This window comes from Rhizobium sp. P1_C7 (genome assembly GCF_056406295.1).
In genome coordinates this window covers 56617-168381 of record NZ_JBFUAL010000006.1, presented here as the reverse complement: position 1 = coordinate 168381, position 111765 = coordinate 56617, and the positions used below count along the sequence as shown (strand labels likewise).

Below are 111765 nucleotides of genomic sequence, written 5' to 3'. Positions count from 1 at the left end.
GGGTACGGTGTTTGAACGAACCCGACGACCGGCTCCGCCAATGTGTCGATCAAAGGCGGAACAAACAGCAGACGAATCGGCGACTGCTTTGATTTCAGGGTTTGTTCACGGCAACATGTTGTAGACGATTGACTATTTAACCATAGGGGGCGGATGTCCCGGCAGGGCGTCAAACCCTGTTTCCCAGTCGGCCCTGTGAATTCGGGCCGTAGGCCGCAAAATGGCGCAATGAATCGAGCGGAATATGTCGGCGGAACAAAAATCTAATTTGCGTGTTTCTTCCTCATTCAAACTCGTAATGCGCTGAGGTCACCGGATATGCTTGGAACGATACTGCTTATTATCCTTATTCTGCTTTTGCTCGGGGCCCTACCAAATTGGGGTTATAGTCGGGGGTGGGGCTATGGACCTTCCGGTGGTTTGGGGCTAGTTCTCGTCATTATTATTATTCTTGTACTGATGGGCCGTATCTAACCGCCCGAAAAACCTGGGAGAAATTGTCATGATGAAGAAAATTGTTCTCATTGGTGCCTTGGTCGGTGCGCTCGCATCCTGCACGGCGACGGAACAGGGTACTGCGATTGGCGCAGGCAGCGGCGCTATCATCGGCGGGGCAGTCAGTCATAGCTGGGGCGGCGCGGCAATCGGCGCCGTGGCCGGTGGTCTTGCTGGCGCTCTTATCGGTCACTCGGTCGAACGCCGGGGTTACTGCGTGTATCGTGACCGGTACGGTCGTCGCTACGAAGCACGTTGCCCGTGAGACCATACAGGCAGTCGGCAGTGATAGCCGTCGGTGCCTTCATATGTGTAAATTAAATAAAGGCGTCGGTTATCCGGCGCCTTTTTTGAATCGTGCGCTTGCTAAGTACCTGCAAACAAAAAGGCCGCATCGAGAACGACGCGGCCTTAAGGTAACGGTATTTCCTCGAAATCAGTCTTTCGCACGCTCGACGTAGGAATTGTCTTCGGTGGCGATGACGACCCGCGTGCCAGCGTTGATGTGTGGCGGCACCAGAGTGCGTACGCCGTTCGACAGCATTGCAGGCTTGTAGGAAGATGATGCCGTCTGACCCTTGACGACCGGTTCGGTCTCGGAAATCTCGAGCGTCACGTGGCGCGGGAGTTCGAGAGCCAGCGCGATCCCTTCGTGCATCGAGAGAACGCAGGTCATGCCTTCCTGAAGATAGGCCTTCTGGTCGCCCATTGTCTCGACGTCGACCACGACCTGATCGTAGTTGACAGGGTTCATAAAGTGGAAGCCTTCGCCATCTTCATAGAGGAACTGGTGGTTGACGTCTTCTACGAAGGCGCGCTCGACCTGCTCGGTGGTGCGCCAACGCTCGGAGACCTTGACGCCATCGACGATGCGGCGCATGTCGACCTGGGTGACCGGTGTACCCTTGCCCGGGTGAAAGTTGTTGGCCGTCAGAACGACGTAAAGCTTGCCGTCCACATCGAGGACGTTGCCCTTGCGGACAGAAGAGGCGATGACCTTGACCATAAGACTTCCTTGTAACTCGGCTTTTGGCGTCGTAGAGGACTGTCGAAATAGCCCCGGAGACGCAATTAGTTGTTCTTTGGGGGCGCAACTAACCTAAAATCCGGCAAATAGCCAGCCCTCGCGTTGGCCGATGCGGCGAGGACAGCGTTGAATGAAACCCTCGATCACCAAAGCGTCTCCATGGTGGACGCCGAACGTCCATGCAGACCGCCGTCCATTCCTGATCGGACGAAATGCCGTCCAGGCGGCATTGCGCGGCTACTTCGCGCGCGAGGATTTCATCGAGGTGGATACGGCAACGCTGCAGATCTCGCCTGGCAATGAGACGCATCTTCACGCCTTCGCGACTGAGGCGCTGACCACGGATGGCCAGAAGGCGTCATTTTATCTGCATACGTCACCGGAATTCGCCTGCAAGAAGCTGCTCGCCGCCGGCGAGCAGCGCATCGCCTGTTTCTCGCACGTCTTTCGTAACCGCGAGCGCGGGCCGCTGCATCATCCGGAATTCACCATGCTGGAATGGTATCGTGCGGCGGAAAGCTATGAGAGTCTGATGATGGATTGCGTGCGCATCCTGGCTCTCGCCGCGGAGACGACAAAGGCCGCCACCTTCAGCTATCGAGGCAAAGTTTGCGACCCGTTCGCCGGTCCGGAGCGCATTGGCGTGGCCGAGGCGTTCAAGCGTCATGCGGGCATCGACCTCTTGGCGTCCGTGTCCGCCGACGGTTCCACGGATCGAGCGCACCTGGCAGCGGAGGTGAGGCGCGCGGGAATGCGCGTATCGGAGGACGACGGCTGGGCCGATCTTTTCAGTCGCGTTCTCGTCGAGAAGGTGGAACCGCATCTCGGCTTCGGACGTGTCACTATCCTGGACGAATATCCGGTATCGGAAGCTGCCCTGGCAAGGCCTTCAATGCATGATCCACGCGTGGCGGAGCGTTTCGAGGTCTATGCATGTGGCGTGGAATTGGCGAATGGCTTCGGCGAGTTGACCAATCCCATCGAGCAGCGGCGCCGCTTCGAGCTCGAAATGGCGGAAAAGGCGCGCGTATACGGCGAGACCTATCCGATTGACGAGGACTTCCTCGAGGCGCTCTCGATCATGCCCGAGGCGAGTGGCATCGCCTTAGGATTCGACCGTCTGGCGATGCTCTCGACAGGCGCATCGCGGATCGATCAGGTGCTCTGGACGCCGGTTGCGGAGTACGGACGATGAACATCGTCAAGCCGATCAAGACGCTGGCCGACCTGACAGACGCCGGACTGCTGACCGACAGTAATCGCGCGAGTCTGGAGGAGGTTGCAGCGCGCTATGCCGTTGCTCTTACGCCTTCGGTTTCGAAGCTCATCAATCGAGCCGACCCCGCGGATCCTATCGCCCGCCAGTTCGTTCCTGATGTGGCCGAACTTGTTGCTACGCCGGAAGAGCGCGCCGATCCGATCGGCGACCATGCGCATAGTCCGGTGGAAGGGATTGTGCACCGCTATCCCGATCGCGTGCTCTTGAAGGCGGTTCACGTCTGCCCCGTCTATTGCCGCTTCTGTTTCCGGCGCGAAATGGTCGGACCACAGGGCCTTGGAACGCTGGACGCGGGCGCCATGAAAGCCGCTTTCAATTATATACGGGACCATGACGAGATCTGGGAAGTCATTCTGACCGGAGGGGATCCGCTGGTGCTGTCGCCACGCCGTCTGGCGGAGATACTAGCCGAACTCGCGACCATCGACCACGTGAGGATCGTGCGGTTCCACACCCGTGTGCCCGTCGTCGATCCACAGAAGGTCGATGCGTCGTTAATCGACGCGCTGAAGGCGAGCGGCAAGACGGTTTACGTGGCCCTGCATTCCAATCACCCACGCGAACTGACAGCAGAAGCGCGCGCCGCCTGTGCCCGTTTGGTGGATGCAGGGATCGTCATGGTCAGCCAATCGGTTCTGCTCAAGGGCGTCAACGACGATCCCGCTGTTCTAGCGGATTTGATGAAGGCTTTCGTGGAGACGCGTGTGAAGCCTTACTATCTGCACCATCCGGATCTCGCTCCCGGTACCGGCCATTTCAGGCTGACGATCGAAGAGGGGCAGAAGATCGTCGCGGCATTGAGGGGTCGAATTTCAGGGCTTTGTCAACCAGCTTACATCCTCGACATACCGGGTGGCCACGGCAAGGCGGTGATCGGCGAGCAGGCGATACGGGAATTGGACAAGGGGTGCTACTCGGTTTCCGACTATCAAGGAGAAGAGCACCGATATCCCCCAAGCGACTAAGGCAAGGTGCTTGAGAAGCGTGTTGTTTAAAGACGCTTTCTTGCAGGCTGATAACACTGAAGTCTGCGCCGAAATGTAGCATAAAGCGTTGCTTTTGTTATGTTTACGCTACATTCTTTGCTCCTTTTGGTTGTGTTTTAGGGAATAGTGTAAATACGTTTTAACGACGTCATTTAGGGGAATCTTGGGTTTTCCTGACTAGAGCTGGTCCTATTAAGAGGCGTTGATCGCCCATCGGGATATGATCATCTTGGAGTTAGACGAATGAATACGACAATCCGCGAACTCTTGGCGAAATTCGGAAAACTGCCTGTTTCGGTTGATCAAGTGGCCGATGATGCCGATCTCTATGCTGTCGGCCTCACCTCCTTCGCTTCGGTGCAGCTGATGCTTGGCATCGAGGAAGCTTTCGATATCGAGTTCCCGGACAATCTCCTCAATCGCAAGTCCTTCGCCAGTATTTCGGCGATTGCCAAGACCGTCGACCTTATCAGGGATAGCCGAAAGGTCGCCTAGATGAATTTCGCGGTCAAAATCACGGAAGAAGATCTGAGCGTCAGGATCGCGCGTGTCGCTGCGATCGCGGCAAAGCATGCGGATGCTGTTGATTTTGAAGGTAGATTCCCGCGTGAGGCTGTCGAAGCGATGAAGGCCGAGCGCTTGTTCGGTATTCAGATTGCGGGTCATTTCGGCGGAGAAGGGGCGACGATCGGTCGGATTGCCGAATTGTGCTCGGTGCTGGGCCAGGCCTGTTCCGCTGCCGCGATGGTTTTCGCCATGCACCATATCAAGCTCTGCAGCCTCGTTGAACATGGCGACGCCAGCGACTGGCATCGCGCGTTCATGCGGCGTGTGGCGGCCGAGCAGTTGCTCATCGCATCTGCTACCACCGAAGGCGGCATTGGTGGCAACCTTAGAAACAGCATGTGCGCGATTGAGGTCGATGGTGCGTTCTGCCGCCTGGAGAAGGATGCCACGGTAATCTCGTACGGCTCCTATGCCGACGCAATCATGATCACCTCGCGAGCTCATGCGGATGCCGCCTCCTCCGATCAGGTGCTCACCGTTTTCCTGAGCGATCAGTACACGCTGGAAAGGACGCATGTGTGGGACACGCTGGGCATGCGTGGCACCTGCTCCGATGGTTTTCTCTTCAAGGGCGAGGCGCCTGCCGAACAAATATTGCCAAAGCCTTTCGCCGAGATCGCCGCTCAGTCGATGCTTGCATCGTCGCACCTGTTGTGGAGCGGCGTCTGGTACGGCATTGCCGTCGACGCCGTTGCCCGCGCACAGGCTTTCGTGCGAGCCGCTGCGCGCAAATCACCGGGTGCGCCGCCCCCAGGTGCGTTGCGTCTGGCCGAGGTCTCCAATCTTCTTCAAATGGTTCGCTCCAATGTCGTTGCCGGTCTGAAGGCCTACGACGACGCCAAGTCCGATGCCGACAGGCTGATGTCGATGGGTTTTGCGGTCGCCATGAACAATGTGAAGATCGCCTCGTCCGAGACGATCCTCGAAATCATCAATCACGTCATGCTGATCTGCGGCATCATGGGCTACAAGAACGGCACGCCCTTCAGCGTCGGTCGCCACCTGCGCGATGCCCATTCCGCACAGCTCATGATCTCGAATGACCGCATCCTCGGCAACACGTCGAGCATGCTTCTTGTCCACAAGCAGGACACAAGCCTATTGGGGTGACGACATGGATATGCAGGTGACGTTTCTGGACCGACTCTTTGAATCGGGCCTTCTGATCGATACCGGTGTCGACGGTCTTTACGGACGCAGCGGCCAGTTCGAAGATGTCATTGCCGCCTTCGAGCGCCTGATCGACAGATTCGGCGGTGCCGACGGCGCCGAAGCGATGCGCTTTCCGCCTGGCATGAACCGCGCCTTTTTCGAAAAGAGCGGCTACATGAAGAGCTTCCCGCAGCTCGCCGGGACGGTGCACAGCTTCTGCGGCAGCGAGCTCGATCACGTCAGCCTGCTGCAGTGCATGGAAGTCGGCGACAACTGGACGCAGGAACAGAAGGCGACCGACATCGTTCTGACGCCTGCCGCCTGCTACCCGCTTTACCCCACCATCGCCAAACGCGGCAAGCTTCCGGCAGAGGGAGGTCTGTTCGACCTGCAGTCCTATTGCTTCCGTCATGAACCCTCTCAGGATCCGGCGCGGCAGCAGCTTTTCCGCATGCGGGAGTATATCTGCATGGGCACGGAACAGCATGTCACGGACTTCCGTCAGCGCTGGATGGATCGCGGCGTCGTCATGATGAAGGCCGTCGGTCTCGACGTCACCATCGACGTTGCCAACGATCCGTTCTTCGGTCGAGCCGGCAAGATGCTTGCCAACAACCAGCGGGATCAGAACCTTAAGTTCGAGCTGCTGATCCCGATCACCTCTATTGCCAACCCGACCGCCTGCATGAGCTTCAATTATCATCAGGATGCATTCGGTTCGAAGTGGGGCCTGCATCTCGAGGACGGCAGCGTCGCGCACACGGCTTGCGTCGGCTTCGGGCTTGAGCGCATTGCCCTGGCGCTCTTCCATCACCACGGTCTCGACGTGCATGCGTGGCCGGCCAGGGTGCGTCAGACGCTGTGGGGTTGACCGTGTCCATGGCGTCCGTTTTTCCGGACCTACGCCCCGAAGCGTACACGCCACATGCGTTGCATTCACAGGAGCGCATGTGGCCGGAAACGAATTGCTACGTCGATCTGTGGGTTGAGGTTCTGAGTGTCCTGGGCGCTGCTCCGGAGGCCATGCTCGGCTTTACGCTTAGCCAGGATTTCGAAGGCGATCAGTTCACCTTTTTCAAGGTGCCGCTCGAGGATCTCGAGGCGCTTTATGATATTCGCGTCGCGGAGCTGGCCATTTTCGACCGCGCAGAGCGGCATGTCCAGACACAGATAGGGCGCGGACGCCTGTGCCTCCTCGAGATGGACTCATTCTACATGCCCGATACGCAGGGAACGGCCTACCGGTCGGAGCACGGCAAGACCACTGTCGCGATCAATCGTCTGGATCTTGCCGCGAAGCGGATCGAGTATTTTCACAACGGCGGCTATTTCCAACTTCAGGGCGACGACTTTGAGGGGTTGTTTCATCTTCACCTGAGGGAAGACGGTCCGCCGTTCCTGCCTTACACCGAATTTGCAAAGTTCCCTGCGACAGCACGGGACGCCGGGCAGGTGCGCGCCACATCGCGCCACCTTCTCGACGCGCATTTTCGCCGCCGCCCCGCCGAGAATCCGATCCGTGCTTTCGCCAACGTGTTCCCGCTTCAGGTGAAAGCCGTTGCCGAGCGGCCGTTCGGCTTCTTTCACAAGTATGCCTTCAACACGTTGCGCCAGTTCGGCGCGAATTTCGAGCTTGCCGCCGATCACTTGACGTGGCTGTCGGCAGGTGAATTCTCATCGGCTGCAGAACAGGCAAACCGCATTTCGGAGGTGGCGAAGTCCGTCCAGTTCCAGCTTGCCCGGGCCATAACCCGCAAGAAGTACGATCCCCTGCAGACGGCGCTTGATCCAGCTGCCGATGCGTGGGATTCCATGATGGCTTCGCTCGCGGGGCGTTTGTGAAGCCGGGAGCCTGACCATGCAGGGGAGAATGGCGAGCATTGGCGCGGAGGAAACTCTGCTTTGCGACGGCTGGAATCTGGTGCTCACGGAGCCGGATGCCTGTGCCAATCCGCACGACCTGCCGATGTCTGCGCAGGTCATCGCCGCCGAGGTTCCAGGTACGGTGGCAGCTGCGCTGGAAAAATTCGGATTGTTCGATCGTGAAAATCCGCAACCGCTCGACACCAAGGACGCATGGTACGTCTGCCGGCTTTTCGACGCGCAACCGGGTGAGGTGATCCTTCGGTTCGAAGGGCTGGCGACACTGTGCCACGTGTTCTTGAATGGTCAGGAAATTCTCTTCTCGGAAAGCATGTTCACCATGCACGAGGTTCCTGTCACGCTTGCGGGCGGTGACGAACTCGCCATGTGCTTTCGCGCTCTTGGGCCACGCCTTGCCGAAGGTGGCGCGCGCGCGCGGTGGCGAGCTCAGATGATTACGCCGCAAGGGTTGAAGAACGTCCGCACGACGCTGCTCGGGCGCATGCCCGGCTGGTGCCCGGAGATCCACGCTGTTGGTCCGTGGCGCCCCATCACGGTCGTCCGTCGCGATGTCGTCTCGATCGACAATGTGTCGGTAAGGGCCGTGCTCGAGTCCGACGGCAGCGGCAAGCTCAGTGTTTCGCTCCATACAGATGTCGACAATCCGGAGCTGTCGCTTCGCTGCGGCGAGATCGAGCAGCACTTTGAAAAGGTCGGCGACAAGCTTTACTCCGCCATTCTCAAAATGAAGGAGGTCGAGGTCTGGTGGCCGCACACGCACGGAACGCCGCGCTTGTACGCCTATTCGATCCTTGTCGACGGTGTCGAGCATCGCGTCGGGCAGACCGGGTTCCGCCGGATCGAGCTTGACCGTGGCGCGGATGCAACCGACTTCGCCTTGCATGTCAACGGCGAGCCCATATTCTGCCGCGGTGCGGTTTGGACGACGGCGGATATCGTCCGCTTGCCGGGGAGGCGTGCAGACTATGAACCGTTCCTGCGTCTTGCCGCCGAGGCCGGGTTCAACATGGTCCGGATCGGCGGAACCATGGCCTATGAGACACCGCAGTTCTTCGAGCTTTGCGACGAACTTGGACTGCTTGTCTGGCAGGACTTCATGTTCGCCAACTTCGACTATCCGAAGAACGACAAGACTTTTACGGCACATGTCCACGCGGAGGTCGAGGAGTTTCTGCACGGAGTTCAGGGTTCTCCTTCGCTTGCCGTGCTTTGTGGCGGCAGCGAGATCTATCAGCAGGCCGCCATGCTCGGTTTGCCCGGCGAGTTCTGGACCGGGCCGATCATCGAGGAGATCGTTCCAGCCATTGCGGGTCGGCTGAGGCCGGATGTGCCCTATGTGCCGAATTCGCCTTCCGGCGGGGCAATGCCGTTTTCCAGCAATGCTGCTTTGACGCACTATTATGGCGTCGGTGCCTACATGCGCCCTGTCACGGACGCTCGTCGGGCCAATGTGCGCTTTGCTTCCGAGAGCCTCGCATTCGCGCATGTGCCGCAACAGAAAACCCTGCACCGCTATCTCGATGTGGCGCCAGTCCATAGCCCGCTATGGAAGGCGCGCGTGCCCCGCGACCGCGGCGCCTCCTGGGATTTCGAGGACGTTCGGGACTTTTATCTCAGGGAGCTTTATGACCTCGATCCCACTCGATTGCGACTTGAGAATCGCCAGCTCTACCTCGATATGTCGCGCGCGGTCACCGGCGAAGTCTTGGAAGAGACGTTTGCCGAGTGGCGCCGAAAGGGGTCGAGCTGCAATGGTGCGCTGGTGTGGACACTTCAGGATCTGCTTCCCGGTCCCGGCTGGGGAGTGATCGATTCGACAGGTGAACCCAAGCCGGTCTGGTACGCCATGCGGCGTGCGTTTCGTCCCGTTCAGGTGCTATTGACTGACGAGGGAACGAACGGTCTTGACGTTCACGTGATCAACGAGACCGAATACAGCTTGCAGCTTGATCTCGAAATTGTCTGCTTCAAAAATGGCAAGCAACATGTGGTCAGCGGGGGTCGTATCCTTACGCTGGCGCCCCGAGCCAAACAACGATTTGCGAGTACCGACCTGTTCGGCGCGTTCTTTGACACGACTTATGCATTCCGGTTCGGCCCGCCGTCGCATGATATCGTAGCGGCGCGGTTGCGATTGCCTGATGGCGGCGTCGTCGTGGCCGACGCTTTCTATTTCCCGCTCGGTCGGTCGAAGGCCTTCCACGAAGCGGAAATCCAGATTTCACTGCTGCGCGAGGGCCCTGCGTGGCTCGCCGAGCTTACGACGGACCGGGCGGCGCAATCCGTGCATTTCAGCCTCGACGGTTTCCGGCCGGACGACGACTGGTTTCATCTCGCGCCCGGCGCGCCCAAACGCGTGCGGCTCCATCGGTTGCCCGGCAGAAGCGAAGACGATGTCCCGTCCGGTGAAGTCACTAGTCTCGGCGCGTCGCGATCTTTTGCTTTCTGACCACAAAGGCCGCGATCAGAAACGTCGATGCGATCAATTTCGAAAGATTTTCACACTAGCATGGCCGCCTCTGAACGGCCTTGAGCGGACACGACATGTCGAAGGGAATTATCGCGAATTCTGTTATGAACGGAGCGGCTGGGATGCTGCTGCTCCTGACGGGATTCCTTTCGTCCATCATCACGGCGCGCCTCCTTGGGCCGGAAGCAAACGGCATCGTCGCCTTTTCGCTGTGGCTTGTCGTGACGGGTGCGTCCATCGCTGAACTCGGATCCAGCATCACGCTCTCGAAGACATTACCGCAATTGCAGGCTGAGGGCTTCGATGCACAGCGGCGGCGGGGTTTTGCGTCCCTTCTCGTGACGGTCATGCTTTGCTCAACCCTCGTTCTACTTGCCCTCTACGCGCTCTTCTTTTTGACCTCAGAGGAGATGCACTGGGCAGAGACCGCTCCGGCCGTTGCCTATGTCACCGCTGCACTGTTCTTCATCCAGGCGATCGGTTCGTTCGTCAAATTCTATCTGATCGGCGAGCGCCGCCTCGGCGACTTTTTCAAACTGGCGACCGCCGTCTGTGTCTTGCAGCTCATTGGCGTTGCCGGCGGGGCCGCCTTGTACGGTGTCGTAGGCGTGCTGCTTGGATATCTGATGGGGCAGCTGGTGTTCTTCGTCGCGACGGCACCCATCCTGTTCACGCGACGGGATCGGTGCGAGATTCCGCTGAAGCATCTGGCAGCCTCGTCGGCGGTGCTCTCGGCGCAGTTCGTTATCGACTCGATCTTTTTGAACAGGCTGGAAATCCTCTTTCTGCAGCAGTTCTGGTCCGTGGAAATGGTCGGTTTTTATGCGGTCGGCCTCTCCGTCGCCAACATCGCCCTGCAGCTGCCGATCCAGATGACTGGCAGCCTCTTGCCCTACTACTCCGAGCGGCGCCACAGCAGCGACGATCGAACGCTGCCTGTCGAAGTGTTTTCGGCCGTCACGCGCAGCATGGCCTACATCATCCTGCCGATGAGCTTTGGGCTTGCTGCGATCTCCGGCGAACTGGTGCGCGCGGTTTTCGGCGAGGCGTTTAGCCGAAGCGGCAGCGTCGTGGCGCTGCTGGCCCTTGCTGCGCCCGCCTACACGTTCATGCAGACGCTGAGCCTATACCTCTTGTCCATGGACCGGACACGCGATCGCCTGCGTGTCAGCGTTGTCGGCGGACTTGTCATGACGGTCGGCTGCTTGGCGGTCGTCCCGTTTTTTGCAGCCGAGGGCGCCGCTCTTGTTCGCATCGGCGTTTTTGTCGTCATGTGCGTGATCATGGTCAGGCAGACCGGTTTTGGCAACCAATTGTCCGGCCTATACGTCAGTATTTCGAAAACAGTGATTGCGGCTGCATTTTGTGCGTGTATCGCCATTGCAACTTTACATTTTATAAACGGTTCTGTTGGACTTTTGATCGCCATAGCGGCCGGGGGGCTTGGTTATATTTTTGCGCTCAAGATCCTGAACGTGATTCCGCGTGAGGATGCCGAGGTGATGTTGTCTATCGCTGGGAAAATGCCGTCCTCGTTGCGAGAGACTGCCAAAAAGGCAGTCACGTTTATCGCTCCGTTGTTTTCTGAAAAGGAGGCCGTTGCGCCGACCGGCGAACCGTCGGCGGATCTGGCGGATGGCGCCGGGCGGGATGCGGCATTGCCTTTCGCGTTTGAAGGAACCATCGGCCTCTTCAAGCCAGAAAGTCCGGATGTGCAGAAGCGGTCGACGGCCGTCCTGTTCGTCAATCCCTGGGGCTTTGAGGAAATGTGCAGTCGGAAGTTCTTCCGCGTCGCGGCAGAGCATTTCGCCGATGTCGGTGTCCCGAGCCTTCGGTTCGACTATCTTGGCACAGGCGACGCGCTGGATCTCGGTGACGCGCCGGCGACACTTGCGGTCTGGGAGAATTCAATCGGCGATGCGGTAGAAAAGCTGAAAAACCTCAGCGGATGCAGCCGGGTGGTTCTCGTTGCCCAGGGGCTCGGTGCGACGCTGGTTCAGCGTGCGGGCATTGCGATCGAAGGCGTCGACAGCATTGTCATGCTCGGGCCTGTCTTTAGTGGCCGCGCCTATCTGCGCGAGCTGAGCGCATGGTCCAAGTTCATCAACCTTCATCTCGGATTGGGCGCAGACAACCTTCCCAAAGGCCAGCAGGCGATTGCAGGTCTTGTCATGCCGGACGGTATCGCCGCGGAACTCACGAAGCTCAACATCACTACGCCGGAAAGAATCGCCGCGCCGCGCTATCTCATTCTCGAGCGGCCGGTGCGCTCGCACGATACGACTTTTGCCGACGGCCTGCGGGCACTGGGTGCCGATGTGGAGCAGCGGACATTCGAGGGCTACGACGAGCTCGTGATCGATCCGCTTTTCGCCAAGACCCCGATGGCCACAGTGCACTATCTGGCTGGCTGGCTGGAAGCGAATTCGTCTGTGGACGCCTCTGGCGTTCCGTCGGTCATCGCGATCGAGCCGCAATTGATCGTAGGCGACGGGTTTGAAGACGTCCCCGTGCGTTTCGGCGAGTTCAACCATCTGGTCGGCGTGATCAGCCGGCCGCCGGGTACCCCCACCGGCAATGCCGTTCTCTTTCTGTCGACGGCTTATGACCGACATTCCGGGTGGGGACGGACGATTGTCGATATGGCGCGTGATCTGGCGCGTCAGGGTGTGGTCTCGCTTCGTTTCGATTCCGCCAACGTTGGAGACAGCCCACCGCGTCTGGATGCGCCGGCACAGATCCTCTATTCGCCGACGCAGAGCGAGGACGTGCGTTCCGCGACCGATCTCCTGGAAGGCCTGGGGACCGGCCCTCTCATGGTGGCCGGGCGATGCAGTGGCGGCTACCTTGCCATTCGCGCGGCTGTTTCCGATGAGCGCCTGAAAGCTGCGGTGTCGATCAATCCTTTCGTCTACTATTGGGATCCGAACCAGGCGGTCGAAAAGAAGCACGTCGTATCCGTTCCACGCAGCTTCGAGGACTACGGCCAGCGCATCGCAAGCATGGATACATTCAAGCGACTGCTACGCGGTGAGGTTGACGTCAAGGCTGCGGTCAGGAACGTCGCGATCGCGTTTGCCCGACGCATGTCGGTCCGGATCGCGCCTTTGCTGGAGTACTTGCCGAGCCGGCGTCGTACCGCCGTCGAGGTCAAAAAGTCCTTCCTCGCTGTCGGCAAGAGGAAGGTGCCTTTGACGCTCATTTACAGCGAGGGCGATGTGGGGCTCGAGCACATGTATTTTCATTTCGGCCCGGGCGGGCGCAAGTTTACGCGCTATCCGAACGTGCGGCTGGTGATGCTGCCGGAGGCCGATCACAATTTGACGCCACCTCAATCACGAAAGACGGTACTTGCGGAGATCGTCCGCCTTGCCAAGKCCTGATCAGGCGCCGATCAATTGCTCGTAGACGGCGATATAGCGCTCGGCGACGACATCCCAGGAATAGGCGCGGGCATCTGCAAGAAGCTGCGCCCTGATGTCCGGGCCTTGTGATTGCAGGCGCAAGAACGCAGTCTCGATCGCCAGAGCGGCTGCGACCTTATCCGAGAAATCGGCAAGAAGAAGCTCGTCGTGGCGCGCGCCCAGCGTCGTGAAAGCCTCGTTGCTGTTCAGGACAGGAAGCAGCCCGGCGCTCATCGCTTCCAAGGCGACGAGCCCAAAGCCCTCATAGGCCGAAGCCGAGGCAAATATCGATGCCTGCTCAATGATATTGCGGATTGTGTCGTTGTCCGGCGAGACATGGATCGTGACCGCGTCAGCGATATTCAGCCGGGCGAGGTGATCAGCCAGGTCCTGGCGGCTGAGGTCATACTCGACACCAACGAGATCGAGATGCCAGTCGGGGTCGCGCGCTTTTAGCACGGCAAGAGCCTCGACCAGATTGTCGAGACGCTTGTTGACCGAGAAGCGGCCGATGGTCACGATCCTGCGTCTTGCAGTCCGCGATGCGCTGTCTGCGAATTTGCCGATATCTGCCCCGTTCTCGATGACCATGCTGCTGCCGGGGGCAATCTGCGAGAACTGTCGAAGGTCGGACATGCTGCATCCGATGACCTTGTCGTAGGCCATCGCCGAGAACCGGGTCATGGTCCGAAACCAGACCTTCTTCAACGCTGCGTAGTTCTCGGTATGGAAAAACCCGCCGTGCGTCGTCACTACCATCGGCTTTCGGTGCAGAAAGCGACCCCAGGCGAGCGCATCGAAAAAGAAATCGATGGCATGCACATGGATGAGGTCGGCATCGCCCAAGTGCCGGAAAACCTGGGGGGCGATCGGGTAGCGTGTGCTGCCCGACCAGGGAATGCGTACCACTTCGATGTCGCCGATGTATTCGCGGTGCGGCAGCTTTCTGGCGCGCGCGGTAAACAGCGAATCGAGTGTGACGACGCGAACCCGATACCCCCGTTCGATTGTCTGGCGCGCAAGGTTGGCGACGACGTCTTCCAGACCGCCGCGATTGGGCAGAAACTGGCGTATGACATGAACGATCAGCGGCAGTGAGCCAGCCGACGGTTCAGCGTCGTGGGCATAGGTTTCGGCAGCGGACATGGTTCACCTATGGGCCGCGCCTCGGCGGCCGGGAGCTACGATTGCAGCAACAAGACCGCTGCCAGCGTTAAGGCCGCGTTTACAAGCCGCCGCCGCCGGCGTTTTGTCCATCGGGAGAGTTAACCGAGGATGACCTGCAGTCAGAACGCCTTGAAGGTCAAGGTGGTCAGCGAACGGACGATGCCCGGTATATTGGCAATGTTATCGTTAACGAATTTTCCGATGTCCTGACCCTCTTCAATATACACCTTGAGCAGGAGATCGTAGTCGCCGCTCGTCGAATAGAGTTCCGAGACGCGTTCCGTCTGGTAGATGGCGTCGGCGACCTCATAGGTTTTGCCGGGGACGCATTGGAGCTGGACGAAAATCGGCTTCATGGGAGGTTCCTGCATTGAATTCTATTTGGTGCACATAATGCTCGAAAGCACCATGCCCGCGCAAGCCGTTCCGTCATGCCGAGGCTTCCTCTAGGATCCAATCGCGAAACGCCACCAGAGGTGCGTAGTCGGCCCGCTCGGGCGGATAGGCAAGGTAGTACTGTTCGCTGCTCTCCATCTCGCGGTCGACAGCCGCGACGAGTTCGCCCCGCTTCAGTTCGTCCTGGATGAGGAAGGTCGGCAGCAACGCGACGCCGATCCCGGCCGTCGCCGCTTGTGCCGCCGTTGCAAACTGGTCGAACAGCATGCCATGCACACTGTGAAATGCCACACCGTTGTCGGCGAACCACTGCTCCCAGGCGTCTGCGCGGGTGTTGAGGTGCAGGAGGGGAACGCCGAGCAGATCAGGCGCGTCCCTGAGTGAGTGACGATCGCGAAATTCCGGACTGCAAACCGGCGCCGTTTTCTCGGACATCAGGAATGCGAGCTCCGCGCCCGGCCAGTGGGGGTGACCGAAGTGGATTGCGGCATCGATCGAATCGAGGCGAAAGTCGAAGGAGGATAGGCGCGTCACCAGATTGATGGTGACGCCGGGATTGATGGCGAGAAACCGTCCAAGGCGCGGCGCGAGCCAGCGTGTGCCGAACGTTGGCAGGATGGCAAGATTGAGAGTACCGCCATGCGGGTTGGCACGAAGATTGAGCGACGCGTTCGAAATACGTCGCAGCGCCTCGCGAATCTCGCGCGCATAGCTATCGCCCGCGAGCGTCAGGCGCACCGTCTGGCGTTCACGGACGAAGAGCTCCACGCCGAGTTGCTCTTCAAGCGCCTTGATCTGGCGGCTGACGGCACTTTGCGTCAGATCGAGTTCGCGCGCGGCCGCGGTGACGGTGCCGGTGCGGGCGACAGCGTCGAAGGCGGTCAGTAATGAAGTCGAGGGTAAAAAACGCCGTGATGGCAGCATGATCATTCCATTGGAGAATGAGCTATTTCCGAAAAGTCGATATTTATGGCTTTCACTGCCTTGTAAAGAACTTCATCCATCGAAATCGGAATGAACGTGGAGTTCTCCCATGCCGGCAGGCTTCGTTTCCACAAACCGAATACGCTCACTCTTCACGGAGGCGCTGTCGCAGATGTGTCGCGCCGAGGTGCCGCAATACGGGACGCTGCTCAAGCTTGTCGCAGACGTGAACGCCGAGGTTCTTGCCGGTGACGTCGAACTTCGTCGCCGGCTCATGCGCGCCGGCGAACTGGACCGTATAGATGTCGAGCGCCATGGCGCGATCCGCCTCGGATCGGCGCAGGAGCTCCATGTCATTCGACGGCTGTTTGCAGTCATGGGCATGCAGCCAGTTGGCTACTACGATCTGTCGGTGGCGGGCGTGCCGGTGCATTCCACTTGCTTCCGCCCGATTGACGATGCCGCGTTAAGCGTCAATCCATTCCGTGTCTTCACCTCGCTGCTGCGTCTCGAGCTGATGGAGGATGCAGCTCTCCGCACCGAGGCCGGCGACATTCTGGCTCGACGTCGGATCTATACCCAGCGCGTGATCGAGCTGATCGAGCGCCACGAGCAGGCTGGCGGCCTGACCGAGGACGAGGCTGCCGAGTTCGTTGCCGAGGCACTTGAGAGCAGCAGAATTACGAGACGCGCTCGAACCGCAAAGCGTTCGAGGACGCCCTTGGTGTGTCCGTCGAGGATGAACTGGAACTCTATGCGGAGCGTCAGGCGCGGTCGCTTGAAACGGCTATCGATCTGCTTGGCCTCGCAGCTTTGCAACTGAAGCCAGTTGCCTGATTGGTCCTGCGAACGATCAGGCAGCGGTAGAATGCCGCCAACTTCAACTGATGGAATTGATCGATGCTGAATGATCCGCGCTCCCACGGGCTTTGGGAAAAAACCGCTCCGCCGCCGCCTGTTACCTCTCCTCTGGAGGGAGCCGTCAGTGCCGATGTGGTGGTGGTGGGCGGTGGATACACAGGGCTCTCGTCGAGTCTTCATCTCGCGGAGGCCGGTTCGCGGGTCGTATTGCTCGAGGCGAAGGAAATCGGATTCGGCGGGGCAGGGCGCAATGTCGGCCTCATCAATGCCGGCATGTGGGTCATGCCGAACGACCTGCCTGGCGTCCTTGGCCCGGTCCATGGCGAACGCTTGCTCGACATGCTGGGCAATGCGCCGAAGCTGGTGATGGAACTGATCGAGAAGCACGGCATCGCTTGCGAGCTTGAACGCCACGGCACGTTGCATGTCGCTGTCGGCACCGAGGGCCTCAAGGAAATCGAGGATCGCGCCAAGCAATGGGGGGCACTCGGAGCACCGGTTACCCTGCTCGATGCCACCGAGACCGCCAGGCGCGTCGGAAGCAGCGCCTATACCGGATCACTGCTCGACATGCGCGCCGGCACGCTGCAGCCTCTTGCTTATGCACGCGGACTTGCCCATGCGGCCATCACGGCAGGCGTTGCGGTTCATACCTCGAGCCCCGTCACCGCGACAGAGCGGAACGGCAGTCGCTGGAACGTCAAAACGGCGACGGGTCAGGTGACTGCCGACTGGATCGTCGTGGCCACCGATGCCTACAGCACGGGGCCATGGGAGCAGGTGCGTGCCGAACAGGTGCATCTTCCCTATTTCAACCTTGCGACCACGCCACTCAGCGACAACCTGCGCAAATCGATCCTCGCCGGGCGCGAGGGGGTCTGGGATACCAAGCAAATTCTTTCGTCCTATCGGATGGACAAGGCTGGCCGGCTTGTCTTTGGCAGCGTGGGCGCCTTACGCAACACCGGGCTTTCCGTCCACAAGGCGTGGGCAAAGCGATCGCTGAGGAAGCTGTTTCCCCAGATCGGCGACGTGGAGTTCGAATGCGAATGGTACGGCAAGATCGGCATGACCGACAACGCGCTGCCGCGCTTCCACAAGTTTGCACCTAACGTTGTCGGCTTCTCCGGCTATAATGGCCGCGGTATTGCGCCCGGCACTGTTTTCGGACGTACGCTTGCCCGTCACATCCTGGGCCAGATGAGCGAAGCCGATCTGCCGCTGCCTTTGACTGTGCCCGCCGAACCGAGCTTCCGCGCTGTCAAGGAAATATGGTACGAAGCCGGCGCTCAAGTCGCTCACTTCGCCGATGCCCGCTTTTGAGAACAACAAGGTTGGAACCACGACAATGACCATTGCAACGCTTGATCTCGCCTCCGAGACAATGACACTGCTCGCCGAACTGGGCGTTTCCTCGGACCGCTTTACCGGCGGCACGCTGCGCGTTACATCGCCGGTATCCGGCAAGGAAATCGGGGCGCTGAAGGAACATTCCGTCGCAGGCGCGAAGGCCGCGATTGTAGACGCGCACAAGGCATTTCTGGAATGGCGGGCGGTGCCGGCCCCGAAGCGCGGCGAACTCGTCCGTCTGCTCGGTGAGGAGCTTCGCGCCGCCAAGAGCGCACTCGGGCGGCTGGTGTCGATCGAAGTCGGCAAGATTACCTCCGAAGGTCTCGGCGAGGTTCAGGAGATGATCGACATCTGCGATTTTGCCGTCGGCCTGTCGCGCCAGCTCTATGGCCTGACGATCGCCACCGAGCGCTCCGAGCACCGTATGATGGAGAGCTGGCATCCGCTGGGCGTCGTCGGTATCATCTCGGCCTTCAATTTCCCAGTCGCGGTCTGGTCGTGGAATGCGGCGTTGGCGCTTGTCTGCGGCAATTCGACCGTGTGGAAGCCGTCTGAAAAGACGCCGTTGACGGCGTTGGCGACACAGGCCCTGTTCGAGAGGGCGTTGAAGCGCTTCGTCGCCGAAGGCGGCACCGCGCCGGCCAATCTGTCGACGCTGCTGATCGGGGGCCGCGAGATAGGTGAAGTGCTGGTCGATCATCCGAAGGTGCCGCTTGTTTCGGCCACCGGCTCGACGGCCATGGGCCGTGCTGTCGGTCCACGCCTGTCGCAGCGCTTTGCCCGCGCCATTCTCGAACTCGGCGGCAACAATGCCGCGATCATCTGCCCGACGGCCGATCTCGACCTGACGCTGCGCGGCGTCGCCTTCTCGGCGATGGGCACCGCCGGCCAGCGCTGCACCACGCTTCGCCGCCTGTTCGTTCACGAGAGCATCTACGATACGCTCGTGCCGCGCCTCCAGAAGGCATACGGTTCGGTAACCATCGGCAACCCGCTTGACGCCGGCACGCTGGTCGGTCCGCTGATCGACAAACAGGCATTCAGCAATATGGAGTTCGCGCTTGGGCAGGCCAAGGCAGCAGGCGGAAAGGTCACCGGCGGCGAGCGCGTCGAAAACGGCTCCGCGGATGCCTTTTACGTCCGTCCGGCGCTGGTCGAAATGCCGTCGCAGTCCGGCCCGGTCGAAAACGAGACCTTCGCGCCAATTCTCTACGTGATGAAATATAGCGATTTCGACGAAGTGCTGGAGTTGCACAATGCCGTGCCCCAGGGCCTGTCGTCGTCGATCTTTACCAACGACATGCGTGAAGCCGAAACGTTCGTTTCTGCCCGTGGTTCTGATTGCGGCATTGCCAACGTCAACCTCGGCCCTTCGGGCGCTGAGATCGGCGGCGCTTTCGGCGGGGAGAAGGAAACCGGCGGCGGACGCGAGTCCGGCTCCGATGCATGGAGGGCCTACATGCGCCGCACGACCAATACCATCAACTACGGTAGGACCCTGCCGCTGGCGCAGGGCGTCAAATTCGACGTCGAGTGATCGCTGCATTGCGACAAGTGGGGCGACGGCGTACCAGCGTCCTCGCCCCTTTTCTTTTGCGCACGTCTTTCCACGATCTGACACTTTCTGCGGCGGAAAGGCTGGTTTTTGATGCGCTGATGCGCAACCGCGTCGACGCGGCCATTGGCCGCGCCGGCTGGCCGACGAATTTTCGTCCGATCCGGGCGTGCGACTCCAGCCGTCGCCGGCAGTCTGCACGTCATCAAGCTCTCGAAAGCGGTATCGAGGTTGATGAAGTAATTGCGACCATCAACGCTCCCTGATCACTTTTATAGTTGACTAATTAAATCAAGTATTTGTGATTGATCAGGATTGCTGAAAACTTGAAATCCCAGTTCAAGAAAAATATACGAGCTCTCATCACCCTGGGGGAACTCGGGTGGAACGCCATGGAGGGCATCATGAAAATTTCCCTTAGCCGTTTCTCGGGAGCGCTCGCATTTGCCGCGTCGCTTCTTGCTGCAACATCGCTGGCATCAGGTGTCGCACGCGCCAATGACTCCGAGGGCATCGTTGTCTACAACGCCCAGCACGAGAGCCTGGGCCGCGAGTGGATCGATGCCTTTACCAAGGAAACCGGCATCAAGGTGACGATGCGTCAGGGCAGCGACATGCAATTCGCCAACCAGATCGTTCAGGAAGGCGACGCCTCGCCGGCCGACGTGTTTCTGACCGAGAACTCGCCCGCCATGACACTCGTTGATTCGGCCGGCCTCTTCGCACCGGTCGATAAGGATACGTTGGCGCAGGTGCCGGATCAGTATCGTCCGTCCGATGGCATGTGGACCGGCATTGCGGCGCGCTCGACGGTGTTTGTCTACGACAAGACGAAGCTGACCGAGGGCAAGCTGCCGAAGTCACTGCTGGATCTCGCCGACCCGGCCTGGAAGGGCCGTTGGGGCGCGGCGCCTGCCGGCGCCGACTTCCAGGCGATCGTGAGCGCCCTGCTCGAACTCAAGGGCGAGGAAGCGACAGCCGCGTGGCTGAAGGCGCTCAAGGAGAACGCAACACCCTACAAGGGCAACAGCGTTGCCATGAAGGCGGTCAACGCCGGTGAAGTCGAAGGTGCCGTCATCTACCACTATTACTGGTTCGGCGATCAGGCGAAGACCGGCGAGAACAGCAAAAACGTCGCGCTTCATTACTTCAGGAACGAAGACCCGGGCGCATTCGTCAGCATTTCCGGCGGCGGTATCCTGAAGTCCAGCCAGCACCAGAAGGAAGCCCAGGCGTTCCTGAAGTTCATCACGGGCAAGGCCGGGCAGGACATCCTGAAGACGGGTACGTCGTATGAGTATGCCATCGGCAAGGATGCTGCTTCCAACGACAAGCTGGTTCCGCTCTCCGATCTGCAGGCGCCGAAGGTCGATGCTGCGAAGCTGAACAGCAAGAAGGTCACCGAGCTGATGACCGCTGCGGGTCTCATCTAGGGCCTCGTGTCGCAGGTGCCTGAGGTCAAAACTATTGCTTTTGGCTCAAGAAAACCTTAGGGCATGACGAAATCCGGCAACCGCTCGGTCAAGAGCGGTTGCCTTCCTTTTTCAGGGTGTGAAGGCGGCGGCCTTGCTGCAGGACAACAGATTGCTCGCTTCCGGCCAACAGATGCCGACGGTGCGGCCGTTGGTCGGATTGAATCGGCTGCGCGCCCGCATGCCGCATGTTTCCGTCGTCCTCATCGCGTCCGTGGTTGCCTTGTTCAGCCTGGTTCCGCTGGGTTTCATCGGCTGGATCACCGTCGATGTCGGCTGGCAGACGGTCAAGGAGCTGGTATTCCGGCCGCGCGTCGGCGAATTACTGGTCAATACCGCACTTCTGGAAGTGATCACCGTTCCACTCTCGATCGTGCTCGCGGTGACGCTCGCGTGGCTGACGGAACGTACTGATATCCCCTTTGGTCGGCTCTGGTCCTGGCTTGCCGTCGCGCCGCTCGCCGTTCCCGCCTTCGTGCACAGCTATGCCTGGGTCAGCGTGATTCCAGGGATGCGCGGGCTGCAGAGCGGCGTCTTCGTTTCCGTGCTTGCCTATTATCCGTTCCTCTATCTGCCTGTCGCGGCCGCGCTCCGACGGCTGGATCCGGCGATCGAGGATGCGGCTGCCTCGCTCGGCCTCGGCCCCTGGGGGGTATTTTTCCGGACGATCCTGCCACAGCTGCGGCTAGCGGTTTGTGGCGGCTCCCTGCTGATCGCGCTGCACCTTCTGTCAGAATACGGCCTATACGTGATGATCCGTTTCGACACCTTCGCCACTGCGATCGTCGACCAGTTTCAGTCCGCCTACAACAGCCCGGCCGCGAACATGCTGGGCGGCGTGCTGGTCGGTTGCTGCCTCCTCCTTCTCGCCCTCGAGGTTCTGCTGCGCGGCAACGAGCGCTATGCGCGCGTCGGATCAGGCTCGGCCCGTCCGGCAGATCGCCGACGTCTCGGCTGGTTCGTTGTGCCTGCCGTGCTCCTGCCGGTCGTGCTGGCCTGCCTTACTCTCGGCGTGCCGTTCGTCACGCTTGCGCGCTGGCTTTATTTCGGCGGCCCCGATGTCTGGCGACTGGATACGGTGGGTAACGCATTCGCGCAGACCATCGTGCTTGCCGTCGCCGGCGGGATACTGGCGACGATCGCAGCCGCGCCGATGGCCTGGCTTTCGGTGCGCGCTCCGGGACGGTTCCAGCGCATACTCGAAGCTTGCCACTATTATGTCGGTTCCCTGCCAGGCGTCGTGGTGGCTCTGGCATTGGTCACGATCACAGTTCGGCTCGTTCTGCCGTTGTATCAGACATTCGCCACGCTGGTCGTTGCGTACATTCTCCTCTTCCTGCCACGCGCGATGGTGGGTCTTCGGGCCAGTATCGCGCAAGCTCCGATCGAGCTGGAGCGTGCTGCAATGGGTCTCGGGCGCACGCCCGCGCAGGCCGTGCGGCAGGTGACCATGCGGCTTGCGGCACCGGGAGCCGCCGCCAGTATCGCTCTGGTGGCGCTCGGCATTACCAACGAGCTCACGGCGACCTTGATGCTGGCGCCCAACGGCGTCGAGACGCTGGCGACCAAATTCTGGTCGCTGACCAGCGAGATCGATTACGTGGCGGCCGCGCCTTACGCCTTCATGATGGTGGTGCTGTCGCTGCCGCTGACCCTCCTCCTCCATGCTCAATCGAAACGGACTGCCGGACAATGACGCTGCTCACGATCGCCGGTATCAGCAAGCGCTACGGCCATGTCCAGGCGCTGGAAAACATCTCGCTCGATGTTGCTGCCGGCGGCCGTACGGCCGTCGTCGGACCTTCGGGATCGGGAAAGACGACGCTTCTTCGCATCGTCGCTGGATTCGAGCAGCCGGACATCGGACGGGTAACGCTGGACGGCGAACTCCTGGCCGATGGACCTGCCGCCGTACCGGCGCACAAGCGCGGCATCGGCATCGTCTCGCAGGAAGGCGCACTCTTTCCGCACCTCGATGTCGCTGACAATATCGGCTTCGGTTTTCAGCGCGGGACGCCCGATCGTGACAAGCGCATCGCCGAGCTGCTCGATATGGTCGAGCTCGACCGCAACATGCTGACACGCCGGCCCCACCAGCTCTCCGGCGGCCAGCAGCAGCGCGTGGCGTTGGCGCGTGCGCTTGGCCGCAAGCCGCGACTGATGCTGCTCGACGAGCCATTTTCGGCGCTTGATACAGGACTGCGGGAAAACATGCGCAAGGCCGTGGCGCGCGTTCTACAGGCGGCGGGTATCACCACGATCCTCGTCACCCACGATCAAGCCGAGGCTTTGTCCTTCGCTGATCAGGTTGCCGTGCTGCGCGAAGGACGCCTCATTCAGGCCGGGTCGCCGCAGTCGCTCTATCTGCACCCGCAGGACCGAGAAACGGCGCTCTTTCTGGGGGATGCGGTGATGCTACCGGCGATCATCAAGAACGGCTTTGCCGATTGCGCGCTCGGCCGTGTCGCCGTCGATAGCGGCCATCAGGGCAAGGTCGAGATCATGCTGCGCCCCGAGCAGATCCGCGTCGTCACGGATGAGAGCGAGCCGAAGTATGGCGGGCGTGTCGTCGAGGTCGAGTTTGGCGGTGCGACTTGCACGGTCGCGGTGTCGCTTGAAGGCGTCGCATTGCCGCCGATCCTGATCAAGACGTCGAGCGTGGCGCTTCCCGAGCGCGGCGACCGCGTTCGCCTCGACATCGCCGGCAAGGCGCACGTATTCGGCCGCTGATCAGGCCGTCTTGCGCTCGGCGTCATCGATGCTCTCGTCGAGCCAGCCGCCGGCAAAGCCTGCGCGCTTTAGGCCGCCGCGGATCACTGGCGATCTCCGCATCAGGCTCCAGATGAAATCTGAGCGCTCGTTTTCGATCGACATCACCAACAGCCCCTGATCGATGCCGACACAACGGTCGTCAACCCAGCCTTCTGGCCGAGCGGTCTTAACCGTCGGATTGAAGCCGCCGGGAAAGCGGTCTTCGTAGAGCAAATTCGGGTAGGCCGATAGAAGCGCTCTCAATCCATCGATCGAGGCCCGTCGGTCATAGGGAAGACAGGCGAGTGCCGCCCAGGGAGCAAGCGTACCGTCGTCGGGACCAAGAGGGGCGCCGCGGGCAGCGTAACCCAGGACTCGTGGGCGCCGGCCTCCGCGCATGTTGCGCGTGGGCGGTGGGCCGTCGCAAGCCGAAAGCCCCCAGACGCCCTTGCTGTAGCCGACGAAATGGCCGGGATTTCGTTCGGCATAATCCCGCTGAACGGCGATACAGGTCTGCGTGTTGCTGAAGTAGTCCCAGTTTCGCTCGGCCATCGGCCTGTCCTGGATGCCGCGGAAATCGATCCAGGCATGCGAAAACAGGTGTATGAAGAGCGGCCCTGCATAAAGATAGGGCTGATCGCCAAATAGCATCCAGGAATAGCTGGAGGTGAAGGCGTCGTAGCTCGACTGCGGAATCGGATGCGTCGGCGAGGCAAGCGCAAGCGTGTAGAGCAGAACGGCTTCATCGTAGCCCTGCCAGCGCCAACGCAGAAAGCCGCTTCCGGGTTTCCAGCCCATACAGACGGTCTGGCCCTTATTCAACGCCCAGTGCCAGTCGATCCGCTCATAGATCAGGGTCGCCAGTCGGCGGATTTCAGTTTCGGCCTCGTCTTCGCGGTCAAAGTAGGCGGCCGATGTCAGGATACCGGCGATGAGCAGCGTGGTATCGATAGTCGAAAGCTCGCTGTTCCAGGCGCGGTGGCCGGTGTCCATATGCAGGAAGTGATAGAAGAAGCCGCGGTGCCCGATCGAGTGGCGCTCGCGGCCCTGATGCCCGTCGGCGAAGAAGCATAGGGTTTTTATGGTCCGTTGCACGGCGTCCGCGCGCTCCACCCAGCCGCGTTCGACCGCAACGGTATAGGACGACAGCGCGAAGCCCACCGCCGCGATGCTGCAGGGAACGCCCGCAATGGATGTATCGGCGACAAGGCCATTGTCGGGATTATAGTGCTTCGGGAAATAGTTGAATGCGCCCCGCTGCAGTCTGTCGATCAGCGCGACGTCTGTTTCCTCGGTCCGTTGCAGCATGTGCTCCAAGCCCAAATTGTTTGCCCCGCGATTCACCATGCGGAAGCGCTGAACGCAAATCAATCCCTTTTGAAGGGACCGGATACACTGGATGTCCAGGCAAACATTCCGCCACCTTCCTTAGGTCCGATGTCGGATCACGCTTGCGCGGCTCTCCAGTTGGCAGTGCCTGCAAGCCATTCCTTCGTCCTTTTCTCTGGATTGGCGTTCAAGGTGATGTCGGTCACCACCGCCGCGCTGTCCGCGCCCTGGGCAAAGACGCCCTCGATGCGATCGATGTTCAGACCGCCGATAGCAACAAGCGGTATATCACCGATGCGCGCCTTCCATGCGCTGAGGCGCTCCAGCCCCTGCGGAGCCCATCTCATCTGCTTGAGTATGGTCCGATAGACCGGGCCAAGCGCGATATAGTCCGGCTTTGCGGCCATCGCGGTTGCTAGTTCAGCATCGTCATGGGTCGAGAGCCCAAGCTTCAATCCGGCCGAACGAATTGACGGGAGATCGGCCAGGGCCAGATCCTCCTGGCCGAGATGCAGGAAGTCGCACCCCTCCTCGATGGCAAGCTGCCAGTAGTCGTTGACGATCAGCTGGCATCGATGTGCAGCACAGATCGTCTTTGCTGCACGGAGCTCGGCGCGCAGTTCTGCCTGCGTGCGGTCCTTGATGCGGAGCTGCACCAGCTTGACGCCGAGCGGCACCAGCCGGGCAATCCAGTCGGCGCTGTCGACGATGAGGTAAAAGGGATCGAGCCTCATGCGAAGACCGCCCTTCCGATCACCGGCGTCGAAGGCACCGCCATGTCGCGCGGCTCCAGCATGCCGGCGCCAAACGCCTGCCTTCCTGCCTGGACCGCTCTGTCGAAAGCGGCCGCCATGGCGACGGGATCGCCAGCGCCCGCAACGGCGGTATTGAGGAGCACTGCGTCGAATCCGAGTTCCATGACAGCGGCCGCATGTGACGGACGGCCGATACCCGCGTCGACAATCAGGGGCACGCCGGGGAAATGCGCGCGCATGGCGCGAAGAGCAGAGAGATTGAGCGGCCCGGCAGCACTACCGATCGGCGCGCACCAGGGCATCAGGACCTTGCAACCCGCCTCCAGCAGCCTTTCTGCGACCACAAGGTCGTCGGTCGTATAGGGAAAGACCTCGAGGCCTTCACTTGCAAGAATGCGCGCCGCCTCGACCAGGCCAAAGACGTCGGGCTGCAGCGTATCGTGGTTGCCAATGACCTCGAGCTTTATCCAGTTGGTGGCAAACATCTCGCGCGCCATCTTCGCCGTCAGCACTGCCTCGGAGACGCCGTGGCATCCGGCGGTATTGGGCAGGACGCGAACGCCGAGCGCCCGGACCATCTCAAAGAACGCGCCGCCGTTGCGTCCGCCGGCGGTCTCACGCCGCAGCGAGACGGTGACAATCTCGGTTGCCGATTGCTTGACGGCTTCTGCGAGGATGGCGGGCGAGGGGTAGCGTGCGGTGCCGAGGAGAAGGCGGGAGGTAACTTCGGCTTCGTAGAGCTTCAGCATCGGTCACCCTCCCTGCATCGGCGATAGGATTTCGATCCTGTCATCATCGTTGAGCGCGTGGTCTGAGCGGTCTTCGCGGTGAACGAGCTCGCCATTGACGGCGGTGGCCAGCCACTCGCCCTCGTACTCCATCAGCGCCAGCAATTCGGACAGCGTCGTTGCTGTGATATTCTGGGGTTCGCCATTGACGATCAGTTTCATGAAGCATCCCTTCCAGTTGAATTCAGGGCCGTTGAATGTGATGAGAAGACAAGGTCGGCCGCTTCGGCAGCCAGCGTCGGGGCCAGCAGGAAGCCGTGGCGATAGAGGCCGTTGAGCGAGACCACGTTTCCATCACGGGTCGCGCGGGGGAAATTGTCTGCGAAGGCGGGACGGATGCCGGCGCCGGTTTCCATGACGGCTGCATCCGCAAAGGCTGGATGCAGCGCATAGGCGGCGTTCAGCAATTCCATGAGCGAGCGCGCCGCGATCGGCCCGTTGAATTCCGTCTCGATCATCGTGGCGCCGACCATGAAAAGGCCGTCGCCGCGAGGAACGATATAGACCGGAATACGCGGATGCAGCAGGCGAACGGGGCGGCCCAGTTCGACCTCGCCGGTCTTGAGGTAGAGCATTTCGCCACGGACGCCGCGCAAACCGCGCAACTGGTTGATCCGCGCGATACCGGTGCAGTCGACGACCTCATCAAAATCGTGTTCGTCGGCAGGCTCGCCAATGAAAGCGACACCCTCTGCTGCGAGTTTCTTCTGTAGTGACGTCAACACCAGCCGTGGGTCGAGATGAGCTTCCTGGGGAAAGAAAAGGGCATGTCTGAAGCGACCGGCAAGAGCCGGTTCCAGAGAGGCGATGCGCTCTTCCTCAAGCCACTCATACCCGTTCGTTCGCCCCGCAAAGCTCTTCAGCTCACCGTGGTCGCGTGTCGGTGCGACCACCAGCGTCCCGTTGCGACGTACCTCGCCCGGCAGGATCGCGTCCCACCGGTCGGCGGCGTCGATGCCACGCGCGAGCACGGCCTCGCCTGCAGTTTCGCGTTCGCACCAAGGCGCCAGCATGCCGCCGGCGAGCCAGGATGCGGCATGACCGAACCCAGGCCCCGGGTCCATGACGGTGACGTCGGCGCCGCGCGCGCGTAGTTGATGGGCGACCGTGAGGCCGGCGACGCCGGCCCCTTTGACAAGGACGTGCATGTCAGCCTGCCGCAGGTTTGGCGGCATTGATCGTCATATAGAGATCACCGCCCTCGCGGTATTTCGCCGCCATTGCATCCAGCCCTTCCTTCTGCGCCTCCGCGCGGATATCGTGGGAGATCCGCATGGAGCAGAATTTCGGGCCGCACATGGAGCAGAAGTGCGCGACCTTGTGTGCCTCCTTCGGTAGCGTCTCGTCATGAAAGCTGCGGGCGGTTTCGGGGTCGAGCGAGAGGTTAAACTGATCCTCCCAGCGGAACTCGAAGCGAGCGCGGGAGAGCGCATCGTCGCGCAGCTGGGCGGCCGGGTGGCCCTTGGCAAGATCGGCGGCATGGGCGGCGATCTTGTAGGTTATGACACCTGTCTTGACGTCGTTGCGATCCGGAAGGCCGAGATGCTCCTTCGGCGTCACGTAGCAGAGCATGGCCGTGCCGAACCAGCCGATCATCGCCGCGCCGATGCCCGAGGTGATGTGGTCGTAACCGGGTGCGATATCGGTCGTCAGCGGCCCGAGCGTGTAAAAGGGTGCCTCGCCACAGACGGCGAGCTGCTTGTCCATGTTCTCCTTGATTTTGTGCATCGGCACATGGCCCGGGCCCTCGATCATCACCTGGCAATCCTTCTCCCAGGCTAATTTCGTCAGCTCACCCAGGGTTTCCAGCTCGGCAAACTGTGCCGCGTCGTTGGCGTCCGCGATCGAGCCGGGGCGCAGGCCGTCGCCGAGTGAGAAGGACACGTCGTAGGTGCGACAGATGTCGCAGATCTCGTCAAAGTGCTCGTAGAGGAAGCTTTCTCGGTGATGATGGAGACACCATTTGGCCATGATCGAGCCGCCGCGCGAGACGATGCCTGTGACGCGGCTGACGGTCAGCGGGATATAGTGGAGCCGCACCCCGGCATGGATGGTGAAGTAGTCGACCCCCTGTTCTGCCTGTTCGATGAGCGTGTCGCGGTAGACCTCCCAGGTCAGGTTTTCGGCGATGCCCTCGACCTTCTCCAGTGCCTGGTAGAGCGGAACGGTGCCGATCGGCAGCGGCGAATTGCGGATGATCCATTCGCGGATGTTGTGGATGTTGCGGCCGGTCGACAGGTCCATGACGGTATCGGCGCCCCAGCGGGCTGCCCAGACCATTTTCTCGACCTCTTCGGCCATCGACGAGGTAACCGCCGAGTTGCCGATATTGGCATTGATCTTCACCAGGAAGTTCCGGCCGATGATCATCGGTTCGGCTTCGGGATGGTTGATGTTGGCGGGAACGATCGCCCGTCCCGCCGCCACCTCCTGGCGGACGAATTCGGGCGTCACGTGGTCCGGAATGTGGGCGCCGAAGCTCTCGCCGTCGCGTATCGTCGCTTCGGCCTTGGCCTTGCGGCCAAGGTTCTCGCGGATGGCGATGAACTCCATCTCCGGCGTGATGATGCCGGCCCGGGCATAGGCGAGCTGGGTGACCGCCTTGCCGTCCTTTGCGCGCAACGGCTGGCGCTGCCCGGGAAATTCGGGCGTCAGACGCTCGCCGCTGGCAAAGCCGTTGTCCTCAGGGCGTACATGCCGGCCCTGGTAGGCCTCGACATCGCCGCGGGCAAGCACCCAGCCGCTCCGGAGCTCTGGCAAACCCTGTTCGATGCGGATGTCGGCGCCGTCGATCGTGTAAGCACCGGAGGAATCATAAACCACGACCGGCGGTTCGCCCGATGTCGGGTGAACGCTGATCTCGCGCATCGGGACGCGGATGTCGGTGTGGATATCTCCCGGAATATAGATCTTCCGGGATGCAGGAAGCGGGCCGGTGGTGACTGTGGGGGTGAGGTTTTTTGCGACAATATTCATGGTCGAGGCTCCAAGTTTGCGATTGGAGACCCAGTCCTCAGCCGGAAAGATGAAAACACGCCGACTCGGATTCCACGCGTGAATCCGAAGCCTTTCGAGCGCTTGCACCGTCCCTACGCCAGTATGAACTGGATCAGGTTCAACGGGTCACTGCGCGCGATAGCAGTATCTCAGCCCCTTGCCGGGACCCCCCTGGTGAATGCCAAAAGGTTAGAGCGTGCGGGGCGAGGCTGTCAAGCATCGGCTTTGCGGCCATCGAACGGCACACCACTTTGCGGAAGCTGCTGCTGAAAAAAAGGCGGTGAGAGCTCGGTCCTGCCGTTTCGAGCGCGACCAGTTCGCTGTCGGCGGCGCGGACGGCGGCAAACGCAATAGCTTCCGGGAGCCGCCGGCCTGCGATATACGTGGTGAAATTGACTTGCGGCTCGATCGCGGTCGCGAGGGACAGGTCCAGTCGTGAGGCGCTGGAACCCAGCCGCGACCGCCTGCCACCGCGCTGAAGGGAGAATGCTCCATAGCCGTTAACGACCCTATCACATCCGGCGACGCGACCGATCGTCTCGACGCGCTCATCCGCAATCTTCTGCACGCTACCATTGAGCACGATAGCGAGGACGCGCTGGCCCTTATCAGGCGGTATATCGATCGCGCCCTGCCGGGCACGACCAATGACGAACTCGATGCGGCGTTGAAGCGGATTATCTACGCCTCATTGACGACAAAGCAGTGAGGACGTGCACGTACCAACAATTCTCAGACCTCGATGGCTCGATCGAAGCGCACCGGCAGGCGGCCGCAGCTGTCAACACTTCGGAAAAGTTGCCCGACCTGAAAGATAGGTGACGTTTTGCGATGATATGCCGCTTGCAGGACCCGAACCAGCGACCCATTGCGAAGATCGGAACAGCAAGTTCATGGGTAGCACGTAATCTAAAGTACCAACAAAAGTCCCAGCCGACCGAACAAAAACACGAAAAAAACAAGTTAAAGCAATATGTTAATAAGGTGGGGTTGGCGGAGATGGTGAATTCGAACCCTCGACACGCTTCCCATGCCCGAGGGGACCACGGTGGCGAAACTGAATTCACGCAATGAAGCCGCCTTGCGGCGGCCGATGGGTAACGTATTGATCTTCATAAGATAACTGGAGCGGGCGAAGGGATTCGAACCCTCGACCCCAACCTTGGCAAGGTTGTGCTCTACCCCTGAGCTACACCCGCTCAATCCACATCGGTCCGGGGTAGTTGTGAGGACCGTGGGCGCCACCTTGCGGCGACGGGCGCTATATCGCCCAAACGATTTTCAAATGCAACAGGGAAATGACGCAAACTCGAAGAAAAATTCGGACGGCCTCGATCGGAGTGTCAAGAACGCCGCAAACGCAGGGAAAACCGTCAAATGCGGGCGTTGCAAAAGAAGGATGACGGACGTAATCAGGATGCCTTACCGCTTTCCATGAGACCGACGGATCCTGAAATGACTGAAACGATGCCGAAAACCGCTGACGACTTGTTCGCTTTTCTCGATGGGCTGGGTGCAAAGCACAGCACCAAGACGCATGCCCCGGTCTTCACAGTCGCCGAATCTGTCTCGCTGCGCGACGAAATTCCCGGCGGACACACGAAGAATCTGTTCGTCAAGGACAAGAAGGATCAGTTCTTCCTTCTGACGGTCGAGGAGCATGCCGCCGTCGATCTGAAAACGGTGCATACGCTGATCGGTGCTGCAAGCAAGGTGTCGTTCGGAAAGCCGGAGAAGCTGATGGAGTATCTCGGCGTGACGCCGGGTTCGGTGACGGCTTTCGGCGCGATCAACGATTCGGGGCGCAACGTCACGTTTGTGCTTGATGCGGACCTGATGAAGGAAGAAATCATCAATTGCCACCCGCTTTCAAACGACGCCACGACGTCGATCGCAAGTGGTGATCTCGTTCGTTTCATGGAAGCGACCGGACACAAGCCGCTTGTCTTGAAAGTGACGTCCTGACATACGATTTTAGCGCTAGAAAGGCCGGCTAACCGGCGCGGCGGGAGAGACCTATGAGCGGTAACGACAACCCTTACAACAATTCCTTTGGCCAGATGTCTGCAACGGCAAGCTACGGCGATGCGCCGGCACCAGCAGCAGGCGGCTACATCAAGGACACGACGACCGCAACCTTTACGAAGGATGTCATCGAGGAGTCCCGCAACCAGCCGGTTCTGGTGGATTTCTGGGCGCCCTGGTGCGGTCCCTGCAAGCAACTGACGCCTGTCATTGAAAAGGTGGTCAACGAGAGCCAGGGCCGCGTCAAGCTCGTCAAGATGAACATCGACGATCATCCGTCGATTGCCGGCCAGCTCGGTATCCAGTCGATCCCGGCGGTCATCGCTTTCGTCGGCGGCCGGCCGGCTGACGGCTTCATGGGCGCGGTCCCGGAAAGCCAGATCCGCGAATTCATCGATCGTATCGCCGGTCCCGCCGGTGCCGATCAAGCCGCCGAAATCGAAGCGGTCTTGAAGGAAGCGGACGGCCTTCTCGCCGCTGGCGATGTCAATGGCGCGGCGCAGCTTTACGGCGCCGTCATGCAATCCGATCCTGAAAATGCCAAGGCGCTTGCCGGCATGGCGGAATGCATGATTGCCGCCAACCAGCACGAACGGGCGCGTGAGGCGCTCGCCGATCTTCCTGAAGAGATGGCGAAGGATGCTGGGATCCAGGCGGTTCTGAAGAAGCTCGCGCAGATCGAGGAAGCCCGCAAGCTCGGGGATCCAGTGGCGCTCGAGCATGAGCTGGCCCGCAACCCCGACGATTACGAAGCGCGCGTCAAACTGGCGAAGATCCGCAATGTCGAGGGCAGGCGCGACGAAGCGGCCGAGCACCTGTTTTATGTCATGCGCAAGGACCGCACGTTCGACGACGACGGCGCACGTCGCCAGCTCCTCCAGTTCTTCGAGGTGTGGGGGTTCAAGGACCCGGCGACCGTTGCTGCGCGGCGCAAGCTTTCAGCGATGCTCTTCTCCTAAGTTTGCGAGAATGGCCCTTGCGTTTTTGAGGGCGTACCCCACATTCCGTTAGTGCGGGCGCGTGACGTTGCGCCTTGCCGATGATGCGGGACCAGCCTCTATGCAAGTGGGGAATGCACGATATCTGAAACCCGGCGATCTGCCTGACACGATCGCCGTTTTCCCTTTGGCGGGCGCGCTTCTGCTGCCCACAGGACAGCTGCCGCTGAATATTTTCGAGCCGCGCTACCTGTCGATGTTCGACGCCGCGCTTACGGGCAACCGGCTGATCGGCATGGTGCAGCCTGCGCTTGGAGATACGGAGGATAAGCATGGCGATGCCAATCTGGCTTCAGTCGGCTGCCTCGGCCGTATCACCTCGTTTGCGGAAACAGGCGACGGCCGCTACATCGTCTCGCTCACCGGCATCTGCCGTTTCCGTCTGCTGGAACAGAAGGAAACGCATCAGCCGTTCCGCACATTCCGCATCGCGCCTTTCATCGCCGATCTTTCGGCGCGTGACGAGGAAGATGCCGTCGATCGAGTAGCGCTTCTTGCCGCGTTCAAAGCCTATCTCGACGCCAACAAGCTCGAGGCCGACTGGGAGAGCGTGGAGCGTGCCAGCAATCTGACGCTGGTCAACTCGCTTGCCATGATGTCGCCCTTCGGGCCGGCCGAGAAGCAGGCTTTGCTCGAAGCGCCCGACCTGAAGACGCGAGCCGAAACGCTTATCGCAATCACCGAAATCGTGCTTGCGCGCGTCTTCGGTGACTCCGACACGGTGCTGCAGTAAAGGCGGACACATGGACGAAAAACTCAGCCGCGTTGATCCGAAGCTTCTGGAACTGCTGGTCTGTCCCCTGACCAAGGGTAGGCTTACCTACGACCGCGATCATAGCGAGCTGGTGTCGGAAAAGGCGCGTCTGGCCTACCCGATCCGCGACGGCATCCCGATCATGTTGGTGTCGGAGGCGCGGGAGCTGGACGATTAGATTGCTTGGCCGGCAAGCAGGCGTGGATTGTCTTTCGCCGTCGTGCCGGCGGCCTGTCCAATGAAGAAGGATTTGAGGCCGGGCAGCCGGTCGACGATGCCGAGGCCGAGGTCGCGGGCAATCCGGATCGGCGCAAGATCGTTGGAAAACAGCCTGTTCAGTACGTCGGTCGTCACCCCCATGCGGAAGGTGTCGAAGCGGCGCCAAGCCTGGTAGCGCTCCAAGATATTGATCGAGCCGATGTCGAGACCCAGCCTGTCGGCCTCGACGATTGTTTCGGCAAGGGCTGCGACATCCTTGAACCCAAGATTCAGTCCCTGGCCGGAAATCGGATGGATGCCGTGTGCCGCATCGCCGGCAAGGGCAAGACGCGGAGCCACGAAGGCGCGTGCGAGGGTGAGGCCGAGCGGAAAAGCGCGCTTGTCGCCGACGACCCTCAGCGTGCCGAGCTTGTGGCCAAAGCGGCGTTCCAGTTCCTCCTCGAAGATAAGATCGTCGGATTTGACCAGGCGGTTTGCCTCCGCGGTCGGTTCCGTCCAGACCAGCGACGAGCGGTTGTCCTTCAGCGGCAGGATGGCGAAGGGGCCGGCGGGCAGGAAATGTTCCTCGGCGCAGCCATTGTGCGGGCGCTCGTGCTCGACCGTCGTAACGATCCCCGATTGGCCGTAATCCCAGGACACCGTCTTGATTCCGGCCAGTTCGCGGACATGCGAGCGGACGCCGTCGCAGGCGACCACCAGGCGCGTTTCCAGCACCGTGCCGTCGGAAACCGTTACCTCGGCATGTGTATCGCCTGTCTTCAGGCCGGTGGCGCCGAGCCCATGGTGGATCTCTATGCCAAGCCGGCCGCAGGCGCCGCGCAGCGCCCTCACCAGTGCAACATTGGGAACCATGTGCGCGAATGGCCGGCCCTCGGACACCTCACCGTCGAAGGTGAGGAAGACGGGGCGCACGGGATCGGCGGTTTTCGAGTCGGTGACGATCATCTTGGTGATCGGCTGTGCGTCGGGTTCAATCTCGTGCCAGATGCCGAAGACCTCCAGCATCTTCGTTGCTGCGGCGATGACGGCGGACGCGCGCGTGTCGCGTTGCCAGGCCTCTTCCGGCGCTGCCTCGACAACGGCGACGTCGAGATGAGGGGCGGCCTGCTTGACCGCGACGGCAGCGGAAAGACCGATATAACCCGCGCCAACAACCAGCATGTCCCGCATAGCGTTCAGTCCTTTTGCCTGTGAATATCGTATTGATCTATATAGATCATCGCCGCCGCACTTCCTACCGTCCGGAGCCATACAAAATGACGCGCGACACCGAAAAGCCGACCGCCATGAAAACGTTGTTGTCGACGCTCGATCTGGAGCCGATCGAAGTCGATATTTTCCGTGGCGTCAGCCCTCAGGTCGGCTGGCAGCGCGTCTTTGGCGGCCAGGTGATCGCACAAGCCCTGATGGCGGCGCAACGGACGGTCGAGCGCGAACGTCTCGTGCATTCGCTGCACGCCTATTTCATGCGGCCGGGTGATCCCGCCGTTCCGATCGTTTATCAAGTCGAGCGGATTCGTGACGGCTCCAGCTTCAACACGCGTCGCGTCGTCGCTGTCCAGCATGGAAAGGCGATCTTTGCGCTGTCAGCCTCGTTCCAGATCGAAGAGCCGGGCTTCGATCATCAGATCGACATGCCTGGCGTGCCGCAGCCCGAGACGCTGTTGGATGAGCAGCAGATCGCCGCACAGTATCTGGTCAATGCCCCGGCGGCGATCCGCAAGTATTGGGAACGCGAGCGGCCCATCGAAATCCGGCCTGTGGCGCTCACGCACTACTTCTCGAGCAAGAAGCTCGATCCGTTCCAGCACGTCTGGGTGCGGGCGACCGGTCCTGTTCCGGACGACAGGCTCTATCAGGCGTCCATTCTCGCCTATCTATCCGACATGACGTTGCTGGACACGTCGCTTTATCCGCACGGAACGTCAATCTTCGATCATACACTTCAAGTCGCCAGCCTCGATCATTCGATGTGGTTTCATCGTCCCACGCACCTCGACGACTGGCTCCTCTACACACAGGACAGTCCCTCTGCCTCCGGAGCGCGAGGTCTGACGCGCGGTAGCCTCTTTACGCGAAATGGTGTCCTGGTTGCCTCGGTGGCTCAGGAGGGGCTGATTCGTAAAAGAGCAAATGCGTAATAAATGCGCATCTTCGTTCATTTGGGTGTTTTTTGAGCGATTATCGGGCAATCATTTGCCTGTTTATTAGTGCCATCAATTATCGTGTTTATTTTTCAATTACTTAGTTGTCATTTCGAATCTGGCACGCCCCTTGAATGTATATCGCCGGTCGCTGTTCGTGAACGTCAGCGGCAAGGAGAGTCGGCTCCGTGCCGAGGGTAACGAAGGATGGGAAACCAGATGAAAATTGTGATGGCCATTATCAAGCCGTTCAAGCTCGATGAGGTGCGCGAAGCTCTCACGGCGATCGGCATTCAGGGCCTGACCGTGACCGAAGTAAAAGGCTACGGGCGCCAGAAGGGACATACCGAAATCTATCGCGGCACCGAATATGCGGTCAGCTTCCTGCCGAAGCTCAAGATCGAAATCGCAGTCGCCAGCGAAATCGTAGAAAAGGCAGTCGAAGCTATCGCGTCGTCGGCCAAGACGGGTCAGATCGGCGACGGCAAGATCTTTGTCTATTCGATCGACCATGCCGTGCGCATCCGTACCGGCGAAACCGACTCAGAAGCGCTGTAAGGCCGAGCAAGGAGCTTTTCTCAATGTCCATTTCGAAGTTTACTTCCACCTACGCGCGTCTTGCCGCCGCGTCCACAGTGCTTCTGGCGCCGGTTGCAGCCTTCGCGCAGGACGCTGCCGCGACCGCCGCCCCTGCTGCCGCTGCTGCCCCTGTTCCTGACAAGGGCGATACAGCTTTCATGTTCATCTCCACCCTGCTCGTTCTGTTCATGATCCTGCCGGGTCTTGCGCTGTTCTACGGCGGCCTCGTTCGTGCAAAGAACATGCTCTCCGTGCTGATGCAGTGCACGATGGTTGCTGCCGTACTGATGCTGATCTGGGTGATCTACGGCTACTCCTTCGCTTTCGGCGGTTCCGACAGCCCGTACTGGGGCGGCACGGCGAAGATGTTCCTCGCTGGCGTCACGAAGGATTCGACGGCTGCGACCTTCTCGCAGGGTGTCGTCATTCCTGAGTTCATCTTCGCACTGTTCCAGATGACGTTTGCGGCGATCACGCCTGCACTGATCGTCGGTGCCTTCGCTGAACGCATCAAGTTCTCGGCTGTGGTCCTGTTCTGCGCCTTGTGGGCAACCTTCGTGTACTTTCCGATCGCTCATATGGTCTGGGATGCCAACGGCCTGCTCTTCAAGATGGGCGCGCTCGACTTCGCAGGCGGCACGGTCGTTCACATCAACGCCGGCGTTGCCGGTCTGATCGGTGCGATCATGGTCGGCAAGCGTACCGGTTTCGGCAAGGACATGATGGCTCCGCACTCGATGACGCTGACCATGGTCGGTGCGTCGATGCTCTGGTTCGGTTGGTTCGGATTTAACGCCGGCTCCAACCTGGAAGCTTCCGGCGGCGCTATGCTCGCAACGGTCAACACCTTCATTGCCACTGCTGCAGCCATCGTTTCATGGGCGGTTGTCGAAACGCTTACCCGCGGCAAGGCATCCATGCTCGGTGGCGCCTCCGGCATGGTCGCTGGTCTCGTTGCGATCACGCCGGCTGCGGGCATCGTCGGTCCGATGGGCGCAATCATCATGGGCCTGATCGTTTCGCCGCTGTGCTACTTCTTCGTCTCCGTGGTCAAGAACAAGTTCGGATACGACGATACCGCTGACGTCTTCGGCGTCCACGGCATCGGCGGGATGTTCGGCGCGATTGCCACCGGCATCTTCGCTTCCGCATCGCTCGGTGGTGTCGGCTATGTCGAAGGTGTCACCATGGGCGGTCAGGTCGTCACCCAGCTGACGGCCGTCGCTACCACCATCGTATGGTGCGGCATCGGCTCGGCAATCCTCTACAAGCTCGTCGATATCATCGTCGGTCTGCGAGTCACTGTCGAAGCGGAACGTGAAGGTCTCGACCTCGCAACGCATGGCGAAGCCGCTTACCACTCGTAATCAAGGCTTGCGGCGTCCTGTCATGGGCGCCGCAAAACAGCCCGTAGCGGCCTATTCGAAACGTTTAAGCCGCTTTGGCCCCGACCCTCAAAAGGTTCGGGGCTTTTTATTTTCCAATGCGAGATATGGGGAGTGCATGGTTAATACGGCTTTAACCGTCGTTTGATTAGGTGGAGCGGACGCATTGGGCGCGAGGCGCATTAGCGATTCGCACGCTTTCAGGCATTGGACGGGTATAAACATGGCAAGAAGCACATCGCCAGCAATGGATGGCCGGCCGGACCGTTTCTCCCTTTCGGGGTTCATGTTCCGGCAGGCGCAGACCCTTTTGGGATTCGCCATCTTCTTGCTGCTCGCATTGGCGGTCGCGGCCCTCGCAACCTGGAACGTCGCCGATCCAAGCTATTCCTATGCGACCGGCAATGAGCCGACCAACATTCTTGGCTATGGCGGTGCCGCGTTTGCGGATATTCTCATGCAGTTCTTTGGGCTGGCCAGCGTCGTGGCGCTGCTGCCCGTCGTCGCTTGGGCGCTGGCGCTGATTTCCGGCCGCCGCCTCAGCCGTATTTCGGCGCGGGCCGCAGCGTGGGGCCTGGGCTCCATACTGTCGTCCGCCGTCCTCGGTTGCTTTCCGCCGCCGCTCACCTGGCCGATCCCGAACGGAATCGGCGGCGTCGTCGGCGATATGATCCTGCGCTTTCCCGCCCTGTTCGTCGGTGCTTATCCGACGGGTGCCTTCGCGACCGCGATCGGTTGCGTCCTTTCGGTCCCGACCGTCTGGATGATGCTGTTTGCCGCGGGCATCGTCGGCCGTACCGACGAGGAGGAAGCGGAAGAGGAGGCCGAAAACTATGCCGCCAGCCGTTCCAAGCTGCGTTCGGTGGGTGACGAGGACGAAGACGACGAGGACGGCGGCTGGCTCGCCTTCGGCGCTTTGACGCATGCATGGTACATGAGCCAAGCGCGCCTGCGCCGCCTGCTCGGCATGGGTCCGCGCAAACGTCGGCAGGAAGACTTCGAGTCGCCCTACGATTTCAACGATGACGAGTTCGGCAAGCTGAACGAGCCCGTTCGCGCCAAGGCGCCCGCGACTCGCGGCGAACGGCTGGAGCCCTCGATGGAATCGCGCGCTGCCTCGCAGCGCCGCATCGTTTCTGCACCATCGATCTCGCTGAATGACGACGAGGATGATGGCCTGCCGTTCGACAACGACATGCCGCCGCGTCCCGCCGATATTCTTCCCGATGACGACGAAGACTGGATGATGCGCGCGCCGGCAAAATCGACCGGCGCAAGGCCCGAGCCTCGCGTCGTTCAGCCGTCCTCGCGTCCGAAGCCCGGCGCTCGCATCGAACGCGAGCAGCAGGGTTCCTTCATTCGTCCCGAGGGCTTCCAGCTTCCGTCGATGCATCTCCTTGCAGAACCGAAGAATGTCATCCGCGATTCGACGCTGTCGGCCGAAGCGCTGGAGCAGAACGCCCGCATGCTCGAGGGCGTTCTCGAGGATTTCGGCGTCAGGGGGGAGATCATCCACGTCCGTCCCGGCCCTGTCGTCACACTTTATGAGCTGGAGCCGGCCCCTGGTATCAAGTCATCCCGCGTCATCGGCCTTGCCGACGATATCGCCCGCTCGATGAGCGCGATCGCCGCTCGCGTCGCCGTCGTTCCCGGTCGCAACGCGATCGGCATCGAACTGCCGAACTCGACGCGTGAGACCGTTTATCTGCGCGAACTCATCGCCTCGCGCGATTTCGAAGGCTCCAAGGCGAAGCTCGCCATGGCGCTGGGCAAGACGATCGGCGGCGAAGCCGTCATCGCGGATCTTGCCAAGATGCCGCATCTGCTGGTCGCCGGCACCACTGGTTCGGGCAAATCGGTTGCCATCAACACGATGATCCTCTCGCTGCTCTATCGCCTGACCCCCGAGCAGTGCCGCCTGATCATGATCGATCCCAAGATGTTGGAACTCTCCGTCTACGACGGCATCCCGCATCTGCTCTCGCCTGTCGTCACCGATCCGAAGAAGGCCGTCGTGGCGCTCAAGTGGACCGTGCGAGAGATGGAAGAGCGCTACAAAAAGATGTCGAAGATCGGCGTCCGCAACATCGACGGCTTCAACAGCCGCGTCGAGCAGGCCCTCTCCAAGGGCGAGGCGATCTCGCGCACCGTCCAGACCGGCTTCGACCGCCACACAGGTGAGGCGATGTACGAGACGGAAGAATTCGACCTGCAGCCGATGCCCTACATCGTCGTGATCATCGACGAAATGGCCGATCTGATGATGGTCGCCGGCAAAGACATCGAAGGCGCGGTGCAGCGCCTGGCGCAAATGGCGCGCGCAGCCGGCATCCACGTGATCATGGCGACTCAGCGTCCCTCTGTCGACGTCATTACCGGCACGATCAAGGCGAACTTCCCGACCCGCATTTCCTTCCAGGTCACCTCCAAGATCGACAGCCGCACGATCCTCGGCGAGCAGGGTGCCGAACAGCTGCTGGGCATGGGCGACATGCTCTATATGGCAGGCGGCGGCCGCATTCAGCGCGTGCACGGCCCGTTCGTCGCCGACATGGAGGTCGAGGAAATCGTCTCCTATCTCAAGACGCAGGGATCGCCGCAGTATCTCGATGCCATCACCGCCGACGACGAAGAAGACGGCGACTACGGTGGGGGGCCGTCCGGCGCCTCGAACCTCGCGGATTCCGAGGATCCATACGATCAGGCGGTTGCAATTGTTCTGCGTGACGGAAAGGCCTCGACATCGTATATTCAGCGCAGGCTGGGTATCGGCTACAACAGGGCCGCGTCGCTGATCGAGCGCATGGAGCAGGAAGGCATCATCGGGCCGGCCAACCATGCCGGCAAGCGCGAGATTCTCGTTCCGACCGAGGGTGACATTCTCGACCGTTGAAGTCCGGAATATTTTCGCGAAACCGGACTTCACGGAAACCTGATCGCTCCGAAACCGTTACCTTGCCGCAGGCCGTTGAATGCGCCATCAAGACGCCGTGTTTCAGCAGCATTCAGATTGCATAAAGGAGACTTAGATGACCGACTCCGATTCCTTCCTGAACCGCATTTCGCTGACCCGGCGCCACATGTTCGGCGCCATCGCTGTCGCTGCGGCCTCGACCGCGATTCCACTGAGCGTCTTTGCGCAGGCGGCCGCCGCAGCGTCGAACAACCGGACCGCTCAGGCCATCGCCGACCATTTTTCGAGCGTCGGTACCATGCAGGGCGAATTCGTTCAGTTCGGTCCGCGTGGGGAGCAGACCGGCGGCAAATTCTTCATAAAGCGCCCGGGCCGGTTGCGTTTCAACTATGACGATCCGTCGCCCATCCGCGTCATCGCCGACGGCAAGAACGTTGCGATCGGCAACATGAAGCTCAAGACCTGGGATCTCTATCCTCTGTCCAAGACGCCGCTCAGCCTGCTTCTCGCTCAGCGGATCGACCTTTCAGCAGGCTCGGTAAAGAGCGTGAAGGAAGAGTCGGATCTCACCACCATCGCACTCGGCAACAACACGGTCTTCGGCAATTCGACAATCACGATGATGTTCGACCCTAAGACCTATGATCTCCGGCAGTGGACGATTACGGACAACCAGGGCAAGGACACATCGGTCATGGTATTTAACGTGAAGACCGGCATGCAGTTCGACGACAAGGTCTTCAGGGTGCCCTACGAGGTCATTCCGGGTACTGCCGCCTACCGCGATTGATTTGTATCCACATGATCTCAGACGCCCTGTGATAGCAGGGCGTTTTTCTTTGCGCCTTTGCGTTCCATCCTGCATGCCTTTGCTCTAAAGCCATGATCGCAATGCGGATTTGAAAGGCAGCGGAATGAGCTTCTCGATTACCACCTGGAACATCAATTCGGTGCGGCTGCGCATGCCAATCGTCGAGCAACTCGTTCTCAAGCATCGGCCGGACATTCTTTGCCTGCAGGAAACCAAGGTGCCGAACGAGTTGTTTCCCGCAGCACCGCTGCGCGCCATGGGCTACGACCACATCATCATCCACGGGCAAAAGGGCTATCACGGTGTTGCCATCGCCTCGCGCTTTCCGCTGACGGAAGACCACAGGCAGGATTACTGCCGCGTTGGCGATGCCCGTCACATCTCCGCGGTTTTCGAGCGCGGGGGCCGCCGCATCCGTGTTCACAACTTCTATGTGCCGGCGGGCGGCGACGAGCCCGACCGAGCAATCAATCCGAAGTTCGGCCACAAGCTCGATTTCGTCGAGGAGATGAAGCAGCTCAAGGCAAACGGAGAGGCCAATACCTCCTCCATTCTGGTCGGCGACCTGAATATCGCCCCACTCGAGCACGACGTCTGGTCGCACAAGCAGCTTCTCAAGATCGTCAGCCACACGCCTGTCGAAACCGAGGGCCTGCTCGATGTCATGAAGCACGGTGCCTGGCTGGACTTGATGCGCCAGCATGTTCCGGCGAACGAAAAGCTCTACACGTGGTGGAGCTACCGGGCCAAGGACTGGCAGGCTGCCGATCGGGGCCGGCGCCTGGACCACATCTGGTCGTCGCAGGATCTCGGGCCTCATCTTCAACGCATCGACATTCTCAAGGAAGCCCGCGGCTGGGAAAGGCCGTCCGACCACGTGCCGGTGACCGCCCATTTCGATCTCTAGGGCTTTGATCTTCAGACATTGTCAGGCGAAGCGGTGCAGCTCCGCAGCGGCCTTGGCCGCCAGCACAGCGATATTGTTGCGTATGCGATTTTCGATCAGCTGCGCGGCTTCAGGATATTCCTCGATCAGGCGGTGGAATAGTGCCCGGGTGATCCGGATGATGCTCGTATCCTCCTTGGCGACCGCGGTGAACTTGCGCTCGACCAGGGTGATGAGTGCAAGCTCCGAAAGCATCGTCCCAGCGCCGACGACGGCCTGTACCTCTTGCTGTCCGTTCCGGCCCGTGCGACTGAGCTCGACGCTGCCGGTCAGGATGACATAGGCGCCTTCCGCCGGGGAACCCTCGCGAAACAGCAGCTGTCCGCCTGATATCGAACGCCGATCGGCGCCGAAGGCGATCAGCCGGAGCTGATCCTCCGACATCTCGTTGAAAAGCGGCAGCTGCGAAAGCAGGCGGATATCGTCGTTGAGCGCCATTCTACGGTACGATCTTGTAGCCGCCGTTTTCCGTTACCAGAATTTCGGCGTTGGATGGATCACGCTCGATCTTCTGCCGCAAGCGGTAGACGTGCGTTTCGAGCGTGTGCGTCGTGACGCCGGAATTGTAGCCCCAGACTTCTTCGAGCAGCACATCGCGGGTGACGACCTTCTGCTCGGCGCGATAGAGATAGCGGATAATTGCCGCCTCTTTCTCCGTCAGGCGGATCTTCTGGCCGTTGTCCGTCGTCAGCAGCTTCTGGCTTGGCTTGAAGACATACGGGCCGACATTGAAGGTTGCATCCTCGCTCTGCTCATGCTGGCGTAGCTGCACGCGGATGCGGGCAAGCAGAACTGCAAACCGGAACGGCTTCGTGACATAGTCGTTGGCGCCCGCTTCGAGGCCAAGGATCGTATCCGAGTCCGTATCGTGTCCCGTCAGCATGATAATGGGTGCCTTCAGGCCACCCTTGCGCAGAAGCTTGACGGCCTCGCGGCCGTCCATATCGGGTAGGCCGACGTCCATGATCAGCAGATCGATCGGCGTCGCCCGTGCGCGTTCCACGCCCTTCGCCGCAGTTGTTTCCTGTAAAACAGTAAACTCATCATAGAGCGAAAGCTGCTCCGTGAGGGTTTCGCGAAGATCATCGTCATCGTCCACCAACAGAATGGTGCGTGCGGTCATGCGGCTCTGTCCTCGCCATCTGGTTCCATAGTCCTACGCCACTTTCGGTCGTTGGCAAAGATCAGGAGACCAAGCTGTTGTCGTATATGGTGCTATATGATTTCAATCATTGCCCAAGCAATTGCGAAAACACGTGAGAAAGATGGAAAAAACAAGGCGGCCGCGATGTATACAGTCAACGATCATTACTGTTCGACCCGCGCCGGGTCAGAAAAGCCGAGCGTTGGTTCAATTCGGTGCAATAGTGGTGCCGGCCGCAATCGGTCGCTCGGGCCGAACCGTGTTGAAACGCGAGGGCGATGGCGCAACGCCGATTGCGTCGATGAAGCTGCTTTCCGGCTTCCGACGCGGCGAGCGGCCGGCGTGCCTCCGAACGCTGCTTCCGATTCGTCGCATCCGCAACGACATGCTCTGGTGCGATCAGCCGGGCGATCCGAACTACAACCGCCTCGTCAAGGCTCCGTTTCGACCGAGCCACGAAGAGTTGAAGCGCGACGACGGGCTTTACGACATCTGCCTCGTGATGGACTGGAATGTCACATCGCGTGCGCGCAACCGTGGCTCCGCCATCTTCTTCCACCTGATCAAGCCGGGATACGAGCCGACGGCAGGATGCGTCGCAATTCATCCGCGTGACATGCGCCGCCTGCTACCGTTCATGCGCCGAGGGACAGTGGTTCGAGTTCTCTGACGTCAGGGGTGATAATCGGGATGCGATGACCTATATGCGTTTCGACCTGCGCTCGGGCTGAGATGCGCGCAGGCACGTCAGCGGGAAACTGCGGTTACACCCAGTTCGATTCATTGAGCTTTCGGAGACATATTGTGGCACAGCAATCGATCATCACTTTTCATGACGGCCATTCCATTCCTCAGGTCGGCCTCGGCGTATGGCGGACGCCCGATGATATCGCCGCGCCCACGGTGCGCACCGCCATCGAGGCCGGATATCGCCATGTCGATACAGCCGCGGTATACGAAAATGAGGACGGTGTCGGGGAGGGCATCCGCACCTCCGGCGTCGATCGCAAGGACATCTTTCTGACGACAAAGCTCTGGAATGACGACCAGGGCTATGATTCGACGCTGAAGGCCTTCGACAAGAGCCTGAGGCGGCTTGGTACCGACTATGTTGATCTCTACCTCATTCACTGGCCGGCACCGACGCGCAACCGATATGTCGATACCTGGAAGGCCTTCGTCCAGCTGAAGAAAGACGGTCGCGCCCGTTCGATCGGCGTATCGAACTTTTATCCCGAGCACATCGATCGGCTTATTTCCGAAACCGGCACCGTTCCGGTCATCAACCAGATCGAGCTGCACCCGGACTTTCAGCAGAAGGTCGCGCAAGAGGCACACAACAAGCTGAATATCGCGACCCAGTCCTGGAGCCCACTTGGCCAGGGTAAGCTCATCGATCATCCGGTGATCGGCGAAATCGCAAGAAAACATGGCAAGACGTCCGCGCAGGTCATCATCCGGTGGCACTTGGATAGCGGTCTCGTCGTCATTCCGAAATCGATAACGCCGTCGCGCATCGAGGAGAATTTCAAGGTCTTCGACTTCAAGCTCGACGGTGACGACATGGCATCGATCGCGAAACTCGACAATCAAGGTGCCCGTATCGGGCCAGACCCGAAGACGGCGACATTCTGATATGCGAGGAGGGCGGCTCCAAGTCGCCCTCAGTCATTTATGGCACGCTATGCATTCAGGTGAGCATGCGCGGCGTCACGAAACGCTCCAGCCTTCCACTTCCCGGTGAGACGTCGTTCCAATTGCCCGCTTGGAAGGCGATTACCGCGAGGCTGCCAGTCGCGAACTTTTCCGACATGAGCCTGCGCGCATCGGAATCGCCTGTACCGACGAGCTCTTCCGCCAAGTCGCCCAAACCGGGATTGTGCCCGACCAACATGATTGTCCGGATCGTCGGATCGACGGTGACGAGGATGCCGGCCATGCGGGCGGCCGATGCTTCATAAAGCTCCGGTGCGTCGCGCCAGGAGGTCGCAGCAGGCAGTGATCTTGCCACGAGCGCCCATGTTTCCTGTGCGCGTCGCGCTGTGGAGACGAGGACGAGGTCTGGCAGCAGCATTTCGTGGGCCATGTAGGCCCCGATCAGCGGCGCCGCCCTTTGCCCACGCTCTGCCAGCGGACGGTCGTGATCAGCGACATTCGGCGGCCAGGCGGATTTCGCGTGGCGTAGAAGAAGAAGGCGTCGCCACTGCGGCGCGCTATTGCTTGACGCATCCATGTCGCTCACCCGAACAAACAACAGCCAGGCAGTCGCGTGACATATTGTGGCACCGAATGCGCGTCATGTCTTGCGAAGACGGATTTGCTTCCCTCACCAATGGGCGAGGGAAGCATCTTGCGTCAGTTCCACTCGCGGATATCGACGAAGTGACCGGCGATCGCAGCTGCGGCGGCCATCGCGGGAGAGACGAGGTGGGTGCGGCCCTTGAATCCCTGGCGGCCCTCGAAATTGCGGTTGGAGGTCGATGCGCAACGTTCGCCCGGCTTCAGGCGGTCGTCGTTCATGGCCAGGCACATGGAGCAGCCCGGCTCGCGCCAGTCGAAGCCAGCAGCCTTGAAGATCTTGTCGAGGCCCTCGGCTTCCGCCTGTTCCTTCACCAGGCCGGAGCCCGGAACGATCATGGCATTGACGGTCGAAGCAACGGTTTTGCCTTCGACAACCTTGGCGGCTGCGCGCAGATCCTCGATACGGCCGTTGGTGCACGAGCCGATGAAGACGCGATCAACTGCGATGTCGGTGATCTTCGTTCCGGGCTTCAGGCCCATATAGTCCAGAGCGCGCCACTTCGAGCTGCGCTTGGTCTCGTCCTGGATCTCGTCCGGGTTCGGAACGATGCCCTGGACAGAGATGACGTCCTCTGGCGAGGAGCCCCAGGACACGATCGGCGGCAGCTCGGCGGCGTTCAGCGTGACGACGCGGTCGTAGTGTGCGCCTTCGTCAGTTGTCAGCGTCCGCCAGTAGGCAATCGCCTGCTCCAGCGTTTCGCCCTTCGGCGCACGCGGCTTGCCCTTGATGTATTCGAAGGTGATGTCGTCTGGCGCGATCAGGCCGGCGCGGGCGCCGCCTTCGATAGACATGTTGCAGATGGTCATGCGGCCTTCCATCGACAGCGCGCGGATAGCTTCGCCCGCATATTCGATGACGTAGCCCGTGCCTCCGGCAGTGCCAATTTCCCCGATGATGGCAAGAACGATGTCCTTGGCGGTCACGCCGGCCGGGAGCTTGCCGTCGACCTGCACCAGCATGTTCTTCGCCTTCTTCTGGATCAGCGTCTGCGTAGCGAGAACGTGCTCGACCTCGGAGGTTCCGATGCCGTGGGCGAGGGAGCCGAAGGCGCCGTGGGTCGAGGTGTGGCTGTCGCCGCAGACGATTGTCATGCCGGGCAGCGTGAAGCCCTGTTCCGGCCCGATAATGTGCACGATGCCCTGGCGCTTGTCGTTCTCCGAGTAGTACTCGACGTTGAACTCGGCCGCATTGATGGCAAGTTGCTCGACCTGGATGCGGCTTTCCTCGTTCTTGATGCCCAGGTGACGATCAGGCGAGGTCGGGACGTTGTGATCGACGACGGCGAGCGTCTTCTCGGGGGCGCGAACCTTGCGGCCGGTCATGCGCAGGCCTTCGAAGGCCTGCGGCGAGGTGACCTCGTGGACCAGGTGGCGATCGATGTAGAGAAGACAGGTGCCGTCTGGCTGTTCATCGACCAGGTGGTCGTCCCAGATCTTGTCGTAGAGGGTACGCGGTGCGCTCATGGCAGTATGTCCGTTTTTTGATGCATATGGAGAATGGAGTTTGGCGGATTGGTCCGCCGGCCGTCATTCGATCAACGAAGTCGGCTGTTGAGAGCACCGGAAACAGTCGCAAAGAAACGTGCCGGCAGGCGATAATGATCCTGCAGCACGAAAATATGCGCCCCAATGCACTTGAACTTGGATTCCATGAGCCGTCACATATCAATTTTTGGTGACGGCGGCAATTCGAATCATGAAGCCGCTATCGCCGGTCTTTCCCACGCATTCGCTTCTCTACCTGCCTCAGCGCAAGGGACAGTCCGATCGTCAGGATGAGGTAGATATAGGTGACGATCGAATAGGTTTCAAAGAAGCGGAAGGAACCGGAGGCGTAGATCTTGCCCATCTGCGTGATATCGGAGACACCGAGCACAGAGACGAGCGAGCTATCCTTCACCATTGCCACGAAGTCGTTGGACAATGGCGGGAAGATCACCTTGATCGCCTGCGGGAAGACGACGAGGCGGAAGCGGTGGTAGCGCGACAGTCCGAGCGCCTTGGCGGCCTCGATCTGCCCGTGGTCCACGGACTGGATGCCGGCGCGAAAGACCTCGGCGATAAAGGAGGAGTAGCCGATCATCAGCGCGATGATCGCCCGCCACATGAGCGAGAAATCGCGCACCAGCACGAAGTCCGCGAGGCCCGCGCGGACCAGCGGGCCGATCAGGAAATTGTAGGCCGCGATGATCCCTGGCGCGCCGACGAACGCGACATAGAACAGCAGTACCAGCATAGGCACGCCGCGGATCACCTCGATGTAGAAGCGCGAGATCTGGCGGAGAGCCACGCTGTCGGAAAGGCCGAGAAGGGCGATGCCGAGGCCGAGCACGATGGCCAGCGCAAAGCCCACCAACGTCACAAAGACAGTGATGCCGACGCCATTGAAGACGGTACGGAAGACCTGCGCGTAGATGTCGTTGGTGACGATGACGAGGGCAAGGACGATGCCGATCACGACGAGGGCGACCAACCACCAGGGATAGTCGCCCTTGCTATGCCCACCGGGGGGCGGCTGAGGAGCTAGCATGGGGGAGCTGAAGACCGGATCATTCGCCCATCTTGTAATCGAGGAACCACTTCTTGTTCAGCGCATCGAAGGTACCGTCGGCTTTCAGGCTTGCTATCGCGGCGTTGACCGGGGCGACCAGATCGGAACCCTTCGGGAAGATGAAGCCGAAGTCCTCGGTGCCGAGCGGGCCGCCGATGACCTTCAGACCGCCGCTCGAGGCATCGACATAGCCCTTGGCTGCGACGCTGTCGGTCAGCACGACGTCGACGTCGCCGGCCTTCAGCGCCTGTACCGTGGCACCGAAGGTCTCGAACAGCTTGATGCGCGGGTTCTGCTCGTTGCCGTCGAGGATCTCGTAGACCGCAGTGTAGAAGGGGGAGGTACCCGGCTGCGCGCCGACGAGGCCGTCGTTGAAAGCGCCGAAGGTCTTGGCATCCGTGAAGCGACTTTCATCGCCGCGTACCAGCATGAACTGCTGCGAGCRCAAGTAGGGGTCGGAGAAATCCACCTTGGCCTTGCGGTCGTCCTTGATCGTGATGCCGGTCATGCCGATGTTGTACTGGTTGTCGGACACTGCCTGGATCATCGCGTCCCAGCTGGTGTTCTGGTACTCGACCTTGAAGTTCAGCCGCTTGGCGATCTCGTTCATCGCGTCATATTCCCAGCCGATGGCCTTGCCGGACTTCGGGTCGACGAACTGAAGCGGCGGGTAGGCATTCTCAGTGACGACGACGACCGCCTTGCCCTCGAGATCGGGAAGGTCGGCGGCAAAGGTCGCTAGCGGCGAAAGGACAAGAGCGGTCAGTCCTGCGAGGACGGTGCGGCGGAACGGCATTTTGAAAAAGTCTCCCCGAATTGTGGCTGGCGGAAAACTGTCATAGTTGCAAAGTGGATGGCAAGGGCAATTGCCTAAGCCGAAAGGTCCAAAAACAGAAAAGGCGGCCCGAAGACCGCCTTTTCGCGCAAAGAATTTTGCGTCAGCGCAGAACTTATTCTGCTGCCGGTTCCGCAGCTGCTGCGGCTGCTGCTTCTGCAGCTGCCTTGGCTTCCGCCGCTTCCTGTGCTGCCTTTTCGGCTGCGAGCGCCTGAGCTGCTGCAACCTTTTCGGCTTCCAGACGTGCCTTTTCCTCGGCGATGGCAGCGCGTTCGGCGTCGTTGAGCTTGCGGGCGCGAACGCCGGTGTCTTCAACGATACGAGCAGACTTGCCGCGACGGTCGCGCAGGTAGTAGAGCTTCGCACGACGAACTTTGCCGCGGCGAACGACGTCGACGCTTTCGATCATCGGGGAGTAAACCGGGAATACGCGCTCGACGCCTTCGCCGTAGGAAATCTTGCGGACCGTGAAGTTTTCCTGCAGACCGCCGCCGGAGCGTGCGATGCAGACGCCTTCATAGGCCTGAACGCGGGTACGAGTGCCTTCCGTGACCTTCACGTTGACGCGGACGGTGTCGCCCGGGGAAAATTCCGGAAGCGTGCGCTTGGCTTCGATCTTGGCGACCTGTTCGGCCTCAAGCTGCTGAATGATGTTCATGACTCAACCTCTTTGTTGGTTCAACAGCCAGAGCGCTCTAAACGATCTATCCTTGGTCAAGCCTCGGATACTTGCCGGTAAGGGCAGGAGCGAATTCGTCTGTCTTTCTTTGCTTGGTTGATGGGAAATTTCCCATTCCGGGCGTGCGCATACCCTATTGCGCGGTCTTTGTCACCCCTCGCGGCACAAATTTCATTGTCCGATAGCGTCGAATGGGTGGCTCCATGACGCTGGCGCGGCATCAAGTCTGTGCATTATTTGATTAATTATTTGTCAAATGCACAAGTTAGCAGCACACTTGATTGTGGTTATTTTGTGGCCCCGAAGATCGGAGAGGGGAATCATGACAATCAGCAATCCATCGCTCTCATTGTATAACGAGGACCTGGCGCCCGCCAAGGAGAGGAAGTGGGGCGCCTTCAGCATCTTCAATGTGTGGACGTCCGACGTCCACAGCCTATGGGGCTATTACCTCGCTGCGAGCCTTTTTCTGCTCTGCGGCAGTTTCATCAACTTCGTGATCGCCATCGGCATCGGGTCGCTGGTGATTTTTTTCCTGATGAGCCTCGTCGGCAATGCCGGTGTCAAGACCGGCGTTCCGTTTCCGGTGCTCGCGCGCGCCTCATTCGGCACGTTCGGAGCCAATGCGCCGGCGCTCGTGCGTGCCGTGGTCGCCTGCTTCTGGTAGGGTGCGCAAACGGCAGCGGCATCGGGCGCGATCGTCGCGCTTCTGATGCGCAACGAGAGCCTCCTCGCCTTCCATCAGAACAATCATCTGCTCGGACATTCGACGCTCGAGGTCATCTGCTACGTGATCGTCTGGTCGCTGCAGCTACTGATCATCCAGCGCGGCATGGAGACCGTCCGCAAGTTTCAGGATCTGGCGGGCCCTGCCGTCTGGATAATGATGCTTGTTCTCGCCGTCTATCTCGTGATCAAGGCAGGCACCTTCTCGTTCGGCAGCGAGATCCCGCGCGACGTGCTGCTGGAGAAGACGAAGGATGCCGGCATTCCGGGAGAGCCGGGTTCGTTTCCGGCGCTTGCCGCCGTCGCCGCGACCTGGATCACTTATTTTGCGGCGCTCTACCTGAACTTCTGCGACTTTTCGCGCTACGCCAAGGACGTCAAGACGCTGCGCAAGGGCAATCTCTGGGGCTTACCGATCAATCTCATCGCTTTTTGCCTCGTGGCCGGCGTGACGACGACGGCGGCATTCACCGTCTATGGCGAAGTGCTTCTGCATCCCGAAGCGATCTCCGCGAAGTTCGACAGCTGGTTCCTCGCTCTGCTGGCGGCGCTTACATTCGCCGTCGCGACGCTCGGTATCAACGTGGTGGCGAACTTCGTTTCGCCGGCCTTCGACTTCTCCAATGTCTTCCCGCGGCAGATCAGTTTCAAGCGTGGCGGGTATATCGCCGCTCTGATCGCGCTGGTGCTCTATCCGTTCGCACCATGGGAGACGGGTGCCGCGCACTTCGTCAACTTCATCGGCTCGACCATGGGACCGATCTTCGGGGTGATGATGGTCGACTACTATCTGATCCGGAAGGGCGAACTGAACGTTGCGGCGCTCTATCAGGAAAACGGCGAGTTCCGGTTCCAGGGTGGCTGGCATGTCAATGCCTTCATCGCATTCGCGATCGGTTCGCTGTTCTCCTCCATCCTTCCGACCTTCACCTCGTTCCTGCCTGACTGGTGGGGCACCTATGGCTGGTTCTTCGGCGTCGGCATCGGCGGCGGGGTCTATTATCTATTGCGCATGGGCGCACGGCGATCTGCAGTCGGCGCTGCCACCTGACATCGAAATGCCCGGCCTCGGCCGGGCATTTTTCGCTACTTATCCAGCAGGTCGGGCCGCCGCGCTCTGGTCAGCTCCACCGCCTGCTCGCGCCGCCACTTGTCGATGGCACCGTGGTTGCCGGAGGTAAGGATCGGGGGAATGTCGCGGCCCTCCCATTGCTGCGGGCGGGTATAGTGCGGATGCTCCAGCAGACCACCTTCGAAGCTTTCGTGGAGACCCGAGAGATCGTTGCCCATGACGCCCGGCAGGATGCGCACGATGGCGTCGAGCATGGTCAGTGCGGCCGGTTCGCCGCCCGACAGCACGTAGTCGCCGATCGAGACCTCTTCCAGTTGGCGCGCGTCGATGACGCGCTGGTCGACGCCTTCGAACCGGCCGCAGACAACGATCACGCCGTCTCCAGAGGCGAGTTCGCGCACGCGCGCCTGTGTCAGCGGCTTGCCACGCGGACTCATCAGCAGGCGTGGACGGGTGTCGTTGTCGGAGTGGGTGTCGATGGCGCGGGCCAACACATCCGCCTTCAGCACCATGCCAGCACCCCCGCCAGCGGGCGTATCATCGACCGTGCGGTGTTTGTCGGTGGCGAAATCGCGGATCTGCACGGCGTCCAGCGACCATTGGCCACGCTCCAGCGCCTTGCCGGCAAGCGAGACACCGAGATGGCCCGGAAACATTTCCGGATAGAGCGTCAGCACGGTCGCCCGGAAACCCATGGGCTGTCTCACTTCTTTTTTTTTGGCTTGTCCGGCGCAAACGTCGGGTCTTCATCCGGGTTCTCGACAAGGCCGGCTGCCAGCGGATCGATGGTGATCCTGCCGCCTTCTAGATCGATCTCCAGGACCGAAGCTTCGGAAAAGGGGATCAGGACCGGACGCTTGCCGGGACCCTTGAGTTCGAGAAGGTCGCCTGCGCCGAAATCAAAGACGCCGGTCACGGTGCCGTAGCTGACGCCCTGGTCATCCAGGGCTTCCAGCCCCTCGAGGTCGGCGTAGAAGAATTCGTCTTCCTCCAGCTCCTCGTCCGGCAGGTTGTCGCGCTCGACGTAGAGCTCCAGCCCGTTCAGGGCTTCGGCCGCATTGCGGTCGTTGATGCCGCGGAAGCGGACGACGACGACGTTCTTTGCCTCGCGGATTTCAAGAACCTCGAAGCTGCGGCCGTCGAGGCTGTGCAGGTGGCCGTAGTCGCCCAGGGCGGTCGGGTCGGCGGTGTAGGCCTTGGCGCGCACTTCGCCGCGAAGGCCTTGCGCGCCGCCGATGGTTGCCATCAGCACCGGGTTTTCAAGCTTTGTCATGGCGTCCTTCATGTGAAGCCGGAAATGTGGTTTTCTCATAAACGAAGTGGGGCGGAATGGAAACGAAAACGGGCGGCATGTCGCCATGCCACCCGTTCAATCAGGAAAGATCCCGAATTATTCTGCGGAAGCAGCAGCTTCGGCAGCGTCAGCGATCTTCTGAGCCTTCTCGGCAGCACGCTCCTGAGCGCGCTTGCCTGGCTTTGCCTTCTCCGGGTTGTTCTTGACTTCGCGCTTTGCAACGCCGGCTTCGTCGAGGAAGCGCAGAACACGGTCGGTCGGCTGTGCGCCGTTGTCGAGCCAATGCTTGATGCGCTCGGCGTCGAGTTCAACGCGCTTTGCGTCGTCCTTGGCGAGCATCGGGTTCCAGGAACCGAGCTTTTCGAGGAAGCGGCCATCGCGCGGCGAGCGAGCGTCGGCAACAACAACGTGGTAGTACGGACGCTTCTTGGAGCCACCGCGGGCGAGACGAATTTTCAGTGCCATTTTCTTTACTCCTTCGACTTTTCTGGACCGCCTGGTTTGGCGGCATGGTTCATTTTGCGACGGCGCCGTTCTCGGCGTGATCCGCTGCGATCTGCTCGTGATGCCGGATGACTTCCTTGATGACGAAGTTCAGGAACTTCTCGGCGAAATCCGGGTCCAGATTGGCATCCTTCGCCAGGTGGCGGAGGCGTTCGATCTGGTATTCCTCGCGCGCCGGATCGGCCGGCGGCAATCTGTATTTGGCCTTGAGAACGCCGACCTCTTTGGTGCAGCGGAACCGTTCGGCCAGAATATGGACGAGTGCCGCGTCGATGTTGTCGATCGACTGGCGGTAGCTCGCAAGCTGGGCTTTGATTTCAGGATCAGTCATCGTTTACGCGACCCCTTCACTTCTTCTTGGGCAAGCCGGGAAGTCCCGGGAAACCACCGCCGAGGCCTGGCAGCTTGGCGCCACCGAGACCGGGCAAGCCACCCGGCATGCCCCCGAGACCAGGCATGCCGCCGCCCGGCTTTCCGAGACCCGCGGCTTCAGCCTGCTTCTGGAGCGCTTCGAGCTGCTTCGGGTCCATGTTCGACAGGTCGGGCATGCCGCCGCCAAGGCCACCGAGGCCCATCTTGCCGGCAAGGCCGCCCATCATCTGCTTCATCATGCCGCCTTTGCCCTTGCCGCCCATCATCTTCATCATGTCCGCCATCTGGCGGTGCATCTTCAGAAGTTTGTTGATGTCGGAGGCCTCGGTGCCGGAACCGGCGGCGATGCGCTTTTTGCGGGAGTGCTTTAGCATGTCGGGATTGGAGCGCTCAGCCTTGGTCATCGAGCCGATGATGGCGATCTGGCGGCCGAACAGGCTGTCATTGAGGCCAGCGGAGGCCATCTTGTCCTTCATGCCTGACATGCCCGGCATCATGCTCATGATGCCGCCCATGCCGCCCATCTTCTGCATCTGGCGCAGCTGGTCGGCCAGGTCGTTGAGATCGAATTTGCCCTTGGCCATCTTGGCGGCCATGGCAGCCGCCTTCTCGGCGTCGATGTTTTCGGCAGCGCGCTCGACCAGCGAAACGATATCGCCCATGCCGAGAATGCGGTCGGCGATACGGCGGGGGTGGAATTCTTCCAGCTCGCCCATCCGTTCGCCGACACCGACGAGCTTGATCGGCTTGCCTGTCACGGCGCGCATCGAAAGGGCCGCGCCGCCGCGGCCGTCGCCGTCCATGCGGGTCAGGACGAGGCCGGTGATGCCGACGCGTTCGTCGAAGCTGCGGGCGAGATTGACGGCGTCCTGACCGGTCAGCGAATCGGCGACCAGCAGGATTTCATGCGGGTTCGACTTTTTCTTGATATCGGCCATCTCGGCCATCAAGGGCTCGTCGATATGCGTGCGGCCGGCGGTGTCGAGGATGACAACATCATGGCCGCCGAGCTTGGCGGCCTGCACGGCGCGGGCGGCAATATCCGTCGGGGACTGGCCCGATATCACGGGCAGGGTGTCGATGCTGGCCTGCGCGCCGAGCTGGCGAAGCTGCTCCTGCGCTGCCGGACGGCGCGTGTCGAGCGATGCCATCAGCACCTTCTTCTTCTCGCGCGTGGTGAGGCGGTGGGCGATCTTCGCGGTCGTGGTCGTCTTGCCGGAGCCCTGCAGGCCGACCATCATGATGACGACCGGGGCGGCGGCGTGCAGATCGACGCCAACGCCTTCGCCGCCGAGCATTTCGATCAGCTCGTCATGGACGATCTTGACGACCATCTGGCCTGGCTTGATGGACTTCAGGATTTCGGCACCGACGGCCTTTTCGCGCACACGGTCGGTGAAGCCACGTACGACGTCGAGCGCGACGTCGGCTTCCAGCAACGCACGGCGAACCTCGCGCAACGCCGCGGAAACATCTGCTTCCGAAAGCGCGCCACGGCCTGTCAGTCCATTCAGAATGGATCCAAGACGGTCCTGGAGGTTTTCAAACATCGGCTCTTCCTTACAGTTTCCGGTATGGCGGAAACCTCGTGCTTTTCCTTGACGAAAACAAGACGCATAGCCAAAAAGCACCCGAGGGCGCATCGCGCTGTCGGGTGTGGACCTCCGGGATCGTTTTATACCTTTAAGGGTCCCGGTCGGTGGCTCGAGTCTTGAAGCTCGTCGCAGATTGAGCGGCGGTAAACAGGAAATCGGCCGGAGAGTCAAGGCAAAGCAGTCAAATAAGCGCGTTGCGGCCTTTCAAAACCTAACTAAGCAACCCAAATTCAGCTCCCATCCATCGAGGCCGCTGCCATATGCCAAGTGCCAAACCGAAAAACCCCTACTACCAAGGCCCGGTATCCGACCATTTCGACGGCACGTATTTTTTCAACCCCGGTGGCGTGGAGCCGCTGGGTTTTCGCGATCTCCTGAGGTGGCAGTTTGCAGGCCGTCGCGATCGCTGGCCGAAGCAGGTCGCAAGCCCGTTTCCGCCGGCAAGGCCCGAGGCTCGCATTTCCGGCGACCGCTTGCGCGTCACCATGGTGGGGCATGCCTCGATGCTGATCCAGGTGGATGGCCATAATATACTGACCGATCCGCTATGGTCGGAGCGCGCGAGCCCTTTCCGGCTGGCCGGTCCGAAGCGTGTTGTCTCGCCGGGCATCCGTTTCGAGGATCTGCCACCGATCGATCTCGTCCTCGTTTCACACAATCACTACGACCATCTCGATGTCGCGACGCTCAAGCGGCTTCAGGCGGAGCACAGTCCGCATATCATAACGCCGCTCGGCAACGACACGATCATTCGGCGCGCTTTGCCGGAAGCACGGATCAGCGTGACGGATTGGGGCGAGCGTATCACTCTTTCGGCGGGCATCACGATTGACGCCGAGCCCGCACATCACTGGTCGGCGCGCGGCACCCGCGACCGCCGAATGGCCCTTTGGGCGGCCTTCGTCATCTCGACGCGCGCGGGCAAGATCTACCATATCGGCGACACCGGCTTTCACGGGGGTGTCAACTACAAGGCTGCCCGGGAAAAGCATGGCGGTTTCCGCCTCGCGATCCTGCCATTCGGCGCATACGAGCCGCGCTGGTTCATGAAGGGGCAGCACCAGAACCCGGCGGAAGCCGTGGCCGGGATGGAGTTGAGCAACGCTGCCTACGTGGCGGGACATCACTTCGCGACATTCCAGCTGACCGACGAAGCGATCGACGCACCGGTCTCCGCACTTGAGGACGCACTCCGGGAGCAGGGGATTGAGCCCGAGCGTTTTCGGCCGTTGAGAGCGGGGCAGGTTTTCGACGTGCCCGTGGCGTGACATGTCGCGCGTCGTCAGCTCGGGTGCGTCCCAGCACCGTGGGCGTTGATGATCGCATCGGCCTCCTTGCCGTACAATTCCTCGAAATGGTCGAAGGTCTTGGAGAAGTATCCGATCCCTTGCGTGGCCGAGCGCAAGGCCCGCGCCAGTTCCTCGAGTGTTCCGCCGGGTACGAGCGCGCGGAAGATATCCCATCCCTTCGCGCTCTCATCGCGATCGAAGCCGAGCACTTGCCCCCTCAACGAGGACACGATCGCCACCACGCCGCCTGAAAAGACCGACGGTATGTGGATTTCGACCCGTGCCACCGGCTGCATAAGTACGGCTGCTGCCTGTGACAATGCCTGCTTGACGCCCATCTTGGCCGCAGCCCGAAAGGCGAACTCGGAACTGTCGACGGAATGGTATTGGCCGTCGGTCAGTGTCACTTCGACGTCGATAACCTGAAAACCGAGCGGGCCCTTCTCCATGGCTTCGCGCGCACCCGCCTCCACTGCCGGTATGTAGTTTCGCGGCACCGTTCCGCCCTTCACCGTCTCCCCGAAGGTGAAGCCCTGGCCGCGTTCGTTTGGGCGCACGCTCAATTGCACGTCCGCGAATTGTCCGGCGCCGCCTGTCTGCTTGCGATGGCGGTAGTGAATGTTCGAGGGCTTCGATATGGTTTCTCGATAGACCGGACTCGGCGACCGGTCTGTCACCTCCACGCGGAAGACCTCCGACAATGTCTTTCGAAGATCGCGCAGGTGCACCGGTCCTTGCGCACAGATGAGCTGCGCTCCCGTTCCCTCCTCCTGCATCACCCTCAGGCCGCGATCGGTTTCGGCAAGCTTTGCAAGCGTTGCCGACAGCTTGGTTTCGTCGCGTTCGCTGCCCGGCACGAGGATACGTTCGAGCATCGGGGTCGGCGGCTCGGTCCATTCGGGCGGTGCTGCCGCGGCCGTTGCAGTCAGCAGCGCGGGTACCGGCAGGTGGTCCGATTTGATGGCGCCGAAGACATGGCCTGCCGGAATATTGCCCGCCAGCGGGCGCCCGGTGCCGGCTTCCTGAATGGCGCCCAGCCCGGCGCCGCCGAGCGCCGCACCCTGCTTTAGTCCATCGCCAAGCGCGCGCACCAGCACTGTCTTGCCGATGTTGGCGCGGTGGTGCGCGTGAAAGCTGACGGCGAGCAGTGTGCTTTCATCGAGACTTCCGGCCACGGCAAGGCGCCCGCGAAGAGCCGCAACCGGCGGCGCCTCGTGACGCAGGGCCTTCATCAGCCGCTTGATGCCATTGCTATGCGAGGCGGCGCCAAAGAGCACCGGAATGATCCTGTTTTCCTTCAGCGTGCGCGAGGCGATGGCGAAGAGCGCGTCGCTCGCGGGCTCGCGATCTTCGATGAGCTCTTCCAGCAGCCAATCGTCGAATTCTGAAAGCTGTTCCAACAACTCGGCGCGCGCTTCGTGCTCGCGCTCGGCTGAGCTGTCGGGAAGTTCGACGAGTGCGGACGGCTGGCCCTCGCGGTAACGCCAGGCACGCTCCGAAATCAGGTCGCAGCTGCCGACGATCGTATCTCCCTCGCGGATCGGCACTTGCCTGAGGACGAGCGGGTGGCTTGAATAGGCCTGCAGCGAGGCGATGACATCGCGAAGACGACCCTGTGGCTCGTCGATCCGATTGACGAACAGGATGCACGGAGTTCCCGAGGCTTCGACAGCCCGCAGATAAGGTGCAGCCAAGACGGCCTCATCAGGGGCAGGCGAGACGCAGAGAATACAGGCGTCGCTTGCCAGGAGCGCATCCTGCGCAAGCGCCAGGGATTCGTTCGTGCCAGGTGTGTCCAGTGCGCACCATGTATCGCCTCGGAAATCGAATTCCGTGAGGCTCGATCCGTATGGAGAGACAGACTTTCGAGGGGGGCCTTCCAACGCGGCCAGCTTTGCCGCCAGCGTCGATTTTCCCGTCTGTGAAGGTCCAAGTACCGTGAAGCAGCGCATCGGCAATCCTCCCATAGCCAAAAGCACGCGTCCGAAAACAAAGAATGCCTGCAACTGAGGCAAAGCGCTAGATAGTTGCGATCTTTCTTAAATACAGGTGCGATGGTCCAGTTCGCGTGATCTTTCGTGCAGTACAGTAGAAGTTCCGGGACTGGCGGTTATCTCCGGGATCGGAATGCCCCAACGAACGCGACAAGTCAGAAGCGTCGTTCGCTAGCCATTGCCGCACCCACTGGTAATTCGCGCGCATTTCCGCCATATACAGCCCAAACACACATGGACATGAGATGATGAGCGCAGCGGTCGAATTCGCGAAGATGAACGGGCTTGGCAACAAGATCCTGGTCGTCGACATGCGCGGACGCACCGACAAGGTGACGCCGGAGGCGGCGATTGCACTGAATGCTGCTTGCGAGACGCAGTTCGACCAGATCATGGCGATCCATGATCCGAAGGCTGCCGGCACCGATGCCTGGATCGATATCCTGAATTCGGATGGCACCAAAGCGCAGGCCTGCGGCAATGGCACGCGCTGCGTGGTGCAGGCGCTGGCGGCCGAGACCGGCAACAAGGTTTTCACCTTTCAGACCGTCGCCGGCGTCCTCAATGCTGTAGAGCTCGAAGATGGGACGATCTCGGTCGATATGGGCAAGCCGGTGTTCGACTGGGACAAGATCCCGCTTGCCGAGGAATTTCACGATACCAGCCGCATCGAGTTGCAGATTGGGCCGATCGACAATCCGGTGCTGCATTCGCCCTCCGTCGCCTCGATGGGCAATCCGCATGCGATCTTCTGGGTCGACCGGGATGTGATGTCTTTCGATCTCGCCCGTTTCGGGCCGCTGCTCGAGAACCATCCGATGTTTCCCGAGCGCGCCAATATCACGCTCGCCGAGGTGACCTCGTCGACGTCGATTACGACGCGCACCTGGGAACGCGGCGCAGGGCTGACGCTCGCCTGCGGATCGGCTGCCTGTGCGGCGGCGGTCTCGGCAGCGCGGATCGGGCGTACCGGTCGCAAGGTGACCGTCAAGGTAGCCAGCAGCCCGCACGGCGGGTCGCTGACCATCGACTGGCGCGAGAGCGACGATCATGTCGTCATGACCGGCCCTGCCGAGTGGGAATGGTCCGGTACCGTCGATCCGTCGACCGGGATCTGGTCGCGCGACGAGACGCAGGGGGCGGAAGCGCGGTGAGTGGCGTCGAGGTCATCACCTTCGGCTGTCGTCTCAACACCTACGAATCCGAAGTGATGCGCGCCGAGGCCGAAAAGGCCGGGCTCAACAATGCCATTCTGGTCAATACCTGCGCCGTGACAGGCGAGGCCGTGCGCCAGGCCCGCCAGGCGATCCGCCGGGCGCGGCGCGAGAATCCGCATGCCCGCATCATCGTTACGGGCTGTGCCGCGCAGACCGAGAAAGAGACCTTTTCTGAGATGGCCGAGGTCGATGCCGTGCTCGGCAACGAGGAGAAGCTGAAAAGCATCTCCTATCGCGGGCTGCCTGATTTCGGTGTTTCCGCCGAGGAGAAGTTGCGCGTCAACGACATCCTGAGCGTGCGCCAGACGGCACCGCAGATGATCAAGCACATCGACGGGCACGTGCGCGCCTTCATCCAGGTTCAGAACGGATGCGACCATCGCTGCACCTTCTGCATCATTCCATATGGACGTGGCAATTCGCGCTCGGTGCCGATGGGCGCGGTCGTCGAGCAGGCGCGGCGCCTTGTCGAGAGCGGCTATTGCGAAATCGTGCTGACCGGCGTCGATGCCACCAGCTATGGGGCCGACCTGCCGGGCGAGCCGACGCTCGGACTGCTTGCCAAGACGCTGCTCAAGCAAATTCCCGATATTCGGCGGCTGAGGCTTTCCTCGATCGACAGCATTGAGGCGGACAAGCATCTGCTGGATCTTATCGCCGACGAGGCGCGGTTCATGCCACATCTGCATCTGTCGCTGCAGCATGGCGACGACATGATCCTGAAGCGTATGAAGCGCCGGCATTCCCGTGCCGATGCGCTCGCCTTTGTCAACGAGGTCAGGCGATTGCGACCGGAGATCAGCATCGGCGCCGACATGATAGCCGGTTTCCCGACCGAGACCGAAGAGATGTTCGGCAATGCCGTGCGGCTCGCCGATGAGGCCGCAATCGCACATCTGCACGTTTTTCCCTACAGCCCGCGGCCCGGAACGCCGGCTGCTCGCATGCCGCAGCTCGACCGGGCGCTGGTCAAGGAACGGGCGGCAAGGCTTCGCGCCACTGGACATATGCTGCATCAGTCCCATCTCGACGGCATGGTCGGAACGCAGCAATGGCTGCTGGTGGAAAACAACGGTCTGGCGCATACGGAAAACTTCACGCTTGTTGCAGCGTCGGGCCTTAGCCCCCGCGCGCTGGTGCCGGTGACGATCACCGGCCACAACGGCAAGCATCTCGACATGCAATTGACGGCCGCCGACGCGGCCTGAGTTTACGGAATCCTCATGGCGTTCAGTTTCATCAAAAAGGTCTTCACCTTCGGCCCCGAAAAAACGGCGGAAGCGAAGGCGTCTGACCGGGTCGAGACGAAAGCGGTCGAGACCGAACTGGAGCCGCCTTCGCGGGTTGAAGACCTGCCGGTTTCGGCCGATCCGGTGCTGCCGCAGGAGATGGACACAGCCGGTGGGCCGGCCGGAGATGTCGGTGACGATGGACCGGCGCCAGCGGATGCGGAGGCTGATGAGCCTGAACTGCCGCCGGCTGCCGAAGAGGACGATGTTTCGGAGGTATTGCCTGCCGAGGTCGTGACAGGCGATATGGGGCTTGTGCCGCTGTCGTTGCTGGAGGCCGAGGCTGCGGCCGAGGCGATCGAGACTGCGGATGCACCTCCCGGCCTGCCGGCCATCCCCCCCACAGGTGGGGGGACGAACCCGGAGCCAGACCTCGTCCAGTCAGTCGAGTTCGTCGAGGATGCAATGGAGCTGGAGGACGTTTCCCGTTCCTTTGGCCGATCTGGTACAGGCGTTTCCCAGGGTGATCTGGGTGGTGCCGGGGAAGAAGACGGTGCCACGAGTCTCCCCCTTCCTGTGGAGCAGATGCCCGGCAGGGCAGGGGAGGAGTTTGAATACGCCGACCTGCCTGATGCGACGCCAGGGCAGGGCGAGAATGCGGAGGCCCCTCCCGAACCCATCCTGCCCAAAGGTTTCGCCACTGCGCCGGCGGTTCCTGAGCCGGCACCACTCGTCCCGGCGCCCAAGCTTTCTTGGTTTCAACGCCTGCGCGCCGGTCTTGCCCGCACCTCTTCGCAGCTGACGGGCCAGATTTCGGCGCTCTTCACCAAGCGGAAGCTGGATGACGATACGCTGCAGGATCTGGAGGATTTGCTGATCCAGGCCGATCTCGGGGTCGAAACGGCCATGCGAGTCACCGATACGCTCGCTTCCGAACGCTATGGCAAGGATGTGACCGGCGAGGACGTCAGCCGCATCATGGCGAGCGAAATCGCCAAGGTGCTGAAACCGGTTGCAAAGCCGCTCCAGCTCGATCTCAGCCACAAGCCGCATGTGATCCTCGTCGTCGGCGTCAACGGTACCGGCAAGACGACGACAATCGGCAAGCTGGCGGCCAAGCTCTCGGGCGCCGGTCTCAAGGTCATGGTCGCCGCAGGCGATACCTTCCGTGCGGCCGCCATCGAGCAGCTGAAGATCTGGGCGGATCGCACCAAGTCGGAATTCATCGGCACCAAACTCGGCGCCGATGCGGCCGGCCTTGCCTATGACGCCTTCGAGCAGGCGAAGGCGAAGAAGTGCGATGTGCTGATCATCGACACCGCCGGTCGCCTCCAAAACAAGGCGGAGCTGATGGCCGAGCTTGAAAAGATCGTCCGCGTGCTCGGAAAGCTCGATCCGGATGCGCCGCATACGGTGCTGCAAACGCTCGACGCCACGACGGGGCAGAACGCGCTGAACCAGGTGGAGATCTTCCGCAACGTTGCCGGCGTCAACGGCCTGATCATGACCAAGCTCGACGGCACGGCGCGCGGCGGCATCCTCGTCGCGATCTCGGCCAAGCACAAGCTGCCGGTCTATTTCATCGGCGTCGGCGAGGGCGTCGACGACCTGGAGCCGTTCGAGGCCGAGGATTTCGCCCATGCCATTGCCGGTCTCAATTAATGATGACACAGATATGCCCTCAAGCGAGGCCAAGCGTGACGCGACAGAGAACGGACGAGAGATAGAATGACAACCGAGAGCGATACCACCCCAAGTGCGGCCGACCGGCACCATCCGATGCTGAAGCTGGCGCTGGAACTCGGCCCGCTGATGATCTTCTTCTTTGCCAATCTGCGCGGTTCCTGGCTGGTCGAGACGTTTCCGGCGCTGACGGCACTTGGCGGCCCGCTGTTCGTCGCAACCGCTCTGTTCATGGCGGCCACGATCGTTTCCCTGCTGGTGTCGAAGATCGTGCTCGGCCATCTGCCGATCATGCCCTTCGTCTCCGGTCTCGTCGTGCTGATCTTCGGATCACTGTCGATCTACCTGCAGAACGAGACCTTCATCAAGATGAAGCCGACGATCGTCAATGCGCTGTTCGGCGTCGCCTTGCTCGGCGGTCTCGCCTTCGGCAAGTCGCTGCTCGGCTATGTCTTCAATGCGGCCTTTCAGCTCGATGCCGAGGGTTGGCGCAAGCTCACCGTCCGCTGGGGCATCTTCTTTCTCTTCCTTGCGGTGCTCAACGAAGTCGTCTGGCGCAATTTCTCCGATGATTTCTGGGTGGCCTTCAAGGTCTGGGGGACAATGCCCGTGACCATCATCTTCACGCTTGCGCAGATGCCGTTGATCATGAAGCATACGGTAACGCCCGCGGGAGAGTCCGAGAATTGACGACACTGGAGACGGCAGAGAGAACCAAGCATCAGACGTTCTGGTTCGCCGCATGCCTGGCGGTTCTGCTTATCCAGATCGTTGCCGAATACATGATGGGGCGCACCGCGATCTGCAGCTGCGGCTATATCAAGCTATGGGAAGGCACTGTCAATTCCAGCGGGAATTCGCAGCACCTGTCCGATTGGTACACGCCCTCGCATATCATCCACGGGTTCATCTTCTATGGGCTTGCGCACCTTCTCCTGCGCGGCAAACCGATCGCGATGCGGTTGCTGTTGGCGCTGGTCATCGAGTCCGGCTGGGAACTGCTGGAAAATTCTCCCCTGATCATCGACCGCTATCGTACGGCGACGATCTCGCTCGACTACTACGGCGACAGCATCCTCAATTCTGCGATGGACACGGTGTTCATGGTCCTCGGCTTCCTCTTCGCCTCGAGGGCACCCGTTGCGCTGACAGTCGCTATCGCCATCTTCTTCGAGATTTTCACCGGCTATATGATCCGCGATAATCTGACGCTGAACGTGGTGATGCTGGTGTGGCCGTTGGAGGCCGTGAAGACCTGGCAGGGTGGGGGGTAGAGTTGTCCGGATGTGCAAGGATTAAGTTCCCCTCCAACCCTCCCCCGCTCGCCCCGTGGATCCTTACAGAATCTCAAAGAGACCGTTCAGCGGTTTGACGTGCTGCGATCGGCACAAGTGGGTGCCACATCGTAGTCCCTCCCTGTGGAGAGGGGTGGGGAGGGGCTTTTGACCAGAACGCCTACGAAACAGGCTTGCCCAGCGCCTTCTCCATCGCCGGAGCCAGGCCTTCTCGAAGGCTGATGTCATCAAACGGCCCGACGCGCTTGTAGAGGATGGTCCCGTCAGGGCCGACCAGATAGCTTTCCGGAATGCCGTAGACACCCCAGTCGATGGCTGCCTGGCCCTTGGGATCGACGCCGATCGCAGTATAGGGGTTGCCGAGCTCGCCGAGGAAGCGCAGCGCGTTGTCGTTCTTGTCTTTGTAGTTGATGGCGACGATGTTGAGGCGGCTGTCCTTGGCCAGTTCCTTCAGGATCGGATGTTCCTCGCGGCAGGGAATGCACCAGGAGGCGAAGACGTTGACGAGCGTCAGCTTGCCCTTCACTGCGCTGTCCGTCAGTGCCGGCAGGTTGGCGCCCTCCAGTGGGGCGAGGTTCAGCGACGGCGCCTTGGTGCCGATCAGCGCGGAGGGAATTTCCGAAATATCCTTGCCGTGGACCTGCTGATCGTAGAGCATCTTCGCAGCCGTGGCGGCGATGCCGCCGAAGACGACGAGCGGGATCAGCGCGAAGACGTAGCGTCCGAGGCCGCGCTTCGGCCTTTTGTTTTCCGGCGCCGCGCTGTTCATTGGCCGTCCCTTCCGGCTGCCGAGCGGCGGCGAATGCCAGCGGCTTCGAGCGTCGCCATTTCTTTCCGGCGGGCTCGGCCGTCGGCCCATGTCCAGAGTGTTGCTGCGACGGTGACGAGGGCGGCGAAGACGTAGGAACTGTAGACGTAGAAAGCGTGTGTCACGGTCATCCCTCGCGGTTCGCGAGACGCGCTGCCATGCGGCGCTGGGCGGCGATGCGGCGGCGCCAGATCTCGTTGCGCATTGCCATGACATGCAGCATGAAGAAGAGGGCAGTGAAGGCAATCGCCATTGCCAGCAACGGGCGCAGGAATTCGGGATCGATCGCCGGCCCACCGATGCGCAGGACGCTGGCGGACTGGTGCAGCGTATTCCACCATTCGACCGAGAACTTGATGATCGGAATGTTGACGAAACCGACGAGGATCAGCACGGCGCTGACGCGCGCTGCCTTCGATGGGTCGTCCATTGCGCGGTTCAGTGCAATCAGGCCGAGATACATCAGGAAGAGAATGAATACGGAGGTGAGCCGTGCGTCCCAGACCCACCAGGTGCCCCACATCGGCTTGCCCCAGAGCGAGCCGGTGACCAGTGCGATCAGGGTGAAGGCGGCGCCGAGCGGCGCGGCTGCCTTGGCCGACACATCGGCCAGCGGATGGCGCCAGACCAGCGTGCCGATCGCCGAGACGCTCATGATCGTATAACCCATCATCGCCAGCCACGCTGCCGGCACGTGGATGTACATGATTCGGACCGTTTCGCCCTGCTGGTAGTCGCCCTCGGTCGTGAAGCTGAGATACAGCCCCACGATGAAACAGAGGGCCGTGAAGGCGGCCATCCATGGAATGACGCGCGCGGCCAACGCCAGAAACCGCGTCGGGTTGGCGAGGTCGCTGAATTTGCTGATGGCTAGGCTCGTTTCGCTCATGTCGTTTCCTTACCGCGATCTGTCGCTTGCCGCAATCGAGCGCTCAATCAATCCGATGTGTTGCGCAGCGCCAGCGCTGCCGCGGCGGGCCCGATCACGGCGAAGAACAGCGTCAGCGCGGTCAGGATCAGGAAGGGCGGCAGAAAGGGTGTCGCTCCTTCGACCGCGGCATAGGTGGCGCTGACACCGAAGATCAGCACCGGGATCGCCAGCGGCAGGACGAGGATCGAGACCAGCAGACCGCCGCGCGGAAGAGCAACTGCGACGGCTGCGCCGACGGCGCCAATAAAGGTGATGGCTGGCGAGCCGACCAGCAGCGTCAGCATCGTCGCACCGATTGCCGTTTCGTTCATATTCATGAAGAGGCCGAGCAGTGGCGAAGCGATGACAAGGGGCAAGCTGGTAGCAATCCAGTGCGCCAGACATTTGACGAGTACGGTGATGACCAGGGGCGTTTCCTGCATCAGCATCAGGTCGAGCGAGCCGTCGTCGCGCTCGGCCTGGAAAAGGCGATCGAGGCCGAGGAGGGCGGCCAGCAGCGCGCCGATCCAGACGATGGCCGGCCCGATGCGGGAAAGCAGCTTGAGATCCGGCCCAACGCCGAAGGGAATTACGGCGACGACCGTGAGGAAGAACAGCACGCCGATCAGCGCGCCGCCGCCGGCGCGGATGGAAAGCTTGAGGTCACGCAGGAGGAGTGCGGTCATGGGCGGGGTGTTGGCTCCTGGGGGGCGGGCTTTTCGGCGGACAGGGTGCCGGCTGTGGCGGAAGACCCCTGCCCGATGCATGCGATGGCAGGTTCATCTCCAACCCCTCCACGCAAGGGGGAGGGGGAAAGTTGGGGCGGGGACTTTGCTACAGATGCCATCATCCCCAGGCTCCGTGATCGACGCCGGCAAAGCCGGTCATTTGCAGTTCCCTCGCATCCCTCAGCCCCAACGGTTGGTGGGTCGCCACAAGCACGATGCCGCCCTGTCTGCGATGTGCCTCGATGAGATCGGCAAACAGCCGGTCGGCGCTTGAATCCAGCGCTGCCGTCGGTTCGTCCAGAATCCAAATTGGCCGGTGGGCGACGAGCAGCTTGGCGAAGGCGAAGCGGCGTTGCTGGCCGGCGGAGAGGTAGCCGAACGGCAGATGGGTGATACCGGCGAGCCCCACTGCATGAGCGGCGTCCTCGACCGAGAACCGGGGAGCGCCGTTGCCATCGCCAAGGAAGTCGCGCCAGAAGGTCAGATTTTCATCGACCGTCAGCTCGCTTTTCATAGCGTTGCGGTGGCCGAGATAGTGGCTGACTTCGCTGACGCTGCTGTCCGTCGAACCACGCGAATCAGTGAACGTCAGAGTACCTCGTTCCCGATGCAGCAGACCGGCCACGACGCGCAGTAAAGTTGACTTTCCGGATCCATTTTTCCCTGTCAGAACCAGCGCTTCGCCCGATTCCAGGTGAAAGGACAGACCCTCGAAAATCAAGTCTTCGCCCCGGCGTGCAGCAAGATTGGCGGCGTCGAGATGCATGGCATATCCGTCGTTTAAGTTTTCAGTCATCGCAATGCAAAAAATGTCCAAAATGGGGTATGCCCTCTCTGGCACCTTTCATAGAAATTATCTATAAGACCCGCAACCACGCCAGCGGTCGGCGTGAATTTCATCCTTGCGCCGAACATGGAGCATTTGTTCCACGGGCGGACAGCGGAAATGGCCGTACCCGCATCCTGATGTGCATTACGTGCATAGGCGTCCGCACGACTGTGTTCGCTATCAGAAACGGGGTCTCTCGTGTCTAAATCTCTTGACAGCTTCAATTGTCGTTCCACGCTGACTGTGGACGGTAAGGACTATGTCTATTACAGCCTTCCGAAGGCTGAGGCGAATGGCCTTGCCGGCGTTTCGAAGCTTCCCTATTCGATGAAGGTTCTGCTCGAGAACCTGTTGCGCTTCGAAGACGGTCAGTCCGTCACCAAGGAACACATCCTCGCGGTCGCCGACTGGCTGAACAACAAGGGTGCTGTCGAAAGCGAAATCGCCTACCGCCCGGCGCGCGTTCTGATGCAGGACTTCACTGGCGTTCCCGCCGTCGTCGACCTTGCCGCGATGCGTGACGCGATGGTGTCGCTCGGCGGCGATCCGGAGAAGATCAATCCGCTGGTGCCCGTCGACCTTGTCATCGACCACTCCGTCATCGTCGACGAATTCGGCACGCCGCAGGCCTTTGCCAAGAACGTCGAACTGGAATACCAGCGCAACGGCGAGCGCTACCGCTTCCTGAAGTGGGGCCAGCAGGCGTTCAAGAACTTCCGCGTCGTTCCTCCGGGCACCGGCATCTGTCATCAGGTCAATCTCGAATATCTCGGCCAGACCGTCTGGACGAAGGAAGAGGACGGCGAAACGATCGCCTATCCCGATACCTGCGTCGGCACCGACTCGCACACCACCATGATCAACGGCCTCGGCGTTCTCGGCTGGGGCGTCGGCGGTATCGAGGCGGAAGCTGCCATGCTCGGTCAGCCGGTCTCGATGCTGCTGCCCGAGGTCATCGGCTTCAAGCTCACCGGCAAGCTCAAGGAAGGCGTCACGGCGACCGACCTCGTGCTGATGGTCGTGCAGATGCTGCGCAAGAAGGGTGTCGTTTCCAAGTTCGTGGAATTCTTCGGTCCTGGTATGGACAACATGCCGCTCGCCGACCGCGCAACGATCGGCAACATGGGTCCCGAATACGGCGCAACCTGCGGCTTCTTCCCCGTTGACGGCGAAACCATCAACTACCTCAACATGTCGGGCCGCACCAAGGACCGTATCGCGCTGGTCGAAGCCTATTCCAAGGCGCAAGGCATGTGGCGCGAAGGCGACGGTTCGGATCTCGTCTTCACCGACACGCTGGAACTCGATCTTGGCGATGTGGTCCCTGCCATGGCCGGCCCGAAGCGTCCGGAAGGCCGTATCCCGCTTGAAAACATCGCTTCCGGCTTTGCCGGCTCGATGGATGCCGACTACAAGAAGCCCGGCCAGCTCTCGAACCGCTATGCTGTCGAAGGCACCGACTTCGATCTGGGGCATGGCGACGTTGCGATTGCCGCCATCACGTCGTGCACCAACACCTCCAACCCGTCCGTCCTGATCGCCGCCGGCCTTCTCGCCCGCAATGCGGTCGCCAAGGGCCTGAAGACAAAGCCTTGGGTCAAGACTTCGCTCGCACCTGGCTCGCAGGTCGTAGGTGAGTATCTATCCAAGTCCGGCCTGCAGGCCGATCTAGACAAGCTCGGCTTCAACCTCGTCGGCTTCGGCTGCACGACCTGCATCGGCAACTCCGGCCCGCTGCCGGCGCCGGTCTCGAAGACCATCAACGACAAGGGCCTTATCGTTTCGGGCGTGCTCTCCGGCAACCGTAACTTCGAAGGCCGTATTTCTCCGGACGTCCAGGCGAACTACCTGGCTTCCCCGCCACTCGTCGTCGCCTACGCGCTTGCCGGTTCGGTCCAGAAGGACCTGACCAAGGAGCCGCTCGGTGAAGACCTGAACGGCAACCCGGTGTTCCTGAAGGACATCTGGCCGACCTCCAAGGAAGTTCAGGAATTCATCCTGAAATACGTCACCCGCGAACTTTACGAATCGAAGTACGCCGACGTGTTCAAGGGCGACGAGAACTGGCAGGCTGTTCAGGTGCCTCCGGGTCAGACCTATGCCTGGGACGACAATTCGACCTACGTCCAGAACCCGCCGTATTTCGTCGGCATGGGCAAGACGGGTTCGGGTGTTTCCGACATCAAGGGTGCCCGCGTTCTCGGCCTCTTCGGCGACAAGATCACCACCGACCACATCTCTCCAGCCGGCTCGATCAAGGCGGCGTCTCCTGCCGGTGCGTACCTGCTCGAACACAATGTCGGCGTTGCTGACTTCAACCAGTACGGCACGCGCCGCGGCAACCATGAAGTCATGATGCGCGGCACCTTCGCCAACATCCGCATCCGCAACCACATGCTCGGCCCGAACGGCAAGGAAGGTGGTTACACCATCCACTACCCGTCGAAGGAAGAGGAATCGATCTACGACGCCGCCATGCAGTACAAGGCCGAGGGCGTGCCGCTCGTCATCTTCGCGGGTGTCGAATACGGCAACGGTTCTTCCCGCGACTGGGCCGCGAAGGGCACCAACCTTCTCGGCGTCAAGGCCGTCATCGCCCAGTCCTTCGAGCGTATCCACCGCTCGAACCTGGTCGGCATGGGTATCATTCCCTTCGTCTTCGAAGAGGGTACGACTTGGGCAACGCTCGGCCTCAAGGGCGACGAACTCGTCACCATCGAGGGCCTGGAAGACATCAAGCCGCGCGAGAAGAAGATCGCCAAGATCACCTACGGCGACGGCACCGTGAAGGACGTTCCGCTGCTGTCGCGCGTCGATACGCTCGACGAGGTTGTCTACCTCAACAACGGCGGCATCCTGCAGACGGTTCTGCGCGACCTCGCAGCCTGATTGTTAACAGACTGCACTGATAGTGACCGTCGGAGAGAAATCTCCGGCGGTTTTTGTTTGGCCGGGAGGCACTGGTCGCGCGGCTCACGACGATGTGTTTCGTCGGTGCTTTCAGACGCTTGGGTCTCACCCGTTCGTGACTTTTCGTTTGGCCGGGGAAAGACTATCTCTACGTTCATTGATCGGTATCGGCGGCCCTCTCGTTGGCTGCCGGCGCTGAAGAAAAAGGTGAAGGTGAATGTTCCCGCGGTTTTTGATTTCACTGGTTGCAGGTATGGCTCTCGCAGGCCCGTCGCTTGCCCAGGAGGCGCCGAAAGGTGTGGTCGAACTCTTCACGTCGCAGGGCTGCTCCTCCTGTCCGCCCGCCGATGCGGCTTTTCGCAAGCTTGTCGAGCGCGGAGACGTCATTGCTCTCGCCTATCATGTTGACTACTGGAACTATCTCGGCTGGGCCGACACGCTGAGCTCAAAGGAAAACACCGAGCGGCAGTATGGCTATGCGCGGACAATGGGACGCGGCAACGTCTACACGCCGCAGGTGGTCGTCAACGGCCGAGATCATGTGGCGGGCGCGGACCTTGGCGGCATCACCAACAAGATCGACGGATATCTTACCGAGGGCAAGGGGCTGACGGTGCCGATTGCCGCGAAGGTCAATGGCGATGAACTCGAGGTCAAGATCGGCGCCGGGCCGGGCAAAGCCAACGTTGTCATGGTCTATTTCAACCGCGAAAAAGTGATCGACGTCGAGAAGGGCGAAAACAGCGGCCAGAAGATCGCTTATCTCAACAGCGTTGCCGATGTTGAAACCGTTGGCATGTGGGACGGTAAGGAAACGAGCTTGACGCTGCCTGCCAATGTCCTGCAGAAGCCGGATCTTGAGGGGTGTGCGATTCTGCTCCAGTCCTCCACCGAGGATGGTACGCCATCGGCCATACTCGGCGCGACGGTCGTCATGGCAGGCAAGAATATCTGATGGGTTTCATCTGCTTCGGCAGGTGCAAAAACGGGGCGGCCCGGCTGATCGTATTCGGGGCTGGGGTTAAGGTCGATACGTCCAGCCGGGCCCTTTGGCGCGCTGGCGCCAAACTTTCGCATACTCCTCCAGTCGCGAAGGATTGCACGCAATATCAGTAGATCGGCGGTTTGCGATTCGGTCCGCGGCGCGATCGAGGGGAATTTCCCTTGCAAATGAGGCGCTGTTTTGACTGAAATGCGGCGCGCGGGAGATTGCACAGACTATGATTAATGTGACCGATCGCCCGCTTGCAATTTGTAAACGCTAAGGCAAACTATCATTCTCCTGTCACGAATGGAGGCGCTGGGAGACTGATGACAGATCAGCCGGATTTGCGGCATGGCGAAAGCCGGTCCGCCAACAGCAGTTCGTCCATTGTCGTGGATCTCAAGGAATACAAGCAAAGCAAGGATCCGCTTCCGGTTACCTTTCACAGGCGCGAGCTAGATGCCATCCTCTGGATATATGGCCGCATGGTCGGCGACGGCGAGTGGCGGGACTACGCAATCGATCATCTGAAGGACCGGGCCGTCTTCTCCGTTTTCAAGCGCTCCGGCGAAATGCCGCTCTTCCGCATAGAGAAAAACCCCAAGCTTGCTGCCAAGCAGGGCGCCTATTCCGTGGTCAACACCCATGGAGTCATTCTAAAGCGCGGACACGAGCTGCAGCAGGTTCTCAAAATATTCAGCAAGTCGCTGAAGCTGATCGAGACGTGAACGCGATCAACCCTTGAACAAGGTGCCCGGATAGACCGACAGGTCTGGATCCGTCGCCGTTCCGTCGCCGAGCGAGCGCTGCATCATCATCGTATCCAGCCAGCGGCCGTGCTTGTAGCCGGTGCCTTTGAGGCGTCCTGTCTCCTCGAAACCCAGTGCGGCGTGCAGCGCGATCGACGCCGGATGGGCCCCACCCACGACAGCCACCATCTGGCGGAAACCGAGCGTCGTGCAACGTGCCACGAGCTCCGCCAGCAGCAGCTTGCCGATGCCTCTCCCACGCGCTTCCGGCGCCATATAGATCGAGTCTTCGACCATCCAGCGGTAGGCGGGGCGCGCGCGGAAGGCCGACGCATATGCATAACCCAGCAGCATGCCATCCACGTCGACTGCGGCGATGTAGGGATAGCCCTGATCGATCACAGCGGAAAACCGCTTTGCCATTTCAGTTCGGACGGGCGGCGTAATTTCGTAGCTTGCAACTCCGTTCAGAACGGATTCGCGGTAGATTTCGGTGATGGCATCGACGTCCGAGGAGGAGGCGTCGCGAAGGGAAATGGGCATTCGAACAGGCCGGCCATGAGAGGAACGATCGATGGTTCACAAATCACTCCCTGAAAAACCGCGCAACAAAAAAGGCGGCCGAAGCCGCCTTTTCCAGTAACCCGTTCGCTTACTTGCGGTCACCCATGAACTGCAGAAGGAACATGAAGAGGTTGATGAAGTCGAGATAGAGCGTCAGCGCACCCATGATCGCCTTGCGGCCAGCCACGGTCGCGTCGTCAGCGACGTAATACATCTCCTTGATACGCTGCGTATCGTAGGCGGTAAGACCTGCAAAAATCAGCACGCCGATCGCCGAGATCGCAAACTGCATGGCAGATGACGCCAGGAAGATGTTGACGATCGAAGCGATGATCAGGCCGAACAGACCCATGATCAGGAAGGAGCCCATGGCGGAGAGATCCCGCTTGGTCGTATAGCCATAGAGCGACAGTCCGCCGAAGGCTGCTGCCGTTACGAAGAAGGTCTGCACGACGCTCTGACCCGTGTAGATCAGGAACAGCGACGACAGCGATAGACCAACAAGCGCCGCATAGACCCAGAAGGTCATCTGCGCGGCGGACACGCTCATGCTATTGATCCGGAAGCTCAGGAAAAAGACCATTGCGAGCGGAGCAAGGATTACCACCCACTTGAGCGGGCTGGTATAGATGGCGGTGCCAAAGGCGGTCAGTTGGCCGTCGGAGACGGCGAATGTGAAGGCGAAGTAGGCGGCCAAGCCGGTGATCACCAGGCCCAATGCCATAAGGTTGTAGACCTTGAGCATATACGAGCGGAGGCCCTGATCGATTATCTCGCCGGTTTGCGTTTGCACGCGGCCTTGGTAGTTACGTAGGTCAGCCATAGTTTCCTCTTGACAGCTCCGATGTGAACACGGTGTCGGGTTTTCGACCCGGGCGCCGCTGCGGAGCTCCAGCATGCCTGCAGACAATATGAGCCTTTCGCCCTTTGCAAACAAGAGCCTTGCAACCCGAGATCGGGTTAAATCGCCGTAAGGTGAAGGGAATTTCTCAGCGGCTTCAATCAGAGTTCGCGCAAAACGGGTGCTGCCTTCTGCCCGAGGATCCGCCATGTGCCGATCAGGCCGATACCGACCGTCAGCGTCAGCGCCGTTACAAGCGTCATTCCGGCGACGTCCGGTAGGAAGTGCGAGGGAATGCGCATGATGCGCGCGACGATGAACCAGGCGGAGATCTCACCGGCGAAGAGTGCAAAGGTCGCCGTCGCGGCGCCAAGGATGAGATACTCGTAGCAGAAAGCGCGCATCAGCATGCGTCTGGTCGCCCCGAGCGTCTTCAGGACCACCGCGTCGTGCGTGCGTGCGCGATTTCCGGCTGCAAGCGCACCCGCAAGCACGAGGACCGAGGCGATGAGGGCAACGGAGGCGGCCGCGCGGATGGCAGTCGCGAGCTGTGCGACCAACGTATTGACGATGTCGATTGCATCCTTGACCCGGACGCTGGTGATCGTCGGATAGGCGTTGGTCACCGATTTGAGGATCGCAACCTCTTGGCTTGACGTCGCCGACGGGTCGCTCAGCGTCGCCAGCCACGCGTGCGGTGCGCCCCGGAACGTGTTCTGCGAAAAGACCATGACGAAATTGATCGAGAGCGTTTCCCACTCGACCTTGCGCAGATTGGCGATCCTGGCGGTGATGTTGCGGCCGAGGACGTTCACGGTGACCGTATCGCCGACCTTCAGGCCGAGCTCTTTGGCTTCATCAGCCGAAAAGGAGACCAGCGGTTCGCCGCTATAATCCTTTGGCCACCATGCCCCCTCTGCCAGCGAGGCATTTTCCGGCGGCGTGTCCGAATAGGTGATGCCGCGATCGCCGCGCAACACCCACTGACCGCCGGGCGACACCTTTATCTTGGTTACGTCCTGACCGTTCAAGGAAAGGATGCGGCCACGCAGCATCGGCACTTCGACGAGCTTGCCTTCAGGCGCCTGTGTCTTGACCAGATTGCGGAAGTTTTCGACTTCCGATCCTTGAATATCGACGAAGAAGAAATTCGGCGCCCCCGCTGCCATGCGCCCGGTCAATTGCTGGCGCATGTTGCCGTCGATCAACGTCAGGGTTACGAGCAGCGCCAGGCCGAGGCCAAGCGACAGGACAACGGAGGCGGTCAGGGCGCCAGGGCGGTGGATGTTGCCGATCGCCAGACGCAACGCCGGCGAGCTGACCCGCGGGCTGTGCCGGGCGAGCCATGCGATGCCGGCCGCAACGAGGCGCAGGATCACGAATGCAAATACGATCGCGGCGGTGAACACGACAGCGATAAAGCGGTCATGGGCGGTGACGATGGCAAGGCCTGCAAGCGCGATCAGAAACACCGCCGCAAGCACGATATAAGGCCACGACGGCAGGCGGCGGGCTTCAAAGCCCTGCTCGCGGAAGAGCGCGGTTGCCGGCACCTCGCGGGCGTGGCCGAGTGGCATGATCGCGAAGGCGAGCGTCGTCAGGACGCCGAAGAGGACGGCAAGCGAGAGCGCCGCCGGATAAAGGGTCGGGGTAGTGGACATTGGCAGAAATTGGGCAAGGAACTGCGCTGCCAGCACCGGCGCCAGCGCGCCGATCACAAGGCCGATCGCCATTCCGGCAAGCGCGATGATGCCGATCTGAAAGAGATAGATCAGAACGACGGTTGCCGCAGGCGCGCCGAGGCATTTGAAGGTGGCAATTGTCGTGCGCTTGGAATCGAGGAAGGCGCGCACGGCGTTGGCGACACCGACGCCGCCGACAATGAGGGCGGTCAGGCCCACCAGCGTCAGGAATTGCGAGAAGCGCTCGATGTTTTCGGTGAGTGACGGCGCGGCGCGGTCGCTCGTGCGGATCGACCAACCGGCGGAGGGGAACTCCTTTGCGGCGCGGTCCCGGACCGTCGGCATGTCGCCCGGGTCGTCCAGCCGGATCTTGTAGGCATGCTCGACGAGGCTGCCGGTCTGAATCAGGCCGGAGGCGCGGAGCGAATCTTCGCTGATGAGGAGGCGCGGGGCAAAGCCGAAGCCTTCGGAGACAGCGTCGGGCTCGGTTTTCACAGTACCCGTTATGTTGAGGATGACGTTGCCGAGAAGGAGCTCGTCGCCGATCTTCAGGCCCATACGCTCCAGCAGCAGCGGGGCCGCGACAGCACCGTAGGTCCCGCTCTGGTTGGCCAGAAGGGCGTGTAGCGGATAGTTCGGCTCGGCTTCGAATGTCCCGTAGAGCGGATATGCGCCATCGACGGCCTTAACCTCGACCAGCGCCTGATCCGAGCCGTCCGGCTTGCGCGCCATGGACCGCAGTCCGGTTGAAACCGACACTTTTCCCAAGCCGCGCAGGAAGCCCATTTCCTGTTCGCTCGCCTCGCGATTGTTGAGTTCGAAGCGGACGTCGCCAGCCAGAATCTCCTGGCCGCGGGTTGCGATCGTGTCGGTGATCGACTGCGAGACAGAATTGACTGCCGCGATCGCGGCGGTGCCGAGCGCAATGCAGGCGAGGAAGATGTAAAAGCCCTTGAGGCCACCACGCAGCTCGCGGAGCGCCAGGCGGAAGGCAAGCGAGACGCGCGGGGTCACGAGCGTCATGCGATAGCCGCTTCGGGTTCCACCGCCGCGCTGTCGCCCTCGATCCGCCCGGAGCGGACGCGGATCTGTCTCGAGCAGCGTTTGGCGAGCGCCATGTCGTGGGTGACGAGCAGAAGCGTCATGCCGCGTTCGGCTTGTTTCGAAAACAGGAGGTCGGCGATCTGGCGGCCGGTATCGGCGTCGAGATTGCCGGTCGGTTCGTCGGCAATCAGGAGAGCCGGTGATGGGGCGAGCGCGCGAGCGATGGCGACGCGCTGCTGTTCGCCGCCGGAGAGTTGTCCGGGGTAATGGCTCAGCCGATCACCGAGACCGACGGACTTCAGCTCGCGGCGGGCGATCTCGAACGGGTTTGGAACATTGGCAAGCTCGAGAGGCACCGCGACGTTTTCGAGCGCCGTCATGTTAGCGATCAGATGGAACGACTGAAAGACGATGCCGATGTTGCGGCCACGAAAATCCGCGACCTGATCTTCGGTCAGGGCATGCAGCGGCGTGTCGCTGATGTTTATCTCGCCGCTATCGAGTTTCTCGAGCCCGGCCAGGACCATGAGCAGTGTCGATTTGCCGGAGCCGGACGGGCCGACGATGCCGACTGATTCGCCGGCGGTGATGCTGAGGTCGATGCCTTTCAACACGTGGACGGACGCGGCGGCGCTGCCGAGCGTCAAATCGGCGCGCTTCAATTCGATGATGGTTTTTGCCAACAGTAATTGCCCTATATAAGTGCCGATCGTGTTGCCAATCTAGGGAAAGCGGAATGAGTTTTAAAGTTGCCGGCCTTCACATCGCCGTCATTGTTGTCTCGCTGGTGTTCGCGGTGACGGCGAATGCGAGCACAATCACGCTGGTCGGCTTCGGAGACAGCCTTATGGCGGGGTATCAGCTTGCCCCCGGAGACGGCTTTCCCGAGAAGCTGCAGACGGCATTAAGGGCCAAGGGCCTGGACGTCTCTGTGTCGAATGCGGGGGTTTCGGGAGATACGACGACCGGCGGTCTTGCGCGAATCGATTGGTCGGTGCCGGATGATACGGATGGCGTGATTCTCGAACTCGGAGCCAATGACGCGCTGCGCGGCATCTCGCCAGAAGAGAGCGAAAAGAATCTTGACAAAATGATTGCCCGGCTAAAGGAACGCGGTATCGCCGTGTTCCTTGCGGGCATGATTGCGCCTCCGAATATGGGTGGGGACTATGCGGCGCGCTTTAATCCGATTTACGAGAAACTCGCGAAAAAACATGGTGTTGCGCTTTATCCGTTCTTCCTCGACGGGGTGGCGCTGGACGCTGCGCTGAAGCTTGATGACGGTATGCATCCGAACACCAAAGGGGTAGAAACGATGGTCGAGAAGATGGTGCCGGCTATCACGCAATTCATTGGAACGATTTCTACTGTGAAGAATTAGGGGCTTGCGCAGGTGCGGAATGCGTGATTCCGTGTGAGCACCTGCAAAAGATTCGGGGAGTGCTCGTTATGCCGAGACTTTTTACCGCCCTCGAAATTCCGCGCAATGCCGCGATGAGTCTGTCATTGCTGCGCGGTGGTCTCCCTGGTGCCCGATGGATCGATGTGGAGAACTACCACATCACATTACGCTTCATCGGTGATGTCGATGGACGCACGGCAGACGAAATCGTCGACCGGCTCGACCGCATCGACAGGCCCGAATTCCAAATGCGTCTCGACGGCATCGGTTCCTTCGGTTCCAAGAAGCCGCATTCGATTTGGGCCGGCGTGACACCTTCGCCAGAAATGCATGCGCTTCAGGGCGAAATCGAGCGGATCTGCCAGCGTATCGGGCTACCGCCCGATCCCCGTAAATTCACACCGCACGTGACGCTGGCACGGCTGAAATCCTCTCGTGTCGACGAGGTGGTTCACTACCTTGCCGGCCGCGGAAACTTTCAGACCTCAGCCTTCACTGTTCCCCGTTTCGTACTCCTGTCGTCCCGGGAGTCGGTGGGCGGCGGTCCCTATCTGACGGAAGAAGTCTTTCCGCTCCATGAAGCGCTGTCGGCGCCCAACGCGTCCAGCAGCTTCCTGCAGCCCGCGAAAAGCCTGGCATAGACCAGCGCGAAACCGTTGCTGCCGCCATAATAGGGATCAGGGATTTCCTCGCCGGTCTCTAGTGCGAGATCGCCGAAGAGGCGAATGTTCTCTGCTTGCGGCGCCATACGGCGCAGTTCCGCCATATTGGCGCGGTCCATGGCGAGGATCAGATCGAAATCATTGAAATCCTCGGTCTTGATTTGGCGGGCGCGTTGCCGAGATATATCGACGCCATGGTTTTGCGCCGTCGCAATCGAGCGGCGATCCGGCCGATCACCCTGGTGCCAGCCGCCAGTGCCGGCGGAATCGACGGTGTAGCGATCTGCCACGCCGGCCTCATCGACCAGATGCGCAAAAATGCCTTCGGCGAGTGGCGAACGGCATATATTACCCATGCAGATAAACAGGATGCTGACGCGTTTCATTGGAGATCCATGTCGAAAAGAGGAGGAAGCATCGCATGAAAAGGGAAAAACTGGAACGGCAGGCGATCGATCAGGCGCTTGCGAAGCTCAGGGGCTGGTCGCTCGACGACGGTGCCGCGTCTATTTCGAAGAGGTTCAAGTTCGCAAACTTCGTCGAGGCCTTCGGCTTCATGGCCGAGGCGGCTCTGGCTGCCGAAAAACTTGACCATCACCCTGAATGGTTCAACGTCTATTCGCGTGTCGACGTGAAGCTCAACACGCATGATGCCGGTGGACTGACAGAGCTCGACTTCAAGCTTGCGAGCGCGATGGAGAAGGCCGCCGCGCGACGGATCGATTGAATCGGGCGCGGCCATCACCCATATCTTCGCGTGAACGAAAGGATGACGTGGAATGGATGACGTCAAATACGGTGAGATTCTGTTGCCGGGCGACGACGATACGCAGACCCGACGCGAGCGGACGGTGCGGAAGAAATTCTGGCCAACCTTCCGGAAGGCCGTCCGCCAGATTCCGTTTTCGCGCGATCTCGTCGCAGCCTTTTACTGTTCGCTCGATCCGCAGACCCCGCTCAAGGTTCGCGGTACGCTGCTTGCCGCGCTCGCCTATTTCGTACTGCCAATCGACATGATCCCGGATGTGTTTGTCGGAATCGGATTCTCCGACGACATTGCGGTGCTCTCTGCTGCCTTCGCGATGGTCAGTCGCCACATCAAGCCGAACCACTACGAGTCGGCCGACAGCGCGCTCGCCGACAAGCCCGAGGGCATGAAGACGATTTGAGGGGATGAGGGTGCCGCTAGGCGTTCTCCGCTTCCAGAACCTTCTTGAGCTTGCCGAAAGCGAGCCTGATTCGTGATTTGACCGTTCCGAGCGGCAGCCCGGTCGCCTCGGCGATCTCAGAATGAGACTGGCCGAGAAAGAAGGCAGCGCGCAGCATCTCGCGCTGCTCTTCCGGCAATTGGCTGATTGCCGCGCGCACATGCGCGTCGCGGTCGTCGTTCGCCACCATCTCGTCGGCGCCGATTTCCGCGACAGGCTGCAGCGATGGGTCTGCCTCGTCCAGGATGCGGGCGCGGGCGCGGCGCTGAAGGTCGATGCGGCGGTTGCGGGCGATGCGGAAGAGCCAGGTCGATAGCGACGAGCGCGATGGATCGTAGAGGCCGGCCTTGTGCCAGAGGACGATCATGACCTCCTGCACCAGCTCCTCGGCCTCACTCCCGGTCATCTTCTGGCGCAGTAGCCAAGATTTGAGGCGGGGCGCGAAGAAGTCGAACAAGATGGAAAAGGCCTGCTGGTCGCGGCGTTCCGCGACCGCCCTCGCGAGGGCAGCGAAGCGCTGTTTTTCCTCCGCATCCATTTCCTGTCGAAGACCCTCTAGCTTTGCGAAATCCTTAACGGAATTCCATACCTCAATGACCTACAACGGATTTTCGAAAGGTCAAACTCTCGCCTGAATCTTTCTGTCTTAAATTCATCAGAGGCAACAGTTCACCACCATCGCAATACCACATCATCTCGGGCGAGGTACCAGCGCTCAACATTGACACCCGGGCGGAAATGACACAGGCAGGCACTTCTTGCGGTCTGTGTTGACGCTTTGGTAACCTGAATTAAGTCAAAATAAAGCAGATCGTGATTATGCGCCGCCCGCTCGCTTCGGGCTCGAATCGCAAGAACCGGCAGGATATCCATGTTTGTAAGAAGTCTCGCAATCGCACTTTCTCTCGTCGTCGCCGGCGCCGGCATTGCATCCGCCCAGTCCAAGAAGCCAGCGACACAGGCACCAACGCAGCAGCCGGCCGCAGCGGCTTCCTCTGCGCCGACGCGTATCCAGCAGTTCCAGGCTTGGGGCGCCTATTCGTACAAAGCTGGTGCGAGCACCGTATGCTACGTGCTGTCGGTTCCGACCGAAAAGAAGCCGGCTGGACTCGACCACGGCGAGAATTTCTTCATCGTGTCGCAGCGGCCCGGCCAGAACATATCCTACGAGCCTCAGGCGATGATGGGCTACACCGTCAAAGACGGCTCGAAGATCGAAGTCGTGATCGACAACAAGAGCTTCGTGATGTTCACCAAGGACAAGGCCGGCTGGGTCGAGAACGCGGCGCAGGAGCCGGCTCTCGTTGCCGCAATGAAGGGCGGTCATTCGATGACGGTCAATGCGACGTCGCGCAAGGGCACGGCAACCTCCTACAGCTATTCGCTGTCCGGCATTTCCGCCTCGCTGAAGCAGATCGAAGCCTGCAAGTAAGCTGCGCGCTCGATGCGGACGAAATTCAAAGGCCGGCCTTGCGCCGGCCTTTGCCGTTTCCATCTATAGTGACGGGCGGCAAAAATGATGCTAAAGGCGCGCACAACAGCGGATAGATTGCGGCTTGCCGGCATACTCCGCACTCAATTTCTGCCATCATGCCCTCCGTGCCCGCAAGTCATCCGGCTTACCGGGAGGATCGCATGTTGAATTCGGGATTTAGACCTATGTCCGTCATGGATGCGATGACCGTTATCAAGCCTGCCGCCTCGCAAATGCAGGGCGAACCCTTGCCCAAGCCTTCGCTGATCGGCCTCAGCCGCGAAGAGATGGGCGCTGTGCTTCGCGAAAAGGGTGTCGCCGACAAGCAGATCAAGATGCGCGTCAGCCAGCTCTGGAACTGGATCTACGTGCGCGGCGTCTCCGATTTCGACCTGATGGTGAATATCGCCAAGGATATGCGCGAGATGCTGAAGCAGCATTTCACGATCGCACGCCCTGAAATCGTCGAGGAGCAGGTCTCCAATGACGGTACTCGCAAGTGGCTTCTGCGCTTCCCGGCGCGCGGCGCTGGCCGTCCGGTTGACATCGAGACCGTCTATATTCCCGAGGAAGGCCGCGGCACGCTTTGCATTTCCAGCCAGGTCGGCTGTACGCTCACTTGTTCCTTCTGTCACACCGGTACGCAACGCCTGGTGCGCAATCTGACGGCCGAGGAAATCCTTTCGCAGCTTCTGCTTGCCCGCGACCGGCTCGGCGACTTCCCGGATCGCGAGGCGCCGCAGGGCACGGTCATGCCGGCTGAGGGGCGCAAGGTCAGCAACATCGTGATGATGGGGATGGGCGAGCCGCTCTACAATTTTGATGCCGTGAAGCAGGCGCTGCTGATCGCTACGGACGGCGATGGCTTGTCGCTCTCGAAGCGCCGCGTGACGTTGTCCACGTCCGGCGTCGTGCCTGAGATCTTCCGCACGGGGGACGAGATCGGTGTCATGCTGGCAATCTCACTGCATGCGGTGCGCGACGACCTGCGCGACATCCTAGTGCCGATCAACAAGAAATATCCGTTGAAGGAACTGATCGACGCCTGCCGCGCCTATCCGGGCCTCTCGAATGCCCGCCGCATCACCTTCGAATACGTGATGCTGAAGGACGTCAACGATAGCCTGGAGGACGCCAAGGGGCTGATCAAGCTCCTGAAAGGCGTGCCGGCGAAGATCAACCTCATTCCCTTCAACCCCTGGCCGGGCACCAACTACCAGTGTTCGGACTGGGCGCAGATCGAGAAATTTGCCGATTTCATCAACTCTGCCGGCTTTGCTTCGCCAATTCGTACGCCGCGCGGCCGCGACATTCTGGCTGCCTGCGGCCAGCTGAAATCGGAATCCGAGCGCATGCGCAAAACCGAGCGCCTTGCATTCGAAGCGATGATGATTGCCAATCACGGGGCGGACGACTGATCAGCAAGTTTGATCCTTACAGCATCTTCTGATGATTGATTTCGTGGGCTGCTATTCTTAAAAGCAGCCCAAAATCATATCTGGAGGATACCCATGCGTTCGATTCTGCTCGCCGTCGCGGCCACCCTGGCCCTTTCCCTGCCTGCAAAGGCCGAAGACGTAACCGTTGCCGTGACGGCGATCGTCGAACATCCGGCGCTTGATGCGGTGCGCAAGGGCGTTCTCGATACGCTGACGGCGGCCGGCTACAAGGAAGGCGAGAACCTGAAGTTCATGTTCGAATCCGCACAGGGCAATCCGGCGACGGCCGCGCAGATCGCGCGCCAGTTCGCGGGCGAAGGCCCAAATGTGATCGTGCCGATCTCCACGCCGTCAGCGCAGGCCGTCGTTTCCTCGACGCGTGATATTCCCGTCGTCTTCACTGCGGTTTCCGATCCGGTCGGCGCGCAGCTGGTGAAAAGCATGGACACGCCGGGCGGCAACGTTACCGGACTTTCCGACATGTCGCCGGTTGCCGAACATATCGCGCTGATCAAGGAAATCCTGCCCAACGTGAAAACGATCGGCTACCTCTACAACTCGGGCGAAGCCAACTCCGTGTCGCTGCTGGCCGTTCTGAAGGTCGAAGCCGAAAGGGCCGGCCTGAAGGTGGTCGAATCTGCCGCGACCAAGTCTGCCGAAGTGCAGGGCGCTACCCGCGCGCTCGTCGGCCGTGCCGATGCGATCTACGTTCCGACCGACAACACGATCATTTCCGCGCTGGAAGGCGCTGTCGCCGTTGCCGAGGAAAGCAAGTTGCCGCTCTTCACCGCCGACACGGATTCGGTTTCGCGCGGCTCGATCGCGGCACTTGGCTTCAACTACTACGATGTCGGGAAGCAAACGGGCGATATCGTCGTTCGCATCCTGAAGGGCGAGAACCCGGGCGATATCGCGGTCAAGGTTGCCGCCGGCAGCGATCTCGTGGTCAACAAGGGTGCGGCCGTCAAAATGGGCGTGACCCTGCCGCAGAGCGTTCTCAGCCGCGCCACCAAGACGATCGACTAAGCCCTATCGCCCGGAACAGAGTGACCGGCCGCCTCCCGTTTGCACGGGAGCGGCTGATCGTATTAAAAATCTGGTTTCGCAGGGTGTGCGAAATACGAGAGAAGAAGGGGCAGGAGCCTTGAGTCAGATCGCATTCTGGGGAGCCGTGGAGCTGGGGCTGGTCTATGCCTTCGTCGCTCTTGGCGTGTACCTTGCCTTCCGTGTCCTGGATTTTCCGGATCTGACAGTCGACGGCTCGTTTCCTCTGGGCGCTGCGGTTACGGCGGTTCTCATCATCGCTGGCGTCAATGCGTGGCTGGCGGCTGCGATCGCGATGGCGGCGGGTGCCGCCGCGGGCATGGTGACGGCACTTCTCAACGTTCGCTTCAAGATCCTCAACCTGCTCGCGTCGATCCTGACGATGATCGCGTTGTTCTCGGTGAACCTGCGCGTCATGGGCAAGCCGAATGTCGCGCTGATCAATGCCGATACGATGATCAGCCCGTTCCTCGGCCACGGTCTCAGGGATTTTTACGTCCGGCCGCTGTTCGTCGGCATCCTTGTTCTGATCGCCGTCATCGTGGTCTGGCGCTTTCTTGAAAGCGACGCAGGTCTGGCGATGCGTGCGACCGGAGCCAATGCCCGCATGGCGCGGGCGCAGGGCGTCGATACCAGCCGCCAGATCTATCTCGGAATGGCAATTTCGAATGCGCTGGTGGCGCTCGGCGGCGCGCTGTTTGCTCAGACAAACGGCTTTGCCGACGTGACGTCAGGTGTCGGTACCATCGTCGTCGGCCTGGCGGCTGTGATCATCGGCGAGACGCTGCTCGGGCGGCGCGGGTTGCTGATTGCGCTGATCGGCTGCGTGCTCGGTTCAATCCTCTATCGCATCGCTATCCAGCTGGCGCTGTCGACCGACGTCATCGGCCTGCAGGCCTCGGATCTCAATTTCGTGACGGCGGTCCTGGTGACGGTGGCGCTCGTCCTTCCCCGCCTTCGCCGCGGAGGGGCCGCATCGTGATCAACCTCAAAGACGTGAAAGTCGTTTTCGGCAAGGGAACGCCGTTGCAGAAGCAGGCGCTGAACGGCGTCAACCTGATGATCGAGGAAGGTTCGTTCGTTACCGTCATCGGCTCCAACGGTGCCGGCAAATCGACCTTGCTCGGGGTGCTTGCCGGCGACGTGCTGGCGAGCGAAGGCGAGGTACTGATCGGCCATACCGACGTGACACGCAAGCCGACGGCGGCGCGCGCCGGGCTTGTCGCTCGTGTCTTCCAGGATCCGCTGACCGGCAGCTGCGGGGCGCTGTCGATCGAGGAAAACCTTGCGTTGGCCGCTCGACGCGGCGAACGGCGTGGACTTTCTTCGGCGCTCGGGCCGAAGCGTCGCGAGCATTTTCGCGAGCGGATCGCCGAGCTCAATCTCGGCCTCGAAACGCGCATGAAGGACCGCATGGACCTGTTGTCCGGTGGGCAGCGTCAGGCGGTGTCGCTTGTCATGGCGACGCTTGCGGGCTCTGAAGTGTTGCTACTTGACGAGCATACCGCCGCACTCGACCCCGGCATGGCGGAATTCGTCATGGGGCTCACGCAGAAGATCGTGTCGGAGCGCAAGCTGACGACGCTGATGGTGACGCATTCGATGCGGCAGGCACTGGACTACGGCCATCGCACCGTGATGCTGCACGGCGGCGAAATCGTCCTCGATGTCAGCGGCGACAGCCGCAAGACGCTTCAGGTCGAGGATCTGATTGCGATGTTCCGCAAGATGCGCGGGCAGACGCTGGATGACGACGCGCTGTTGATTGGCTGATCCGAGGCTCGCATCAGCGTGCTTGCGTGAACAGGACCTTCGCAGCGAAGACCGAAAAGACGCCGGCAAAGGTATAGTCCATGCCGCGCAGCACCTGCCTGTTGTTCTGCAGCCAGCCGGAAAGCCAATCGGCGGCGAAGACGACGGCGGCGTTGACTGGCATGCCGATCAGGATGAAGCAGAAGCCGAGGAAGAGCAGCTTGTGTGTGACGGCGGGATCGCCGGCGCTGACAAACTGCGGCAGGAAGGTCATGAAGAAGATGATGACCTTTGGGTTCAGGAGATTGACCCAGAAACCGGACGAAATGTTTGCCAGCGGCGTTGCCTTCGTCTCTTCGACCTTCTTGATCGACAGCTTCGATCCGAAGCGGATCGCCTGAACGGCAAGCCAGAGGAGATAGGCGGCCCCGCCCGTCTTCAGGATCAGGAAGGCGGTCGGCGAGGCGGTAATCAGCGCCGAAATGCCGAAAGCGACCAGCATGGTATGGACCACGATGCCAAGGCTTGTTCCGAGGACGACGAAGAGTGCTGCCTTCTTGCCCTGCGCCAACGCGCGGCTGATCGACAGCGTCATGTCGGGACCGGGCGTTGCGGCAAGCAGAAGCGTTGTCGCGGCGAAGGCGAGCAGCGTCGGAAGGTTCGGCAGGAAATTCATGGTGCACCCTGAAAACCGGATAGGAAAGCAAGCTCTCATATCCGGCTTTGGCAAAATGTCCAATCAATCCTCGGCGTCGAGGAAGGCCTTGAACTTGTCGGCATAATCGGGATGCCAACGCGACAGCGGCGGGCGGTTTTCGATGACGTCGCCGGCGGCCCAGGCCATGCGGCGCTCGTCGGTTGGGCGGGTCACGTCGTTGTCGGGGCAGAGGATGTAGAAATCGCCGCGGGCGAGGCTTTCGATCATGAAATCCACCGTCTGTTCCGGGGTCCAGGCGGCGGCTGGCTTCTCGGCTCTGTCGCCTTTGGTCAGGCCTGTGAAGACGAAGCCGGGGATCAGCAGGTGCGCGGAGATGTTTGCGCCGTCGGTGTTGCGCAGTTCGTGCTGCAGTGCTTCGGTGAAAACCTTCACGCCTGCCTTCGAGAGGTTGTAGGCCGGGTTGCCGGGCGGGGTGGTGATGCCCTGCTTGGAACCGGTGTTGATGATGAGCCCGGGTTCGCCGTGCGCCAGCATATGCGGGCCGAAGGTGCGCGTGCCGTTGATCACGCCAAGCAGATTGACGCCGAAGATCGAGTCCCACTCGGCCTGGGCACTGAAGATCGAAGTGTCGGGGCCGATGCCGGCATTGTTCATGAGCACATGTACGCGACCGAAGCGTTGAATGACGGCACGCTCCAGCGCCTCCAGCGAAGCCTTGTCGGCGACGTCGCTTTCGACGGCCATCACATGCTCTTCTCCCGATATCGCCTTCAGCTCATCGGCGGCCGCAGCCAGGCGGTCGCCGCCAAGATCGGCAATGACGACACTCATGCCGGCGATCGCGAAGTGCTTGGCCGTGGCAAGCCCAATGCCGGAGGCGCCGCCGGTGATGACCGCGACGTTGGATGGCTTGATGATGTCTTGAATATTCGTCACGGGCGTAGCCTCTCCTCGAGCATTGTTCGGACGCTGGCAGATATGGGTTCCCATCTTGCGCTGTCAAACCCAATCCGAAGCGGGTCAACGGATGCCGTTCCCCTTGCGTCGCGCGCCAATCTCGCTAAAAGTGCCCGCGACACCGGGCTTTGCGGGTCTGCCGCTCGCCCTCATGCAACGGACCTCATCATCATGGCATCTAAAAAAGACGTGAAGAAAGTCGTGCTAGCCTATTCCGGCGGCCTCGATACCTCGATCATCCTGAAGTGGCTGCAGACGGAACTCGGCGCTGAAGTCGTGACGTTTACGGCCGACCTCGGACAGGGCGAAGAGCTGGAGCCGGCGCGCAAGAAGGCCGAGATGCTCGGCATCAAGGAAATCTACATCGAGGATGTGCGCGAAGAGTTCGTGAAGGACTTCGTCTTCCCGATGTTCCGCGCCAATGCCGTTTACGAAGGCGTCTATCTGCTAGGCACGTCGATCGCCCGTCCGCTGATCTCCAAGCACCTGATCGACATCGCCAGGAAGACCGGCGCCGACGCAATCGCCCACGGCGCAACCGGCAAGGGCAACGACCAAGTTCGCTTCGAGCTCTCCGCTTATGCGCTCAACCCCGATATCAAGATCATCGCGCCGTGGCGCGACTGGGCTTTCAAGAGCCGTACCGATCTGCTGGCTTTTGCCGAGCAGCACCAGATCCCTGTCGCCAAGGACAAGAAGGGCGAAGCGCCGTTCTCCGTCGACGCAAACCTTCTGCATTCGTCTTCCGAGGGCAAGGTTCTCGAAGACCCGGCTCAGGAAGCGCCTGAATACGTGCATATGCGCACGATCTCCCCGGAAGCTGCTCCCGACAAGGCGACCGTGATCAAGGTCGGCTTCGAGAAGGGTGATGCGGTTTCGATTAACGGCGTTCGCATGAGCCCGGCGACGCTGCTGGCCGCGCTCAACAACTACGGCCGCGACAACGGCATCGGCCGCCTCGACCTCGTCGAGAACCGGTATGTCGGCATGAAGTCACGCGGCGTCTACGAGACGCCCGGCGGCACGATCCTTCTGACGGCTCATCGCGCCATCGAATCGATCACGCTCGACCGTGGCGCGGCGCATCTCAAGGACGAGCTGATGCCGAAATATGCCGAGCTCATATATTACGGCTTCTGGTTCTCACCGGAGCGCGAAATGCTGCAGGCCCTGATCGACAAGAGCCAGGAGCATGTCGAAGGCGAAGTGACGCTGAAGCTTTACAAGGGCAACGTCATGGTCACCGGTCGCGAAAGCCCGAAATCGCTTTATTCCGACAAGCTGGTCACCTTCGAGGATGACCAGGGCGCCTACGACCAGAAGGACGCTGCCGGGTTCATCAAGCTCAATGCGCTGCGCCTGCGCACGCTGGCCAAGCGCAACCTGACGAAGTAAGCGACGCGGTCGCAGCGCAAATACCCTTCAAGCTCTCAAGGCCCGCCGTCGTGCGGGCCTTCTCATCAGCTATTCGTTATATGCGGCAGCGACGTGCAGCGCCGCGAGGCGCGGACGAACCAGACGTAGCTCGCGACCGAGATCAACGCCATTGTCGGGATCACGGTGCCGAAGGCGATCAGCGGCATGCCGATCAGGGAAGCCGCGACGCCGCCCGCAAAGCCCCCACCCATCTGTATGAAGCCCATCATGGCCGATGCCGAACCGGCGATATGCGGGAATGGGTAGAGCGCGGAGGTCGTCATGTGCGGCGTGAGAAAGGCCAGACCGAATGCGAGGAAGGCGATCGGCACCATGATCGAGAGATAGGACGGCGTGACGAATTGGACGGAGAGCGCAATCAGTATGCCTGCAAGAGCGAGCAAACCGAGGCCGACGCGCACGGAGCCGTCGCCGCCAAGACGAGGCGCGGCGTGGCGCAGGCATACGGAACCAAGGAAATACGAGCCCGATTGCATCAGCATGCCGAGACCGAAGTCGGTGGGCGAAAGGCCTACGACCTTGATCAGGATGAAGGGAAGCAGCGTTGCCTGCGCATAGAGCGCGCCGACCGAGCCGCCGAGAACGAGCGATGCGGCAACGAAGCGGCCTTCACGCGCAAGCTCACCATAGGCCGAAACCAGCGGCCCGGGACGGATCCGGCGCGGATCCGGCACGCTGGTCTCGCGCATGAAGGCGAGTACGGAGAGGCAGATCAGCAACCCGAAGCCGATAAGCATGAAGAACACCGATTGCCAACCGAAGTTTGCAAGCGCCAGCCCGCCGACGGTCGGCGCAATGGCTGGGCCAATTGCGATCATGATGCCAATCAGGTTCATGATGCGTGACGCTTCGGCACCGGTGAACTGGTCACGGACTATGGCGCGCGCCACGGTGATCCCCACCGACGCGCCAATACCCTGGATCAGGCGACCGGCCAGTAGCCATTCGATGTCTGGCGCAAAGGCAGCGAGCAGGCTGCCGACTACGTATATGCCGATAAAGAGCAGCGTTGCCGCCCGCCGCCCGAAGGCGTCCGACAAGGGGCCGGCCAGCAGCTGGGCTACTGAGAAGCCGGCAAAATAGAGCGACAGCGTCATCTTGATCGCGGCGTCCGTTGTGTGGAACGCACTGACCAGTGCTGGCATGGCAGGCGTGTAGATCGACATCGAAATCGGGCCGATAGTGGCTAGCAGCGCGCCGAGGACGCTCGTTCGCCGCTCGCTCATCCGGAATGGGGACATGGGGGCACTGGTCTCCATGGGCACCGGCGGTGCGGAAAGGGAAGGGCTTTCCCTTTTGTGGCCGAAGGTGGTTGATACAGCAATTCAAAAATCTGATGAGTCGTGCTTGCGGCTTGACGGGGATGGGGGAACGCATAGTCTGCAAACGTCGCCTCCGGAGTATAATCGATGACGCAATCTTTGCTGGCGGGCGCCTTCCTGGCCGCCCTTCTATACGTGCTCATTCCCGGCCCGGCGTTTCTTGCGCTGCTTGGCATCGGCGCCGGGCAGGGACGCCGCGCCGGCGCCCAGTTCGTCTGCGGGCACCTGGTGGGAGACGTGCTTTGGGCTTCGCTGGCGCTGGTCGCGATCATCGGCGCAAAGACGATCGGCACCTTCGTGTTTGATGCGCTCGGCCTTCTCTGCGGTTTCTATCTGGCCTGGATCGGCTGGAATGCCTTTCGTGCGAAGCCGAAGGGCGATGGGCAGGCGCTGATGACGGTTGATCGGCCGTTTCGCCGCGGCCTCATTTTCGGCGTCACCAATCCGAAGGGCTATCCCGTGGCGCTCGCGACGTTCACTGCGTTGGTGGCGGGTTCAGCGAGCGCGCTGCAGTTCCAGGCGCTGCCAGTCCTGCTTGCGGTCTCTTTCCTTGGCTTCATCGTTGCCGACATGATCCTGATCACCGTCGTAGGTACAGGTGCGGTGCGACGATTCTACCGCTCGCACGAGCGGCTGATCGTGCGCTGCTCCGGCGTACTTTTCATGGGATTTGCGGCGCAGGCGCTTTTTCACGCAACTCCCGGCCTGCTTGGTTGGCGCAAAGCCTGAGCTCAGACGTCGAGGAAACTGACGATCGATTTCAGCGTCTCGACCGTCTCGGGATCTCCTATCGACATGGCGACCTGCAGCTGGTCCTTGTAGTAGTCGCGGAAATTGAAGCTTGTGCCGTCGGAGACGCCGGAGAGGTCGAGGATGTCGCCGGCCGGATCGATCGTGCGCATCGGCAACGGTTCGGAGATTGCCGCGAAGGTGTCCTGGTCGATCGCACCGGTGTTGTAGCTCTGCCGCGCATAGTTGCGCAGTTCACTTGGGCTGATAGCCGAGAAATCCGGCTCGTCGGTGCTGACGTCGTTGACCTGAAATACTGTCAACACGCGCTTCGCGGGCTCGAAATGGTCTTCAGGTTTGTTATAGGACTTCTGATTGTTGGAACTACTTCTGAAAAGAAAATTTGGCGAAGACCGCATAGAAATGATTTCCATAGCGAATGTCCAGTTGTGAAGATGATGCGTAAAAATACCCTGCGTTGCGATCTTCCGTCAATCGTTAACGATTGGTTAATTCATATGCACCATTTGTTGTGGTGCATTTTCTGTAGTCCGCGTCACTCGCAGTCTCGGTCAAAGTGACCGGATGCCCGCAATACCAATCGCACCGAACCATCCCTATATTGCCGATTCAGTCGCTTGCCACAAAGGATGCCAGCATGCCTTCCACACCAGAATTCAATCCGGCGCTCGTCAACTGGAACGGCCTGCATGGCCTGCCGCGCTTCGAGGCATTCGATGACGGCGATTTCGCTGCCGCCTTCGATGCGGCGCTTGCCGCGCACGAGCGGGAGATCGACGAGATTGCCGGCAATCCGGCCGAGCCGACGTTCGAGAACACTGTCGTTGCCCTGGAAACTGCGGGCGACGCGCTTTCGCGGGTGTCAGCGCTTTTTTGGAACCGGGCGGGGGCTCATACCAACGACACGATCCAGGCGCTCGAGCGAGATATCTCGCCGAAAATGTCGCGGCACTATTCCAAGATCGGGATGAACGCGGCACTGTTTGCGCGTATCGATGCACTTTGGGAAAAGCGGGACAGCCTTGGTCTGACCCTGGAGCAGACGCGGGTGCTTGAGCGTCATTGGAAAGGCTTCGTCAAGTCCGGCGCGAAGCTTCCCAAAGCCGAGCAGGAAAGGCTTGCAGGCATCAACGAAAAGCTTGCAGGACTTGGCACGCAATTCGGCCAGAACGTTCTGGCCGATGAAAAGGGGTGGGCGCTCGTCCTTACGCAAACCGATCTGGCCGGAGTGCCCGATTTTCTCAAGGATGCGATGGCGGCAGCTGCGCGCGAGCGCGGCGAGGACGGCAAGTTCGCGGTGACGCTGTCGCGCTCGATCATTGAACCCTTCCTCACATTCTCGGATCGCCGCGATCTGCGCGAGCAGTCCTTCGAGGCCTGGGCGGCGCGCGGCGCAAACGACGGCCCGACGGACAATCGCGGCGTTATCGGGGAGACGCTTGCGCTGCGCAACGAGGTCGCGACCCTTCTGGGTTACGGCAATTTCGCCGAACTGAAGCTCGACAACACCATGGCGAAGACGCCGGAGGCTGTGAACCACTTGCTGAGGCAAGTCTGGGGAAAAGCGGTCGAGCGGGCGAAGGAAGAAGAAGCCGACATCGCAAAGCTGATCACGCAGGAGGGCAAGAACCACGACGTCATGCCTTGGGACTGGCGGCACTACGCCGAGAAGATCAGGGCTCAGAAGTTCAACTTCTCAGAAGCCGAGCTGAAGCCTTATCTGCAGCTCGAGAAGATCATCGACGCCTGTTTCGAGGTCGCCGGCCGGCTGTTCGGCATTCTCGCCGTCGAGAAGAAAGGCGTCGCGGCCTATCATCCCGACGTGCGGGTATTCGAGATCCGCGACCGCGACGACAAGCTCGTCGCCCTTTTCCTGGGTGACTATTTTGCCCGGAGCTCGAAGCGCTCCGGAGCGTGGATGAGTTCGTTTCAGTCGCAGCATAAGCTGCCGCTCAAGGACGGCCGGACCGGCGAACTGCCGATCATCTACAACGTCTGCAATTTTGCGAAGCCCGCTGAGGGCAAGCCGGCACTGCTATCGCTCGATGATGCGCGGACGCTGTTTCACGAGTTCGGCCATGCCCTGCACGGCATGCTGTCCGACGTCACCTATCCCTCGGTCTCCGGGACCGGCGTCTCGCGCGATTTTGTTGAATTGCCTTCACAGCTTTACGAACACTGGCTGACCGTGCCCTCGATCCTCAAGCAGTATGCCGTGCATTTTGAAACCGGGGAGCCTATGCCGCAGGCGCTGCTCGATAAGGTGCTGGCGGCGCGGACCTTCAATTCGGGCTTCAATACGGTCGAGTTCACGTCTTCTGCGCTTGTCGATATGGCCTTCCACACCCGCAAGGCAGTCGATGATCCGATGGCTGTGCAGGCTGAGGTGCTGTCCAATCTCGGCATGCCAAAGTCCATCGGCATGCGCCATGCATCGCCGCACTTCCAGCATATCTTCTCCGGCGGCTATTCGGCTGGGTATTATTCCTACATGTGGTCCGAGGTCCTCGATGCCGACGCATTCGCCGCGTTCGAGGAAACGGGAGATGCCTTCAATGGCGACATGGCGCAAAAGCTCAAGGACAACATCTACTCCGTCGGGGGCTCGATCGATCCGGAAGATGCCTACAAGGCATTCCGCGGCAAGTTGCCGAGCCCGGATGCAATGCTCGTCAAGAAGGGACTTGCGACCTTCGAGGAGCTTTCCGGCAGCGACGCCTGAGGCTTCTGCAAGGGCTCAGTGTAACAAAACTGTCGCCCAAGTTTCGGAAAACCGTCATGCCAGCTTCAAGGCAATGACATGACGGGCGCCGTAGGCTGGTTGCGGGAGATTCGCTCCCGAACTTGCAAGCCGGATAAGCCTTGGCATGACACTGACCGATACGACCCGCCGACGTTTTCTCACCTCCATGGGAGCGGTCGGCGGATTTGCGGTGGCAGGGCTCGCGATGCCCTACTATGCGCGCGGCTCATCCAGCCGTCCGCTCTTCACATCAGGCGTCCAGTCCGGCGATGTGGATGCCAACTCGGGCGTGATCTGGACGCGAGTCGACAGGCCATCACGGATCCACGTCGAGTATGCGACGAGCGACAGATTTTCCAACACGGTGCGCGTCGCGCCGATCGACGTCACGCCCGAGACCGATCTTGCGGGCAAGCTTTTGCTGCAAGGGCTTCCGGCGGATCAGGAGGTCTTCTATCGATTCCGGGCAGCGGACCTGCAGGATGTGAACAGCCTTTCGGATCCCATCGTCGGGCAGTTCCGTACCGCACCCCTGCATCGACGGGCAAACCGAGCAGCTGACGGTTCGGCTGATGGACAGGAATGATACCGAACTCTGGCGTGTCGTTCTCGATCCCGATATCGAGTTAACACCATGCATGTCTCTCATTCCGGGCTCCCCCCTTTCGCAATGACGAAAAACACTGTATGAGCCCGCCAAACGAAATTGGCGCCTTCTCCCAGCGCGGCGCCCCAGCCTCAGAGATCTAAACATATGGCACTTCGCAACATCGCGATTATCGCGCACGTTGACCATGGCAAAACGACCCTGGTTGACGAGCTTCTGAAACAGTCCGGCTCGTTCCGCGAGAACCAGCGCGTTGCAGAACGCGTCATGGATAGCAACGAACTGGAAAAAGAGCGCGGCATCACGATTCTTGCCAAGGCAACCTCGGTCGAATGGAAGGGCGTGCGCATCAACATCGTCGACACCCCCGGCCACGCCGACTTCGGTGGCGAAGTCGAGCGTATCCTGTCGATGGTGGACGGCGCGATTGTACTAGTCGATTCCTCCGAAGGCCCGATGCCGCAGACGAAGTTCGTCGTCTCCAAGGCGCTGAAGGTCGGCCTTCGCCCGATCGTCGCGATCAACAAGATCGACCGTCCGGACGGTCGCCACGAAGAAGTCATCAATGAAGTCTTCGATCTCTTTGCAAGCCTCGATGCAACCGACGAACAGCTCGACTTCCCGATCCTCTACGGTTCCGGCCGCGATGGTTGGATGAACGTCGCGCCAGAAGGCCCGAAGGATCAGGGTCTCGCACCGTTGCTCGACCTCGTGCTCAGCCATGTTCCAGAGCCGACGGTTGCCGAAGGCCCGTTCACGATGATCGGCACGATCCTCGAAGCCAACCCCTTCCTCGGCCGTATCATCACCGGCCGTATCAATTCCGGTTCGATCAAGCCGAACCAAGCCGTCAAGGTTATCGGCCAGGACGGCAAGCTGATCGAAAATGGTCGTATCTCGAAAATTCTCGCCTTCCGCGGTATCGAACGCACGTCGATCGATGAAGCGCATGCGGGTGACATCGTTGCAATCGCCGGCCTCTCCAAGGGTACGGTTGCCGACACGTTCTGCGATCCTTCCATAACCGAGCCGCTGACCGCGCAGCCGATCGATCCGCCGACCGTCACCATGTCCTTCATCGTCAACGACAGCCCGCTCGCTGGCACCGAAGGCGACAAGGTGACCTCGCGCGTCATTCGCGACCGTCTCTACAAGGAAGCCGAAGGCAACGTCGCGCTGAAGATCGAAGAAGCTGAGGGCAAAGATTCCTTCTACGTTTCCGGTCGTGGCGAATTGCAGCTCGCCGTTCTGATTGAAACCATGCGCCGCGAAGGCTTCGAACTTGCCGTGTCGCGTCCGCGCGTCGTGATGCACCGTGACGAAAACGACCAGCTGATGGAGCCGATCGAAGAAGTCGTCATCGACGTCGACGAAGAGCATTCCGGCGTCGTCGTGCAGAAGATGTCCGAGCGCAAGGCAGAGATGGCCGAGCTGCGTCCTTCGGGCGGAAATCGCCTTCGTCTGGTGTTCAACGCACCGACCCGCGGCCTGATCGGCTACCAGTCGGAACTCCTCACCGACACGCGCGGCACGGCTGTGATGAATCGTCTGTTCAAGGAATACCAGCCTTTCAAGGGTGAAATCGGCGGCCGTACGAACGGCGTTCTGCTAGCCAACGCTGCCGGTGAAGCTGTAGCCTACGCCATGTTCAACCTGGAAGATCGCGGCCCGATGATGATCGAGCCGGGTGAAAAGGTCTACATGGGCATGATCATCGGCATTCACTCGCGCGACAACGACCTTGAAGTCAACGTTCTCAAGGGCAAGCAGCTGACCAACATCCGCGCTGCCGGCAAGGACGAAGCCGTCAAGCTGACGCCGCCGATCCGCATGACGCTCGACCGCGCGCTCTCCTGGATCCAGGACGACGAGCTGATGGAAGTGACGCCAAAGTCGATCCGCCTGCGCAAGATGTATCTCGACGCAAACGATCGCAAGCGCTTCAGCAAGGCCAAGTCGGCTTAAAGCCAATACGGTCCTTACAGACTTGAACCCCCGGCCATCGCGCCGGGGTTTTTTATTTGTGTGCTGTTCCGAATCCTGCTTGTCGCAATAGTTAAAAAAGCGTTAACTTTCAGCTGCAGTCCACATGTTAAGTCTGTGGGCAATTGGCCGGAATGCGCTGGTGCGTATGGTTAATTGTCGGCAAGAGGACCAGAGTAAGCGTTATGAAGACGTTGTCGATCGATGTTCGGCGGGCCGAGCCGCAGGATTCCCGAGCCATTTCGGAGGTGCATCGGCTTGCGTGGCAGCATACCTATGCGGGCATCATTCCGCACCGCGCGCTGACGCAGATGATCGAGCGCCGCGGCGAAAGCTGGTGGCGCAAGGCCACGCGCGGGCCGGCAACACTGCTTGTTCTCGATGTCGCCGGCTGCGTTGCAGGCTACGCGACCCTTGGTCTCAATCGTGCTCGTGCCCTTCCGCAAGAGGGCGAGATCTACGAGCTGTATCTTCGACCGGAATATCAGGGCATCGGCCTTGGGCACATGCTGTTCGGCGAGGCGCAACGCCTTCTGAAGTCGCTGGGCTGCAACGGGCTTGTGGTCTGGTGCCTCGAAGAAAATGAGAACGGCGCAGAATTCTATCGCAGCCATGGCGGCGCCGACTATTGCGAGGGAATCGAAACCTTCGACCACAAGCAGTTGAAGAAGATCGGCTTCATCTGGAATTGAAGCGGCGCACAGGCGTCCGGACTGCCTTTTGCGGCGAGCCGCGCAAAACTTCATTCACCTTTGCTGACGTGCCGTGTTGCGTCGCGGCATGAAACCGATTATCTGGCTGCGAACAATCACGTCGCGGGAGTATCGCATGCGCATCGACGCCGTTTCCATTGGCAAGAACCCACCTGAAGACGTCAACGTCATCGTTGAAGTGCCGGTTGGTGGTCACCCGATCAAGTACGAGATGGACAAGGAAGCCGGCACGCTGGTCGTGGACCGCTTCCTCTACACGCCGATGACCTATCCCGGCAACTATGGCTTCGTCCCACATACGCTGTCCGAAGACGGCGATCCGATCGACGTCTTGATCGCCAGCACCCGTCCGCTCGTCCCGGGTTGCGTCATCAACGTGCGCCCCATCGGCGTTCTGAAGATGGAAGACAATTCCGGCAAGGACGAGAAGATCATCGCCGTTCCGTCGCCCAAGCTGACGATGCGCTATGACAAGGTCAAGGACTACACCGACCTTCCTGAGATCACGGTGAAGCAGATCGAGCATTTCTTCGAGCACTACAAGGACCTGGAGCCCGGCAAGTGGGTGAAGATATTTGGCTGGGGTGATTCGAAGGAAGCCGGAGCCCTGATCCTCGAGGCGATCGAACGCGCCAAGAAGGAGAAGGCCTGATCACAGGCCTGAAACAGCATTCAGCTTTTTGATCAAATCCTCCGGGTCGCCGTCGATCCGGAGGATTTTTTTGCGTGATGTGTCACCCGATTCGAGGCTGACGGAAGACTTGGCGAGGCCTAGAGTCTTTGCGACGAGGGCGATCAGTGCCTTGTTCGCCTTGCCCTTCTCGGGAACCACGCTCACACGCACTTTCAGGTGCACCCTGCCTTCGGCATCCAGCTCGACACCATCGATCGCGTCACGCCCGCCGTTCGGTGTCAGCCTGACGGTGATCAAGAGGTGAGCGTCGAATGCCGTCCAGGGGCGGCTCAAACAACCAACGGGACGATCGTGTTCCACATCAGCGAGCGCAGGAAGAAGATGATGAGCAGCAGGATGATCGGCGAAATGTCGATGCCACCGAGATTCGGCAGCACGCGGCGGATCGGCCGGAGCGCCGGTTCGGTCACGTTATAGAGGAACATGCCGACCGAATTGACGAACTGGTTGCTGGAATTGATAACGTTGAACGCATAGAGCCAGGAGAAAATTGCACTGGCAATCAGCACCCAGGTGTAAAGATTCAAAGCCAAATCAATGGTTTGAAAAACGGCAATCATCGCAGTCTCCAGTTCGTTGTTGACAGACATGTAGACATTGGCGACTAAACGGGCAAGTGCCGTGTGTAAACACGTCGTAATTCATGTTTAACAGGCGCGCCCGGCAGCGATGCGTTGCCGGTTCCTTGGAAAGCTCCCATGTCCTTTTCAGCCAGCGGAGACCGGTTTGCCGCGTTCAGGCACTCGTCCTACACGCGTTTCTTCTATGCGCGGTTTCTTCTTTCCTTTTCGCAGCAGATCGTCAGCGTCGCGGTCGGCTGGCAGATGTACGACCAGACAGGTAGCGCGATCTATCTCGGCCTGATCGGGCTTGTACAGTTCCTGCCGTCGCTGATTTTGATCCTGATCACGGGCTCGGTCGCGGACCGTCACAATCGGCGGGCCATTGCTGCCGTCTGCTCGCTCGTAAGCGCCCTGTGCACACTGGCGCTGCTGGTCATGACCATGACGGGCACGTTCTCGCCGATCCCGGTCTTCGCCGTGCTTCTGGTGTTCGGCATCGAGCGCGCCTTCATGTCGCCGGCCGTTCAGTCGCTGGCGCCGAACCTGGTGCCGCCGGAGCATCTGTCGAATGCAATTGCCTGGAACTCCTCCTCGTGGCAGCTTGCGGCGATCACAGGTCCGGTGCTCGGCGGCTTGCTGTATGGCATCAATGCCCACACCGCATATGTCGTTGCGGTCGTCTTCGCGGGGCTGGGTGCGGCATTGCTCTACATGATCCCGAAGCCGATGCAGAAGACCACGGGAGAGGCGAAAAGCTGGGACATGATCCTCGGCGGCTTCCGCTTCATCCGCGCCGAGAAGGTCGTGCTCGGGGCCATTTCGCTCGATCTTTTCGCCGTGCTTCTCGGCGGCGCCACGGCGTTGATGCCGATCTTTGCGCGAGACATCCTGACGCTCGGCCCGTGGGGGCTGGGCCTGCTGCGGTCGGCGCCAGGCCTAGGCGCGATTGTGATGGCCATCCTGCTTGCCTGGTATCCGCTGAAGCATCGCGCCGGAATCTATATGTTCATCGGCGTCGCATTGTTCGGTCTCGGCACCATCGTCTTCGGATTTTCGAAGAGCACGGAGCTGTCGATCGCGGCGCTCGCGCTGATGGGTGCGGCAGACATGATTTCCGTCTATGTCCGCGAAAGCCTGATTGCGCTCTGGACGCCGGACCAGCTGCGCGGCCGAGTGAACGCCGTCAACATGGTCTTCGTCGGCGCCTCCAACGAGCTCGGAGAGTTCCGCGCGGGAACCATGGCCTCGATATTCGGCGCGGTTCCGGCGGTGATCATCGGGGGCATTGGAACGCTGGCCGTTGCCGCCATCTGGGCGACAAGCTTCCCACAACTGCGCAAGATCGATTCGCTCGACGCGCCACAGCGCGAAGAGCAGGCCTGAACAGCTTGCTCTGGCGGTCAGGGCGAGATCAGCACCTCTGCCTCGATCTCGACAGGAAAATTCAGCGGCAGGCCGGCTACGCCGATCGCCGAGCGGGAGTGATGCCCGACCTCCGGGCCGAACACTTCCAGGATCAGCTCGGTAAATCCGTTGATGACGGCGGGGGGATTGGCAAAGCGCGGCGCGCAGTTGACCATGCCCAAAACCCGGCACCAGCCTGTGATGCGATCGAGACTGCCCAGTTCGCGCTTCAGGCTGCCGAGCATGGCGAGAGCCACCTTTCGCGCGGATGCCTTTGCCTCTTCCACCGAAACGGTATCGCCGACGGCGCCGAACGGCCCGGCCGGCGATCCGTCGCTGTTTTGCGGACCGTGGCCCGAAATGAAGGCGCGGTTGCCGCGCACGTTCACCCAGGGAAATGGCAGGACCATGTTTGACGGAAGTTTCAGGGGCTGGGGCAGGACCAGACCCATGGAGGCGAGCTTCTGTTCGTAATTCGACATGGTGTTCCCCTGATGTGGCTGCGGTCACTGCTGCGCCATGGGACGCAACCGTTAGGCCGGATCGTGGATTGGAACGCTTGCTATTGAACTGTGAAAATCAGTCGAGGCCTGATTTTAGCATGGCGCGATGCGGTGCGCACCTATGACGAAAGGACTGCTTTTGCAGCTGGGGCGGCCCTTGCCGACTTGCCCTCGAACACGATGTCGAGGAACTCGTTGAGCCACGCCTTGAGCGGCGAATCGAAGAGCATCCGGCCTTCGAGGTGCTCTCGACCCTGCTGCGCGTTTGGCAGAATGAAACGATGGGCACCGTGGACGACCCAGCGGTGCATCATTGCCCGGGTCAACTCCGCGTGAAACTGCAGGCCCCAGGCATGGTTATTGTAGCGAAACGCCTGATTCTGGTAGGCGTCGCCTGCTGCCAGAAGCTCCCCGCCGCGTGGCAGGTCGAAGCCCTCGCGATGGAAGTGATAGACCATCTTCGGCCAATGCATCAGCATGCGGCCTTTTTCGGTGGTGTGCAGCGGATACCAGCCGATTTCGGTCGAGCCGTCGTCGTTCGGCTGCACCCGGCCGCCGAGATTGCGCACCAGCATCTGCGCGCCAAGGCAGATGCCAAGGAAAGGCCGTTTTTCCTTGAGCGGCACATCCAGCCAGTTGATCTCTGCCTTGACGAAATCATCCGGATCGTTGGCACTCATCGGGCCGCCGAAGACGACGGCGCCTGCATGGCCGGCGAGCGTGGACGGAAGTTTGTCGCCGAGCACCGGGCGGCGGATATCCAGGGCGAAGCCCTTCTCGACCAGCAGTTGACCCACTCGGCCGGGGCTCGAGCGCTCCTGATGCAGAACAATCAGGATCGGGCGGTCGCGCATTGTCGGAAGGCAATCAGTCGGCATCGTCCTGCACCACTGCGACGTCGGTCACGCGCCTTGCCGCCTCCTGTCGCTTCTGGATCCGTTCGCGCGCCGACACGCCGAGAAGCTCGGCGATACGCCAGATCGCGTCGTCTTCCATCTCGCTGCGTTCCCCATCGGCATAGACGATGTCCCAGAGCACGCCGATCAGCTCGAGGCGCTGCTCGGTGTTGAGATGACGCTTCAGGTCTGATGTGAAGCGGTAATAGTCGACGGCGTCACTTTCCGCTTCCTGACCGGCCGCGATCAGCGCGTCGAGCTGCTTGCGATCGAGACCGTACTGGTCTTTCAGCAGCTTGCGCAGCCGCTTCGTCTCGCTGTCCTTCACCTGCCCGTCGGCTTCCATGACCTGCATACAGAGCGCGGCCACGGCGATGCGCGGATCGTCCGGCGCGAAGCCCCTTTTTGAATTGTCTGCGGTGAGATTTTGAAAGAATGCCTGGAAGCGTTCGAACATACGGGTCCTGTTTTGATCTAGAAGAGGCGAAGCCGTGTCTTGGGTTCAGGCTCAGCCGCCGGGTTGCGGACGCCCGGATCATCCGGTGGTCCGCCAAAAAATGGGCGTGTTTCCGGAGTGGCGCCGGAGGTCTGCCGGGTGGATGTTGCCGGGGTCACTGCGGCCGGGCGTGCCGCCTCGGCGATGGTTGCCGCGCGCTCAAGCTCGATGATGCGGTGGTCGTTCGCCGGGCTTTCAGGGCGGGTTTCGCGCACCGGCGGCAACGTCTTCAGCGCACGGTCGATCGAAATGACCGAGCCGTCCTCGACAGGGCCTTCGACCTGCCCAAACGGAGCTTTCCAGACAAAGGCGTCGAGCTGCCCCGTGACGGGCGATAGCGGTAGCCACTTGTCGGACACAAAGCCGTCGGCAACCCAGGCCGGATCGCGCGGCGCCTTCAGTGCCTGCGCGAGCCAGTGCCGAACGCGGCCCTGATCGCCGGTCTCAGCCTCTTCAATATCGGCCAACAACAAAAATGCGGCTTCACGCGGCTCGATCCGCGCGGCGGCCTCGGCCTTGGAGCGGGCCTTGTCAAAATCCTGCGTGTCGAGAGCGGCCTTTGCGACGACGAGAAGAGACTCGATGTTGTTGGGTCTCAAGTTCTCGAGCCGTTCGCTGCGCTTCAGGCGGTCGGCTGCCGAATCGCCGCTGCGGGCGCGCACATAGGTCTGGCCGATCTCCGGATGCGGGCTGGCTTTCCACGCCTGCTCGAGAATGGATGCCGCCTTGCGCAGCTTGTCTTCGCGGAACAGCGCCTTTGCCGCAACGATGGCTGCGGGCTCGAAATCTGCCGACAGCTTGAGCGCATGCATCGCGTCGTCACGCGCGCCCGCCGGATCGTTTTCGAGCTTCTCCGTCGCTCGGGCGGTCAAAAGCACTGCGCGCAGCCGGTCGGCCTCGGGCTTTTCGAAGACGCGGGCGGCCTTCTGCTGTTCGAGGAGGCGGAGCGCATCATCCCAGCGGCCGGCCTGGCTGCGGTATTCGAGCGTCGCCTGGGCAGCCCAAGGGAGATAGGGAGCGTTGTCCGCGGCCTTTTCGGCATATTGCCGGGCGGCTTCGTTGGCACCGAGTCGTTTGGCCTCGAGGTAGAGACCGCGCAGCCCGAGTTCGCGGGTTTCCGGATCGCTGGCCATCGCTTCGAACTTGGCGCGCGCCTCGTCGTGGCGGCCTTCGATCAGGGCTGCCTGCGCTTCAAGAAGAGCGATCAGAGGTTCCTGATCGGCGCGAATAAGGCCACGCGAACGCGCGGCCATCTTTCTGGCCAGCAGAGCGTTGCCCGCACCTGCCGCTATCAGGCCCGTCGATAGCGCCTGATAGCCGCGGTCGCGCTTGCGGGCGCGGAAATAGCGGGTGACGGAATGCGGCGAGGTCCAGATGACACGCGCAAGCCACCATAGCACCATGACAGCCGCTATCAACGCTATCAGTGCACTTGCGGCGACGATCAGCCTGGTTTGATACAGCTGGCCTTCCCAGATCAGCGAGAGATCGCCGGGGCGATCAGCCAGCCAAGAGAAACCATAGCCGAGAAGGAGTATCAGAAGGGCGAATACGATGAGTCTGATCACGCCTCAGCCCTCCTTGCCAGTGCCGGAGATCGCTTTCGACAGGGCACTGCCGACAAGGTCCTCGACGCGAATGCGCGCTTCGAGCGACTGCTTGAACGCCGCCGATGCCAGTTTGGCCGAAGCGGGCAAATCGTTCCATTGCGCAGCGGCGCCCGGAAGATCGCCGTTCTTCACCTTGTCCTCCATGCGCGCGGCAATGGCCTCGACACTGTCACCTTCGATATTGCCGACCGGCCGGACCTTCACAAGCGACTTTGCGCTCGTCATCAGGCGGTCGGACCAGCTCTGGTTCGGATCGGTCTGATTGACCGAATCGACGATCGCTGTGGCGACATCAGGCACCTGGCGGATGAGTTCGGCACGTGAGGGCACGCCGGTCTCGGCAAAATTGCGAAGGTCGACGACAATCGGATCGTCGGGAGAGACGCCAGCGTAGGTATCGAGCTCGGAAACAAACGGGCCACCACGATCGATCGCGGCCTTGAGCGCCGCCGCGGCAATCGCCTGGGCGACCGCAACATCCTGCCGTGGTTCGTTCAGTTTCTTCTCTGCTTCGGCAAGGCGCTTCTCGATGTCGACCCCGCTTGATGCCCGTTGCTCGGTGGCCTGCGAGACTGTGGCGCGCAGCTGGTCGATCTGACCGGTTAAATCAGCAATCTTCTGATTGAGTGCGTCGACAGTGGTGGTGTCTGCTCCGGCAGCAGGTGTCGGCGCCGGCGCTTTTGCCGCTGATTCCAGCGCTGCCAGGCGAACCTCCAACGCTTCATCGGGTCCGGCCGGAGGCGCGGCTGCGAGGTTGGATACCGATCGCTTCAATGCCTCGACTTCCGCGGAGAGATTGCCCACATCGACCGACGGCGGCTGGCTGCGTGATGTACCTGGCAGATAGCCCGCATATTGCATGGCGCCAGCGCCGGCAAGTGCGATCAACCCACCGACGATGCCGGCTGCAATCAAGCTGGATGTATTGCCGGATCCCCTGCCGCCTTGAGGACGAGGCTCGTCCAACGGAGGCTCATCGGCGGTATCGGGAGTGCTACCAAGCGGAGGGAGCGCGACTTTGTCTACGTCCTCCTTGGCGTGGGCCCCGGCTGCAAACGGCACATCCGGGGCGACCGGCGACTGAACGTCTTTTTCGGTATTGTTGGCAGAGGCAATTTCCTGCGCATCCAGATCGATCGTGACCGGTCCTTCGGTACTCTTCGAATGGCGTGGCGGATTTCCTGGTGCCATGAGACCCTCTTATTCCTGCATTGGTTTGAAACTAGTCAGTGATGCCAGCTAAGGAAAGAGGTTAGATAAAATTTGGGCACAAAAGCGCTCAAAGGAGCGACAAAAGGCTCCGTTCTTCCGGCATTTCGGCGATGGCTATATTTTCCCGCAGCGGCGCGGGAATGGCTGCGGCGACGGCGGCGCTCAGGCATAGCAGGCGAATGCCTGCGATTACATCCTGACGCGTTCGCATTCCGGGGAGGCCGAAAAAGCTCTCCGCCGTCTGTCGCGAATAGAAGAGTATCGAATCTGGTCGCTGCTCCGCAAGGATCGTCTGAAACCAGGCAGCGTCAATTGGAAACGGCTCCATGCGATAGCACTCCGCGACAGTAATGTTCAGGCCGATTTCGCGGGCGCGGGCTTCGAACGTTTCGGCGCGCGGAAATCCGGCCAGATAAAGGACCCGATCGCGACCGAGGCTTGCGATCGTGTCGGCAAGATCGGCACCGCTGCCGGACGACGCGACGACAGACCGGAATCCCGCTGTTTTGGCTTCATCCGCCGTCGCCTCGCCCACAGCATAGAGCGGGCGCTGGACATGAAATGCGATCGCGTCCTTCCGTTCAGTGATTGCGCGAATGGCTTCGGCGCTGGTGACCGCGATCGCGCCATCGGTCCGCGCCAGCCCGTCGAGAGCCGCACCCACATCGTGAACCGGGTGCGACAGGGGAAGCAACAGCGGTTCGTGTCCCATCTCGCGAAGGCGTTCGGCGGTGCGCTTGCCCGAATGCAGGGGACGGGTCACGAGCACGCGCATGGCGTTGTCAGCTCCAGTCTTCAAAGAAGACGCTGCCGGCGCGTGCGCGGATGTCCTGTCCGGCCCGCGTGCCAAGAGCAACCGCGTCGCGCCGATGGCCATCGATGGTCACTGCGTGCTGGTTGCGTCCGTCCGGCGTGATGATCAGGCCGGAAAAGCGGATCAGGTCGCCTTCGCAAACCGCATAGCCGCCGATGGGGGTCCGGCAGGAGCCGTCGAGGGCGGCCAGAAAGGCACGCTCGCAGGAGGCAGCGTCGAAGGTCCTGATGTCGTTGATGGGGCCGAGCAAAGCGTCGATGCGGGAGTCGCCGATGCGGCTTTCGATGCAGATCGCGCCCTGCGCCGGTGCGGGCGGGAAGGTATCGGCATCGAGTATGTCGGTGATCACATCGACCTTGCCAAGGCGCTTCAGGCCGGCAAGCGCAAGCAGCGTAGCGTCGACCTGACCCTCCTGCAGCTTTCTCAGCCGGGTATCGACCAATCCGCGAAACGTGATGACCTTGATGTCGGGGCGCATGCGGCGGATCAGCGCCTGCCGGCGGAGCGACGAGGAGCCGACAGTTGCGCCATGCGGCAGGTCGATCAGCTTCGGCGCCGTGCGGCCTATGACGGCATCACGGATGTCTTCGCGCGGCAGGTAGGCCGAGAGATACAAGCCGTCCGGAAGCCTCGTCGGCATGTCCTTGGCGGAGTGGACGGCGATATCCAGATCGCCCGCCGCGAGCTTTTGCTCCAATTCTTCGGTGAACAGACCCTTGCCGCCGATCTCGGCGAGCGAACGATCGGTGACGCGGTCGCCCTTCGTCGTCAGGACGACGATCTCGAACATTTCTTCCGGCAAACGATGCGCCGCCATCAGCCTGTCGCGGGCTTCGTGAGCCTGGGCAAGGGCCAGCGGGCTGCCTCTGGTGCCGATCCGGAAAGGTTTTGTTTGCATCCGCATTGATCCGTTGTTACCGGAGTTCCTCGTAAACAGGTTTAAGACCCTTCGCAATCAACGATCAGGCTTCATGGCTCGTTTTCTACGCATCCTCGGCATCGAAACAAGCTGCGACGAAACCGCCGCGGCCGTCGTCGAACGGGGTGCCGACGGCGTACCAACCGTACGCTCCGACGTGGTGTTGAGCCAGCTTGAAGAACACAGCGCCTATGGTGGCGTCGTGCCTGAAATTGCAGCGCGCGCCCACGTCGAAGCGCTCGATACGCTGATCGACGAGGCATTGAAACGCGCCAATGTGTCGCTCTCCGGTATCGACGCGATCGCTGCCACCTCCGGGCCCGGCCTAATCGGCGGATTGCTGGTCGGCCTGATGACGGGCAAGGCGATCGCAAGGGCCTCCGGCAAGCCGCTCTATGCCGTCAACCACCTTGAGGGCCATGCGCTGACGGCGCGGCTGACGGATCGTCTCCCTTTCCCCTATCTGATGCTGCTGGTTTCCGGGGGCCATACGCAGCTCATCCTCGTGCGCGGTGTCGGCGACTATGAGCGTTGGGGCACGACGATCGACGATGCGCTCGGCGAGGCCTTCGACAAGACGGCGAAGCTGCTCAGTCTGCCGTATCCCGGCGGCCCGGCCGTGGAGAGCGCCGCGAGGGACGGAAATCCGGATCGTTTCGTCTTTCCCCGGCCGCTGGTCGGTGAGGCGAAACTCAATTTTTCTTTCTCCGGGCTGAAGACGGCCGTGCGGCAGGCAGCGACCGATATTGCGCCGCTGACCGACCAGGATGTGGCCGATATCTGCGCCTCGTTCCAGAAAGCGGTCTCGCGTACGTTGAAGGATCGTATCGGCCGCGGGCTGGAGCGATTCAAGACTGAGTTTCCAGATGTCGAAGGCGAACCGGCGCTGGTCGTCGCCGGGGGCGTCGCTGCCAATCTTGAGGTACGCGGAACCTTGCAGGCGCTGTGCGACAAGAACGGCTTCCGCTTCGTCGCGCCGCCCCTGAGGCTTTGCACCGACAATGCCGTGATGATCGCCTGGGCCGGACTGGAGCGCATGGCCATCGGCATCGAACCGGATGATCTCGACGTGCAGCCGCGTTCACGCTGGCCGCTCGATTCCAGCGCGGAGACATTGCTCGGCTTCGGCAAACGGGGGGCGAAGGCATGAGTGAGAAAATTGCGGTTGTCGGCGCGGGCGCCTTTGGCACGGCACTGGCGGCGGTCATTGCGCTGGCGGGCCGACATGCTGTGACGCTGGTCGGACGCGATCCCGCGCTGATGGCGGATCTGAAGGCCGAGCATCTGCACGACTCGGTTCTTCCCGGCATCGAACTGCCTGAGGCGTTGGAATTTTCCGCAGAGGCGGATGCCATCAGCGATGCCGGAATCGTGCTCTTCGCGATGCCGTCGCAGGCGCAGGCGGATGCCGCTCGCCAGTATGCGCCCTACCTCGCCAAGGATGCCGTTGTCGTCACCTGCGCCAAGGGCATCGAGAAAACGACGGGCAACCTCTTGACCGACATGCTGGCGGGCGCGCTGCCGGGGCATGCGATTGCGGTCCTTTCCGGCCCCGGCTTTGCGGCTGACATCGCCAGGGGATTGCCAACCGCCATGGTGGTTGCCGCCGAAAACGCAGAGATCGCCGAGCGATTGGCGCAGGCGATTTCGGGTAGGACGTTTCGCCTTTATCCATCGTCGGACCGAATCGGCGTGCAGCTCGGCGGCGCGTTGAAAAACGTGCTTGCCATTGCCTGCGGCATCGTCGAAGGCGCCGGCATCGGTAACTCGGCCCGTGCCGCCCTGATTGCGCGGGGGCTCGCGGAAATGTCGCGCTTTGTCGCCGCCAAGGGCGGACAGGCGGATACGGTGAGCGGCCTCTCCGGCCTCGGCGATCTGGTGCTGACCGCGACGAGCCATCAATCGCGCAACCTTCGCTTCGGGATTGCGCTTGGCCGCGGCGAGACGCGCGATCCTTTGCGAGGCGAACTTGTCGAGGGTGCGTTCGCTGCAGCCGTCGTTTCGCGGCTGGCGAAATCGCTCAGCATCGACATGCCCATTACCGATGCCGTTTCCGCCATCATCGAGAGCAAGCTCGGCATTGCCGAGGCCATCGATCAGCTGATGACACGTCCGATCACCACCGAATAGGAGAACTGACAATGCTTTTCGCTTTTGTTTGCAAAGACAAGCCAGGTTACCTGAACGTTCGGATGGACGCGCGGCCTGCGCACGTCGAGCACCTCAACAAGCTCAATGCCGAAGGCACGCTGAAGATGGCAGGTCCGTTTCTCGATCCCGAGGGCAAGCCCTGCGGCAGCCTCGTGATCGTCGAGGCGGACTCGATCGAAGCCGCGACGGCGCTTGCGGATGCCGATCCCTACACCAAGGCCGGCCTCTTCGAGAGCGTGGAGATCAAGCCGTTCAACTGGGTCTTCAACAATCCGGGGGCATGAGCGTGGCGCACTGGCTTTACAAATCCGAACCTGCTGCCTGGTCCTGGGAACAGCAGAAGGCTGCCGGCGAAAAAGGCACGGAGTGGACCGGGGTTCGCAACTATCTGGCGCGCAACAACATGCGGGCAATGCAGATCGGCGACAAGGGTTTCTTCTACCACTCCAATGACGGACTTGAAATCGTCGGCATCGTCGAGGTCTGCGCGCTGTCGCATCCGGACTCGACGGCCAAGGACGATGCCCGCTGGGACTGCGTCGATATCCGCGCCGTCCGCGACATGCCGACACCCGTCACGCTGAAGGATGTGAAGGCGAGCGAGGCGCTGTCGAAGATGGCGCTGGTGACGTCGATGCGGCTTTCGGTTCAGCCGGTGACGGACGAGGAATGGCTCGAAGTCTGCCGCATGGGCGGGCTCGACAACCCGCCGCGCTGATCAGTGTTGAGGACCGATCCGGAAACCTTCATCCGTAGCAACACGAGCCCGATGGCGCCGCCGCATGTTCCGGAGATCCGGCTGCATCTGGCGAGCGAAGCACACGAGCTATGGCTGAAGACAGAGGAAGAGTTGGCTGAAATCGGCCTTCCGCCGCCGTTCTGGGCCTTTGCGTGGGCCGGCGGGCAGGGACTGGCGCGCTACATTCTCGACCAACCCGACATCGTCAGCGGCAAGCGCGTGTTGGATTTCGCCAGCGGCTCCGGTCTGGTGGCGATTGCAGCGAGAATGGCGGGAGCCCGCCATGTGCTCGCCGCGGATATCGATCCGTGGACCGAAACCGCGGTGCGACTGAACGCCGGTCTCAATGGCGTGGAGCTCGGCTTCACCGGCGAGGACCTAATCGGCAGTGCGGTGGATCAGGATGTGCTGCTGGCTGGCGACGTTTTTTACGACCGCGACCTCGCGGCGGCTCTCGTGCCGTGGCTCGTACGGCTTGCTGCCGATGGCGTCACTGTTCTCGTCGGCGATCCCGGGCGTGCGTACCTGCCGAAGGATCGCCTTGAGGCTTGCGCGGTGTATGAGGTTCCGGTGACGCGGGCACTCGAGGACAGCGAGGTCAAGAAGACCACCGTCTGGCGTTTCCGATAGCGAATGTTCAGGGCCTGATGATGCAGACGCCGCCCTCGTAGGAGCAGCTGCTTCCCTTGGCCGCGACGTCGATGACCTTGGCCATCGGTGCGAGCTTCACCGCCCGCTCAGATCCATAAAGGCTGTAGCCGCTGCCGCCGATATACGTGCCGCCGTTTGTCTCATAAGCAAAGGACGACCCGGAATAGGTTCCGCCGGGACCTGCTCCCTGGGCGGGTTGAACGACGATTACGACATTGTTGCGGGTATAGCTGGTCGATGGCGAGTAGAAGCGCTTGAGCAGACGGTTGCGTTCGTGGCCGCGGCCGAAACTGTCGTAACCTCCAGCGAAGTGCGCGCCCCTGAAGCGCGCGGGACTATTGCTCCATCCCCTGTTGTGTCCGAATACGGAGGGGCCGCGGTGGCCGAATAAGGAGGGGCCGCTGTGGCCGAACCCGAACCCATTGTGGCGCTGGAACGAACGACCGCCGAAATCGCCGGCGGCCGCAGGCAAGGCGATGAGTGCTGCAATGGCGAGCGAAACAAGTTTCGAAGAGGTCCTCAACATCGCGTCGATCTCCGGAAATCCGATGCTTAACAAAACGTTAACGCGAAAATGCGCCAAAAGCAGCGGGATGTCCACCAAACGTTGCAAAATCCTGCACGAATGGCGGCGAAGGAGGTGAGTTTGATCGCTATGGCGGTCTCGTCAAGACGCAAATCGATTAAATTCAGACGGCGAAGCAATTATACTTGTCGTTAGGGGTTTCCGTGATTAAACGTCGCCGTTGATGCAACGCACACATAGCTTTTTGTCAATCGTGTGGTTGCCTTTGGATGCTTCCTGGATCCCAGGAGCGCAGAAAAGACGCCGCGAGGTTCTGATGGCGAACGTGACAAACAATCGGCCCCTGTCGCCGCATTTGCAGATCTATAAACCAATCCCCACCATGGTCATGTCAATCCTCCACCGTATCACCGGTGGTGCACTCTATGTCGGGACGCTGCTGATCGCCTGGTGGCTGATCGCGGCCGCGACGGGACAGGCCTATTACGACTGGGTCAACTGGATCCTCGGCAGCATTGTCGGCAAGCTCGTGCTGCTTGGTTACACATGGGCGTTGCTGCACCACATGCTCGGTGGGCTGCGCCACTTCATGTGGGATCTCGGCCACGGGTTCGAGAAGGAATTCTCGACCAAGCTGGCCAAGGCAAATATCATCGGATCGCTCTGTCTGACCGCTCTGGTCTGGGTGATCGGCTTTATCATTCGCTTCTGAAGGTTGGTCTCATGGATATGCGTACCCCGTTGGGTAAGGTTCGCGGCCTTGGCTCGGCCAAGGAAGGCACTGATCATTTCTGGCGCCAGCGCGTGACCGCGGTCGCCAACGTGCCGCTCTTCATTTTCTTCCTCGTCTTCATGATCGTTCACGCCGGCCAGCCCTATTCCGAAGTGGTTCACTCGCTGTCGAACCCGTTCGTCGCTGTCGTCATGGGCCTCATGGTCATTTCCGGCATCATTCACATGAAGCTCGGAATGCAGGTCATCATCGAGGACTATGTGCACGGCGAGGTTGCCAAGCTCGGCCTGCTGATGCTGAACACCTTCTTTTCGATCCTGGTGGCGGGGCTCTGTCTCTTTGCCATTCTGAAAATTGCATTCGTAGGATAACCGTATCATGGCACCGACTTCATCCGCCCAGAATGGGAAGGCCTACAAATACGTCGATCACTCGTATGATGTGATCGTCGTCGGCGCCGGCGGCGCTGGACTTCGCGCCACGCTCGGCATGGCCGAACAGGGTTTCCGCACGGCCTGCATCACCAAGGTATTCCCTACACGCTCGCACACGGTCGCAGCACAGGGCGGCATTGCCGCCTCGCTGCAGAACATGACGCCCGACAGCTGGCAGTGGCACCTCTACGACACCGTGAAGGGTTCCGACTGGCTCGGCGACGTCGACGCCATGCAGTATCTGACCATGGAAGCGCCGAAGGCGGTCTACGAGCTCGAGCACTACGGCGTGCCTTTCTCGCGCAACGAGGAAGGCAAGATCTACCAGCGGCCGTTCGGCGGCCACATGCAGAACTTTGGCGAAGGCCCGCCGGTACAGCGCACCTGCGCCGTTGCCGACCGTACCGGCCACGCCATCCTGCACACGCTCTACGGCCAGTCGTTGCGCAACAACGCCGAATTCTTCATCGAATATTTCGCGCTCGACCTGATCATGTCGGAAGACGGCAGCCGCTGCACCGGCGTCGTCGCCTGGTGCCTCGACGACGGCACGATCCATCGCTTTGCCGCCAAGATGGTAGTGCTGGCGACCGGTGGTTATGGCCGCGCCTATTTCTCGGCAACGTCCGCCCATACCTGCACCGGCGACGGCGGCGGCATGGTGGCACGAGCAGGCCTGCCGTTGCAGGACATGGAATTCGTTCAGTTCCATCCGACCGGCATTTACGGTTCGGGCTGTCTCATCACCGAAGGCGCGCGTGGCGAAGGCGGTTACCTCGTGAATTCCGAGGGCGAACGCTTCATGGAGCGTTACGCACCTTCGGCCAAGGACCTTGCCTCGCGCGACGTCGTTTCGCGCTGCATGACGCTGGAGATCCGCGAAGGCCGCGGCGTCGGCAAGGCCAAGGACCACATCTTCCTGCATCTGGACCATCTGGATCCGGCCGTTCTGCACGAGCGCCTGCCTGGCATTTCCGAAAGTGCCAAGATTTTTGCTGGCGTCGACGTAACGCGCGAGCCGATCCCGGTTCTGCCGACCGTCCACTACAACATGG

General features: G+C 60.9%; 110 protein-coding genes, 1 tRNA gene, 3 pseudogenes and 1 riboswitch (1 of these 115 only partly in view). Of the genes and pseudogenes, 64 read left to right on the top strand and 50 right to left on the bottom strand.

Features of this window, described 5'->3' with window-relative positions; all coding sequences use genetic code 11:
* Positions 1–318 precede the first annotated feature (318 nt).
* Together AC1D2R_RS11490 and AC1D2R_RS11485 are read left to right on the top strand one after the other, a co-directional pair.
* Complete coding sequence (locus AC1D2R_RS11490; protein ID WP_080725438.1) at positions 319–474, top strand: DUF3309 family protein; 156 nt, start codon at positions 319–321, stop codon at positions 472–474.
* Between the two features lie 28 nt (positions 475–502).
* Complete coding sequence (locus AC1D2R_RS11485; RefSeq protein ID WP_477967407.1) at positions 503–760, top strand: YMGG-like glycine zipper-containing protein; 258 nt, start codon at positions 503–505, stop codon at positions 758–760.
* Positions 761–931: 171 nt separating this feature from the next.
* Here the strand turns inward: AC1D2R_RS11485 and efp are convergent, their stop codons facing one another.
* Positions 932–1501: an elongation factor P gene (gene efp / locus AC1D2R_RS11480; protein ID WP_477967406.1), complete on the bottom strand. Its 570-nt coding sequence runs from the start codon at positions 1499–1501 to the stop codon at positions 932–934.
* 151 nt (positions 1502–1652) lie between these two features.
* Between efp and epmA the strand changes: the two genes are divergently transcribed.
* The 8 genes from epmA (at position 1653) to AC1D2R_RS11440 (ending at position 13243) form a co-directional block, all read left to right on the top strand.
* Positions 1653–2717, top strand: coding sequence for an EF-P lysine aminoacylase EpmA (epmA, locus tag AC1D2R_RS11475; RefSeq protein ID WP_477967405.1), 1065 nt, complete (start codon positions 1653–1655; stop codon positions 2715–2717).
* Positions 2714–3766 (top strand): lysine-2,3-aminomutase-like protein, encoded by a 1053-nt coding sequence (locus AC1D2R_RS11470; protein ID WP_477967404.1) that lies wholly within the window; start codon positions 2714–2716, stop codon positions 3764–3766. Before epmA ends, AC1D2R_RS11470 begins: the two co-directional genes overlap by 4 nt.
* 264 nt (positions 3767–4030) lie before the next feature.
* Positions 4031–4282, top strand: a complete 252-nt coding sequence (locus AC1D2R_RS11465) for an acyl carrier protein (RefSeq protein ID WP_477967403.1) — start codon at positions 4031–4033, stop codon at positions 4280–4282.
* Positions 4283–5464 carry an acyl-CoA dehydrogenase family protein gene (locus tag AC1D2R_RS11460; protein WP_477967402.1) on the top strand — a complete coding sequence of 394 codons (1182 nt, stop codon included), beginning with the start codon at positions 4283–4285 and terminating at the stop codon, positions 5462–5464.
* A 4-nt stretch (positions 5465–5468) separates the two neighbouring features.
* Complete coding sequence (locus tag AC1D2R_RS11455) at positions 5469–6377, top strand: amino acid--[acyl-carrier-protein] ligase (protein WP_477967401.1); 909 nt, start codon at positions 5469–5471, stop codon at positions 6375–6377.
* Complete coding sequence (locus tag AC1D2R_RS11450; RefSeq protein ID WP_477967575.1) at positions 6368–7348, top strand: DUF1839 family protein; 981 nt, start codon at positions 6368–6370, stop codon at positions 7346–7348. Before AC1D2R_RS11455 ends, AC1D2R_RS11450 begins: the two co-directional genes overlap by 10 nt.
* Positions 7349–7364: 16 nt before the next feature.
* Positions 7365–9839: a glycoside hydrolase family 2 protein gene (locus AC1D2R_RS11445; protein ID WP_477967400.1), complete on the top strand. Its 2475-nt coding sequence runs from the start codon at positions 7365–7367 to the stop codon at positions 9837–9839.
* A gap of 95 nt (positions 9840–9934) precedes the next feature.
* On the top strand, positions 9935–13243 hold the full coding sequence (locus AC1D2R_RS11440) for an oligosaccharide flippase family protein (protein WP_477967399.1): 3309 nt from the start codon (positions 9935–9937) through the stop codon (positions 13241–13243).
* Here AC1D2R_RS11440 and AC1D2R_RS11435 read toward each other — a convergent pair whose 3' ends face one another.
* The 3 genes from AC1D2R_RS11435 to AC1D2R_RS11425 form a co-directional block, all read right to left on the bottom strand.
* Positions 13244–14410, bottom strand: a complete 1167-nt coding sequence (locus AC1D2R_RS11435) for a glycosyltransferase family 4 protein (RefSeq protein ID WP_477967398.1) — start codon at positions 14408–14410, stop codon at positions 13244–13246.
* Between the two features lie 140 nt (positions 14411–14550).
* A complete protein-coding gene (locus AC1D2R_RS11430) occupies positions 14551–14787 on the bottom strand; it encodes an Lrp/AsnC ligand binding domain-containing protein (protein WP_037059054.1) in 237 nt (78 codons plus the stop codon).
* Between the two features lie 73 nt (positions 14788–14860).
* On the bottom strand, positions 14861–15751 hold the full coding sequence (locus AC1D2R_RS11425; protein WP_477967397.1) for a LysR family transcriptional regulator: 891 nt from the start codon (positions 15749–15751) through the stop codon (positions 14861–14863).
* A 109-nt stretch (positions 15752–15860) separates the two neighbouring features.
* Here AC1D2R_RS11425 and AC1D2R_RS11420 point away from each other — a divergent pair.
* The 7 genes and pseudogenes from AC1D2R_RS11420 to AC1D2R_RS11390 all read left to right on the top strand — a co-directional run.
* Positions 15861–16460, top strand: a pseudogene (locus AC1D2R_RS11420) (2-oxoadipate dioxygenase/decarboxylase family protein); the annotation flags it as partial.
* 191 nt (positions 16461–16651) lie between these two features.
* Positions 16652–17935: an NAD(P)/FAD-dependent oxidoreductase gene (locus AC1D2R_RS11415; protein WP_477967396.1), complete on the top strand. Its 1284-nt coding sequence runs from the start codon at positions 16652–16654 to the stop codon at positions 17933–17935.
* Positions 17936–17960: 25 nt separating this feature from the next.
* On the top strand, positions 17961–19499 hold the full coding sequence (gene amaB / locus AC1D2R_RS11410; RefSeq protein ID WP_477967395.1) for an L-piperidine-6-carboxylate dehydrogenase: 1539 nt from the start codon (positions 17961–17963) through the stop codon (positions 19497–19499).
* Entirely contained in the window at positions 19496–19783 is a 288-nt protein-coding gene (locus AC1D2R_RS11405; RefSeq protein ID WP_477967394.1) for a hypothetical protein, read from the top strand. The genes amaB and AC1D2R_RS11405 overlap by 4 nt, the downstream gene beginning before the upstream one ends.
* A gap of 138 nt (positions 19784–19921) precedes the next feature.
* Entirely contained in the window at positions 19922–20950 is a 1029-nt protein-coding gene (locus tag AC1D2R_RS11400) for an iron ABC transporter substrate-binding protein (RefSeq protein ID WP_477967393.1), read from the top strand.
* 63 nt (positions 20951–21013) lie between these two features.
* Positions 21014–22685 (top strand): annotated as a pseudogene (locus AC1D2R_RS11395) (ABC transporter permease).
* Positions 22682–23719 (top strand): ABC transporter ATP-binding protein, encoded by a 1038-nt coding sequence (locus AC1D2R_RS11390; protein ID WP_477967392.1) that lies wholly within the window; start codon positions 22682–22684, stop codon positions 23717–23719. Before AC1D2R_RS11395 ends, AC1D2R_RS11390 begins: the two are co-directional and overlap by 4 nt.
* Here the strand turns inward: AC1D2R_RS11390 and AC1D2R_RS11385 are convergent, their stop codons facing one another.
* From AC1D2R_RS11385 to AC1D2R_RS11355, 7 genes are all read right to left on the bottom strand, one after another.
* The gene (locus tag AC1D2R_RS11385; RefSeq protein ID WP_477967391.1) at positions 23720–25048 is read right to left on the bottom strand and encodes a glucoamylase family protein; all 1329 of its coding nucleotides are present in this window, start codon (positions 25046–25048) and stop codon (positions 23720–23722) included.
* A 137-nt stretch (positions 25049–25185) separates the two neighbouring features.
* Positions 25186–25803, bottom strand: coding sequence for a thiamine phosphate synthase (locus tag AC1D2R_RS11380; protein WP_477967390.1), 618 nt, complete (start codon positions 25801–25803; stop codon positions 25186–25188).
* Positions 25800–26573 (bottom strand): thiazole synthase, encoded by a 774-nt coding sequence (locus tag AC1D2R_RS11375; RefSeq protein WP_477967389.1) that lies wholly within the window; start codon positions 26571–26573, stop codon positions 25800–25802. Before AC1D2R_RS11375 ends, AC1D2R_RS11380 begins: the two co-directional genes overlap by 4 nt.
* A 3-nt stretch (positions 26574–26576) precedes the next feature.
* Positions 26577–26774 (bottom strand): sulfur carrier protein ThiS, encoded by a 198-nt coding sequence (gene thiS, locus AC1D2R_RS11370; RefSeq protein WP_477967388.1) that lies wholly within the window; start codon positions 26772–26774, stop codon positions 26577–26579.
* Positions 26771–27760, bottom strand: coding sequence for a glycine oxidase ThiO (gene thiO / locus AC1D2R_RS11365; protein ID WP_477967387.1), 990 nt, complete (start codon positions 27758–27760; stop codon positions 26771–26773). Before thiO ends, thiS begins: the two co-directional genes overlap by 4 nt.
* Before the next feature lies 1 nt (position 27761).
* Positions 27762–29588 (bottom strand): phosphomethylpyrimidine synthase ThiC, encoded by a 1827-nt coding sequence (thiC, locus tag AC1D2R_RS11360; RefSeq protein ID WP_477967386.1) that lies wholly within the window; start codon positions 29586–29588, stop codon positions 27762–27764.
* Positions 29589–29680: 92 nt separating this feature from the next.
* Positions 29681–29792: riboswitch (TPP riboswitch) on the bottom strand.
* A gap of 941 nt (positions 29793–30733) precedes the next feature.
* Positions 30734–30808 (bottom strand) — tRNA-Gly (locus AC1D2R_RS11355).
* Between the two features lie 256 nt (positions 30809–31064).
* On the opposite strand from AC1D2R_RS11355, the gene AC1D2R_RS11350 reads away from it, so the two are divergent.
* From AC1D2R_RS11350 to AC1D2R_RS11335, 4 genes are all read left to right on the top strand, one after another.
* Positions 31065–31574, top strand: a complete 510-nt coding sequence (locus AC1D2R_RS11350) for a prolyl-tRNA synthetase associated domain-containing protein (RefSeq protein ID WP_477967385.1) — start codon at positions 31065–31067, stop codon at positions 31572–31574.
* A 53-nt stretch (positions 31575–31627) separates the two neighbouring features.
* Positions 31628–32593, top strand: a complete 966-nt coding sequence (gene trxA, locus AC1D2R_RS11345) for a thioredoxin (RefSeq protein WP_477967384.1) — start codon at positions 31628–31630, stop codon at positions 32591–32593.
* Between the two features lie 100 nt (positions 32594–32693).
* Entirely contained in the window at positions 32694–33365 is a 672-nt protein-coding gene (locus tag AC1D2R_RS11340) for an LON peptidase substrate-binding domain-containing protein (protein ID WP_477967383.1), read from the top strand.
* Positions 33366–33375: 10 nt separating this feature from the next.
* Positions 33376–33564: a Trm112 family protein gene (locus tag AC1D2R_RS11335; protein WP_477967382.1), complete on the top strand. Its 189-nt coding sequence runs from the start codon at positions 33376–33378 to the stop codon at positions 33562–33564.
* On the opposite strand, the gene AC1D2R_RS11330 is transcribed toward AC1D2R_RS11335, so the two are convergent.
* On the bottom strand, positions 33561–34775 hold the full coding sequence (locus AC1D2R_RS11330; protein WP_477967381.1) for a ubiquinone biosynthesis hydroxylase: 1215 nt from the start codon (positions 34773–34775) through the stop codon (positions 33561–33563). The genes AC1D2R_RS11335 and AC1D2R_RS11330 overlap by 4 nt on opposite strands.
* Positions 34776–34861: 86 nt before the next feature.
* On the opposite strand from AC1D2R_RS11330, the gene tesB reads away from it, so the two are divergent.
* The 6 genes from tesB (at position 34862) to AC1D2R_RS11300 (ending at position 42345) form a co-directional block, all read left to right on the top strand.
* Positions 34862–35746: an acyl-CoA thioesterase II gene (gene tesB / locus AC1D2R_RS11325; protein ID WP_477967380.1), complete on the top strand. Its 885-nt coding sequence runs from the start codon at positions 34862–34864 to the stop codon at positions 35744–35746.
* A gap of 210 nt (positions 35747–35956) precedes the next feature.
* On the top strand, positions 35957–36307 hold the full coding sequence (locus AC1D2R_RS11320; protein WP_037059084.1) for a P-II family nitrogen regulator: 351 nt from the start codon (positions 35957–35959) through the stop codon (positions 36305–36307).
* Positions 36308–36330: 23 nt separating this feature from the next.
* On the top strand, positions 36331–37695 hold the full coding sequence (locus AC1D2R_RS11315) for an ammonium transporter (RefSeq protein WP_477967379.1): 1365 nt from the start codon (positions 36331–36333) through the stop codon (positions 37693–37695).
* Between the two features lie 241 nt (positions 37696–37936).
* Positions 37937–40606 carry an FtsK/SpoIIIE family DNA translocase gene (locus AC1D2R_RS11310; RefSeq protein ID WP_477967378.1) on the top strand — a complete coding sequence of 890 codons (2670 nt, stop codon included), beginning with the start codon at positions 37937–37939 and terminating at the stop codon, positions 40604–40606.
* A 136-nt stretch (positions 40607–40742) separates the two neighbouring features.
* The gene (locus AC1D2R_RS11305) at positions 40743–41417 is read left to right on the top strand and encodes an outer membrane lipoprotein carrier protein LolA (RefSeq protein WP_477967377.1); all 675 of its coding nucleotides are present in this window, start codon (positions 40743–40745) and stop codon (positions 41415–41417) included.
* A gap of 124 nt (positions 41418–41541) precedes the next feature.
* On the top strand, positions 41542–42345 hold the full coding sequence (locus AC1D2R_RS11300) for an exodeoxyribonuclease III (RefSeq protein WP_477967376.1): 804 nt from the start codon (positions 41542–41544) through the stop codon (positions 42343–42345).
* Positions 42346–42366: 21 nt separating this feature from the next.
* Here AC1D2R_RS11300 and AC1D2R_RS11295 read toward each other — a convergent pair whose 3' ends face one another.
* Together AC1D2R_RS11295 and AC1D2R_RS11290 are read right to left on the bottom strand one after the other, a co-directional pair.
* Positions 42367–42822 (bottom strand): cyclic nucleotide-binding domain-containing protein, encoded by a 456-nt coding sequence (locus tag AC1D2R_RS11295; protein ID WP_477967375.1) that lies wholly within the window; start codon positions 42820–42822, stop codon positions 42367–42369.
* A 1-nt stretch (position 42823) separates the two neighbouring features.
* Positions 42824–43507 (bottom strand): response regulator transcription factor, encoded by a 684-nt coding sequence (locus AC1D2R_RS11290; protein ID WP_477967374.1) that lies wholly within the window; start codon positions 43505–43507, stop codon positions 42824–42826.
* Between the two features lie 142 nt (positions 43508–43649).
* Here AC1D2R_RS11290 and AC1D2R_RS11285 point away from each other — a divergent pair, with 142 nt between their 5' ends.
* Together AC1D2R_RS11285 and AC1D2R_RS11280 are read left to right on the top strand one after the other, a co-directional pair.
* Complete coding sequence (locus tag AC1D2R_RS11285) at positions 43650–44198, top strand: L,D-transpeptidase family protein (RefSeq protein ID WP_477967373.1); 549 nt, start codon at positions 43650–43652, stop codon at positions 44196–44198.
* Between the two features lie 134 nt (positions 44199–44332).
* On the top strand, positions 44333–45163 hold the full coding sequence (locus AC1D2R_RS11280; protein WP_477967372.1) for an aldo/keto reductase: 831 nt from the start codon (positions 44333–44335) through the stop codon (positions 45161–45163).
* A gap of 55 nt (positions 45164–45218) precedes the next feature.
* Here AC1D2R_RS11280 and AC1D2R_RS11275 read toward each other — a convergent pair whose 3' ends face one another.
* The 5 genes from AC1D2R_RS11275 to rplS form a co-directional block, all read right to left on the bottom strand.
* Positions 45219–45761 (bottom strand): SixA phosphatase family protein, encoded by a 543-nt coding sequence (locus AC1D2R_RS11275; RefSeq protein ID WP_477967371.1) that lies wholly within the window; start codon positions 45759–45761, stop codon positions 45219–45221.
* Positions 45762–45883: 122 nt separating this feature from the next.
* The gene (gene leuC / locus AC1D2R_RS11270; protein ID WP_477967370.1) at positions 45884–47293 is read right to left on the bottom strand and encodes a 3-isopropylmalate dehydratase large subunit; all 1410 of its coding nucleotides are present in this window, start codon (positions 47291–47293) and stop codon (positions 45884–45886) included.
* 241 nt (positions 47294–47534) lie between these two features.
* A complete protein-coding gene (locus AC1D2R_RS11265; RefSeq protein ID WP_477967369.1) occupies positions 47535–48359 on the bottom strand; it encodes an amino acid ABC transporter permease in 825 nt (274 codons plus the stop codon).
* Positions 48360–48378: 19 nt separating this feature from the next.
* Positions 48379–49176, bottom strand: a complete 798-nt coding sequence (locus AC1D2R_RS11260; RefSeq protein ID WP_477967368.1) for a transporter substrate-binding domain-containing protein — start codon at positions 49174–49176, stop codon at positions 48379–48381.
* A gap of 154 nt (positions 49177–49330) precedes the next feature.
* Positions 49331–49873 (bottom strand): 50S ribosomal protein L19, encoded by a 543-nt coding sequence (rplS, locus tag AC1D2R_RS11255; RefSeq protein ID WP_037059104.1) that lies wholly within the window; start codon positions 49871–49873, stop codon positions 49331–49333.
* Positions 49874–50216: 343 nt separating this feature from the next.
* On the opposite strand from rplS, the pseudogene AC1D2R_RS11250 reads away from it, so the two are divergent.
* A pseudogene (locus AC1D2R_RS11250) lies at positions 50217–51671 on the top strand (NCS1 family nucleobase:cation symporter-1).
* Between the two features lie 35 nt (positions 51672–51706).
* Here AC1D2R_RS11250 and trmD read toward each other — a convergent pair.
* From trmD to ffh, 5 genes are all read right to left on the bottom strand, one after another.
* On the bottom strand, positions 51707–52387 hold the full coding sequence (gene trmD, locus AC1D2R_RS11245; protein ID WP_477967367.1) for a tRNA (guanosine(37)-N1)-methyltransferase TrmD: 681 nt from the start codon (positions 52385–52387) through the stop codon (positions 51707–51709).
* A gap of 8 nt (positions 52388–52395) precedes the next feature.
* The gene (gene rimM, locus AC1D2R_RS11240; protein WP_477967366.1) at positions 52396–52965 is read right to left on the bottom strand and encodes a ribosome maturation factor RimM; all 570 of its coding nucleotides are present in this window, start codon (positions 52963–52965) and stop codon (positions 52396–52398) included.
* Positions 52966–53082: 117 nt separating this feature from the next.
* Positions 53083–53451 (bottom strand): 30S ribosomal protein S16, encoded by a 369-nt coding sequence (gene rpsP, locus AC1D2R_RS11235; protein ID WP_477967365.1) that lies wholly within the window; start codon positions 53449–53451, stop codon positions 53083–53085.
* A 49-nt stretch (positions 53452–53500) separates the two neighbouring features.
* On the bottom strand, positions 53501–53821 hold the full coding sequence (locus AC1D2R_RS11230) for a chorismate mutase (RefSeq protein ID WP_477967364.1): 321 nt from the start codon (positions 53819–53821) through the stop codon (positions 53501–53503).
* A gap of 16 nt (positions 53822–53837) precedes the next feature.
* Positions 53838–55412, bottom strand: a complete 1575-nt coding sequence (gene ffh, locus AC1D2R_RS11225; RefSeq protein WP_477967363.1) for a signal recognition particle protein — start codon at positions 55410–55412, stop codon at positions 53838–53840.
* A gap of 305 nt (positions 55413–55717) precedes the next feature.
* Here ffh and AC1D2R_RS11220 point away from each other — a divergent pair, with 305 nt between their 5' ends.
* Entirely contained in the window at positions 55718–56725 is a 1008-nt protein-coding gene (locus tag AC1D2R_RS11220; RefSeq protein WP_477967362.1) for an MBL fold metallo-hydrolase, read from the top strand.
* A gap of 14 nt (positions 56726–56739) precedes the next feature.
* On the opposite strand, the gene AC1D2R_RS11215 is transcribed toward AC1D2R_RS11220, so the two are convergent.
* Complete coding sequence (locus tag AC1D2R_RS11215) at positions 56740–58698, bottom strand: elongation factor G (RefSeq protein ID WP_477967361.1); 1959 nt, start codon at positions 58696–58698, stop codon at positions 56740–56742.
* A gap of 290 nt (positions 58699–58988) precedes the next feature.
* Here AC1D2R_RS11215 and dapF point away from each other — a divergent pair, with 290 nt between their 5' ends.
* The 5 genes from dapF to AC1D2R_RS11190 all read left to right on the top strand — a co-directional run bounded on the left by dapF (position 58989) and on the right by AC1D2R_RS11190 (position 64143).
* The gene (gene dapF, locus AC1D2R_RS11210) at positions 58989–59894 is read left to right on the top strand and encodes a diaminopimelate epimerase (RefSeq protein WP_477967360.1); all 906 of its coding nucleotides are present in this window, start codon (positions 58989–58991) and stop codon (positions 59892–59894) included.
* Positions 59891–61165 (top strand): tRNA (N(6)-L-threonylcarbamoyladenosine(37)-C(2))-methylthiotransferase MtaB, encoded by a 1275-nt coding sequence (gene mtaB / locus AC1D2R_RS11205; protein ID WP_477967359.1) that lies wholly within the window; start codon positions 59891–59893, stop codon positions 61163–61165. Before dapF ends, mtaB begins: the two co-directional genes overlap by 4 nt.
* A gap of 15 nt (positions 61166–61180) precedes the next feature.
* Positions 61181–62848 (top strand): signal recognition particle-docking protein FtsY, encoded by a 1668-nt coding sequence (gene ftsY, locus AC1D2R_RS11200; RefSeq protein ID WP_477967358.1) that lies wholly within the window; start codon positions 61181–61183, stop codon positions 62846–62848.
* A gap of 66 nt (positions 62849–62914) precedes the next feature.
* Positions 62915–63559: a septation protein A gene (locus AC1D2R_RS11195; RefSeq protein ID WP_477967357.1), complete on the top strand. Its 645-nt coding sequence runs from the start codon at positions 62915–62917 to the stop codon at positions 63557–63559.
* Entirely contained in the window at positions 63556–64143 is a 588-nt protein-coding gene (locus AC1D2R_RS11190; protein ID WP_477967356.1) for a DUF2585 domain-containing protein, read from the top strand. The genes AC1D2R_RS11195 and AC1D2R_RS11190 overlap by 4 nt, the downstream gene beginning before the upstream one ends.
* A 181-nt stretch (positions 64144–64324) precedes the next feature.
* On the opposite strand, the gene AC1D2R_RS11185 is transcribed toward AC1D2R_RS11190, so the two are convergent.
* The 5 genes from AC1D2R_RS11185 to ccmA all read right to left on the bottom strand — a co-directional run bounded on the left by AC1D2R_RS11185 (position 64325) and on the right by ccmA (position 67376).
* Positions 64325–64933: a DsbE family thiol:disulfide interchange protein gene (locus AC1D2R_RS11185; protein ID WP_477967355.1), complete on the bottom strand. Its 609-nt coding sequence runs from the start codon at positions 64931–64933 to the stop codon at positions 64325–64327.
* Positions 64930–65097, bottom strand: a complete 168-nt coding sequence (gene ccmD, locus AC1D2R_RS11180) for a heme exporter protein CcmD (RefSeq protein WP_477967354.1) — start codon at positions 65095–65097, stop codon at positions 64930–64932. The genes AC1D2R_RS11185 and ccmD overlap by 4 nt, the downstream gene beginning before the upstream one ends.
* Positions 65098–65099: 2 nt before the next feature.
* Positions 65100–65861 (bottom strand): heme ABC transporter permease, encoded by a 762-nt coding sequence (locus AC1D2R_RS11175; RefSeq protein WP_477967353.1) that lies wholly within the window; start codon positions 65859–65861, stop codon positions 65100–65102.
* 47 nt (positions 65862–65908) lie between these two features.
* Positions 65909–66568, bottom strand: a complete 660-nt coding sequence (gene ccmB, locus AC1D2R_RS11170; protein ID WP_477967352.1) for a heme exporter protein CcmB — start codon at positions 66566–66568, stop codon at positions 65909–65911.
* Between the two features lie 160 nt (positions 66569–66728).
* The gene (gene ccmA, locus AC1D2R_RS11165) at positions 66729–67376 is read right to left on the bottom strand and encodes a heme ABC exporter ATP-binding protein CcmA (protein WP_477967351.1); all 648 of its coding nucleotides are present in this window, start codon (positions 67374–67376) and stop codon (positions 66729–66731) included.
* A 261-nt stretch (positions 67377–67637) separates the two neighbouring features.
* Between ccmA and acnA the strand changes: the two genes are divergently transcribed.
* From acnA to AC1D2R_RS11150, 3 genes are all read left to right on the top strand, one after another.
* Positions 67638–70328 carry an aconitate hydratase AcnA gene (acnA, locus tag AC1D2R_RS11160; RefSeq protein ID WP_477967350.1) on the top strand — a complete coding sequence of 897 codons (2691 nt, stop codon included), beginning with the start codon at positions 67638–67640 and terminating at the stop codon, positions 70326–70328.
* A gap of 238 nt (positions 70329–70566) precedes the next feature.
* The gene (locus AC1D2R_RS11155) at positions 70567–71304 is read left to right on the top strand and encodes a DUF1223 domain-containing protein (RefSeq protein ID WP_477967349.1); all 738 of its coding nucleotides are present in this window, start codon (positions 70567–70569) and stop codon (positions 71302–71304) included.
* A gap of 356 nt (positions 71305–71660) precedes the next feature.
* A complete protein-coding gene (locus AC1D2R_RS11150; RefSeq protein ID WP_477967348.1) occupies positions 71661–72062 on the top strand; it encodes a DUF2794 domain-containing protein in 402 nt (133 codons plus the stop codon).
* A 6-nt stretch (positions 72063–72068) separates the two neighbouring features.
* Here the strand turns inward: AC1D2R_RS11150 and AC1D2R_RS11145 are convergent, their stop codons facing one another.
* From AC1D2R_RS11145 to AC1D2R_RS11130, 4 genes are all read right to left on the bottom strand, one after another.
* Positions 72069–72626, bottom strand: coding sequence for an N-acetyltransferase family protein (locus AC1D2R_RS11145; protein WP_477967347.1), 558 nt, complete (start codon positions 72624–72626; stop codon positions 72069–72071).
* 109 nt (positions 72627–72735) lie between these two features.
* Positions 72736–73470: a Bax inhibitor-1/YccA family protein gene (locus tag AC1D2R_RS11140; protein WP_477967346.1), complete on the bottom strand. Its 735-nt coding sequence runs from the start codon at positions 73468–73470 to the stop codon at positions 72736–72738.
* A 179-nt stretch (positions 73471–73649) separates the two neighbouring features.
* Complete coding sequence (locus AC1D2R_RS11135) at positions 73650–76193, bottom strand: ABC transporter permease (protein ID WP_477967345.1); 2544 nt, start codon at positions 76191–76193, stop codon at positions 73650–73652.
* Positions 76190–76897 carry an ABC transporter ATP-binding protein gene (locus AC1D2R_RS11130; protein ID WP_477967344.1) on the bottom strand — a complete coding sequence of 236 codons (708 nt, stop codon included), beginning with the start codon at positions 76895–76897 and terminating at the stop codon, positions 76190–76192. Before AC1D2R_RS11130 ends, AC1D2R_RS11135 begins: the two co-directional genes overlap by 4 nt.
* A 53-nt stretch (positions 76898–76950) precedes the next feature.
* Here AC1D2R_RS11130 and AC1D2R_RS11125 point away from each other — a divergent pair, with 53 nt between their 5' ends.
* Complete coding sequence (locus tag AC1D2R_RS11125) at positions 76951–77595, top strand: arylesterase (protein WP_477967574.1); 645 nt, start codon at positions 76951–76953, stop codon at positions 77593–77595.
* A 68-nt stretch (positions 77596–77663) separates the two neighbouring features.
* On the top strand, positions 77664–78257 hold the full coding sequence (gene thpR, locus AC1D2R_RS11120; protein WP_477967343.1) for an RNA 2',3'-cyclic phosphodiesterase: 594 nt from the start codon (positions 77664–77666) through the stop codon (positions 78255–78257).
* On the opposite strand, the gene AC1D2R_RS11115 is transcribed toward thpR, so the two are convergent.
* Entirely contained in the window at positions 78164–78664 is a 501-nt protein-coding gene (locus tag AC1D2R_RS11115) for a low molecular weight protein-tyrosine-phosphatase (protein WP_477967342.1), read from the bottom strand. The two genes, thpR and AC1D2R_RS11115, sit on opposite strands and share 94 nt — an antisense overlap.
* Before the next feature lie 35 nt (positions 78665–78699).
* On the opposite strand from AC1D2R_RS11115, the gene AC1D2R_RS11110 reads away from it, so the two are divergent.
* Both AC1D2R_RS11110 and AC1D2R_RS11105 read left to right on the top strand, forming a co-directional pair.
* A complete protein-coding gene (locus AC1D2R_RS11110) occupies positions 78700–79005 on the top strand; it encodes a 4a-hydroxytetrahydrobiopterin dehydratase (protein ID WP_477967341.1) in 306 nt (101 codons plus the stop codon).
* Positions 79006–79057: 52 nt separating this feature from the next.
* Positions 79058–79447 carry a YkvA family protein gene (locus AC1D2R_RS11105; protein WP_477967340.1) on the top strand — a complete coding sequence of 130 codons (390 nt, stop codon included), beginning with the start codon at positions 79058–79060 and terminating at the stop codon, positions 79445–79447.
* Between the two features lie 16 nt (positions 79448–79463).
* On the opposite strand, the gene AC1D2R_RS11100 is transcribed toward AC1D2R_RS11105, so the two are convergent.
* Positions 79464–80024, bottom strand: coding sequence for a sigma-70 family RNA polymerase sigma factor (locus AC1D2R_RS11100; RefSeq protein ID WP_477967339.1), 561 nt, complete (start codon positions 80022–80024; stop codon positions 79464–79466).
* Positions 80025–80357: 333 nt separating this feature from the next.
* On the opposite strand from AC1D2R_RS11100, the gene AC1D2R_RS11095 reads away from it, so the two are divergent.
* The 5 genes from AC1D2R_RS11095 (at position 80358) to AC1D2R_RS11075 (ending at position 85216) form a co-directional block, all read left to right on the top strand.
* Positions 80358–80918: an invasion associated locus B family protein gene (locus AC1D2R_RS11095; protein ID WP_477967338.1), complete on the top strand. Its 561-nt coding sequence runs from the start codon at positions 80358–80360 to the stop codon at positions 80916–80918.
* Between the two features lie 227 nt (positions 80919–81145).
* Positions 81146–82378 carry a dual-specificity RNA methyltransferase RlmN gene (rlmN, locus tag AC1D2R_RS11090; RefSeq protein WP_477967337.1) on the top strand — a complete coding sequence of 411 codons (1233 nt, stop codon included), beginning with the start codon at positions 81146–81148 and terminating at the stop codon, positions 82376–82378.
* 93 nt (positions 82379–82471) lie between these two features.
* Entirely contained in the window at positions 82472–83425 is a 954-nt protein-coding gene (locus AC1D2R_RS11085) for an ABC transporter substrate-binding protein (RefSeq protein WP_477967336.1), read from the top strand.
* Between the two features lie 118 nt (positions 83426–83543).
* Positions 83544–84425 (top strand): ABC transporter permease, encoded by an 882-nt coding sequence (locus AC1D2R_RS11080; protein WP_477967335.1) that lies wholly within the window; start codon positions 83544–83546, stop codon positions 84423–84425.
* Entirely contained in the window at positions 84422–85216 is a 795-nt protein-coding gene (locus tag AC1D2R_RS11075) for an ABC transporter ATP-binding protein (RefSeq protein ID WP_477967334.1), read from the top strand. Before AC1D2R_RS11080 ends, AC1D2R_RS11075 begins: the two co-directional genes overlap by 4 nt.
* A 13-nt stretch (positions 85217–85229) precedes the next feature.
* Here AC1D2R_RS11075 and AC1D2R_RS11070 read toward each other — a convergent pair whose 3' ends face one another.
* Together AC1D2R_RS11070 and AC1D2R_RS11065 are read right to left on the bottom strand one after the other, a co-directional pair.
* A complete protein-coding gene (locus AC1D2R_RS11070; RefSeq protein ID WP_477967333.1) occupies positions 85230–85871 on the bottom strand; it encodes a LysE family translocator in 642 nt (213 codons plus the stop codon).
* A 63-nt stretch (positions 85872–85934) separates the two neighbouring features.
* Positions 85935–86789, bottom strand: coding sequence for an SDR family NAD(P)-dependent oxidoreductase (locus AC1D2R_RS11065; protein ID WP_477967332.1), 855 nt, complete (start codon positions 86787–86789; stop codon positions 85935–85937).
* Between the two features lie 192 nt (positions 86790–86981).
* Here AC1D2R_RS11065 and AC1D2R_RS11060 point away from each other — a divergent pair, with 192 nt between their 5' ends.
* On the top strand, positions 86982–88205 hold the full coding sequence (locus tag AC1D2R_RS11060) for an argininosuccinate synthase (protein WP_477967331.1): 1224 nt from the start codon (positions 86982–86984) through the stop codon (positions 88203–88205).
* 65 nt (positions 88206–88270) lie between these two features.
* Here the strand turns inward: AC1D2R_RS11060 and AC1D2R_RS11055 are convergent, their stop codons facing one another.
* On the bottom strand, positions 88271–89488 hold the full coding sequence (locus tag AC1D2R_RS11055; RefSeq protein WP_477967330.1) for a multidrug effflux MFS transporter: 1218 nt from the start codon (positions 89486–89488) through the stop codon (positions 88271–88273).
* A 168-nt stretch (positions 89489–89656) separates the two neighbouring features.
* Here AC1D2R_RS11055 and AC1D2R_RS11050 point away from each other — a divergent pair, with 168 nt between their 5' ends.
* Positions 89657–90298, top strand: a complete 642-nt coding sequence (locus tag AC1D2R_RS11050) for a LysE family translocator (protein ID WP_477967329.1) — start codon at positions 89657–89659, stop codon at positions 90296–90298.
* A 2-nt stretch (positions 90299–90300) separates the two neighbouring features.
* Here the strand turns inward: AC1D2R_RS11050 and AC1D2R_RS11045 are convergent, their stop codons facing one another.
* Complete coding sequence (locus AC1D2R_RS11045) at positions 90301–90732, bottom strand: hypothetical protein (protein WP_477967328.1); 432 nt, start codon at positions 90730–90732, stop codon at positions 90301–90303.
* Positions 90733–90956: 224 nt separating this feature from the next.
* On the opposite strand from AC1D2R_RS11045, the gene AC1D2R_RS11040 reads away from it, so the two are divergent.
* From AC1D2R_RS11040 to ppa, 5 genes are all read left to right on the top strand, one after another.
* The gene (locus AC1D2R_RS11040; protein WP_477967327.1) at positions 90957–93041 is read left to right on the top strand and encodes a M3 family metallopeptidase; all 2085 of its coding nucleotides are present in this window, start codon (positions 90957–90959) and stop codon (positions 93039–93041) included.
* Positions 93042–93186: 145 nt separating this feature from the next.
* Entirely contained in the window at positions 93187–93648 is a 462-nt protein-coding gene (locus AC1D2R_RS11035) for a PhoD-like phosphatase N-terminal domain-containing protein (protein ID WP_477967326.1), read from the top strand.
* Positions 93649–93816: 168 nt separating this feature from the next.
* Entirely contained in the window at positions 93817–95634 is a 1818-nt protein-coding gene (gene typA, locus AC1D2R_RS11030) for a translational GTPase TypA (RefSeq protein WP_477967325.1), read from the top strand.
* 203 nt (positions 95635–95837) lie between these two features.
* Positions 95838–96344, top strand: a complete 507-nt coding sequence (locus AC1D2R_RS11025; RefSeq protein WP_477967324.1) for an N-acetyltransferase family protein — start codon at positions 95838–95840, stop codon at positions 96342–96344.
* Between the two features lie 136 nt (positions 96345–96480).
* The gene (ppa, locus tag AC1D2R_RS11020) at positions 96481–97017 is read left to right on the top strand and encodes an inorganic diphosphatase (RefSeq protein ID WP_115106404.1); all 537 of its coding nucleotides are present in this window, start codon (positions 96481–96483) and stop codon (positions 97015–97017) included.
* On the opposite strand, the gene AC1D2R_RS11015 is transcribed toward ppa, so the two are convergent.
* Positions 97018–97332: a DUF167 domain-containing protein gene (locus tag AC1D2R_RS11015; protein WP_477967323.1), complete on the bottom strand. Its 315-nt coding sequence runs from the start codon at positions 97330–97332 to the stop codon at positions 97018–97020.
* Complete coding sequence (locus AC1D2R_RS11010) at positions 97329–97619, bottom strand: YggT family protein (RefSeq protein ID WP_477914176.1); 291 nt, start codon at positions 97617–97619, stop codon at positions 97329–97331. Before AC1D2R_RS11010 ends, AC1D2R_RS11015 begins: the two co-directional genes overlap by 4 nt.
* A 138-nt stretch (positions 97620–97757) precedes the next feature.
* On the opposite strand from AC1D2R_RS11010, the gene AC1D2R_RS11005 reads away from it, so the two are divergent.
* Entirely contained in the window at positions 97758–99005 is a 1248-nt protein-coding gene (locus tag AC1D2R_RS11005; RefSeq protein ID WP_477967322.1) for an MFS transporter, read from the top strand.
* A gap of 17 nt (positions 99006–99022) precedes the next feature.
* Here the strand turns inward: AC1D2R_RS11005 and AC1D2R_RS11000 are convergent, their stop codons facing one another.
* The 7 genes from AC1D2R_RS11000 to hemC all read right to left on the bottom strand — a co-directional run bounded on the left by AC1D2R_RS11000 (position 99023) and on the right by hemC (position 105455).
* The gene (locus tag AC1D2R_RS11000) at positions 99023–99508 is read right to left on the bottom strand and encodes a RidA family protein (RefSeq protein WP_477967321.1); all 486 of its coding nucleotides are present in this window, start codon (positions 99506–99508) and stop codon (positions 99023–99025) included.
* A 140-nt stretch (positions 99509–99648) separates the two neighbouring features.
* A complete protein-coding gene (locus AC1D2R_RS10995; RefSeq protein WP_477967320.1) occupies positions 99649–100407 on the bottom strand; it encodes a glutamine amidotransferase in 759 nt (252 codons plus the stop codon).
* Positions 100397–100882, bottom strand: coding sequence for a tellurite resistance TerB family protein (locus tag AC1D2R_RS10990; RefSeq protein ID WP_477967319.1), 486 nt, complete (start codon positions 100880–100882; stop codon positions 100397–100399). The genes AC1D2R_RS10995 and AC1D2R_RS10990 overlap by 11 nt, the downstream gene beginning before the upstream one ends.
* Positions 100883–100899: 17 nt before the next feature.
* On the bottom strand, positions 100900–102489 hold the full coding sequence (locus AC1D2R_RS10985; protein WP_477967318.1) for a heme biosynthesis HemY N-terminal domain-containing protein: 1590 nt from the start codon (positions 102487–102489) through the stop codon (positions 100900–100902).
* Between the two features lie 3 nt (positions 102490–102492).
* Positions 102493–103722: a COG4223 family protein gene (locus tag AC1D2R_RS10980; RefSeq protein WP_477967317.1), complete on the bottom strand. Its 1230-nt coding sequence runs from the start codon at positions 103720–103722 to the stop codon at positions 102493–102495.
* A gap of 88 nt (positions 103723–103810) precedes the next feature.
* Positions 103811–104518: a uroporphyrinogen-III synthase gene (locus AC1D2R_RS10975; protein WP_477967316.1), complete on the bottom strand. Its 708-nt coding sequence runs from the start codon at positions 104516–104518 to the stop codon at positions 103811–103813.
* 7 nt (positions 104519–104525) lie between these two features.
* A complete protein-coding gene (gene hemC, locus AC1D2R_RS10970; protein ID WP_477967315.1) occupies positions 104526–105455 on the bottom strand; it encodes a hydroxymethylbilane synthase in 930 nt (309 codons plus the stop codon).
* Between the two features lie 73 nt (positions 105456–105528).
* Here hemC and tsaD point away from each other — a divergent pair, with 73 nt between their 5' ends.
* From tsaD to AC1D2R_RS10945, 5 genes are read left to right on the top strand one after another with little or no spacing between them, the layout of a single operon-like run.
* Positions 105529–106626 carry a tRNA (adenosine(37)-N6)-threonylcarbamoyltransferase complex transferase subunit TsaD gene (gene tsaD, locus AC1D2R_RS10965; RefSeq protein ID WP_477967314.1) on the top strand — a complete coding sequence of 366 codons (1098 nt, stop codon included), beginning with the start codon at positions 105529–105531 and terminating at the stop codon, positions 106624–106626.
* On the top strand, positions 106623–107606 hold the full coding sequence (locus AC1D2R_RS10960) for an NAD(P)H-dependent glycerol-3-phosphate dehydrogenase (RefSeq protein ID WP_477967313.1): 984 nt from the start codon (positions 106623–106625) through the stop codon (positions 107604–107606). Before tsaD ends, AC1D2R_RS10960 begins: the two co-directional genes overlap by 4 nt.
* 11 nt (positions 107607–107617) lie before the next feature.
* Positions 107618–107911 (top strand): YciI-like protein, encoded by a 294-nt coding sequence (locus AC1D2R_RS10955; protein WP_477967312.1) that lies wholly within the window; start codon positions 107618–107620, stop codon positions 107909–107911.
* A gap of 2 nt (positions 107912–107913) precedes the next feature.
* Positions 107914–108345: an EVE domain-containing protein gene (locus AC1D2R_RS10950; RefSeq protein ID WP_477967311.1), complete on the top strand. Its 432-nt coding sequence runs from the start codon at positions 107914–107916 to the stop codon at positions 108343–108345.
* 6 nt (positions 108346–108351) lie between these two features.
* Entirely contained in the window at positions 108352–108996 is a 645-nt protein-coding gene (locus AC1D2R_RS10945; RefSeq protein WP_477967573.1) for a class I SAM-dependent methyltransferase, read from the top strand.
* Between the two features lie 7 nt (positions 108997–109003).
* Here the strand turns inward: AC1D2R_RS10945 and AC1D2R_RS10940 are convergent, their stop codons facing one another.
* On the bottom strand, positions 109004–109543 hold the full coding sequence (locus AC1D2R_RS10940; protein ID WP_477967310.1) for a hypothetical protein: 540 nt from the start codon (positions 109541–109543) through the stop codon (positions 109004–109006).
* A gap of 316 nt (positions 109544–109859) precedes the next feature.
* On the opposite strand from AC1D2R_RS10940, the gene sdhC reads away from it, so the two are divergent.
* The 3 genes in view from sdhC to sdhA are tightly spaced (at most 11 nt apart) and all read left to right on the top strand, a layout consistent with a single transcriptional unit that may run on beyond the window.
* The gene (gene sdhC, locus AC1D2R_RS10935; protein ID WP_477967309.1) at positions 109860–110255 is read left to right on the top strand and encodes a succinate dehydrogenase, cytochrome b556 subunit; all 396 of its coding nucleotides are present in this window, start codon (positions 109860–109862) and stop codon (positions 110253–110255) included.
* A gap of 11 nt (positions 110256–110266) precedes the next feature.
* A complete protein-coding gene (gene sdhD, locus AC1D2R_RS10930; RefSeq protein WP_477967308.1) occupies positions 110267–110647 on the top strand; it encodes a succinate dehydrogenase, hydrophobic membrane anchor protein in 381 nt (126 codons plus the stop codon).
* A gap of 7 nt (positions 110648–110654) precedes the next feature.
* Positions 110655–111765, top strand: partial view of a succinate dehydrogenase flavoprotein subunit gene (gene sdhA, locus AC1D2R_RS10925; RefSeq protein ID WP_477967307.1) — the 5' portion only. Its footprint extends 731 nt past the window's final position; 1111 of the gene's 1842 nt are visible here — the first part of the coding sequence; its start codon is at positions 110655–110657; its stop codon lies beyond the right edge, outside the window.

Excerpts from the sequence above, each read along its gene's own strand:
- AC1D2R_RS11490 (WP_080725438.1), top strand. The coding sequence starts at position 319 with ATGCTTGGAACGATACTGCTTATTATCCTTATTCTGCTTTTGCTCGGG.
- AC1D2R_RS11485 (WP_477967407.1), top strand. The coding sequence starts at position 503 with ATGATGAAGAAAATTGTTCTCATTGGTGCCTTGGTCGGTGCGCTCGCA.
- efp (WP_477967406.1), bottom strand. The coding sequence starts at position 1,501 with ATGGTCAAGGTCATCGCCTCTTCTGTCCGCAAGGGCAACGTCCTCGAT.
- epmA (WP_477967405.1), top strand. The coding sequence starts at position 1,653 with ATGAAACCCTCGATCACCAAAGCGTCTCCATGGTGGACGCCGAACGTC.
- AC1D2R_RS11470 (WP_477967404.1), top strand. The coding sequence starts at position 2,714 with ATGAACATCGTCAAGCCGATCAAGACGCTGGCCGACCTGACAGACGCC.
- AC1D2R_RS11465 (WP_477967403.1), top strand. The coding sequence starts at position 4,031 with ATGAATACGACAATCCGCGAACTCTTGGCGAAATTCGGAAAACTGCCT.
- AC1D2R_RS11460 (WP_477967402.1), top strand. The coding sequence starts at position 4,283 with ATGAATTTCGCGGTCAAAATCACGGAAGAAGATCTGAGCGTCAGGATC.
- AC1D2R_RS11455 (WP_477967401.1), top strand. The coding sequence starts at position 5,469 with ATGGATATGCAGGTGACGTTTCTGGACCGACTCTTTGAATCGGGCCTT.
- AC1D2R_RS11445 (WP_477967400.1), top strand. The coding sequence starts at position 7,365 with ATGCAGGGGAGAATGGCGAGCATTGGCGCGGAGGAAACTCTGCTTTGC.
- AC1D2R_RS11435 (WP_477967398.1), bottom strand. The coding sequence starts at position 14,410 with ATGTCCGCTGCCGAAACCTATGCCCACGACGCTGAACCGTCGGCTGGC.
- AC1D2R_RS11430 (WP_037059054.1), bottom strand. The coding sequence starts at position 14,787 with ATGAAGCCGATTTTCGTCCAGCTCCAATGCGTCCCCGGCAAAACCTAT.
- AC1D2R_RS11425 (WP_477967397.1), bottom strand. The coding sequence starts at position 15,751 with ATGCTGCCATCACGGCGTTTTTTACCCTCGACTTCATTACTGACCGCC.
- AC1D2R_RS11415 (WP_477967396.1), top strand. The coding sequence starts at position 16,652 with ATGCTGAATGATCCGCGCTCCCACGGGCTTTGGGAAAAAACCGCTCCG.
- amaB (WP_477967395.1), top strand. The coding sequence starts at position 17,961 with ATGACCATTGCAACGCTTGATCTCGCCTCCGAGACAATGACACTGCTC.
- AC1D2R_RS11400 (WP_477967393.1), top strand. The coding sequence starts at position 19,922 with ATGAAAATTTCCCTTAGCCGTTTCTCGGGAGCGCTCGCATTTGCCGCG.
- AC1D2R_RS11390 (WP_477967392.1), top strand. The coding sequence starts at position 22,682 with ATGACGCTGCTCACGATCGCCGGTATCAGCAAGCGCTACGGCCATGTC.
- AC1D2R_RS11385 (WP_477967391.1), bottom strand. The coding sequence starts at position 25,048 with ATGCTGCAACGGACCGAGGAAACAGACGTCGCGCTGATCGACAGACTG.
- AC1D2R_RS11380 (WP_477967390.1), bottom strand. The coding sequence starts at position 25,803 with ATGAGGCTCGATCCCTTTTACCTCATCGTCGACAGCGCCGACTGGATT.
- AC1D2R_RS11375 (WP_477967389.1), bottom strand. The coding sequence starts at position 26,573 with ATGCTGAAGCTCTACGAAGCCGAAGTTACCTCCCGCCTTCTCCTCGGC.
- thiS (WP_477967388.1), bottom strand. The coding sequence starts at position 26,774 with ATGAAACTGATCGTCAATGGCGAACCCCAGAATATCACAGCAACGACG.
- thiO (WP_477967387.1), bottom strand. The coding sequence starts at position 27,760 with ATGCACGTCCTTGTCAAAGGGGCCGGCGTCGCCGGCCTCACGGTCGCC.
- thiC (WP_477967386.1), bottom strand. The coding sequence starts at position 29,588 with ATGAATATTGTCGCAAAAAACCTCACCCCCACAGTCACCACCGGCCCG.
- AC1D2R_RS11350 (WP_477967385.1), top strand. The coding sequence starts at position 31,065 with ATGACTGAAACGATGCCGAAAACCGCTGACGACTTGTTCGCTTTTCTC.
- trxA (WP_477967384.1), top strand. The coding sequence starts at position 31,628 with ATGAGCGGTAACGACAACCCTTACAACAATTCCTTTGGCCAGATGTCT.
- AC1D2R_RS11340 (WP_477967383.1), top strand. The coding sequence starts at position 32,694 with ATGCAAGTGGGGAATGCACGATATCTGAAACCCGGCGATCTGCCTGAC.
- AC1D2R_RS11335 (WP_477967382.1), top strand. The coding sequence starts at position 33,376 with ATGGACGAAAAACTCAGCCGCGTTGATCCGAAGCTTCTGGAACTGCTG.
- AC1D2R_RS11330 (WP_477967381.1), bottom strand. The coding sequence starts at position 34,775 with ATGCGGGACATGCTGGTTGTTGGCGCGGGTTATATCGGTCTTTCCGCT.
- tesB (WP_477967380.1), top strand. The coding sequence starts at position 34,862 with ATGACGCGCGACACCGAAAAGCCGACCGCCATGAAAACGTTGTTGTCG.
- AC1D2R_RS11320 (WP_037059084.1), top strand. The coding sequence starts at position 35,957 with ATGGGAAACCAGATGAAAATTGTGATGGCCATTATCAAGCCGTTCAAG.
- AC1D2R_RS11315 (WP_477967379.1), top strand. The coding sequence starts at position 36,331 with ATGTCCATTTCGAAGTTTACTTCCACCTACGCGCGTCTTGCCGCCGCG.
- AC1D2R_RS11310 (WP_477967378.1), top strand. The coding sequence starts at position 37,937 with ATGGCAAGAAGCACATCGCCAGCAATGGATGGCCGGCCGGACCGTTTC.
- AC1D2R_RS11305 (WP_477967377.1), top strand. The coding sequence starts at position 40,743 with ATGACCGACTCCGATTCCTTCCTGAACCGCATTTCGCTGACCCGGCGC.
- AC1D2R_RS11300 (WP_477967376.1), top strand. The coding sequence starts at position 41,542 with ATGAGCTTCTCGATTACCACCTGGAACATCAATTCGGTGCGGCTGCGC.
- AC1D2R_RS11295 (WP_477967375.1), bottom strand. The coding sequence starts at position 42,822 with ATGGCGCTCAACGACGATATCCGCCTGCTTTCGCAGCTGCCGCTTTTC.
- AC1D2R_RS11290 (WP_477967374.1), bottom strand. The coding sequence starts at position 43,507 with ATGACCGCACGCACCATTCTGTTGGTGGACGATGACGATGATCTTCGC.
- AC1D2R_RS11285 (WP_477967373.1), top strand. The coding sequence starts at position 43,650 with ATGGAAAAAACAAGGCGGCCGCGATGTATACAGTCAACGATCATTACT.
- AC1D2R_RS11275 (WP_477967371.1), bottom strand. The coding sequence starts at position 45,761 with ATGGATGCGTCAAGCAATAGCGCGCCGCAGTGGCGACGCCTTCTTCTT.
- leuC (WP_477967370.1), bottom strand. The coding sequence starts at position 47,293 with ATGAGCGCACCGCGTACCCTCTACGACAAGATCTGGGACGACCACCTG.
- AC1D2R_RS11265 (WP_477967369.1), bottom strand. The coding sequence starts at position 48,359 with ATGCTAGCTCCTCAGCCGCCCCCCGGTGGGCATAGCAAGGGCGACTAT.
- rplS (WP_037059104.1), bottom strand. The coding sequence starts at position 49,873 with ATGAACATCATTCAGCAGCTTGAGGCCGAACAGGTCGCCAAGATCGAA.
- trmD (WP_477967367.1), bottom strand. The coding sequence starts at position 52,387 with ATGGGTTTCCGGGCGACCGTGCTGACGCTCTATCCGGAAATGTTTCCG.
- rimM (WP_477967366.1), bottom strand. The coding sequence starts at position 52,965 with ATGACAAAGCTTGAAAACCCGGTGCTGATGGCAACCATCGGCGGCGCG.
- rpsP (WP_477967365.1), bottom strand. The coding sequence starts at position 53,451 with ATGGCACTGAAAATTCGTCTCGCCCGCGGTGGCTCCAAGAAGCGTCCG.
- AC1D2R_RS11230 (WP_477967364.1), bottom strand. The coding sequence starts at position 53,821 with ATGACTGATCCTGAAATCAAAGCCCAGCTTGCGAGCTACCGCCAGTCG.
- ffh (WP_477967363.1), bottom strand. The coding sequence starts at position 55,412 with ATGTTTGAAAACCTCCAGGACCGTCTTGGATCCATTCTGAATGGACTG.
- AC1D2R_RS11220 (WP_477967362.1), top strand. The coding sequence starts at position 55,718 with ATGCCAAGTGCCAAACCGAAAAACCCCTACTACCAAGGCCCGGTATCC.
- AC1D2R_RS11215 (WP_477967361.1), bottom strand. The coding sequence starts at position 58,698 with ATGCGCTGCTTCACGGTACTTGGACCTTCACAGACGGGAAAATCGACG.
- dapF (WP_477967360.1), top strand. The coding sequence starts at position 58,989 with ATGAGCGCAGCGGTCGAATTCGCGAAGATGAACGGGCTTGGCAACAAG.
- ftsY (WP_477967358.1), top strand. The coding sequence starts at position 61,181 with ATGGCGTTCAGTTTCATCAAAAAGGTCTTCACCTTCGGCCCCGAAAAA.
- AC1D2R_RS11195 (WP_477967357.1), top strand. The coding sequence starts at position 62,915 with ATGACAACCGAGAGCGATACCACCCCAAGTGCGGCCGACCGGCACCAT.
- AC1D2R_RS11185 (WP_477967355.1), bottom strand. The coding sequence starts at position 64,933 with ATGAACAGCGCGGCGCCGGAAAACAAAAGGCCGAAGCGCGGCCTCGGA.
- AC1D2R_RS11175 (WP_477967353.1), bottom strand. The coding sequence starts at position 65,861 with ATGAGCGAAACGAGCCTAGCCATCAGCAAATTCAGCGACCTCGCCAAC.
- ccmB (WP_477967352.1), bottom strand. The coding sequence starts at position 66,568 with ATGACCGCACTCCTCCTGCGTGACCTCAAGCTTTCCATCCGCGCCGGC.
- ccmA (WP_477967351.1), bottom strand. The coding sequence starts at position 67,376 with ATGCATCTCGACGCCGCCAATCTTGCTGCACGCCGGGGCGAAGACTTG.
- AC1D2R_RS11155 (WP_477967349.1), top strand. The coding sequence starts at position 70,567 with ATGTTCCCGCGGTTTTTGATTTCACTGGTTGCAGGTATGGCTCTCGCA.
- AC1D2R_RS11150 (WP_477967348.1), top strand. The coding sequence starts at position 71,661 with ATGACAGATCAGCCGGATTTGCGGCATGGCGAAAGCCGGTCCGCCAAC.
- AC1D2R_RS11145 (WP_477967347.1), bottom strand. The coding sequence starts at position 72,626 with ATGCCCATTTCCCTTCGCGACGCCTCCTCCTCGGACGTCGATGCCATC.
- AC1D2R_RS11140 (WP_477967346.1), bottom strand. The coding sequence starts at position 73,470 with ATGGCTGACCTACGTAACTACCAAGGCCGCGTGCAAACGCAAACCGGC.
- AC1D2R_RS11135 (WP_477967345.1), bottom strand. The coding sequence starts at position 76,193 with ATGACGCTCGTGACCCCGCGCGTCTCGCTTGCCTTCCGCCTGGCGCTC.
- AC1D2R_RS11125 (WP_477967574.1), top strand. The coding sequence starts at position 76,951 with ATGAGTTTTAAAGTTGCCGGCCTTCACATCGCCGTCATTGTTGTCTCG.
- thpR (WP_477967343.1), top strand. The coding sequence starts at position 77,664 with ATGCCGAGACTTTTTACCGCCCTCGAAATTCCGCGCAATGCCGCGATG.
- AC1D2R_RS11115 (WP_477967342.1), bottom strand. The coding sequence starts at position 78,664 with ATGAAACGCGTCAGCATCCTGTTTATCTGCATGGGTAATATATGCCGT.
- AC1D2R_RS11110 (WP_477967341.1), top strand. The coding sequence starts at position 78,700 with ATGAAAAGGGAAAAACTGGAACGGCAGGCGATCGATCAGGCGCTTGCG.
- AC1D2R_RS11105 (WP_477967340.1), top strand. The coding sequence starts at position 79,058 with ATGGATGACGTCAAATACGGTGAGATTCTGTTGCCGGGCGACGACGAT.
- AC1D2R_RS11100 (WP_477967339.1), bottom strand. The coding sequence starts at position 80,024 with ATGGATGCGGAGGAAAAACAGCGCTTCGCTGCCCTCGCGAGGGCGGTC.
- AC1D2R_RS11095 (WP_477967338.1), top strand. The coding sequence starts at position 80,358 with ATGTTTGTAAGAAGTCTCGCAATCGCACTTTCTCTCGTCGTCGCCGGC.
- rlmN (WP_477967337.1), top strand. The coding sequence starts at position 81,146 with ATGTCCGTCATGGATGCGATGACCGTTATCAAGCCTGCCGCCTCGCAA.
- AC1D2R_RS11085 (WP_477967336.1), top strand. The coding sequence starts at position 82,472 with ATGCGTTCGATTCTGCTCGCCGTCGCGGCCACCCTGGCCCTTTCCCTG.
- AC1D2R_RS11070 (WP_477967333.1), bottom strand. The coding sequence starts at position 85,871 with ATGAATTTCCTGCCGAACCTTCCGACGCTGCTCGCCTTCGCCGCGACA.
- AC1D2R_RS11060 (WP_477967331.1), top strand. The coding sequence starts at position 86,982 with ATGGCATCTAAAAAAGACGTGAAGAAAGTCGTGCTAGCCTATTCCGGC.
- AC1D2R_RS11055 (WP_477967330.1), bottom strand. The coding sequence starts at position 89,488 with ATGTCCCCATTCCGGATGAGCGAGCGGCGAACGAGCGTCCTCGGCGCG.
- AC1D2R_RS11050 (WP_477967329.1), top strand. The coding sequence starts at position 89,657 with ATGACGCAATCTTTGCTGGCGGGCGCCTTCCTGGCCGCCCTTCTATAC.
- AC1D2R_RS11045 (WP_477967328.1), bottom strand. The coding sequence starts at position 90,732 with ATGGAAATCATTTCTATGCGGTCTTCGCCAAATTTTCTTTTCAGAAGT.
- AC1D2R_RS11040 (WP_477967327.1), top strand. The coding sequence starts at position 90,957 with ATGCCTTCCACACCAGAATTCAATCCGGCGCTCGTCAACTGGAACGGC.
- AC1D2R_RS11035 (WP_477967326.1), top strand. The coding sequence starts at position 93,187 with ATGACACTGACCGATACGACCCGCCGACGTTTTCTCACCTCCATGGGA.
- typA (WP_477967325.1), top strand. The coding sequence starts at position 93,817 with ATGGCACTTCGCAACATCGCGATTATCGCGCACGTTGACCATGGCAAA.
- AC1D2R_RS11025 (WP_477967324.1), top strand. The coding sequence starts at position 95,838 with ATGAAGACGTTGTCGATCGATGTTCGGCGGGCCGAGCCGCAGGATTCC.
- ppa (WP_115106404.1), top strand. The coding sequence starts at position 96,481 with ATGCGCATCGACGCCGTTTCCATTGGCAAGAACCCACCTGAAGACGTC.
- AC1D2R_RS11010 (WP_477914176.1), bottom strand. The coding sequence starts at position 97,619 with ATGATTGCCGTTTTTCAAACCATTGATTTGGCTTTGAATCTTTACACC.
- AC1D2R_RS11005 (WP_477967322.1), top strand. The coding sequence starts at position 97,758 with ATGTCCTTTTCAGCCAGCGGAGACCGGTTTGCCGCGTTCAGGCACTCG.
- AC1D2R_RS11000 (WP_477967321.1), bottom strand. The coding sequence starts at position 99,508 with ATGTCGAATTACGAACAGAAGCTCGCCTCCATGGGTCTGGTCCTGCCC.
- AC1D2R_RS10995 (WP_477967320.1), bottom strand. The coding sequence starts at position 100,407 with ATGCCGACTGATTGCCTTCCGACAATGCGCGACCGCCCGATCCTGATT.
- AC1D2R_RS10990 (WP_477967319.1), bottom strand. The coding sequence starts at position 100,882 with ATGTTCGAACGCTTCCAGGCATTCTTTCAAAATCTCACCGCAGACAAT.
- AC1D2R_RS10980 (WP_477967317.1), bottom strand. The coding sequence starts at position 103,722 with ATGGCACCAGGAAATCCGCCACGCCATTCGAAGAGTACCGAAGGACCG.
- AC1D2R_RS10975 (WP_477967316.1), bottom strand. The coding sequence starts at position 104,518 with ATGCGCGTGCTCGTGACCCGTCCCCTGCATTCGGGCAAGCGCACCGCC.
- hemC (WP_477967315.1), bottom strand. The coding sequence starts at position 105,455 with ATGCAAACAAAACCTTTCCGGATCGGCACCAGAGGCAGCCCGCTGGCC.
- tsaD (WP_477967314.1), top strand. The coding sequence starts at position 105,529 with ATGGCTCGTTTTCTACGCATCCTCGGCATCGAAACAAGCTGCGACGAA.
- AC1D2R_RS10960 (WP_477967313.1), top strand. The coding sequence starts at position 106,623 with ATGAGTGAGAAAATTGCGGTTGTCGGCGCGGGCGCCTTTGGCACGGCA.
- AC1D2R_RS10955 (WP_477967312.1), top strand. The coding sequence starts at position 107,618 with ATGCTTTTCGCTTTTGTTTGCAAAGACAAGCCAGGTTACCTGAACGTT.
- AC1D2R_RS10940 (WP_477967310.1), bottom strand. The coding sequence starts at position 109,543 with ATGTTGAGGACCTCTTCGAAACTTGTTTCGCTCGCCATTGCAGCACTC.
- sdhC (WP_477967309.1), top strand. The coding sequence starts at position 109,860 with ATGGCGAACGTGACAAACAATCGGCCCCTGTCGCCGCATTTGCAGATC.
- sdhD (WP_477967308.1), top strand. The coding sequence starts at position 110,267 with ATGGATATGCGTACCCCGTTGGGTAAGGTTCGCGGCCTTGGCTCGGCC.